Source organism: Xanthomonas hortorum pv. pelargonii (assembly GCF_024499015.1).
Lineage (GTDB): Bacteria > Pseudomonadota > Gammaproteobacteria > Xanthomonadales > Xanthomonadaceae > Xanthomonas > Xanthomonas hortorum_B.
Genome location: NZ_CP098604.1, coordinates 2645155 through 2760497, shown reverse-complemented (window position 1 = coordinate 2760497; position 115343 = coordinate 2645155). Strand labels below are relative to the sequence as shown.

The window sequence follows — 115343 nt, the reverse complement described above, 5'->3', positions numbered from 1 at the left end:
CTCAGATTGCTGGCGATCTGGATCGGCAAAAATCGCACGCGCGTCGGGTCGTGCACCGCCAGGTTGGCCGACAGCGCCTGCACCAATTTTCCCTGGCGCTCGTACAGATACGCAGCCGAGCCGCGCACCGCATCGGCACTGGGATCCAGCTGCAGTGCCTGTTCGTAGGCTGCCAAGGCATCGCCATTGCGGCCCTGGCAATCCAGCGCATAACCACGCGCGGCATCCGCCGCCGCAAGGCCCGGTTGCACGGCCACAACAGCATCGGCCAGTCGCAAGGCCTGCAGCGCAAACGCTGCATCGCCGTCGTACTGGCACACGCGCGCACTGTAGGCGCGGCTGAGGCCGAGTTGCGCCTGTCGATCGTCCGGTGCTTCCTGCAGGCGTTGGCGATACAAGCCGATGGCGCGTTCGTTGTCGTCGCGCTGGCCGATGCCGGCGTAGTAATCGGCACGCTGCAACAATGCGGCTTGCGCTGGTGGCGCATCACGCGTTTGCAGCCACCAGATCACGCCTGCGCCGATGCAGACCAACGCCACAATGCAGGCAGCAATCCAGACTCCACGTCGCCGCAGCGCGTCTGCGGGCGGCGCTTGTTCGACCTGTACCGGCACGCAGAGTTGATAACCCTGCCCGCGTACCGAGCGCAGGTAACGCGGTTGCCGCGAGTCGTCGCCCAAGGCCTGCCGCAACAGGCGCACACGCTGGGTGACGGTTTCTTCGTTGACCAGCGCTGGTGCCCACACGTTCTGGATCAACTCGTCGAAATCGACTACCCGCTGCCCCTGCTGCAGCAAATAGTGCAGCAGGCGAAAACTCAGCCCGCCAACCTCGAGCGCAACACCGCCGCGCTCCACGCGCTGACGCGCCACATCGATGCGCAGGTCATCCAGACGATAACGCGCGCGCATCGTTGGGCTCAGTGCGACTGCTGCGCCGCCCAGACCGCCAGCTTTTCGCGACCGATCTTGGCGTTGTGGCGGATGTCAACCGGAAACCCGGAATGGCGCAGAAAACGCGCGATTCCTGCAGTGTGCGGGTGCGCCGCACCCAGCGCGCGCAATGCGGTTTCCACTTGCGCAAACGCCGATGCCGAGACACCCGGCTGCAATTCCACGCACAGCACCGGCTGCTGTTGTCCGGCTGCGCCCACACCGACCAACGCGGTGCGCCGCACCTGCGGATGCACGTTGAACACCGGCTCCACCTGCTCGGTGTAGAGCGGGCCAGTGGCGGTTTCCACGCGATGGGTCTTGCGGCCGCAGAACCACAAGCGCCCTTCGGCATCGAAATACCCCACATCGCCCATGCGATGCACGATGCGCTCGCTGCCATCACTGCTGCGCTCACGGATCTTGGCGATCCGCGTGGCCGCGTCGCGGTTGAAGTAGGTATCGGTGGTGGTGGGACCGGCCACGGTGATCTCGCCGACCTCGCCCACCGCCAGCACGCGCGTGCCGCTCCACTCGGGAATGGCCGCATCGTCGATGGCGATGATGCGCACTTCATTGGGCGCGACCACGTGGCCCACGCAGGTGCCGGCGCCTGCCTCGGTGGCTGCGCGGGTGGCATCCAGGGTGCGGCCTTCGATCGCTGCCACCGGCAGACATTCGGTGGCACCGTACGGCGTCCAGAATTGCGCCTCTGCCGGCAGCAGCGCACGGATCTTGGCCACCACATCCGGCGGCACCGGCGCACCGGCCGAGGTGGCCAGGCGCACGTTGGGCAGTGGCTGGCCATAGTCCGCCAGCACGCGCATCAATGCCGGCGAGCCGAACAACTGCGTCACACCGAAGCGGTTGATCGCATCGTGCAATTTGCGCGGATCGGCGGTGGCCGGGCGGGTCGGATCCATATCCGGAATCACCGAGGTCAGCCCCAATGCCGGATCGAACAAGGCAAACGGCGGGAACGTCGGCAGATCTACACCACCGGGCTGCATGTCGAATGCATTACGCAGCAACTCGATCTGCCCGACGAAATGCCGGTGTCGATACACCACACCCTTCGGCACGCCGGTGGAGCCGCTGGTGAAAAGAATAGCCGCCACATCGTCCGGCGCAGTGTCGGCCAATTGACTGCCGGCGCTGGCGCCATCGCGCTCCACGCGCGCCAGCGTCACTCCGCCCCAGCCGTAGCGGCCACCGACGGCGACGATCTGCTTGGCAGAGCGCGCCCAACGCAACAGACGACGCGCCAACTGCGCCAGCGGAATACCGATAAATGCCTGCGGCTGCGCTTCGTCCAGGCATTGCTTGAGCGCGCGCTTGTCGATGCCCGGATCCACCAGTACCGGCACCGCACCGGCCTTGAACAACGCAAACATCAACAGGAAGAACTCCGGCGACGGCCGCACCATCACCACCGCGCGCGCGCCACGTCCGATGCCGTGCAATGCCAGCCCGGCGGCGATCGCATCGCTGCGCGCGTCCAGCTCGGCATAGCTCAAGGTCACATCGTAGGCAGCAAATCCGTTGGCGGCGCGACGGCCCGGGCAGCGGATGGCGATCTGCTCGGGGCGCTCGCGCGCGAGTTCCGGCAGGGTGGCGGCGATATTGCAAAGAAGAGTTGTCATTGCCGCATTATCACCCATGCGCCGACGGTGCCGCCCCGCTTGCGTCATTTCAAAACGTCATACGCCCGATGGAGCGCGCCGGCATCGCCTATCCCGAGTTGCCCTGATGACGCGCCATGCGGCCCTCACGATGTGGCGCAGGGTTCGCGCTACACACCCTGCTTAATGGGCGACTCGCTCCATCGCGTACATCCGCTTGCCCAACTTACGCAGATGAACCGCTAACAGGCGCGCGTCCGTGCCACTTGTATCGTGGCGTGGTTCGGTCAGAATGCCGCGCTCTCCACGTTGTTTCGCCGCGCAAGGCCCGGCATTCCATGGCACACCCATGCCTCACCTGCGGCGCTTGCTGCGCCTACTTCCGCGTCAGTTTCCACTGGAGCGAAGCCGACCCCGCATTGGGCGGCAGGGTGCCGATCGAGCTGACCGAGTCATTGCGCACGCACGAGCGCGTCATGCGCGGCACCTCGCAATCGCAGCCGCGCTGCATCGCACTCGATGCGGACATCGGTCGCTACAGCCGCTGCAGCATCCACGACCGCCGCCCCTCCTCCTGCGCCGCGGTGCCGGCCTCGCTGGAGTTTGGTGAGCGCAGTGCGCAATGCGACAAGTCGCGATTGGCGCACGGCCTGCATGCGCTCACCGAAACCGATTGGCTGGGTGTGGACGACGCACAGCGCAATCCGCTGCCGCCGCAGTAACGGCTGATCGTTGCGATTAAGTGCGGCATCCACTCGCAGCGACCCACAGAACGACTGGGTGGCCGATTCTCTCCACTTATCCATCCGCTTTTTGCGCGCAGCTTGCACCGCGCCTGCTGCGCCTGCATGAGTAACCAGCGGCGCTTACAGCGGATTGCGCTCCAAAAACGCACGGATCGCCGGCACCAGCACTTCGTGCTTGTCTTCCAGCACGTAGTGATTGGCATCGTCGAACGCGGTGACTTCGGCATTCGGCAATGCCTGACGGAAGCCCGCCAGAAAGTGCTTGTCGAAGCAGATATCGCGCAGCCCCCACGCGATGAAAGCCGGGCGATCCGCAAACGAGGGCAATGCCTGCGCCGAGCGTTCCAGCAGCGACCACGCCTGGTCGGCGGGCGACAGCGGAATGTCCTGCATGAAGCGGATGGTGGAGATGCGGTTGCGCCAGTTGTTGTACGGCGCCACGTAGGCGCGACGCACGGCGGCCGGCATCCGCCGCGATACGCCAAACCACGAAGCGCAGGAGGAAAACGCATTGAACGTGCGGATAAACCACTCGCCCGGCCGCCAATGCCGGCCCATCGCAATCTGCCACGGCATCGGTTTTTCCGGCGGCAACGGGAATGCGGCGGTGTTGGTGATCACCAGCCGCTTGACCTGCGCGTGATGCGACAACGCCCAGCCAAAGCCGATCATGCCGCCCCAATCGTGCACCGCCAACGTGATCGGCCCGCTGATACCCAGATGCCGCAGCAGCGTGTCCAGATCGTCCACGCGCGACTGCAGCGTGTAGTCGTAACGCGGCTGCGCGTCGGGCGCATCGTCCGGCTTGTCGGACAGCCCCATGCCGATATGGTCGGGCACGATGCAGCGATAACGATCCGACAGGCCACTCACCAGGTTCCGCCACAGATAACTCCATGACGGATTGCCGTGCAGCATCACGACGACTTCTCCATCGCGCGGACCTTCGTCCAGATACGACATCGCAATGCCGGGACGCACCTCAAGGCGCTTGGGAGTGAAGGGATAGCCGGGGTAGGTCATGGCAAACGTATCCGATGTGTTTCAAGAGCGTTCGAGAGACGCAGGTAGTGGTCTGGGACAGGTGCAGAAACTGCTTCGCGCATGTCGGCATGCTCCAGCCAGACAGTCAATGCAAGTTTGCTGCCTTGCTCGCTCGGCATCAGTGCTGAATTCTTTGTGGCAACGCATAACGTTGCGCTGCGTGAGTATTGTCGGACAACAGGCGCAAATACGCCGGATGCAGGAACAATTTCTCTTTACCCATGCGCTGCTCGTGCAGTACGCCGATATCCACCAGTTCGCGAAGATAACGCGCTGCAGTTTCACGCTTGGCGATGCCCGCATCCACCACGTTTTGAATACGACAGTAAGGCTGGCTGAAAAGCACATCCACCAGTTCGCGGCTATAAGTTTTCGGGCGCTCGGCACGAACCCACTCACACGCATGCTCATGCAGGTGCCGAATGGCTTCGATCTTGGCGCCGGTCCAGCGTGCGGTATCGGCCACCGCATCCAGCATGTAAGCGACCCATTCGGCCCATGCGCCTTCGTGCGTGACAGCTAGCAGCAAACGGTAGTAATCGGCCTTGTGCTCGATGATGTAACGCGATAAGTACAGCACAGGCTGGTCCAGCAGATCCTGCTCGACCAGCATCAATAGGTTGAGCACACGTCCAGTGCGCCCATTGCCATCGGTGAACGGATGGATGGCCTCGAATTGATAGTGCGCCACTGCCATGCGAATCAGTGGGTCGATCTCGGGCGCGTCATGGATGAAGCGCTCCCAATTGGCCAGCTTTTCGCGTAACACCGCCTCGCCGACCGGGGGCGTATAGATCACGTCACCGGTCTGCTGATTAGCCAATGCAGTGCCAGGTACACGCCGGACCTGCATGTCTGCATTCTTGATGCGAGTGCACACGATCTCTGCGGTGCGGGTGGAGAGCGGGCACGTACGCAGCGAAACAAAGCCCTCCTGCAACGCGGTGCGATAGCGCAAGGCTTCTCGCGTTGCGGGATTGGCAGCGTCTTGATGCTCGGCGTAGCGAAACAGGTCATCCGTGGTGGTGACGATGTTCTCGATCTCCGAACTCGCCTGTGCTTCCAGGATGGGAATGGTATTGATCAACACCGCCGGATTTGGCAAATGTCCGGTGGCTTGGCGAAGCGATGCCAATGCCTTGTGTGCCTCAATACACGCCTTGAGCAACCCCCGAGTCTCAAGCTCCACAGCAGGCGGCAGCGGTGGCAGGTCGTTGTACGGACGCCGGGGATCCATGCGATGCGCTCATGTCGACGGAATCGACATGATGCCTGCGTCATGTCGAAAAAACTCGAATCTCATGCTTGACGAGACAGGCCTGATGGGCAATCAGCGCCTGGCGCGGGCTAGAACGTGGCAACCGCTCGCCGAAAGACTGGCCATCCCATCTCTGAGGTGGCCATGCGGCTTTACCAAACCACTTCCGCCATCGAGCAATTCAGCCCCGACCCAATGCCCATCAGCGCGATCCGGTCGCCCTTCTTCAGGCGGCCCAGCTCCTTGAGCTTGCTGAGCACGATCGGCACCGAGGCCGGGCCGATATTGCCGTGCTCGCCGAAGATGGTCATGACCTTGGCCGGGTCGATGCCGAACGACTTCACGAACGAGGCGGTATGCGGGCGGCTGACCTGATGGATGACGAACTGGTCCAGCTCATCCACCGCCCAGCCCATCGCCTGCTTGGCGGCCAGGAAGGTCTTCTGCGCCAGCTTGATGCCTTCGATCAGCAGCAGCCGGGTGTCGGTGACCATGCGGTCCAGGTTGCCCCGGCACAGCTTGTTCCACTCGGTGGCCGAGCGGGTCACGCCGCCCTTGTAGCGCGGCGCGTCGGGCACCAGCTCGGTGCGCGCCATCACCATGGCCGCAGCGCCGCAGCCTAACGTCAGCGCGGCGAGTTCGTTGCGGAACTCTTCCTCGGTGACGTCCGGCGAGGTCATGCGCTCCAGCGTCTTTTCGTAGACCAGGTTGGCGGTCTCTCCATCCACGACCAGCGCGTAGTCGATCTCGCCGCGCTCCAGCATGCGGGCGGCGATGTCCATGCCGTTGATGAAGGCAAGGCAGGCGTTGGCGACGTCGAAGGTCACGCAGTGGTCGCCGACCCCCAGGTTGCCGGACACGATGGAGGCCGTGGACGGCTCCAGGTAGTCGCGGCTCACCGAGGTGTTGACCAGCAGGCCGATCTTTTCGATGCCGATGCCGGCGTCGATCAGGGCCTTGCGTGCGGCCAGCGTGGCGGCGTCCGATGCCTGGACATCCTGGTCCCACAGGCGCCGTGCATGGATACCGGCAACGTCGCCCAACACGTCGGTCTTGATCCCGAGGCGGTCGTAGGTCGGTTGCAGGCGCTCGTTGATTTCCTTGGAAGTCAGCGTGTGCGGCGCATCAATATGCGCCAGTCCCGCGATGGAGACATTCTGGAAGAGCATCGAAATAGCGCCATGGCGTCAGGCGAGGGGGCGTCAGTCTAGCTGCTGGCCGCTTTTACCGCATCTTTACAATTGAACCGGCCTCGCTCTAGCCCAACGGTTCAGCGCGGCGGGCAGCGGAACGCGTTGAAACGCTGGCTGCCATCGGCCGGCTGGCCCTGCGCCTGGACTGCGTTGGCATTGGCGCCGGGGGCCTCGTTGCGTGCCAGCGTCTCCAGCTCTTCCTGCACCCGCAACGGGTTGCGGTTATAGAAGCCGACCTTGCTCTTGACCGACACCACGACCTCGCCCTGCTGCTGACAGCCAGCTGGCACAGGGCCTGCGGGCAGGACCTGCACGCCCTTGCCGCTTTGTTCGATCGGCACCCAGGTGCAGGCCGCGGTGGTAGCGGCAACCAGAACAGACAGCATGAGCACGCGCATAAGTCTTAGACACCTGTGGGTAAAGCCGGATTGTGCCGCAGTTGCCTGCCGGCAATCAGCGCGTGCCGTGTGCCCGCCATTGAGTCATTCAGCGCGCCGAATATCACCTCCATCGCCCTGACAGCCTCTCCGCTGCGCTGTCCGCAGGCGCTGCGAGCGTCCGGGTGTCCGGACGCGGACATTGCCGCGAACAACAAATCCCTTTGAAATCAATGTACTGATGCTGGCACGCCACTTGCTGTAGTTCATCGGCAAGCAGCCAGCCACATCACCCATTCACCTAAATCTGACTTTCAGCTGAATAAATAAAAAAACACCAAGAAAGTTCTTGCGCATACCGAAATGGTGTTCTACATTACTACCACACCACTTATCACCCACACCAAGAGACCTCACCATGAAGACCCAGACCCTGCGCATCGCCCTCTCCGCCGCCCTGCTCGCCGGCACCGCCCTGGCCGGCTTTGCCCAGGCCGCCAGCCTGACCACGCTGGACACCGTGCAGGTTCGCCCGGCCGCCGACCAGATCGCCCAGCAGACACTGGAGCGGAGCAGCGACATCCGCACCCTGAGCGCCGTGCAGGTGCGTCCGTCGGCCGAGCAACTGGCTGCACTCGCCACCGAACAGGCTGGCCCGCGCATCGTCACCCTGGCGACCGTCCAGGTCCGCCCCTCGGCCGAACAGCGCGCCGATCTGGTGGTTCGCAGCACCGCCGCCAGCGCACACACCGCTTCGGGCCAGGCCGCTGCCGCCATCGGCGCGCTGATGGGCCAGGTCATCGTCAACCTGCCGGTGCCGCAGCTGCAGCCGGCGCCGGTCGAGCTGGAAGCGCTGGTCAACGCCACCCTCAGCCTTTAAGCACGCGCGCAGCTACACTTGCGCGCATGTCAGCACCCGTCCTCGATGTCATCCTGTTTCAACCAGAAATTCCGCCCAACACGGGCAATGTGATTCGCTTGTGCGCCAACACCGGCGCGCGCCTGCACCTGATCGAGCCGCTCGGCTTCGACCTCAGCGACAAGCAGCTCAAACGCGCCGGCCTGGACTATCACGAGTACGCAACCCTGCAGGTGCATGCCGACCTGCCCACTGCACTGGCCGCAATTGCGCCCAAGCGCGTGTTTGCACTGAGTACGCGTAGCAGCGTGCGTTACGACACACCGCAGTTCGCAGATGGCGATGCCTTTTTGTTTGGCCCGGAAACCCGCGGCCTGCCGGCCGATGTACTGGAATCCATCCCGCCACAGCACCGGCTGCGTGTGCCGATGCGACCGGACAACCGCAGCCTCAATCTGTCCAACACGGTTGCGGTCATGGTGTTCGAAGCCTGGCGGCAGTGGGACTTTAGCGGCGGTCGGTAAGTCGCAATGGTCGATACGACTGCACAACCGACGGGCGGCTAATCGCTGCCGGAAAGCGGCGTATCGCGCGCGCCGGTGATGGTTCTGCGCGCAATCCGCACCACTCGATTGTTGCTTGCGATGTTGTGCCTGGGCGCCGCGCTCATGCCACCGCTTCACTGCACCGCTTGCACATCGATCGCTGACCGCAACATGCCGCGGCAGCCTGCCCACAGCGCCACCGCAAACAACGCGATCGCACCCAACGCCAGAAACGCGACGCGATAGCCGAAGGCGTGCGCCAGCCAGCCACCGAATGCCGGGCTCAGCGCCGCGCCCACACCTTGCACCGTCATCACCGCACCCTGACCGACATTGACGCGCCCGGTGCCCTGCAGCAGACGCGCCACCAGCGCCGGCACCACCACGGCCTGCAGGCCGGCACCGAGTCCATCGAGCATCTGCACCGGAAACACGCCCCAGCCCTGGATCAGCGATGCGGCGACCAGCGCGCGCAATGGCAAAGCCATGAACGCCACCAGCAATACCCACCAATGTCCGTGCACGCGGATCCAGCGCATCGCCAACAACGCCACCACCACCATCGTGGCCTGCGCAACCACGATGGTGGTGGCCGTCAGCGCACTTGGGTCGCCCGCATGCGCGGCCACGATCGCCATGCCGTACAACGGCAACATCGCCGCATTGCCCAGATGAAACAGCCCCAAAGTAATCGCCAGCAACGCCAGCGGTCGGCAGGTCAGCAAGACGCGCCAACCGCTGAGAGCGTCCGCGCCATCGGTGTTGCCCAGACCGCGCGCGGCGCGATGGTCGATGGCCGCCGACGGAATCAGCCACACCGCCACGATCGCCAGCACGCCGAAAGCTGCGGTGAGCACAAAGATCGCCGCAAACCCGTACCGCCATCCCAGCCAGCCGGCCAATGGTGCGGCCAGCATGTTGCCGGCATGGTTGGCGACCTGATTGCGCGCCAGTTGATGATCGAACCCACGCGCATGCACCAGCCCCAAGGTGATGCCGGTGAGCGCCGGGCCGATACCGGCTGCCGCCAACGCCGAGACGATCTGTGCGGCGACCACGCCGGAGGACGTCGGCCGCAGCCAGATCAGTGCAGTGCAGTGGCCAACAGAATCGCCAGGCAACCGACGACCACCACGGCACGTTTTCGCCGGGTGGTATCGACCAATGCACCAGCCGGGGTAGTGGCCAACATGCCGGCGATGCCGCCCACGCTCATCACCGTGCCGATCGCCGCCACCGACCAGCCCTTGGATTGCAAAAACACGCTGAGAAACGGCCCCAGCCCGTCCTGCACATCGGCCACGCTGAAATGCAGCGCCTCCAGTGCGCGGCTGCCACGTGGGCGCGGTGTGCTCATGCGCATCGGTGTTCTCCGTTACACGATGGAAAGCGACTGCGCACGCTGGCGTGCATGGCCGACCCGATTGCGATCGCATCGCGCCAACGCGGCAGCCGCATCGCGGGCACCTAGTGCTTGGGCTTTGGTTTATGTGCACCCGGGCCATGCGGATGCTCGATCTGCTTCAGCGACGCGGCCTTGGTGCCCAACGCATGCGCGTGGATCAGCACGCCGTGCGGCGTCACCTGGGTATCGCCTTCTGCCACCAGCGCCTTGCCAACGATCAGCTGCTTGGAAAAGTCGGCGCCAGCATGCGGTGGAAACCGCACCGTGACCCCGTCATCCAGCAACACGCCGTGCACCTGCCCGTGCGGGCCGTGCAGCAACCGCGCAATGGTGCCGCTGTGCTGGGTACGTTGCGGCTTGGGTGGCTTGCCGGCAGGCGGTTTGGGCTTGGGTTTGACGTGCGGCCCATGCGGGCCTTCATCGAGAATGCGCTTGCCGCCTTCCGGATCGATCGCCAGTGCCACCAGCATGTCCACATCGCGCGGCTTGAGACCACGCACGGTCAACGTGCTGCCGGGCTTGAGCGCCTTGAGCAAGGCCGCGGACAGATGCGGCGGCGTGTGCACTTCGGTGCCGTCGGTCAGCAGCAGGCCATCGATATCGGCCTTGGGATTGAGCAGAAAGCGCGCCAGCGTGCCGCGGGTTTCGGGAAGGAAATCAGGATCGACCCAATGCATGAAAGAACTCCAACGAAAGTAGAACCGGCCAACGCCGGCAAGCCGCGCCCGTCGCCACGCATGACACGTGGCAGGAAAGGCGCATAGAGAGGAACGGTGTGAGCGCCGCCGCGTGTGCGACGGCGCTTTGGATCAACGCGGCGCCGGAGCCGGCGGTGGCGGTGCGGCCGGCGGGACAGGCGGCGTCGGTGGTGCGGGCGGCACCGGACCATCCGGGCGCGGAGGACTGAACAAGGCGCGCTGCGAGGCACGATCGCGACCCAACTGCGTGGCTTCGATGGCGCGGCCGGCCTTCGTGGCGACACCGAATCCGCTCACGCTCAATGGCGCACCGGTGCGCAACAAATCGCCGAACTGCAGCGCCAGATGCGGCGGCATCCGCACCAGCGTGCCATCGCTCAGCAATGCGCCATTGGTCTCGCCACCGGGGCCATAGACCAACCGCTCGATGCGTCCCTCGGCCTGCAACGGCGTCAATGCGGCGGGCGCCGGAGGCGCGGGCGGCATGGCGGCGGTCGTCGGCGGGCGGTCGACCACCTCGCGCCCACCACGCGTGGAACGGATGCTGCTGGCACGTAGCACCGGCAGGCTGCCCAGGCGATACCCCTGCACGGTGACCGCATCGCCACGGCGCACGGCTGCCTGCAGTTCGCCGGACAGATGCGGCGCAAACGCCACCTGGGTGCCATCGCGCAACCACAGGCCATCGACCTCGCCATTGGGATTGAGCATGAAGCGCTCGACGGTGCCGGTCACACTCACCGGGGTAGCGGCTACCGGTGCAGGTGGCGCGGGCGGCATCGGCGGCGCCGGTGGTGGCGTGCCAACCGGCGGACGCGGGGCAACCGGTGCGGCCGGCGCTGCAGGAACCTGCGCGGCGGCGGTCGCCACGCTGCAGGCCAGTGCGAAAGCGAGTGCGGTCTGACGAATCATGTGATGTCTCCAGAGCGGCAGGAGCGCCGCTTGCCCTGAAGACAAAGCAGCAATCGTGCCAACGTCGAATGCGTTGTTTTTCAAGGGTTTTGCACATGCAGTTGGACGAATGAGCGTCTGCGTTTCATACACCACTGTCCGCTTTGCAGACACTTTTCAGCCTCGTTATGCATGACTGTGCGAAAGCAAGCACTCTCCTGGCGCAAGATCTGCTGTGGACATCAGTGGCCAAGCACTGCGTGTGGAAAAGGCGGCATGCAATCACCCACATGTGCGCGTGTTGCTGTGCGCGTACTGCATCGCAGCCAAAACACCGACTACGCCAGCCTGCAAACATCGCATTCGGGTTTTATCGCTGCGCTTACTACAACCCATACTCATCGAGCTTGCGATACAGCAGCTGGCGATGAATGCCGAGCCGGCGCGCGGCTTCGGCGCGGTTACCGCCACTGTGCGCCAATGCGTCGTGGATCATCTGCTTTTCCAGACGCGCTACTGCCTCGGGCAAGGTGCCTTCCAGCGGCGCCGTCGTCATGGGTTGCTCGGCACTGTGACCAAGCGCCTCGTCCAGATCCTCGGCGGTGATGCTGTGGCCACGCACCAGCAGCTGACTGCGTTGCATGACATTCCGTAGCTCACGCACGTTGCCGGGCCACGGATAGACCAGCAGCCGCGCTTGCGCGTCCGGCGACAACGCACGCGCTGCGCCTTCGCCGGTGCGCAGAAAATACTGCGCAAGCAGCAAGATGTCCTGCCCGCGTTCGCGCAGCGGCGGCAGCTCGATCGGCACCACATTCAGGCGATAACGCAGGTCGCTGCGAAACTGCCCAGCCGCCACCCACGCGGCCAGATCGCGATGCGTGGCCGCCAGCACGCGCACATCCACCTTCTGCGCGCCGCGGCCACCCAGGGGCGTCACTTCGCCTTCCTGCAGAAAGCGCAACAACTTGGCCTGCATCGGCAGCGGCATGTCGCCGATCTCGTCCAAAAACAGCGTGCCGCCATCGGCTTCGCGAATCAGGCCGATGCGGTCGCCGGTCGCTCCGGAAAACGCGCCCTTGCGATGGCCGAACAACTCGCTCTCCATCAACTCCAACGGAATCGCCGCGCAATTGACCGCCACGAACGCCGCATTCGCGCGTGCGCTGGCAAGATGCAAGGCGCGCGCAGCCAGCTCCTTGCCGGTGCCGGTCTCGCCTGTGATCAACACCGGCAAATCGGAGGCTGCCGCCAGCCCGATGCGTTTGTGCACGTTACGCATCGCCGGGCTGTGGCCGACCAGGGCATCGTCGTCTTCAGACAGCTCGGTCACCGCGGCATCGGCGTCGGTGTCAGCGCGACTTGCCAATGCACGCTCCACCACCTCGACGATATCCGCGCGCCCCACCGGTTTGACCAGGTGATCGAACGCACCCAGCGTCATCGCTTCGATGGTGTTGCCGCTGGACGCGTACGCGGTGAGCATCACCAACGGCACCTGACGCGCACGGGCATCGTCCGCACGTGCGCGCAACACCGCAATGCCATCCATCCCGGGCATGCGGAAGTCCACGAACGCCAACGCGATACCGCCCTCGTTCAAGCGCGCCAATCCATCGGCGCCGTTATCGACCGCGATCACCGTATGGCCGAGCGAGCGCAGCGTGGCCTGCAAGATGGCAAGAAACGCCGCGTCGTCATCGATGATCAGGATGCGCGCCATGGCAGCTCCACAATGAAATGGGTCATGCCATCGGCATGTACGTAACGCACCTGTCCGCCATGCGCGCGCGCGATCTCGCGCACCAGGGCAAGGCCGAGGCCATTGCCATCGCTGCGACCGCTGACGAACGGCTCGAACAACTGCGCTGCAATGGTCTCGGCGATAGCCGCGCCACGATTGCAGACCTGTAGCTGCAACAAATCATCGCTGGCGCTTGCCTCCAACGTCACCGTGCTGCCTGCGTCGGCATGCTGCAACGCGTTGCGCAGCAGATTGTGCACGGCGCGCCCGAGCTGCTGCGTGTCGAGCGTCCATTGCAACGGCATAGCAGGCACGCGCAGCTGTGGCGCAGGCGTGCCTGGCGGTAGCAAGGCCGGATCGAGCAAGGTCGCCAACCAGTCCTGCACCACCACCGTTTCCAACTGCAGGCGGATCGGCTGCACCATGCCGAGCAGGCTTTCGACCACCCCATCCAGGCGACGGATCTGCCCCAGCATCAACGCGCCATGTGCTGCATCGTCCGGCGTGCTCTGCCGCCTGGCGATGTCGTTTTCCACCGCCAGACGCATGGTGGCGATGGGGTTGCGAATCTCATGCGCCACCGTCGCTGTCAGGCGGCCCAGCGCGGCCAGACGTTCGTGCCGGGATAGCTCGTCGGCCAACCGTCGTGTCTGCGCCAGCGCTTGCGCATTACGCTGTGCATAGTCGCTCACCGCAGCGCCCAACCGATCCAGCTCGGGTGCGCCGGTGACCGGAATCTGCGGGAGCTCGGTATCGGCGGCGAGCGCCTGCTGGATCCGCTGCAGGCGCTGACTCCAACGCCGTACCACCACACCTAACGCAATCGCCGACACCGCCACCATGGCGAAGATCAGCAGCATGCCGATCACCAACGGACGCCAGGCATCGGAGGTGCTCGCCGGCACTCGCGACATGGTCCATGCGGCGGTGCCCGAGGCCAGCGGGCAGGCGCTGATCAACACCACTTCGCGGCTGCCATCGCGACGAAATTCCACCGCCTTGTTGCCCACTGCGCTCTGCCGCGCGGTACTGACGATCGTGGTCCACTCGGCGGCGGGGATATCGGTCTTGTGATCGCTGCCGTCGTAAGTGGGATAGGCGTACGCAATGAATCCCTTGTCGAGATTCCACACCCCACCTTCCACGCCGGGCGCATCGGCCAGCACCAACTGCACCACCACCGCCGCCAGCCCGGCCCCGTTGTCGCCACTGCGCGCGGCCTCGCTTGCACCGGCGTAGCGCTGCACGATGCGCGTGCACTGCGCGGTCAATTGCTGGCGCGCCTCATCCAGTCGCACGCCCTCTGTCTGTCGGTACAGGCCATACAACAGCGTGGCCACGCCCACGCAGGCGGCCAGGATCACCACCCAGATCAACAGCAATTGGCGCAACAACGAACGAGGCATGCGAAAGGATCCGATGAAGACGTGCAGTGGCGAACGCGGCGATGGCGTTAACGCATATTGGTCTTGACCAGATCGATCACCTCATCGCCGCGCCCGCTCATCACCGCCTTGAGCAGATACAGGCCCATCCCCTTGGCCTGTTCCAGCTTGATCGCCGGCGGCACTGCCAGTTCCTGCGTGGCGATGCGCACATCCACCAACGCCGGGCCGGAATGTGCAAAAGCCTGCCGCAATGCGCGCTCCAGTTGCGAGGACTCATCGACGCGAATACCCAGAATGCCCATCGCATTGCTCATCGCCGCAAAGTCCGGATTACGCAACTCGGTACCGGTGTCCAGGTAACCGGCGGCCTTCATCTCCATCGCCACAAATCCCAGCGAGGCATTGTTGAACACCACGATCTTCACCGGCAGACGCAGCTGCGCCAGCGAGATGAAGTCGCCCATCAACATCGCAAAGCCGCCATCGCCAGACAGCGAAATCACCTGACGACCCGGAAACGCCGCTTGCGCACCCAGCGCCTGCGGCATCGCATTGGCCATCGAACCGTGATTGAAAGAACCAAGCAACCGGCGTTGTCCGTTCATGCGCAGATAGCGCGCGGCCCACACTGTTGGCGTGCCGACATCGCAGGTAAACACTGCATCCTGGTCGGCAATCTGGCTGATCATCCGCGCCACGAATTGCGGATGCAGCGGCTCGCCCGGGTCTGCCGGCACTGCCAGATCGTCCAGCCCCTCGCGCGCCTTGCGGTAATGCGCAAGCGATTTCTCCAGGAAGTCGCGCTTCTCGCGTCGCTGCAATTGCGGCAGCAGGGCGGCAATGGTTTCGCCCACATCCGCTGCGATACCCAGCTGCAAGGGCGTGCGCCGTCCCAGTGCGCCCGGGTCGCGATCCACCTGCACGATGGTCGCGTCCTTCGGGTAGAACTGCCGATACGGGAAATCCGTACCCAGCATGATCAAGGTGTCGCAGTTGAGCATCGCGTGGTAGCCGGAACTAAAACCGATCAAACCGGTCATGCCGACATCGAACGGGTTCTCCCACTCCACATATTCTTTCCCGCGCAACGCGTGCACGATCGGCGCGCCCAGGGTGTCGGCCAATGCCACCACAGCATCGTGCGCACCTGCGCAACCGCTGCCGCACAACAGCGTGATCGCCTCGCTTTGCTGCAACAACTCGGCCAACTGCGCCACGTCTTCGGCGGCTGGCAACACGCGCGGCTGGCGCAGTTGCGGCCAGGCGCTCGACACATGCTTGTCCATTTCCAGCAACGCGATATCGCCGGGGATCACCACCACCGCCACACCTTGCTGCAGGATGGCGGTGCGCATCGCCCGATGCAGCACTTCCGGCAGCTGCGCCGGGTTGGTCACCAACTCCACGAAGTGACTGCACTCGCGGAACAACTCCTGCGGATGGGTCTCCTGAAAATAACTCAGCCCGATCTCGGACGAGGGAATATGCGCGGCGATCGCCAGCACCGGCTGACGGCTGCGATGGCAATCGAACAGCCCGTTGATCAAGTGCAGATTGCCCGGCCCGCAGCTGCCCGCACACACGGCCAGCTGGCCGGTCACCGCCGCCTCGGCGCCAGCGGCGAATGCGGCGACTTCTTCGTGGCGCACATGCATCCACTCGATCGTCTGCATCTCACGCAAGGCATCGGTCAAGCCGTTGAGGCTGTCGCCGGTCACACCCCAGATCCGCTCCACACCCGCGCTCTGCAGCGTCTCGGCCAAAAACCGCGCCAACGTCTTTTTCTTCGCCACGATGCAGCTCCAGAGATGTTCAACAAGCCTGCATGGTCCCAGCCGCAGCGTCAGTACAATGTCCTCGCCTCAATGCAGATGGCAAAAATCGCTGCAAAACAGGTGCTTCTACACGCGCATCTCACATTGGCGCGAGGTAACTCTCACCCCATCACGCTTTGCGTGTGCGCTACACGCATTGCAGCTTGATGACAAAAACCGGAACTGAACCAGGCGCGATGATTCATGCACCAGTCAGTTAAAAATTCATGTCGCGTTCCATCGAATAACGGAGAATTTACATCTCGGCAGCGAACGGCATCCGCCTCAGCGCCGGCCCAAATCAATAAGTACAGGTATCTCGATCATGAAGACTTCTTTGCTGGCCCTCGGCCTTCTCGCAGCTCTGCCGTTTGCGGCCTCCGCTGCTGAAAACCTCTCCTACAACTTCGTCGAAGGCGACTATGTGCGCACTCCGACCGAAGGTCGCGACGCCGATGGTTGGGGCGTGAAGGGCTCCTACGCCATCACCCCGAACATCCACGTGTTCGGCGATTACAGCAAGCAGAACGCTGACGACAACAACAACGTGTTCGAAAGCTCCAACACCGACTTCCAGCAATGGGGCGTGGGCGTGGGCTACAACTACGAAGTGGCCACCAGCACCGACCTGCTGGCGCGCGTTGCCTACCGCAAGCTGGACCTGGACACCCCGAACATCAACTTCGATGGTTTCAGCGTCGAAGCTGGCCTGCGTAACTCGTTCGGCGAGCATTTCGAAGTCTACGCTCTGGCTGGCTACGAAGATTTCTCCAAGAAGCGTGGCGTCGATCTGGACGACACCTTCTACGGCCGCCTTGGCGCCCAGGTGAAGTTGAACCAGAACTGGGGCATCAACGGCGACATCCGTATGGATGGCGACGGCAACAAGGAATGGTCGGTCGGCCCGCGTTTCAGCTGGTAAGCCGCACGTTTAACGCAACGCGACTCTCTCTCCCGCGTTGCATTGGAAGCCCGGTCCCACGACCGGGCTTCTTTCTTTTGTGCGATTGGATGATTGCAATGCAGCGCACTCGATCGCTAGATGCCGTGTGTACGGGCTGTTGCGCTAGAACGTAACGCGCAGCACGTTTACGTGGCTGCGACGCGACAAGCTTTGGCCTCGATACACGCAACGACAAGTGCGCAAACACTAAAAAGCCCGGCATTGCCGGGCTTTTTAGTGTCTTCACTCCACCACGCGATACGCGAGCGTTACCGACCAATCAGGTAAACAACGCCTGCGGATACTCGGGCTTGCGCTCGCGCGCCAACAGTTCCTTCAATGCCGCTTCCGGTGTGATCTCGCCATGCAGTACGGCACGTACGGCGTTGGAGATCGGCAGTTCGATGCCGTGATGCTCGGCCTGGCGCATGACCTCGTCGGCGGTTTGCACCGACTCGACCACCTGACCGATCTCGCGGATCGCATCGTTCAAGCTCTGCCCGCGCCCCAACGCCAATCCCAGCCGCCGGTTGCGCGACAGATCGCCGGTGCAGGTCAGCACCAGATCGCCCAATCCGGCCAGGCCCATCAAGGTCTCCGGACGCGCACCGATCACCGCCGCCAAGCGCAGCATCTCGTTCAAGCCACGCGTGATCAGACCGGCGCGTGCATTGAGGCCCAGCTGCATGCCATCGGCCACGCCGGTGGCCACGGCCAGCACGTTCTTCATCGCGCCACCGAGTTCGGCGCCCACCATGTCATCGCCGGTATAGGCGCGGAAGGTGGGGCCATGCATGGCGTCGGCCACCACTTGCGCGAACGCCGCATCGTCGCCGTGCACGGTGATGGCGGTCGGCAGCCCAAGCGTGACTTCCTTGGCGAAGGACGGCCCGGTCACCACGGCCAGTGGCACGCTGGGGCCGAGGATGGCGCGCGCCACTTCGTGCAGGAACCGCCCGGAACCGGGTTCGAATCCCTTGGTCGCCCACGCAACGCCGGCACCGGCCGGACGCAACGGTGCAATCAATTGGATCGTTTCGGTAAACGCATGCGAGGGCACCACGACCAGGATCCAGCTTGCATCGGCAACGGCCAGCTGCAGGTCGGTGGTCGCGCGCAAGCTCTCGGGCAATGGAATACCCGGCAGATACCGCACGTTTTCGTGATTGCGGTCGATGGCATCCGCCATCGCCGTATCGCGCCCCCAGAGCACGGTCGGGTGACCGTGTCTGGCAAGCAGCGCGGCTAGGGCCGTGCCCCAGGAACCGGCGCCGAGGACGGCGATCTTGTGCTTCGAATCGCTCATCGGCGCACGCAACGCTTAGGCGTTGCCAGCCGGCTCGGAATCGGCCAGCGAGGTGCCTTCGCCCTGCGAGCGCTGGCGCAGGGTTTCTGCGTACAGGGCTTCGAAGTTGATCGGCTGCAGGTAGAACGGCGGGAAGCCGCCGGCCTGGATCAGGTCGCTGACCAGGGTGCGCACATACGGGAACAGGATGTTCGGGCACTGGGTGCCGAGCAGCACGTCGATCGCCTGCGGCTCCAGGCCTACCAGGCCGAACACGCCGGCCTGCTGCACTTCGGCCACGTAGGCGGTCTTGCCACCGGCGGTGCAGGTCAGGGTCACGGCCAGCACGACTTCGAAGGCGTTGTCGTTGAGGCGCTGCACCTTCTGATTGAGGTTCAGCTGCAGCTCGGGCTGGTTGGCATCGTTGAAGACGGCCGGTGCGTTCGGCGATTCGAAAGAAACGTCCTTGACGTAAATCTTCTCGATGGTGAAAGCGGGGCCAGCAGCGGCGTCGGCCGGCGCAACGGCGCCGTTGATGATTTCGTCGGACATTCCTAACTCCAAAAAACGGTTCGGTGGATGCAGCGTTGAATGATGCAGACGTGAAAGCGCGAGTCTCTCACGCAAGCAATGGGGACTTGCCTGGCGCCGTACAAGGTGAGATCAGGCGCGACCCTTGACCAGCGGCAGCTCGGCGATCTGCCAGGCAGCCACACCGCCATCGAGCCAGTACACCTTCTCGAAGCCGGCCTTCTTGAGCGTCTTGGCCGCGCCTGCCGAGGCGTTGCCGTTACGGCAGACCACCACCACGGGGGAGGCCTTGGCGTTGGCAAGCAATTTGCCGGCCGGGTCGAACTTGGCCAGCGCCACATTGCGGCTGCCGGCGATATGGCCTTTTTCGAAATCGGCGGTGGGCGACAGGTCGATCACCAGCGCGTTCTCGCTGTTGATCAAACGGGTCAGCTCGGCCGGCGTGAGTGCGCGATACCCACGGAACAGGCGCGCGACCTCGGTGACGATCAGGGCGATGGTCAAGCCCACCAGGGCCAGCGACAACATGGGGTTGCGGCCGACAAAGGCCTGCAGCTCTTCGAAATTCACGGGGTCAGGGTCGTTCAAGCGGGCGGGAATTGTCGCACAGCTGGCGCACGCGACGGCCAGGGCGCAGCAGTGCGGGCTACTGGCCCTGCCACAGATCGGGCAGGCCGCTGGCCAGCCACCAGCGTTTGCGCTCGGCGTCCCAGCGCCACAGCTCGATGCTGCGCACCAGCCGCTCGGCCTGGGTGTTGCGGTTGATCACCCGCAATTCCACCTCGCGGCGCAGGTCGCCATTGACGTCTTCGCCCACCCGCACCTCGCGGTAGCCGGAGATTTGCACCTGTTCGTAGCGCGAGCGCTCCAGATCGCTGAGTGGATGCGCCAAGGCATACGTGGGTTCGACAAAGCTCTGCGCGGTGTCGAAGTCGCTCCAGCGCACCGCGGCCGTGTAGGCGGCCTGGGTGGTCTCCAGCGCGCGCGCCTGGGCACGGCTGCCGGCACACACCACACCGCTCACCATCGCCAGCCCGAGCAACAGCATTGCCCCCATCACTGCACGCATGCGTATTCCCCGAATCCAGCCCGCATCCTACCGTTTTGGAAACGCCACGAAGCGCCCGCTCAGCGTCGCCGCTGCCGCGCCCGATCCCAGTGCGATCTGCGCACGCATGCCGATGCGCGCCTTGCCGCGTTGGCGGAAGGTGGCCAAAAACGCATCCCAACTGCCCATCTCGGATGGCTCGGCATTGGCGACCAGGTCTTCGTACACCGGTGCGACGTAGCGCAGCTGGCTGTCGGCCACGTACACATCGGCGCTGTGTCCGGCCAATTGCAGTTGCAGGGTCAGCCAGCCCCAACTGGCCAGCGTCATCAGCGAGGCCAGGCTGCCGCCGAACGCGTTGGCCTTGTCGTTGACGTTGGCCTGCAGCGGCGCACGCAAGCGCAGCGCGCCGTCATGCAAGCCATCGACGGCAATGCCCATCGACAGCACCGGCGGCATGGCAATGAATTGCTGCTGCAGCGACTGCAGGGCGGATGCGAGCGTGCACGAAGGAGTCATCGGCGAAGGCTGAAAGACGGCGAAGGGCGGCATCATGCCGCAATGTTCTGCGAGCGTCTTGTGCACTGAAATACATGCGGTACCGCATGGTAAAACACGTTCAGCGCTGTCTCGTTGGAGGCCTTCGCTATCGCGCCGCTCAGGGCGCGAACACCACCTTGCGATAGCCCTGCGCCACACGCAACAACGCGGTCGCTTTCGCCTTCCAATGCGCACTGCGCTGCTTCTGCGCCTGCGTCAGCGGCGCATCAATGGTGCTGGTGAACACGATCTGCTCCGGGGCGTTGTGGAAGAACTTGTCCTGGATGCAGGCCGCCGGCGAGAGCTGATAGGTGGACAACTGCTGTGCGACCGGCGATTCGTTCCAGCCGAACAGAAAAATATCGGCCATGGTGTGCCAGCGCGCTTCGGCGGCCAGCAACAAGCGTGCCGCATCGCGGCTGATGATCAGCGCGCCGGCGCACACCGGCCAGCAGTGCTGATAGGTGGATGGACGCACCAGGCGCAGCTGACGCCCGCCGATGTCGGCGACCTTGCTATCGAGCTTGATGCGGTTGTAGGACGGTTCCAGCCGCACGATGCTGTTGCCCGCCGGTAGCCACTCGGTGCTGCGCAACAGCGCCGGCAGCGCGTCGGACAGATGCATGTCGTCTTCGAAGATGGCGGTGTAGGCGTCATCAGAGTCCGCCGCGATGCGCCACGCGGCCTGATGGCTCAGAAAGCAGCCGATGTTGGAAGCGGTCCACTTGCGCGGGCCGGTGCTGAAGCCATCCCCGGAACCTTCCAGCGGGCGTTCGCGCACGAAATCGGCGATCTGCTCGGGCGTCAGCGTGGCGCCGTCGAAGGCGGGAATGCGCTCGAACGGCATGCCCAGCGCTTGGAACCGCGCCGACATGGCCTGCAAACGGTCGCTACTGCGCTGCATGTTGATGAGGTAGGACTTGATCACGGTACTACTCCGGCGTGGCTGTCGAGGCGGATCGTGGCCGGATCCACGAGATTTACAAGAGGTTACGAAATGAGACACCCGTCTCATTCATGAACGCCGGCAATTTCGCCTGCAAACGCTGCTGCGAGTGACGGCATTCCGGTCCGATGAGATCGCCACCGGCGACATCGGCGCGGTGGCATCTCGCCCTGACGCCGTCACGTTCTCGCATAATCGTGAGATGACCCGGCCCACCTCCTCGACCGACGCCTGGACCCTGATCTCGCTGCGGCCCAGCGGTGAGCACGCGCCACTGCGGCGGGCCGCCGCCCGGCATGGCGGACGGCTGCTCGCGCTGTCGCCGTGGCGGCTGCAGACCAACGACACTGCACAGGCACGGGCTGCACTGGAGCAAGCGCTGCAGGCACCGATCGCGGTATTCACCAGCCCGGCAGCGGTGCACGCCGCGCAGCGTCTTTCACCGCTGCAGCGGCCAGCGCAGGCGCAATGGGTGAGTGTGGGAGAGGGCACCGCACGCGCATTGCAGGCCTGTGGGATCGATGCAGTGGTGCGCCCTGCGCGCATGGATAGCGAAGGACTGCTGGCACTGCCACTGTTCGAGCCGCCATTGCAGACAGTCGCACTGATCACTGCGCCAGGCGGGCGCGGCATGCTGGCACCGGCATTGGAGCAGCGTGGCGCCCATGTCTTGCGCGCCGATGTCTATCAACGCGTCGCGCTGCGATTGCGCGCATCGGCCGTGCAGGCCCTGGCCAGTGCACCGCCGCGCAGCGTGCTGGCATTGAGCAGCGCCGAAGCACTATCGCTGGTGTTGGAGCAATTGCCCGCAGCGTTGGTCGATGCCTGGCGACTCCATCAGGTAGTGGCCTCCAGCGAGCGCATGCGCGCATCCGCACATGCCGCCGGCTTCACGCATGTGGTGCGCGCCGCAGGTCCACTGCCCGAGCAATTGGCCGCAGCCGCTGCAGCGATCGTGACACCATCACGACCTTGCTGAACTCCGAATCCATTCAGCGCTTGCGGGCGTCTGCTGCGGCACGCCATGCTGTACCAGATGACTGCGGCGCATGCGCCAGTCGTGACCGCCCGAGGATGTCCCAATGACTGAAATGCCCGCTTCCACGCGACGCTTCCCCGTGGCCTGGCTGCTGCTTGCGGTTGCCGTGGCTGCAGTGGGTGTGGCGCTGTTTCTGGGCTGGCGCGCATGGCAGACCTATCAAAGCGGGCAGCTGCAGGCGGCCCAGGCGCAGCAGCAACGCTGGGATGGCACGCAGCAGATGCTGGAAACCTTGCGCCGCGATCAGCGCCTGGCCAACGAACGCCTGCAGGATGCCGCAGCGACCAATCGTGTGCTGCGCGATGAAATGCTCGGGCTGAGCCAGCGCAGCGCGTTGCTTGAAGAAACCGTACAAAAACTGGCCGATCCCAATCGACATGGCGCGCAGGCGCTGCGTCTGGATGAAGTGGAACTGCTGCTGCGGCTCGGCCAGCAACGCCTGAGTATTGCCGGCGACGCCGATGGCGCACGCCGTGCCTATGCGCTGGCCAATGCCGCACTCAACGGCGTGGACGACCCGGGCTACCTCAATCTGCGCCAGGCGCTGGTGCAGGAACGCGACGCACTGGACCGCCTCGGCGCTGGCCCGCAAGCGCAAGCCGGTCAACTGCTGGACACACTCGCCGCCGATCTGCAGCGCCTGCCGGAACACACCGCGCAAGAGAGCGAAGCCGCGCAGCCGTGGTGGCAGAAAGTGCTTGCACCGCTGGTGGACATTCGCCCCAGCCGTGGCGATGCGCTGCTCGTCGGCGGCGACCGCAACGCCGCGCGCGATGCCTTGCAGATCGAAGTCAGCCTGGCCCGCGCTGCGGCCGAACGCGGCGATGTCGATGGCTTCGCCCAATCGCTGCGGCGCGTGGACACCTGGACCACCCGGCTGTGGCCGGATTCGCCACAACGTCGCCAGGCCCGCACGCGCCTGCGCACCTTGCAACAAGCGCCACTGCGTCCGCGCCTGCCGGAACTGGGCACCACCCTGCTGCAACTGCAGGCCATGCGTGAAGGGAGATCCACCCAATGAAAGTGTTGCGTACCGTCTTGATCCTGTTGGTTGCCGTGGTGCTGGGCGTGCTCGGTGCGCAATGGTTGTCGCATCAAAACAGTTACGACCTGGGCAATGTGGTGGTCAGCGTCGGCGGCAACGACTATCGCGCGGCGATGCCGCAGGCGCTGCTGATACTGGTCATCGCATTGCTGGTGCTGTGGCTGGTGTGGACGCTGATCAGCCTGCCGTTCCGGGTCTGGGGCAAGTACCGCCGCAAGAAGGGCCGCGCCCGCCTGATCGAAGGCCTGCGCGCAGCCGATCACGGCCAGTGGCAGCGTGCCGAGCGCCTGCTGATCACTGCCAGCGAGGACGACGACGTCAGCGGTATCGCACTGGCAACTGCAGTCCGTGTGGCCGATGCGCGCGGCGATGACGCCTCGGCCACTGCGCTGGCCCAGCAACTGGCCGAGCGCGACCCCACCGCACATGCGCTGCTGCAAGGCGAACGGCATCTGGCGCGGCAACGCCCGGTCGAGGCGATCAATGCGCTCGATAGTGCCAACGCGCAACCGCTGCCGGCACGCGGGCTGTTGCTGCGCACGCAGGCCCTGGCGCAGATCGGCCGTGCCGACGAAGCCTACGGTCAACTCGGCGCATTGCGTCAGCAGGCGGTGCTGGCACCCGATGCCTACAACGCGCTGGAAGCCACCCTGGCCGAACAGACGCTGTTGCAGGCCGGCGATGCCAATGCCCTGGCCGAACGCTGGGAGGCGCTACCCAAGCCGCTGCGCACCTATCCGGCCGTGGTCGGCGCCTATGCACAGTGCGCGGCGATTCTGCATTGGGACGATGCGGCCGTACACAGCCTGGAACAGGCGCTGGATACGCAATGGGACGAATCGCTGGTGCGTCTGTACGGCGTGCTGCCGCTGGAAAAATACGATTCGCGCCGCGCCAGTGCGCAGCGTTGGCTCACCCAGTATCCGGATAGCCCGGGCCTGTTGTTGACGATGGCGCGCCTGGCGCGTCACCAACAGCAGTGGTCGCAGGCCGAAGAGTTTCTGCATCGCGCCGTGGCCAATGGCGCCGGCAGCGAGGCCTGGGAAGAACTTGGGCATGGCTTTGCCGCAGCGGGCGATCTGCTGTCGGCGCAGCACTGCTATGCCAATGCCCTGCGCGCCGCACGCGGCGAACCGGTGCATGAGGGTTTGCCGCAGCAATCGTTGCGTGGACCGATCGTCTCGGCGTATGCAACACCGCCGGCCGACCCGCTCGCACCGGACGATCGCGTGCTGTAATCGATCACGCTGTCATCGATCACGGCTGATCGATTCTGCGGCGTGTGGATTAACTGAAAAGCCCCGGCATGTCCGGGGCTTTTTTGTTTTGTGGGTCTGAGCGGGAGTGCTGCCACCAAAATTCACCGGCCTGCGATGACATCTGCAGCGACGGCGACGCAAGAACGCTACAAAAATATCTGCAGATATGCGCCGCACCGCAGATCATCGATCGCGCGATCCCCAAGGCGGTGCTGGCAGCTCGCGCAAGAACGCATCGCAGGCACCCAGGAAACGCGCCTGCTCATGGTCAACCGATTGCGGCGATAACACCCGCGAGCCAAGTCTGCCGATCAACAGCATGAGCGCCATCACAGCAGCGCCGGTCAGCCAGCCGATCGCGCCGTCCAGCGCCAGACCGCCTAGCAGCAACGGCAAGACCGATGCCCTCGTGATGACGACATAGCGTATGCGGCGCCGCTCGTGCTGGGCGCACAAGCTCAGCACATGCGCGCTGCGCTTGCGCAACACGATGGCCAGGATCAGATACGGCAATATGCCCATCAACAGCGCCAGATAGATCACCGGGTGATGCCAATGAAAGATATAGCGACGCGGCAAGTCGTCGCCCGGCGCATTGCACTTGACGCAACGCGGCGGCAGATCGGCGCCCGGCGTGCACACCAGTACATCGCCTTCGCGCCACACCTCGCCTTGCGCTGATGTCAGGTAAAGGGTGGGTGGTTCACGAACATCATCGTTCGACATCCATGCGTCCTTGCAGGTTGGGGATTGGGGATTGGGGATGTCGGGATTCGCAAAAAGAACTTCGCCTTAGCGAATCCCCAATCCCGAATACCAAATCCCGCTGCGCAGCAGCATCAGCGCTCGACGATGGCGACCACGCCCATGCCGCCGGCCGTACAGATCGAAATCAACGCACGCCCGCCGCCACGTTCTTCCAGCTGCTTGGCGGCGGTGGCCACCACGCGCGCGCCGGTGGCGGCGAACGGGTGACCGGTCGCCAGTGACGAACCCAGCGGGTTGATCTTGTCCGGGTCGATGCGGCCCAGCGGCGCATCCAGACCAAGGCGGTTGCGGCAGTAGTCCTCGCTTTCCCAGGCGCGCAGCGTGCACAACACTTGGGCGGCGAACGCCTCGTGGATCTCGTAGATGTCGAAGTCCTGCAGGGTCAGGCCCTGGCGCGCCAGCATCTGCGGCACTGCAATGGTCGGCGCCATCAGCAGACCTTCGCCATGCACGAAATCCACCGCCGCCACCTGGGCATCGCGCAGATAGGCCATCGGGGTGTGCCCGTGCGCCAGCGCCCAGGCTTCGCTGGACAACAGCACCGCAGCAGCACCGTCGGTGAGCGGGGTGGAATTGGCCGCGGTCAGCGTGCCGCGGCCAGAGGTCTTGTCGAACGCCGGGCGCAGCGTGGCGAGTTTTTCCAGCGAGGTGTCCGCACGCAAAATATTGTCGCGCGAGACACCGCGGAACGGGGCGATCAACGAATCGAAGAAGCCGCGCTCATACGCTGCCGCCAGCTTGTGATGCGAGGCTACCGCCCACGCGTCCTGCGAATCGCGCGCGATGTTCCATTCCTTGGCCATGTCCTCGCAGTGGTCGCCCATGCTCTTGCCGGTGCGCGGCTCGGCCACGCCGGGGAACTCGGGCTTGAGCTCGCCGAACTTGAAACCGCGCAGCAGCGCCTTGAGCTTGTCGCCGGTGGCCTTGGCCCGGTTGGCGGCCAGCAGCCGCGCGCGTAGCTTCTTGCCGTAGACGATCGGCACTTCGGACGTCGTGTCCGAACCGCCGCCGATGCCCGAATCGATCTGCCCCAGCGCAATCTTGTTGGCGATGGTGATCACCGAATCCAGGCTGGTGCCGCAGGCGCGCTGCAGGGTGATGCCCGGCGTCAGCGGCGACAGGCCGGACGACAGCGCCGCCTCGCGGGCCAGATTCCAGTCCGAGGAGTGCTTGATCACCGCCCCCATCGCCACTTCGCCCAGTTGCTGCCCATGCAGCCCGAAGCGCTCGACCAGCGCGCCCAGCGTGCGCACCGACATGCCCAGGTTGCCCACGTCCGCGTATGCGGTGTTCTGACGACAGAACGGGATACGAACGCCGCCCAAGATGGCGACGGGACGGGCTGCTGGCATCGGTTGACCTGGCATGGAGGACTCGGGGACATGGCCTGCACAGGGCCGGCAGGCATAATGGCCGCAGTGTAGCTTCGACCCCGTGATGGGCCAACCGCGAATCATGAGCAAGACCGAACACGGCGTGACCGCCATGGGTGTGATGGCGCTGGAATTGACGGGCGGCAGCGCCCCCGAGCGCGGCGCCTTGGCGCCCGAGCAGGCCGGCATGCTGGCCGAACGTATCGGCCGCGACCTGGCGCAGTGGATCCCGGAGATCCGCGCGCTGGAGCTGAGCGTGGCGATGGCGCATTTCGACCCGGCCGAAGTGCTGCGGCCAGGCTGGCCGCTGCATCGCCGGCTGGAAGAGCTGCAGGCGCGCGCACCAGGACGCGATCAGGGCCCGCGCGTGCTGGCCTTCGGTGCCGATGCGCAGGGTGAGATTCCGTTGCCGTTTCAGGCCGATGCACAACTCACTGGCGGCGGCCTGCGCGTGCTGCCGTTCCTGCTGTCCGGCGATCCGGAAATCGTCGCCACCGTGGCCGATGCGATGGAAGAAGTGCTGCTGGCCCAGGGCATGGCGCAAGCCGACACCGCCTTGCTGGCGCAGGAAAGCTTCGGCGCACGCATCGAACACGCGCGCTATCTCACCGCGAACGATCTGGCGGCGATGATTTCGATGCAGTACGACAATCAAGGGTTGGCGCCGCTATGGCCGCTGATCGAAGCCGCCCTGCTGGCTCCGCACACTGAAGAATGGCTGCAACAGCCGCCCGAGCCGGTGCTGCGTTATGTCGACGGCGAAGTGCGCATCGCGCTGTTCGACCCGGCCGGCTGGTGCGATTACTACACCCACGATCGCGAAAACTGCGAGCGTCTGCGCGGCGTCTACGAGCAATACCTCTCACGCCAGCGACAGATGGCCGCCGTACTGGAAGCGCATGGGCTGCCAGTGCTGTATGTGCATGTGGAACCGGGGCAGGATCCGCGTCAGGCATTGGCTGCCTAAGCAACGCACCGGTTACTTTGGACGTTGAACTGTTAGCGCGCACTGGAAAACCGGCGTTTTCGGTGACAAACATGGCACGCGCCTACGCGCCTTACATCCATGTGCTGAACTGGTCCGTGCACTGAAACCAGCACCAATGCTTGGCAGGTGTGTACCAAACAAATAACGCCGCAGTGATCGATCACTGCGGCGTTTGTTTGTCTGCCCGTTTCTTTTGCTTACTTGGTCGCAGCCGGCGCGTTGTCGGTGGTGATCACACCGCAGGCCAGACGGCCGCCGGCGTTGCCGGTGGGTTGGGTTTTGTAGTCGTCCGCGTCGGCATGCACGATCACGGCGTGGCCGGCGATATCGAACTGGTCGGCCTTGCCGAGATTGACGTTGCTCGAGACCGGGCCATCGATGCTGGCATTGCCCTGCGCGTCGGCCTTGATGTTGGGCATGTCGCCACCGTGATGCGGGTCGGCGCTGACGGTGCCGTGGTCGGATTGGGCCGGGTTGAAATGCCCGCCGGCACTGCTGCCGTCCGGTGCGCTGCAATCGCCCTTTTCGTGGATGTGGAAGCCGTGCTCGCTGTTGGGCTTGAGGCCGCTCAGTTGGCCGGTGACGCGCAGCGCGCCGTCGACGGTCTTGAAGCTCACCGTGCCCTTGACCTCATTGCCCTTGGTCGGCTTGAGCTCGGCGGTTGCGGTGGTAGTGGCTGCCGCTTCGGTGACCATGGAGGCGGCATGCTCGCCACCATGCGCCGCTTCGGCTGGCGTGCCGGCCTGCGGTGCGGGTGCAGGATCGGCCGGTGCCGGTTCGTCGCGCTTGCACGCGGTCAGCACCAACGCGGTGACCAGGAACAACGTCGTGGGAAGAATGCGCATGAAAAAACTCCTGTAGAGAGGCCGCAGTTGCGGCCATGGATGCCCCAACTCAGGGCTGCGAAGGGGGTGTGCGCCATTGGGTGACGCGAATGACGCCGCAGGCCAGACGTGCGCCGGCATTGCCACTGGGCTGGCTGCGATAGTCGTCTGGATCGGCATGCACGATCAGCGCCTTGCCGATCACATCGGTGGGCGCGGCATCGCCCAGGGTGATGCCGGCAATGATCATGTCCAGGTGCGCAACGCCTTCGGCATCGGCGCGCAGATTGTCCATATCGCCCAGGTGATGCGCGCCGCTACCGCCGCGCCCGTGCGGTGCACCGGTCGGATTGAAATGCGCACCCGCGCTGCTGGCATCGGCGGCACTGCAATCGCCGCGCTCGTGCACATGGAAGCCGGCAACACCGCCCGGGCGCAGGCCACCGACGGTGCCGGTGATGCGGATTCCCTGTAACGCAGGTACCAGCACCACCCGACCGCTGACCAGACTGCCCGAGGCCGAGGCCAGCGCCGCTTCGGCCTGTTGCACCGGACGGGTGGGCACGACACGCGCCACGGGCGGTGGCGGTGTCTTCGGCGGTGGTGGCGTGCTGCTGCAGGCGGCCAGCGCCAGAGCGGTGAGGGCGACGATCGTGGACGACCGGTAACGCATCGAGTTGTTCTCCTGATCAGGCTGGAAACCTATGCGGGCACATGTTCACGTGCCATGAAATGCGCTTGCCGGCTGATCGGGAGTTTACGGGGTTGGTGTGGGTGGTCGGGTTGTCTGAGGTACGCGCTTGCGCCGCGGGCGCTTCAAGGCACGCGCGTCAATGGTGCGCGAATAGTGCTTTCTCGCCCCTATGTGCATTTGCAGTCAGCCTGTCTCGCGTCCGCGCCGTTCCTTCTCCCGCCGGGAGAAGGTGCCCTGCAGGGGCGGATGAGGGTACGGGCGAAGCCCTAATCAAGTCCGGGTGCACGCTGGCTACGCCCCGTACCCTCACCCCAACCCCTCTCCCGGCGGGAGAGGGGCTCAACTCCGCGTGCGGTCTGATGCACCATTGCGGTAAGCCTGTATCGCCTACGCGCCGTTCCTTCTTTCAGCGGAGCGGGCTTTAGCCGGGGCCAGGCGATACATCAGCGGCGTTTGCGCCCCGGGCCGAGTTTGCGGGTGACGGTGTTTCGGCCCAGGCCCAAGCGTGCGGCGGCCTCGGCGCGGCGGCCCTGGGTGAGCTGCAGGGCGGCTTCGAGCAGGGTCTTGTCGAGGCGTTCGCGGGCCTCGGCGTGCAGGCCCTGGGCGCCTTCGCTCAGACGTTGCGCGGCCCAGCTGGAGAGCATCTCGTCCCATTGCCCATCGCTGCGCCCGGCGCGTTGGCGACGGCCGCCACGCGCCAATGCGGCTTCCACGTCGACCACGTCGATGATGTCGGCGGTGGCCAATGCGGCCAGGCGCCAGCACACGTTTTCCAGTTCGCGCACGTTGCCGGGCCAGTCGTAGTGGCGCAGGCCTTCCAAGGCGGCCGACGACAGCCGTTTGGGCAGCATGTCGAGCTTGCGCCCGGCCATGGCCAGGAAGTTTTCAGCCAGTTGCGCGATGTCGCCGCGGCGCTCGCGCAGCGGCGGTAATTGCAGACGCACCACGTCCAGGCGATGCAACAAGTCGGCACGGAAGCGGCCTTGTTCGACCAGCGCTTCCAGGTCCTGGTGGGTGGCGGCGATCACGCGCACGTCGACCCGGATGAGTTCGCGCCCACCGACACGAAAGAATTCGTTCTCTGCCAGCACGCGCAGCAAACGGGTCTGCAGCGGCAGCGGCATATCGCCGATTTCGTCCAGAAACAACGTTCCGCCATCGGCCTGTTCGAAACGGCCGATATGCCGTTTGGTGGCACCGGTGAAGGCGCCGGTTTCGTGGCCGAACAATTCGCTTTCCAGCAATTCTGCAGGAATGGCGGCAGTGTTGAGGGCAACGAAGGATTTGCGCGCACGCGGCGATTCGTTGTGCAGCGCGCGTGCGACCAGTTCCTTGCCGGTGCCGGTTTCGCCGTTGATCAGCACCGACAGCGGTGCCTGCGCGAGCCGGCCGATGGCGCGGAACAACGCCTGCATCGCCGGGGTGTCGCCGATCAGTGCGGCCGAGCCTTGCGCCACCGGCACGCCGACCAGTGCGTCGACGCCGGCATCGGCATCCGGCAGCGCGCGTGCGGCCAGGGCCACCGCGTCGTCCAGGTCGAACGGCTTGGAGAGGAACTCGTGCGCGCCGCCGCGAAACGCGCCGGCAGTGCTGGCCACATCGGTGTAGGCCGACATGACGATCACCGGCAATTGCGGGTGCTTGGACTTGAGTTTGTCGAGCAAGGTCAGGCCGTCTTCGCCGGGCATGCGCACATCGGTGAACAGCAAATCGGGCGTGGGCCGCATGGCCAGTGCCTGCAGCGCAGCGGCGGCACTCTCGAAGCCATCCACGGCGTAGCCGGCATCGCGCAAAGCGGTGGACAGCACGAAGCGGACCGAACGGTCGTCGTCGACCACCCAGATATGGTGGGATGCGGCGGCGGCCTCAGCCATGCAGATGCTCCTTGTCGTGATCGCCGGCCAGCTCGGGCAACAGCAGGGTGAAAACGGTATGGCCAGCGCGCGAGCGGTAGGTCAGCGTGCCGTGGTGTTCGCGCGAGACCTGCTGAGCCAGCGCCAGGCCCAGGCCACTGCCTTCGGCGCGCCCGCTGACCAGCGGCAGGAACAGGTGTTCGGCCAGTTCTTCGGGCACACCGCCGCCGTCGTCGATGATCTCCAGCCGCAGCGACATCGCATGCACGCGGTCGCGGATGCGCTGACCATGTTCGACGCGCGTGCGCAATGTCACCCGCGTCGCACCGGCCTGGAACGCGTTGCGCACCAGATTCCAGACCGCCTGGGTCAAGCGATCGCCATCGCCAAGGATGTCGGGAATGCTGGGGTCGTAATCGCGTTGCACCTGCACCGACCAGCCCCCCTCGGCTTCGGCCAGGCGCAGCACGCGCTCCAGCACGACGTGGATATTGAGGCGGTCGTGCGGGCGTGCCGGTGTGGGCGAGAGCAGGCGTTCGAGCAGGGTGTTGAGGCGTTCGATCTCGGTACCGATCAATTCGATCAGCTCGCGCTCGTCCTCGTCGCGCCCGGCCGAACGGCGTGCCAGCAGTTGTGCGGCGCCCTTCAACCCGGCCAGCGGATTACGCAGCTCGTGCGCCAGGCCCTTGAGCGCAGCGCTGAGGGCGTTGGGCAGTGCATGGGTGGGATCCAGCGCGGGGAATTCGTCGACCGGGTGGGTTTCCAGCAGCCAGCCGCCGTCGTCCAGCCGCGACAGCCAGCCTTCGGCAAAGCGCGGCGCGTCGTTGGGCAGGCCCAGGGCCAGCCGATGCAGACGCAGCACATCGCGTTCGTCGTTGAGCAGGAAGCGGGCGAGCGCATCGCCCTGTACTTCCAGCGCGGCCAGCGGTTGATCGACCAGGCGCCGTGCGCTGACGCCGAGCCAGCGCGCGAAGGCTGGATTGACGCCCAGCACACGGCCCTCGCGGTCGGCCCAGGCCACCGGGGTGCCCAGGCTGTCCAGCGATGGCATCGAAGAAGAAATCACCATTGCACCAATTTAGTGCAAGCAGCATCGACGTGCGCGGATGTCGCGCCAGACGAAGCGTGCAGAGAAGAATTCGGGGCCGACGAGCGGTGGCGTGCACCCATCCAGCGCACATCCGCGCCGACAGTGACAGGCGTGGGGCTGGTCATGCAGACACCTCGGCAGTTGACCCGCGCCAATCAGGGCTGCGGGGAGAAACGGACCCGGCGAGCAGTCCCGGCCGGGTCGTGATGCCACCCGCAGCGGCATGGCTGCGGGTGTTCATGCTCAAGACTCGTAAGCGGCTTCGCCGTGCGAGGTGATGTCCAACCCCTCACGCTCGGCTTCTTCGGTGACGCGCAGGCCGAACACCAGCTTGGCCACCAGGAAACCCACCACCGAGACCACGCCGATCCACACCAGGGTGATGCCCACGCCCAATGCCTGGATGCCGACCTGATGCACGATGTCGTAGTCGCCGCCTTTCTGGCCGCCCAGCGAGGCTGCCGAAAACACGCCGGTCAGGATCGCGCCGATGATGCCGCCCAGGCCATGCACGCCGAACACGTCCAGGCTGTCGTCGGCACCGAGCAGGCGCTTGAGACCGGTAACGCCCCACACGCACAGCACGCCGGCGGCAAGACCAATCACGATCGCGCCGAACGGACCCACCGTGCCGCAGGCCGGGGTGATGCCGACCAGGCCGGCGACCATGCCCGAAGCCACACCCAGAGCGGAGGACTTGCCCTTGATGATCTTCTCGGTCAACGACCAGCCCAGCACCGCCGCGGCAGTAGCCAGCAAGGTGTTGAGGAAGGCCAGCGCCGCACCGGCGTTGGCTTCCAGGTTGGAGCCGGCGTTGAAGCCGAACCAGCCCACCCACAGCAGCGAGGCGCCGACGAAGGTCAGGGTCACGTTGTGCGGCTTGATCGCCTCACGCCCCAACCCGGCACGCTTGCCGACGAAGTAGGCGCCGACCAGGCCGGCGATACCGGCGTTGATGTGCACCACCGTGCCACCGGCAAAATCCAGCGCGCCCAGCCCGAACAGATAGCCACCGGTGGCCCAGACCATGTGCGCCAGCGGCAGATAGCCGAAGGTGAACCAGATCACCGAGAACAACAGCACTGCGGCGAACTTGGCGCGTTCGGCAAAGGCACCGACGATCAGCGCGCCGGTGATGCCGGCGAAGGTCGCCTGGAACGCCACGAACACGTATTCCGGCAGGCTGACACCCTTGGTGAAGGTGGCCGACAGGGTTTCGATGGTCACGCCCTTGAGCAGTGCCTTGTCCAGATTGCCGATCCACGGACCTTCGCCGGAGAACGCCAGGCTATAGCCGTAGAGCACCCACAGAATGGTCAGCAGCGAAAACACCACAGCGACCTGGATCAGCACCGACAGCACGTTCTTGGCGCGCACCATGCCGCCATAGAACAGCGCCAGACCCGGCACCACCATCAGCAATACCAACAAAGTGGAAGTCAGCATCCAGGCGACATCGCCCTTCTCGACCACGGGTGCCGCCTCGGCGGCCGCCACGGGAGCGGCTTCCGGCTGCGTGGACGGCAGCGGTTCGGTGGTGACCGGCTCGGTCGGCAACGGGGTGACCTGCGGGGTGGATTGCGCATGCGCGCTACCCATGCCGCCCACCACCAGCGCACTGAACAGCATCAGCATGCAGACGCTGTAGAGCCGGGCTTTCCACCCGGCGAAAAGACCTGTCTTCATAAGGACTCCTGGGGTGGGGGATTCAGAGCGCATCGGCGCCGATCTCGCCGGTACGGATGCGCACGACTTGCTCGATCGCGGTCACGAAGATCTTGCCGTCGCCGATCTTGCCGGTACCGGCGGCGTTCTGGATCGCCTCGACCACCGCGTCCAGCCGGTCGTCGGTCACCACCGTCTCGATCTTGATCTTGGGCAGGAAGTCGACGACGTACTCGGCGCCGCGGTACAGCTCGGTGTGGCCTTTCTGGCGTCCGAAACCCTTGACCTCGGTCACGGTGATGCCCGACACGCCCGCTGCGGACAAGGCCTCACGGACCTCGTCGAGCTTGAACGGCCGGATGATGGCGGTGATCAATTTCATGCGCATACCCCGAATGGTGGAAAAAACCGGCCGGCATTGCGCCGCCCGGCGGTGTCATTCCCCTGGATGCCAACCCCGGCATCCACTTGTTCGCGATCGCGCAGACCCCAGCGGATGCCGTTGCATCCGCCTCGTGGGAGAGGTCAGGCCCGCGCGTCGCGATCCAGTGCTCTCTCAATACCTTTACCAATACCCCTGCAAGTCCACGGCATCGACCATGGACCTATCGAACATGGGCGGCGATGGCGGAGGTGGGAGGGGGGGCCTCCGCCATCACCGCGGTGGAACTCAGTTGCCGTAGTACAGCTGGTACTCCAACGGGTGAGTAGCAGCACGGAACTTGGTGACTTCCTGCATCTTCAGCGCGATGTAGCCGTCGATGAAGTCGTCGCTCATGACGCCGCCGGCCTTGAGGAACTCGCGGTCCTTGTCCAGCGCTTCCAACGCCTGATCCAGGCTGGAACAGACCTGCGGAATCAGCTTCTCTTCTTCCGGCGGCAGGTCGTACAGATCCTTGTCGCTGGGTGCGCCCGGGTCGATCTGGTTCTTGATGCCGTCCAGGCCGGCCATCATCAGCGCGGTGAAGGTCAGGTAGCCGGACTGCAACGGATCGGGGAAGCGCATTTCGATGCGGCGCGCCTTCGGGTTGGTGACCCACGGAATGCGGCACGAGGCCGAACGGTTGCGGGCCGAATAGGCCAGCATCACCGGCGCTTCGTAACCCGGGACCAGGCGCTTGTAGCTGTTGGTGCCGGAGTTGGAGAAGGCGTTGATCGCACGGGCGTGCTTGAAGATGCCGCCGATGTACCACAGCGCCATCTGCGACAGACCACCGTAGCCGTCGCCGGAGAACAGGTTGACGCCGCCCTTGGTCAGCGACTGGTGCACGTGCATGCCCGAGCCGTTGTCGCCCACGATGGGCTTGGGCATGAAGGTCGCGGTCTTGCCGTTGCGGTAGGCGACGTTCTTGATGATGTACTTCATCGTCAGCAGTTCGTCGGCCTTTTGCACCAGCGAGCTGAACTTGGTGCCGATCTCGCACTGGCCGGCAGTGGCCACTTCGTGGTGATGCACTTCGGTCTCGATGCCGACCTGTTCCAGGGTCTTGATCATTTCCGCACGCAGGTCGTGCAGCGTGTCGGTCGGCGGAACCGGGAAGTAGCCGCCCTTCACGCCGGGACGGTAGCCGCTGTTGCCGCCGTCGTACTTGGCGCCGGTGTTCCAGGCGGCCTCTTCCGAGCCGACCTGGAAGAAGGTGTGGCCCATGTCGTTGGCGAAGCGGACCGAATCGAAGATGAAGAATTCCGGCTCCGGGCCGAAGAACGCCTGGTCGGCGGTGCCGGAGGACTTCAGATAGGCCTCTGCGCGCTTGGCGATGCCGCGCGGGTCGCGCTCATAGCTCTGCATGGTGGCCGGATCGAGGATGTCGCAGGTCAGCACGATGGTCGGATCGGCGAAGAACGGATCCAGATAAGCGGTGCCTGCGTCCGGGAGCAGGACCATGTCCGACTCGTTGATGCCCTTCCAACCCGCGATGGAGCTGCCATCGAACATCTTGCCTTCTTCGAACAACGCCGGCTCGATGATATTGGCCGGAAAGGTGATGTGTTGCTGTACACCACGCATATCGACGAAGCGCAGGTCGACGAACTCGACCTTGTTGTCCTTGATCAGCTTTTCAACATTTTCCACGGACATCGGAAGAAACCTCAGGGGAAGTTAAGTGGCTCGTGAGCAGTACTACAGCAGGGACCGTGCCAAGCGTCAGACTTTCACAAGTCGTTGATTTTGCTTGCCTCGCTTGAGGCCGCTCACACCTAGATAGCACCAACAAGGTGCCAATCAATCGCACATTGCACCGACATGGTGCATCCCGCAATGCACTATCCTGACGCCTCCCCCACCCCTCCCCCAGTCCGATGTCCGATCTGATTTCCGCCCTGCTGTTGGGCATTCTCGAAGGCTTGACCGAATTCCTGCCGATCTCCAGCACCGGCCACCTGCTGATCGCCGAACAATGGCTCGGACGCCGTTCTGACTTCTTCAATATCGTCATCCAGGCCGGCGCGATCCTGGCGATCTGCCTGGCGCTGCGGCAGAAGCTGTGGACCCTGGCCACCGGCCTGGGCGAACGCGACAATCGCGACTACGTGCTCAAGATCGGCGTGGCTTTCCTGGTCACTGCAGTGGTTGGTCTGATCGTGCGCAAGGCCGGCTGGCAACTGCCGGAAACCGTGCAGCCGGTGGCCTGGGCGCTGCTGATCGGCGGGCTATGGATGCTGGTGGCCGAGCACTTTGCCGGCAAGTTGCCCGAGCGCGACGTGGTGACCTGGAAAGTGGCCATCGCGGTCGGTCTGGCGCAGGTGGTGGCGGGCGTGTTCCCCGGCACTTCGCGCTCGGCCTCGGCGATCTTTCTGGCCATGCTGCTGGGCCTGAGCAAGCGCTCGGCGGCGGCGGATTTCGTGTTCATGGTGGGCATTCCGACCATGTTCGCGGCCAGCGGCTACGCGCTGCTGGAGATGTACAAGGAAGGCGGCTTCGGCAGCGAGAACTGGGCCGAGGTGGCGGTGGCCTTCGTGGCGGCGACCATCACCGGGTTTGTGGTGGTGAAGTGGCTGCTGGGCTACATCAAGAAGCATCGCTTCACGGTGTTTGCGGTCTATCGCATCGTGCTCGGCGCGGCGCTGCTGTTGTGGCTGCCGGCTGCGGCCTGAAGAGGCAGCGGCGGTCGCGTGTCGTGCCCGTTGAGGCGAGCGCGACATGCAAGGCACGCTTCCAGGCAGTGACGCCCGTCATTGCCCTGGCCGTGCGGTGGCGGTATCACTGACGCATCGATCACCGGGAGCCGCCCATGCGTGCCGTGTTCTTCGCCCCTGCACTGCTGGCGGCGGGCGTGACGGCCTGCGGGTCGGGCGCTTCGCCGGACGCACCCGGCTCCTCCCCAGCGCTGCCGCGCAAGCGGATGCGGTAGCCGCACCGGCCGCCGACAATGCCCCGCTGCGGGCCGCCCTGCGCGCACAACACTGGCGATTGCAGCAGGCCAGCGATGCGCACGGCACCGCGTTGCGCAGCCTGTTTGTGGAAGGTATGCCGCCATTGCAACTGGACTTCAGCGATCAGCGCATCCAGGTCAGCCAGACCTGCAACGCGCTGGGCGCAAATTACAGCGTTGCCGAGACGCAGCTGCAGATCGGCCGGGTGGTGTCGAGCAAACGCCTGTGCGCGCAAGCGCGGCGGATGGCGCAGGAACGTGCCGCCAGCGAGTTGCTGTCCGGCCGTTTCGCGGTGGCGTTGAACAGCGCGCAGGCCGCGCCGCGACTGACCCTGACCCGCAGCGATGGCACCCGCCTGGTCTTCGGTGGCGTCGCCACCGCAGACACGCGCTATGGCGGCCCCGGCCAGACCTTGCTGATCGAAGTGGCCGCCGAGACCGTGCCGTGCGTCTCCGACCCGTCGCGCCAATGCCTGCAGCTGCGCGAGCAGGATGCGGCGGGACAGCCTGCCACCCAGACCTGGCACCCCTTCGAGGGCAAGATCGAAGGCTTCGCGCACGAAACCGGCATCCGCACCTTGCTGCGCGTGACGCGTTATCCCGCCGCTGCGGGCGCCGAGGGCGCGCCGGTGTATGTGCTCGATCAGATGATCGAAGCCAGCGGCTAGCGATCGGGCATTGTCAGGCGCGGCGTTATCGCGTGGTCACCGATGCGGATGCGAGCGGCGCGCCCAGATGCGACGTGCAGATGCAGGCTACTGACAGCAGCCACCAACACATAGCGAGCGGTCGTCAGGTCGAACGCGAACGACGCGCAGGAATGCAGTGATCGATTGGTACATGCCGCTACCGAGTTGCCGGACAACGTAAACCGGCAACTCGGCCCGGCAGCGACAGCGCCCGCATGGCGGCGGAGCAGTCGTTGTTAGGCGCTCTCAGCGCAGCGACGGATTCAACGTATAGGTACCGTGCAACGCCGCCTCGGCCAGCACATGGCCCTGGATCGCCGACAGCACATCGGCCGCGGTGAAGGTATCGGGCAGGCTGAGCTGCGCCACGTCCAAGGCGAACACGCGGAAAAAATAGCGGTGCACGCGCAGGTCGTTGAACGGCGGATAGGGGCCGTCGTAGCCCAGATAGTTGCCGGCCATCTCGGCATTGCCGGCGAACCATGCGGTGTACGAGTTCAGGCCCTGACGCGCACCGGCCGGGCCGGCCGGCTGCGATTTGCCCTTGGGAACGAAGCCGTCGCTGCAGCTGCCCGCCGCAATCTCGTGTACGTCGGCGGGAATATCGGCCATGGCCCAATGCACAAAATCGGTGCGTGGCTGATCCACCGGAATCTGCACGTCGTCGCGCCCCACCGTCTCCGGCACGGTCGGCACATCCGGGTCCAGGCACAGCAGCGCGAACGAACGCGTGCCTTCGGGCACCTCGCTCCAGGCCAGGTGCGGATTGCGATTGGGCGCGAAGCCCTCCGGCGTGCCGGCGGCAAATTCCACCGCGATGGGCTTGCCGTTTTCGATGCTGTTACTGGTCAGGCGCATGCAGGGTCTCCGAGAGGGAATGGTGCCGGTCAGGGTGCCTGCGTGCGCGCAGCAGTGGAAGCCATTGCAATGGAACCCTCTGGTGCGCGGTCGGGTGTATCGGTAATGCCCTGTCAACGGTAACGCCCTATCGCGGCCAAGGCCGCTCCTACAGGACGTCGGGGGCTCTCGTCGGGTTACGCAAAGAATTGCAGTGGTTGGTGGTACATGCCGCACCGAGCACCGCCGCGCTCACCTGGCAGTGAGCGCAGCCGTTCTGATCGCCACTCAGTCCTGCGGATAACCGAAGCGCACCGCGATCAGCGTGAGCAGATCGAATTGCGCGCCCAGCACGCTGCGGTAGTTGCGCCAGCGGCCCGATGCCAGGCGTGCGGGACCGCGCGGTTCGATCAGCGGGAAGCTCAGACCGAAGGCCTGCTCCAGCGCGGTGGAAATGCCCTGCGGATCGCTCTCGATGCCGTCCAGGCGGATGATCCGGTGCGGATACAGATCGCGCTCGTGCAGCACGGCGAGCTGCTCCAGCGCCGCCAGCAACCAGTCGGCGGCCTGCTGCGGCGATTGCACTGCCAGCGGCGCAGGCGCACCGGCCGACAACCAGTCCAGCAGCATGTCGCGCGGGTCGCGCAATGCGATTGCCAGCCGGCCTTCGGGCAGGTGCGGGCGCAGTGCAGTGAGCAAGGTGTTGTCCCACCACAGCAGCCAGTCGATGACGTTGCCGTCGTCGATACCGCGCCGCGGCAACTGCGCCTTCCAGCCTTCCACCAGCGCCAGCGGCGCCAGTTCGCCCGACGCCAGCTGTTCGACGCTGCGATAGCTCTGCAACGCATCGGACGGCGGGGTGGTGCCGTAGCGGTCGTCGCGTACCAGCGGCGTGGCCGCGCCCATCACCGCGATCAGGCGTTCGACATGCGAGCCGGGCACGCCCCAGACGAATAGCGGGCGCGCGGTCACCGCGTCGGGGATGGTGCCCAACGCCGGCCACTGCATCGGCTGCTTCGCGGCCTGCGGCGGCAACGGCAGACGGTGCTGGGCCTGCTCGCGCTGGAACTGCATCCAGGTGGCCAGCGCCGCATCGGGCTGGCCGGCGCGGTCCTGCACATTGCCCAGCCACGGCCGCAGCACGGTCTGCTGGTTCTCGGGCAGCGAGTCGATCAAGGATTGGACGCAGGCGATCGCTGCCGGCGGGTCGCGCTCCAGCAGGGCTTCGACGATGCGCTGCTCGCCGCTGATACGACCCGGCTCCACCGCCACGATCTGCCGCGCCACCATTTCGGCTTCTTCGGCATGGCCTTGCATGTCGTGCACACGCATCAGCGCTTCCAGTGCCGGCAGATGCTCGGGCATGCCCAGCAGCCAGCGCTCGATCACCGCCTGCGCCTGCGGCCCGCCGACCGGCTCCACCGCCAGCCGCGCCAGCCATAGATCATGCGCACTGACCGAGGTGGCCAACGCCGCGTCCAGAGTGTCGCGTGCGTCGTCGACCGCGCCCAATCGCTCCCAGGCGGTCAGTAGCGCGTGCAGCGTGCGCCGGTCGGCCGGCCAGTGCGCAAGCGCCAGGCGCAAATGCGCCACGGCCTGGTCGGGGCGACCGGCCTGCAATTCCATTTCGCCCGCGAGCCGGCGCATTGCCGAGATGTCGCCACCGGGCTGGGCAAACACACCCTGCATCGCGGCCAGCGCATCGTCCAGGCGACCCTGGCGCTGGGCCAGCTGGGCGATAAAGGCGCGCAGCGCGGTGCCCGGCGGATTGAGCTCGACCACGCGCTCGAAGGCGCGCTCGGCGAACGCGAAGTGTTCTTTCTGCAGGTACGCAAAGCCCAGCGCGAACAGCACCCGCGGGTCGTCCGGCAACTGCTCGGCGGCGCGGGTGAGCAGCGACAGCGCGTGGTCGCTCTGGCCGCGGCGCAGCTCCACCACGCCATCGACGGCCAGCAGCTGCGGATGCTCCGGCGCCAGCCGCGCCGCGGTGCGGCTCAGCCGCTGCGCATCGTCCAGATCGCCGCGCGCCACCGCCAGATGTGCCTGCATCACGTAGGCGTTGAACTGGTTCGGGTCGAGTGCGGTGGTGCGCGACAACGCGGCATCGGCCGCAGACAGATCGCGCGTGGCCAGCAGCAAGCCGGCGCGCAGCAGATGCAGGTCGGCATCTTCCGGCGTCAGCGTCAGCGCGGTTTCGATACTGGCCAGCGCCAGCGCCGGCTGACCCTGCTGCTGCTGCAAGGCCAGGCCGAGCCAACGATGGGTGGCGGCATTATCCGGCGTGCTGATGACCCACTCGCGGGCCAGCGCCACCGCATCGTCGGCCGCATTGCGGCGCAGGGCTTGGAGAATGGCGTCTTGCATGGCGGTGGCGTGTCCAGGACAAACGCCTATTGTAACGATGCGCGGTGGGACGGCTTAGGGTCTTATGCACATCGAAAAGATATGCGACACAGGGCAAGCACGCTGGGCACGCACATTGAGCTTCGGAAACAATGAAATCTTGCCCTGAAAAACGCGTGCTAGCTTGGATTTTCTTATCAAACGCGTAAAGCTCGGAAGGTTAAGAATGGTCGCTGGACATCTATTCATTGGGGAAAATGCATTCAACGTACAGGTTGAAGAATCAGTTGCTCGACCAATCAACGTACCAATGCCTATGGGGGCTCAAAGCTGGCAACCCCCGGGCAGAGGTAGGACCTTAGTTAAAGGCCCAACGCTACCTGCGCTCATAGGCACCGGGCTGCTGAAACTTCGCATAAATCAACAATGTTTTTACTTCGAGCCATTGCGTCTTGTTGCCAACGGATGGTGGGAAGGGACACTGAGCTCTTACGCGGACTAGCAATTCGTTCAAGTCGCTTTTGGCGCGGCGACTTAAAAGGCGCATCAGTTGCCTATTTTGTCTGACTGGGTAATTGGTGTGCCTGGAGCGATGCGCTGCGCATCACTTGGCACGGCAACGCAGAGAGCAAGCTCTAGGGAAGGTCTGAATAACGAGGCCTGAGAGTGCGGGATGTCGCGTCGGTCCGGAGAGTCGCGTTTGGATCTTCGGATCTTCCGCTATTTCTGGCACTTTCCTTGGGAATTCCCCGGGTTACAGGCGCACGCTCCCCATGGCAGGCAGTAACTGCTTTCGCTTCATCCACAGATTGGAGAGCGCAAACAAGGTCAGCACGTGTGCGGTGTTCTTGGCCAGGCCGCGATAGCGGACCTTGGTGTAACCGAACTGGCGCTTGATCACCCGGAACGGATGCTCCACCTTCGCGCGCACGCTGGCCTTGAAGTGTTCCCAACGCTGTTCCCGAGCACGCTCGCGTTTGTTGCCGATGGCTTGCAGCGTCGAGGGCCTGGCGGCAATGAAAAATGCAGCCTTGCAGGTCTGCAGTTCTTCGCGTTTGTCCGCACCGGTGTAGCCGCTGTCGCCGAACACGCTGTCTTCTTTGCCATGCAGTAATGCGTGCGTCACCGTGACGTCGGCGACATTGGCGGCTGTGCAATGGACGTGGTGCACCAGCCCGGAAAATTCATCCACGCCGATGTGCGCCTTCATCCCGAAATACCACTGATTGCCCTTCCTGGTCTGATGCATTTCAGGGTCGCGCGCGTGATCGGCGTTCTTGGTCGAACTGGGTGCAGCGATCAGCGTCGCATCGACGATCGTGCCCGACCGCAGGCTCTGCCCCTTGCGTGCCAGATGCGCGTTGACCGCGTCCAGCATCCGCGCGGCAAGGCCATGGGTCTCCAGCAGGCGCCGAAAGTTCAAAATCGTGGTCTCGTCCGGAACGTTGTCCAAGCCACCGAGCTGGGCAAAGCGCCGCAAGGTCGGAATCTCGTGCAGCGCTTCTTCCATCGCCGGATCGCTCAACGCATACCACTGCTGCAGCAGATGAATCCGCAACATCGTCGCCAGTGCGTATGGCTGCCGACCTGGGCGCCCCGACACCGGATAGTGCGGCGCGATCAGACCGAGCAAGTGTTGCCACGGAACCACCTGCTCCATCTCGGCCAGAAAGATCTCCCGGCGAGTCTGCTTGCGCTTGCCCAGGCCTTCAGCGTCACCGAACGTCAGTTGCATGGATCACTCCTCAACATGAGGCGGGTAGTGTCGCGTATCTATGGTGCGTTGTTCAGAGGTTCCCTAGAGCGCAGCGGTCAGCCGCTCGGCGACCCAGCGTTCGGCAAATCCATCGCCACGGGCATTTTCCAGAAAGCCGCAGTGGCCGCCCCAACGCGCGATTTCCAGCTGCGCATGCGCGGGCAGATGCCAGCCGGCGAAATCGGCGAATGGAATCACCGGGTCGTCTTCGGCCATCAGGATGTGGACCGGCACCTGCAAGCCGGCCAGGCGTTCGCCGGCAATCGAATAACTGTCGAAATACGCCTGCAGCGAGCCGTGCCCGGTGTGCTGCTCGGCTAACCAGGCCATCAGGCCGCGCATGTCCAGCGCCAGGGTGGCATCGTCGTAGCCGTGCTGATCGGGAAACAGCTTGCGTTTGCGCAGCAGCGATTCGCGCCAGCGCCGGCGGAAATACCAGTCGTAGAACTGCGGGCCTTTTTCCAGCTGCAGCATGGTGGCGGCCGGATCCAGCAGCGGGCACACCGCTGCGACCCGCGCCACCGGCAGGCCGGCCGCCGGCGCGCGCAAGGCGAGCCGCAGTGCGAAATTGCCGCCCAGCGAGTAACCGGCCACCAGTAACTGCGGCGCGGGAAAACGCCGCCACAGATCGCCTGCAGCATTGACCACTTCATCGATGCGATCGGAGTGAAACAGATCCACATTGAGGTGATGGGTGCCGCCGTGGTCGCGAAAGTTCAGCCGGAACACCTGATAGCCCAGGCCCAGCAGGCGCGCAGCGGTGAGCCGCATGTAATTGGAATCGGCGCTGCCTTCCCAGCCGTGCAGCAGCAGCACGGTGGCGCGTACCGGTGTATCGCCGGGCGGGATACTCATCCAGCCCTGCAGGCGTACGCCGTCGCCGCCGTCGAGAATATGTTCGCTGGTCACCGCGCCGCTGGCGGCCAGCAACTGGCGGCTGCGGATCCGGCGCAACGCACTGCTGCCCAGCAGTGATTGCACATGCGGATTGCGCAACCAGCGGGGCGGCGAATAGTCGGAGACGTTCATGCGCTCATCGGGCCAGGCACTGTCGCGTCGGCCGCAGGAGTGATGAGCATACGCATCGCGGGCTAGGACTCCATGGCCGCAATGATGCGTTGACGCGAGGTGTCGGCCAGGCGGCGACGTCCGTCGATATCCAGCGCGCGGATCGGCTCGAGAAAATGCACTTCGGCCAGCCGCGCCGGCTCGCCGAGCAGACGCACGATGTTGTCGAAGAAGCTCTCGCGCTCGCCGAACGCCACCACCGCTTGCGCATTGCCGCGCTCGCCGTAACGCAATGCCACCGGTTGCACCGGCACGCCGGCCTCAACCGCGGCCTGGAAGATGCGCGCATGGAACGGGCCGACCTCGGTGCCGCCGCGGGTGCGCCCTTCCGGAAACACGCCCACCGGCTTGCCGCTTTGCAGCCGCGCCAGCATTTCCTGCAGCACGCCGCCCAGCGATTCGGTATTGCCGCGCTGATGGAAGATGGTCTGGCCCTTGGCCGCCAGCCAGCCCACCAGCGGCCAGCCGGCGATCTCGCGCTTGGCCACAAAGCCCATCACGCGTTGGCTGTGCAGCATCGAGATGTCGATCCAGCTGACGTGATTGGCGACGAACAACGCAGCGCCCGGCAGCGGAGTGCCGAAATGACGCAAACGAAATCCGAAGATGCGCATCAGATTGCCCTGCCACCAGCGGATCATCCACTCGTCCAGGGTGTCGTCGTGGCCGGTACGGATGCGCGCCAGCGGCGACGCCACCACGCATAGCATGGTGATCGGCAGACAGATGCTCAGGTGCACCAGCAGTAGCGGTACCCGATACAGGTACCGGAACCAACGCAACACGCCGCCAGCATCGCGCGTGGCGTCCAGGGATGACTCGCTCATTGCAGGAACGGGACCGGTACCAGGGGAAGGAAGCGCGACTATTGTGACAGCAGCTTGGCACGCGCGCAGTGCCGGCAGCGGGTGGCGCTGTTCCACCCATGTGCTTGCACGGCGGGCTCAGCCATTGCTGCGCGAGACCACGGCCAAGGTGAGCCGTGAAACGCAGACGCGCTTGCCGGCCGGGTTTTCGATGATGATGTCCCACACCTGCGTGCTGCGCCCGATATGCACGGCGCGCGCGGTGCCAGTGACCACGTCCTGATACGCCGCACGCAGATGGTTGGCGTTGATCTCCAACCCCACGCACATCTGGGTGGTCATATCCACGCACAGATTGCCGGCGCTACTGCCCAGGGTTTCGGCCAGCACCACCGACGCACCGCCGTGCAGCAAGCCGTACGGCTGCTTGGTGCGCGAATCCACCGGCATGGTGGCGCGCAACCAATCCTCGCCGGCATCGGTGAACACGATGCCCAGATGTTCGATCAAGGTGTCGCGACTGGAGGCGTTGAGGGCAGCAAGATCGACGGGGTCGCGGAAGGTCATAGGCTGGGGATTGGGGATTGGGAAAGGATTCAGGGCGTGGGGTCGTGGTTCAACTGCCTGGCGAGATGCGGGGTGGCAGTGGATCCGGGCAACGGCCTCCTGTGTGGTCGGCTGCGTGCGCCACGCGCTGGCGGGATGCATCGTGCCTGCTGACGTTACACCTGCACGCTCACTCCGCGCAGAAGACAACGCGCGCGGCGGCGACATCCCCCAGCAACCGGCGCTCCGTCCCGCAATCAAAGAATCGGCACAAGCCCGGCACCGAAGGCGGTCAGCATCCGCACCAGCAACCACTTCGGGCCGACGTTGACCTCGGGGAAGTCGCCCACTGCCACGTAGCACTTGCGGAACTGCGGGTCCTGGCGCTTGAGCGGAAACGGGCAACCGGGGCCAGGCTGGAATTCGTAATTGGTGGCATAGCGCCAGGGCCAGAAATCCAGCACCGGCAACGATTCGGACACCTTGCCCACGCTGTAGTTCAGTCCGCTCAGCACCGGCGGCTTTTCGCGCGAGGCCACGGTCCAGGCATTTTCCGGGGCGATGTCGCGCTCGATGCTGGCGGCCAGCGCCTGCGCAAAGCGCGCATCGTCGATCACCACCGCCGCTTCGGTGTTGTAGTTCTCGCTGCGCGGGTCGAAGTTGTGCGTGCCGATCACGCCGATGCGCCGGTCCACCACCAACGACTTGGCATGCAGGCCCATGCGCGCGCCGGCGCGGGTGACCGGCAGCGGCTTGTTGACCGCACGCGTGCCCAGGAACGAGGGCCGCGTTTCGGTACGCAGTACACGCCGGTCGACCTCGCTGCCGCCGGGCGCACGCCCCGCGCCACCACCGCTGCCGCGAATGGCACTCCCCGGTGTTCCGCTGCCACTGTTGCTATTGCTGCCACCGCTGCCACGCACCGCGTTGCCGGCCGCGCTGCCGCTGATCACGCGATTGACGCTACTGTCGTTCTCGACCGGTTCGGCGGCCTGCGGATTGAGCGGGTCGGGCACCAGATTGGCGTAGTCCACCGGTGCATTCAGCGGAAATGGCTTGAATTCGTAGATGTTGAAGCCCAGCTCGCGCAGGTTGCGGCGTTTGAACTTGTACGACAGCGCATACACGATCGGGTTGTCGGTGGCCGCCAGGCTATTGCTCGAGACCACGATGCGTGGCGGCTGCGGGCGCGTGCGCAGTGTGCGGAAGATCGCCTGTGCCTCGTCGGACAACACCAGATACGGCGTCTGCAGCAGCACTTCCTGCTGCGCACCGGCGATCAGGCCGTCCAGCTCCGGCGCGGTGGACACCGCCTTGGCGGCATGTTCCTTACGGTGTTTCTGCGGCAGGTCGGCCACATACAGCACGCGCTGTACGGGCATGGCCGGGGTCACGAACGCATCGCGGATGAATTGCGCATCGCGCGCCTCACGGTCGACGCGCGCCACCCGCTCCGGGCGGCGGATGTCGGCCGGCGGCATTTTCGGCGCGCCCTGCTCCAGCAGCAGGCGGCCGACATCGTTCAGGCGCTCGGCCGGCACGCTGCGCTGCGCGCGCCAGAACGCGTCGAAATTGGCCGCCATCGCGCGCACTTCCGGGCCGGCCAGAATCACGTCGCGATCGCGGAAGTTGTATTCGCTGTCCCAGTCGAAATAGTCGTCCTGGTAGTTGCGGCCGCCGACCACGCCGAGCACATCGTCCACCACCAGCAGCTTGTTGTGCATGCGCTGGTTGAAGCGACGGAAACAGCACACCACGCTGCCGGCATAGTCGAAGTAATTGAGTTTGACCTTGCCGAAAGTGGGGTTGTAGATGCGCAGCTGCAGATTTTCATGGGTGCTGGACAGCGCGCCGAGAATCTGCAGATCGGCGATCGCCGACAGCTGGTCGATCAGGATGCGCACCTTGACCCCGCGCTGCGCCGCGTCGATCAGTGCATCCAGCACCATGCGTGCGCTGTCGTCCTTGTCGAAGATATAGGTCTGCAGATCGATGCTGCGGGTGGCGCTGCGGATCAGATTCAGCCGCGCGACCAACGATTCTTCACCGCGATCGACGATGGTGGCGTAGTGCCGCGGCGCAGCCTGAGTGGAGCTGCTGATCGCCTCGCCACCCAGCGCGCGCAGCGGCGAGGACAGTGCACAGCGATTGGCCTGGGTGCAGCTCACCAGCGTGCTGCGCGCGGCAGAAGCCACGCCTGCCGCACGGTTGCGTTCGATTTGCGACAGGCCGGCGCATCCGGTGCCGAGCAACAGCGTTGCCAGCACAAGCACCCTCAACAGGAAACTCACGGGCGCCGCGCCTCCTGCAACCGCCCACGCAGAACGAACGTCACCCTGTCGCCCAGGGCCATCTGCCACGCATTCATTCCGTAACGTCCACGCAGCACCGTCCCTCGACTGATCACGTCGCAATCATAGCCCGGCCGCGCGCATTCAGCTGGCGCAACGTGCAGGGTCTCGATGTGCGTGATTCCGCGAATGGTCAGGTTGCCGGTGATGTCGCCGCCCTGCTTCACGACCGCTTCGGTGTAGGGAAGCGACTCGAATTCCACCACCGGGTATTGGGCGACATCGAAGAAATCCTCGCCGCGCATCCACGCGGTGTAGCGATCCTTGCCGGGGATTTCCACCTGGGTGGCGTCCAGCCGGAAGCGCACCTGTTGGCGTTTGTCGGGCAACTCCACCAGTTCACCGCGAAAACGCGGAAAGAACCCCTCGATCTTCATGCCGAAGCGCGTTCTGATCTCGAACCCGAAGCGCGATTGCACCGGGTCGATGGAATGCACCTTCTGCTGCGCCATACAGGGCAGAGCGACCCAGAGCGCGAGCCAGGCGTACCAGCGCAGCGACGATGACACGGATCAAGGCCACCAGAAGGCGGTCAGGCGGGCAATCCCCGGTTCGATGGCGGCCTCCAGCGGCAGCGCCAGCAAGGCGATCGCGGCGGTGGGCATGCCACGGTAGTCGCCGGTCTGGCCGCTGTGCATCAGCGCTGCCAACCGCTCCAGCCCTGGGTTGTGGCCCACCAGCAATAAGCGCTCGGCGTCGCGGTGTTCGTCCACCAGGCTGGCCAGGGTGCCGGGCGTCGCTTCGTAGATGCGCTCGTCCAGGCGTTGTTCGATATAGCCGGTGAGCTCCAGTACCGCTTCCAGCGTCTCGCGGGCGCGCCGGGCCGGCGAGCACAGCACGCGGTCGGGCACCAGGCGCTGCTCGCGCAGCCAGCGGCCGGCCGATTCCGCCTCGGCAATGCCGTGCGGGGACAGCGGGCGGTCCAGATCGGCCTGGCCGGTATCGGCCGGCTCGGCGTGGGCGTGTCGCAACAAGATCAATTCGCGCATGGAAACTATCCGGTTTAGGCCTTCTTGAGCCACTTGAACAGCGGCTCCCAGTCCTGTTGATGGTCGCGCACCTGCGCCGAGCGGTAGTCGAACAGGCTGCGTCCCAGCCCGGCCATGACCACGTAGGCCTGGGTGTCGCGCAGCTGGGTCACCAGCGGGTACGGCCAGGTGCCGATCATCTCGGCGGCCTGTTGCGAGGTCTGGGTCCAGGGACGCGCGCGATTGAGCACCAGGCCCACCGGGAGCTTGCGCTGGTGCACGCGCGGCACCTTGGCCAGCGTGTTGAGAAAGCCCACCACCGCTTCGATATCCAGTGCCGAGGACAGCACCGGCACCACGATGGCATCGACGTGGTCCAGAAATCCGCTCAGGTCGTCGGCCATCGCCCCGGCCGGGGCATCGATGATCAGCTGATCGGTGCCATCGGGCACTGCGGCCTTCCAGTTGCGACGGCGGGTGGCGTCGATCGGCAGCACCGCACTTTCCAGACTGGCGCGACGCTGCGCCCAGCGCGTGGACGAGCCCTGCGGATCGGCATCTGCAAGCACGGTGCGCTGGCCCTGCAAGGCCGCATGTGCGGCCAGATTGGTGGCAATCGTGGTCTTGCCTACGCCGCCTTTGGAGCCGGCCACCAGAACTGTCTTCATGCACGCCTCGCTTCCGGGAGCAAGCCGGCAGCGTACACCGCGGCACGGTGAGGAAGTAGTCGAAAGACGTTAAACCGCTCGACTGCCAGCCGGGCGATCTTCCAACAGCCGTGATCCATGCTCGGAAAATCCCTGTGCAGCGCGCGTGCGCAGCAGCTTCTGCGCGACCTGCGCGCCTGCGTCATGACCTCGCGCGCTGTGGTGTCGATTGGCGGCTCTGCATGCAGCGCATTGTCATCGCAGTGCAGCATTGGCTGCGAGGCTAACGCGGGTGCGCGTTGAACCTGCGATGCGGCAGTACCGAAGTGGCAGCGCGAGTGCGCGCCTGGCATCACGCCACCAGACGTGCCAGCAACCAGGCCCAGGCAGGCAAGGTCAGCAGCGACAGCAGGATGCTGTAGCCGACCATCGCTGCGGCCAGGCGCGGTGCCAGCCGATGCGAGATGGCCAATGCGGCGGCAGTGATCATGGTAGGCATGGCCGATTCGAGGACGTTGGCCTGCAACATCGCGCCATGCAAGCCGAGCGCCCAGGACAATGGCAGCGCCAGGGCCGGCATCAACGCAAGTTTGAAGACCAGCCCCACTGCCAGCGGTTTTAACTCGTCCGCAGGCAAGCGCAACTGCAGCGAAAAGCCGACCGCCAGCATCACCAGCGGCAGCATTGCATCGGCCAGACTCTTCAATCCCGAACCGATCCAGGTCGGCGGCTGCTCCGGCATCAACGTCAGTGCGAACAGCAGCGCCCACAGCGGCGGAAACCGCAGCACCCGCAGCAGGATCATCCGCGCGGTAGGCGGGGTGTCGCCGCTGTAGCGCGCCAGCACATACAACCCAAACGTGGACAGCAGCACGAAAGTGCCGAACTGGTCGTAGACCACCGCATACGGCAGCGCGTGATCGCCGATCAACGCGCGCACCATCGGAAAGCCGATGAAGCTGGAGTTGGTGAAGACCACGCACATCAGCAGCGCAGCGTATTCCTCGCGTTTGAATCCAAACACACGGCTACAGCCCCATAGCAGCGGCACGATGATCGCGGTCAGCACCCACGGCGTGGCGATCACCCCACCCAGCGAAGCATCCAGATGCAGGCGCGGCACATAGGTCAGCACCGAGGCCGGCAGGCAGATAAACAACACGATGCGATTGAGCACGTCGGCGCTGTTGTCCGGCAGCACCCGCAAGCGGGCGAACAGCAGACCCAGCCCCAGCATCGCCAGAATCAACGCAAATGCATCCACTGCCATGGCGTGATCGTGTCCGTTGGAAAGCGATGCACAGGATCGCATAGCGCGCAGCACAGGCATCGACAGAGGGCTGGCTTGGCATCGCGCTAACCCGAAGCAGCGAGACTTCCATCGTTTGCCTATCCGAAACCAGTGTGTCGAGTGCGCGGTGTCCTCGCCGCTCGCGGGACACGCCGTGAACCCGTCCCTGGGGGCTCGGTGGCGGCATCCATGCCGCCACACGGTCCCGCAAGCAGCGAGGACACCGCACCAGAAAGTTTGCCGGGGCTGTTTTAAAACCATGCACACCAGCCCACTCGACTGGTCCTTGCCCGCTCACCGTCGCGGGACCTTACGCGGCATGGATGCCGCGTAAGAGCCTACAAGGACGTACTTGCAGCGTGTCCCGCGAGGGTGAGCGGGCAAGGGCCCTGCAACCAAGCCACAGATCCGCCGCTCTGCAACTGCTCTCTCCACCTTCGACTCATGTCACCGGGTCTGCGTTTCAAATCCTGGCGGTTTCGCTCGGTCGTCCGAAAAACCGGTACGTCGAATATGCGGCGCCCTCGCCTCATCAAGGCGTTGGTCGGTGGCTGGATGAAAAAGCCCGCCTATCGCACAGATTCGGCTAATGCAGGGCATCGCGCTGCCGCGGTTAACTGCAGCGCGGTGCCAAGACTCACGGAAACGCCGGCGGGTTCGCCTGCCAGGCGGCGAAAACCTCGGCCAGGCTGGCACGCTCTGCTTCGCGCCAGTCCGGCAGCAGGCTGGCGTAGTTGGCGGTGCTGCTCCAGCGTTCAGGCCAGGTGCGCACGGCGGCGGCATACCACTCGACCGCTTCCTGCTTGCGCCCGGCACGCCACAGCGCCAGCGCCACGGTCGTGGGCAGCCATTGCGGCGTGGCCGGGCGGCCGTTGGCCAGGTTGGCCCACAGCTGCAAGGCCTTGTCGGCCTTGTCGGCACGCAACAGATCCCAGCCGTAGTTCCAGGTGATAGCGCGATATTGCTGGCTACCACTGGAAACCAGGCCCAATGCCCCCTGGTAAAGCTCGTCGCCTAACTGGGTGCGCCCACCGGCATAGGCCAGCGAGGCCAGTTGCGCGCGCGGTTCGGCGGCACGTGCGTCACGCTGCACCATCGCGGCCAGACGGTCGACCACCGCATCGCCCTGCCCCTGCACGGCGACCACGGCTTTCGTGGTGCCGCGGTCTTCGTCGAAATAGAACTCCTTGGGCTGGGGCAGGCTCTGCGCTTGCGCCAACGACCACACACTCCCGAGCAGGGCCAACGCAATGGCCCATGCGAACTTCGTTCTCACTGGTTTTTCCCCTTGCGACACACGACAAACCCCAACCCTGTCCCATCCTAACCTCAGTGTCGCTGCGATGCACACCTGGTGTCCCAGGCATGTGAATAGCGGCTGTTACAATTGTTAGGCCGTTTTGGAGCCCTGGGTTCCAGCCACCCTTTCCGGGCAAGCCACGACCAGTACTGCTGCACTCTCTTCCCCCGACTCTGCCAACACGCCGGAGCTCGGCCAGGTGGATGCGGATTACACGCTGGAGCACAAGTACACGCGCGCCGATGGCCGCATCTACTTGTCAGGCGTGCAGGCGCTGGTGCGGCTGCCGTTGATGCAACGCCTGCGCGATGACGCCGCCGGCCTTGCGACTGCCGGCTTCATCAGCGGCTACCGCGGCAGCCCGCTGGGCGGTTTCGATCTGGAGCTGTGGCGCGCGCGCAAGCATCTGGATGCGGCCAGGGTGACCTTCACCCCCGGCCTCAACGAAGACCTGGCCGCCACCATGGTCTGGGGCACCCAGCAGACCAATCTGTTCCCCGGTGCCAAGGTGCAGGGCGTGTACGGCATGTGGTACGGCAAGGGCCCGGGTGTGGACCGCAGCGGCGACGTGTTCAAGCACGGCAATGCCGCCGGAACTTCGCCATATGGCGGCGTGCTGGCGCTGGCCGCCGACGACCATGCCTGCCGCAGCTCGACCCTGCCGCACGGTTCGGAAGAAGAATTCGTCAGCGCGATGATGCCGATCCTCAACCCGGCCGGGGTGCAGGACATCCTGGACATGGGCCTGCTCGGTTGGGCGATGAGCCGCTATACCGGGCGCTGGATCGGCTTCAAGACCATTGCCGAGACGGTGGAGTCTTCCGCGTCGGTGGATGTGGATCCGTTCGCACGCACGATCGTGCTGCCAGAGGACTTTGCGTTGCCGCCAGGCGGCTTGAGCATCCGCTGGCCGGACCCGCCGGTGGATCAGGAAATGCGTCTGCACCGCTACGCGATCGCCGCCGCGCAGGCATTTGCGCGCGCCAACGGCATCGACCGCATCGTGCTGGATTCGCCGCACGCACGCTTGGGTATCGTGACCACCGGCAAGAGCTATCTGGACGTGCTGCAGGCGCTGGAATACCTGGGCCTGGATGCGCAGGCCTGCGCGCAGATCGGCATCCGCGTCTACAAGGTCGGCATGACCTGGCCGCTGGAGCCGGTGGGCATCAGCGCGTTTGCGCAGGGGCTCGAAGACATCTTGGTGGTGGAGGAGAAGAAAGCCTTCATCGAGCGCCAGATGAAAGAACTGTTCTACAACTGGCCGGCCAGCGCCGGTGCGCGGCCGAGCATCGTCGGCAAATACGACGAGCACGGCGCGTGGATTTTGCCCTCCACCGGCGAGCTGACGCCGGCCACGATTGCGGCGGTGATCGGCAAGCGTATCCAGCGATTTGCGCTTCCATCCAGCGCGATGACCGACTCGATCGAACAGCGGCTGCGCTGGATGGACAGCAAGGAAGCCGAAATGGCCTTGCCACGCGCGTTGTTCCCACGCGTGCCGCATTACTGCTCCGGCTGCCCGCACAACACCTCCACGGCGGTGCCGGAAGGCTCACGTGCGTTGGGCGGCATCGGTTGCCATTACATGGTGACCTGGATGAACCGCTCCACCGACACCTTCACCCACATGGGCGGCGAAGGCGTGACCTGGTCGGGGCAGGCACCGTTTACCGAAACGCCGCACGTGTTCCAGAACCTGGGCGACGGCACCTATTTCCACAGCGGCTCATTGGCGATCCGCCAGTCGGTCGCCACCGGCGTCAACATCACCTACAAGATCCTCTACAACGATGCGGTGGCGATGACCGGCGGTCAGCCGGTGGACGGCACGCTCACCGTGCCCGACATCGCCCATCAACTGCGCGCCGAAGGCATCCACGCCATTGCGGTGGTCAGCGACGACATCGGCAAATGGACGCGGCGCCGCGATCTGTTTCCCGCCGATGTCGCCTTTTATGACCGTGGCGAACTGGATGCGGTGCAGCAGCAGTTGCGCACGGTCAAGGGTGTGTCGATCCTGATCTTCGATCAGACCTGCGCCACCGAAAAGCGCCGCCGGCGCAAGCGCGGAAAGTTGGTCGACCCACCCAAGCGCGTCATGATCAATTCGCTGGTCTGCGAAGGTTGCGGCGATTGCGGCGAAAAGAGCTTCTGCGTGTCGGTGCTGCCCAAGGAAACCGAATTCGGACGCAAGCGGCAGATCGACCAATCCAATTGCAACAAGGATTATTCCTGCGTTTCGGGCTTTTGCCCGAGCTTTGTCACCGTGCATGGCGGCAAGCCGCGCAAGGGCAAACAACGCGATGCCACCGCGCTGTTCGACACGCTGCCCGCGCCGCCACAACGCACCACGCTGGAACAGCCCTGGAACATTCTGATCACCGGCGTCGGCGGCACCGGCGTGGTGACCATCGGTGCGTTGCTTGGCATGGCCGGGCACCTGGAAGGTAAAGGCGCCACCGTGCTGGATCAGACCGGCCTGGCGCAGAAGGGCGGCGCGGTGACCACGCATATCCGCATCGCACGCCGACCGGCCGATATCCACGCCGTGCGCATCGCTGCCGGCGAAGCGGATCTGGTGCTGGGCTGCGACATGGTGGTGGTCAACGATTACTGGGCCCTGTCCAAGGTGCGCGATGGCCGCACACAGGTGGTGCTCAACACCTATGAGGCAATGCCGGGCAACTTCACCACCCAGCCGGACCTGCAATTCCCCGCCGCCGAGATCATCGCCGGCGTGCGTACCGCATTGGGCGGCCAGGAGCCGTTACTGCTGGATGCCACGCAACTGGCCACCGCGCTGCTGGGCGATGCGATCGCCAGCAACCTGTTCGTGCTCGGCTATGCCTGGCAACACGGGCTGGTGCCGTTGTCGCATGCGGCGCTGATGCGCGCGATCGAGCTCAATGGTGCGGCGGTGGCGATGAATCAGCAGGCGTTTGCGTGGGGGCGATTGGCGGCGGTCGATCTGCCGGCAGTGCGGCGCGCTGCGGGTTTGCCGAGCGTGGGCGACTCGGCCATCGCGCATGGCGATGCGCCACAAGCGCGTGCGCCCGGCAATTGGGAAGACCACGATCTCAGCGGTCAGAGCGCGCCACGTGCGTTGGCGCAAAGCACGGGCAACACGCTGCATGGTGATGTCGATGCGCCGACGCATCCGCTCGACGATGAGCAGCTGGCGCAGTCGCTGGATGAAGCCATCGCGCGCCGCGTCGGCTTTCTGACCGACTATCAGGATGCCGCCTACGCGCAGCGCTATCGCGCTCTGGTCGAACGCGTACGCACGCACGAGGCGCAACGTGCGCCCGGCAGCAGCGCATTGAGCGAAGCGGTCGCGCGTTATGCCTTCAAGCTGATGGCCTACAAGGACGAATACGAAGTGGCGCGGCTGTACACGCGCGGCGACTTCCAGCGCCGGCTGCAGCAACAATTCGAAGGCGACTACACGCTGCGCTTCCACCTGGCGCCGCCGTTGCTGGCAAAGAAGGACGCGCACGGCAACCTGATCAAGCGCGAATACGGGCCGTGGATGTTCAACGCCTTCAAGCTGCTGGCGCGGTTGAAGTTCCTGCGTGGCGGCACGTTCGATGTGTTCGGCTACAGCGCCGAGCGACGTGGCGAACGCCAACTGATCGCCGATTACGTTGCAACGGTGGAGACGCTGCTGGAGCGCCTGGATGCCGACAACGTCGGCCTGGCCGCACAGATCGCCAGCATCCCCGAGCACATCCGCGGCTATGGTCATATCAAGCACGCGCATCTACACGAGGCCAAGGCACGCGAAGCCGCACTGCTGGTGCAGTGGCGCAATCCCAAGGCGCTGCATGTGGTGCAGGCGGCTTGATGTCGCCGAACGGTTACATCGCGTATATGTAACCGAACGAACTCATTCGCCATCACAGCGCGGTCCAGGGGCTTAAGGTGTTGCAAATCCCAAGCCGAATGTAAGCGAACGGCGACATTGAATCCATGTCGCCGATCGCTTACATTCAGACCATGGACACTGTGCGTACCCCTGCCGACATCGGCAATGTTATCCGCGCCACTCGCAAGAGCCGGGGCTGGGATCAGGCACGCCTGGCCAATGAAATCGGCGCGAGTCGGCGGTGGATCGTCGATATCGAGAAAGGCAAGCCACGCGCCGAGCTGCAACTGATCCTGCGCGCGCTGCAGGTGCTGGGCCTTGAGCTGCTGCTTGCCCCGGGTGGCGCCGATGCTCGACATCGTCTTCCACCCGATCACGCAGCCATGCCATCGATCAACCTGGATGACATCGTCGAACGCAATCGCACCCAGCGTCCGCTCAGTTCGCTTTACGCGTTGAAGAACGTGGGCAAGCCGAGTGCATTCCATGTCCTGGAACCTTCGCAAAGCGCCGGCCTGGTAACTCGTTCTGCCGCGCACGCCGCGCAGCTGGAAGTGCATCAAGCGCGCGATGCCGTGTCGCGCAAATCGCAGCAGCCGCCTGCAGATGCAGCAGAGACTGATGCGGCGAATTCACAAAACGCTCGTGCACCAGACATCGGTAGCAAGACCACACCTGCCACACCAAAAGCGCGATCAATCAGCAAGAAGAAGACCAAGTGAAGCTGATTGCACTGATGGGCAGCCAAGTGGTCGGCCAGTTGGATGCCGACGCTACTGGCCGTGCGCGATTTGCTTACGACCCTGCCTGGCGAGCGTCGGCGAATGCGATACCGCTTTCGTTGAACCTTCCGCTCAGCCGGGAGCATCACCCAACCGATGCGGTCAACGCGGTGGTCTGGGGCTTGCTACCCGACAATGAAACCACCTTGCAGCGCTGGGCATCCAGATTTCAGGTCTCGCCGCGCAACCCGTTGGCGCTGTTGTCGCATGTTGGCGAGGACTGTGCCGGTGCGGTGCAATTCGTCACTCCAGCCCGGCTTGAGGACGTCATGTCCGGCGCCAACGACAGCATCGAGCCTCTCACCGAGAGCGCGTTGGAAATGCGCCTGCGCAGGCTGCGCCAGGATGTCGGTGCAGCACGCCAGATCGACGACGTCGGTCAATTCAGCCTGGCCGGCGCGCAGGCCAAGATCGCCTTGCTGCACGACGGAAAGCAGTGGGCCATCCCGGCCGGACGCATTCCAACCACGCATATCCTCAAACCACCCAGCGGCGAATACGACGGCTTCGTCGAGAACGAACTGTTTTGCCTGCGCCTTGCGCGCAAGATCGGCCTGTCGACTGCAGCGGGCCAGGCGCTGAGGTTTGGCGATGAGACGGCCATCTGTGTCGAGCGCTATGACCGCATCGCAACCCAGGGCACGCTGCTACGCATCCATCAGGAAGACTTCTGCCAGGCATTGGGAGTGATGCCGCAGATCAAGTATCAAAACCAGGGTGGCCCGGGACCAACCGAGATCGCGCAGCTGCTGTGGATGCACTCCTCGCAAGCGCGGCAAGACGTCGAAAGCCTGTTTCAGGCCTTGGTCTTCAATTACCTGATCGGCGGCACCGATGCGCATGCGAAGAACTATTCGTTGTTGCTTGGCCAGGCGGGACAAGTGCGACTGGCGCCGCTGTACGACATCTCCAGCGCCCTGCCTTATCCGCATCTGCAACAGCGCAAGATCAAGCTGGCGATGAAGATCGGCAGCCACTATCGCTGGTGGGATGTCCGTTCAAGCGATTGGCAACAGCTTGCGCTGCAGATGCGCCTGGAGGCATCGGCTTGCCTCGCTTGGATGCGCCTGGCTGCCAATCAGCTGCCGGACCAAGCGCAGGATCTTGCTATCCAACTTCGAAACGAAGGCGTCGAGCATCCAATTCTGGACACGCTGGTGGACGCAATCCACGCCGCATGTCAGCGTGCGCTCAAACTGCTGCAATCAGTTTGAGGCACCGACACGACCACCACGTCGCCAAGCACCGATAACATTCTAAAAAGCAGCCGGTTACAGCGGGCGCAACAAGCGCAGCCCAAACCAGTCCTTGGCATCGTTCCAGCCGTGCGTGACTTTTAATCCGGCGGCAGCGGCAAGTTCGGCGAAACGGGCGTCGGTGTATTTGTAGCTGTATTCGACCTGCATCGCTTCGCCTTCGGCAAAATTGAAGTCCTTGCCGCCTACGTGCACGTGCTGGGCGCGTTGACTGATCAGAAACGTCTCGATGCGGCCGCGTTCGCGTGCATACACCGCATGGTGACGGAAGCCCTCCAGATCGAAATCGCTGCCAATCTCGCGGTTGAGCCGCGCCAGCAGATTCAAGGTGAATTCGGCAGTGACACCAGCTGCATCGTTATAGGCGGCCTCGATCAGCGCGGCATCCTTGTCGAGATCGATCCCGATCAACGCGCAGCCATCGCTGCCCATGGTCTGGCGCATCGCATCCATCAACTCGATGGCAGCGGCGTCGGTGAAATTGCCCAGCGTGGAACCGGGGAAGAACACCAGATGCCGACGCGCCGGACGTTGCGCATCGGGCAACAGCAATGGCTTGGTGAAGTCGGTGCACACCGGCAGCATCTGGATCTGCGGAAATTGCTGGGCCAGCCGCGCGGTGCTGTCGAGCAAGGCGCTGCGCGAGATTTCCAACGGGGTATAGGCCACCACATCGCGCAGGCACTGCAGCAGCAACTCGGTCTTGCGGCCACTGCCGCTGCCGTATTCGACCACATGCACCTCAGGGCCGATCGCTTGCGCGATCGCCGGCATGCTGGCTTCCAGCAGACGCAATTCGGTGCTGGTGAGGTAATACTCCGGCTGCTGGGTGATGGCTTCGAACAACTGCGAACCGCGCGCGTCGTAAAAATACTTGGACGGCAGCGTCTTGGGCGTCTGCGCCAAACCCGCCAGCGCATCGGCGGTGATGTCGTCCGGTTGCGGTTGCAGATCGGTCAGCGCGGCGTGGGCGCGTTGGGTGGCGTGGGCGGCGGCGTTCAAGGCAGATCCTTGGCAAGGCGCACGCCGGCAAACTGCCAACGCGCATCGGATGGGAAAAAGTTGCGATAACTGGCGCGGATATGGCTGGCCGGTGTGGCACAACTGCCACCGCGCAGCACCCATTGCGCATTCATGAATTTGCCGTTGTATTCGCCCAGCGATCCGGGCCACGGCGCGAAACCCGGATACGGCAGATATGCACTGCCGGTCCACTCCCAGACATCGCCGAACAACTGCTGCAGGCCGGTATCCACCGCTTCGGCGCCGCGTGGATGCAGCGCGTCGGTATCGACGAAGTTGCCTTGCACCGGCACACCGGTCGCGGCTTGCTCCCACTCGGTTTCGGTGGGCAGACGCGCGCCGGCCCAACGTGCGAAGGCATCGGCTTCGAAGAGACTCAGATGACATACCGGTGCATGTGCATCGCGCGCGCGCCAGCCATCAAGCGTGAACTCGCGTCCATCTGCATCCCAGTACAACGGACGCTGCCAGCCCTGCGCCTGCACCATCGCCCAGCCATCGCTGAGCCAGGCGCCGGCGCTGCGGTAACCACCAGCGTCGATGAATTCCTGGAATTCAGCATTGGTGACCACGCGATTGGCCAGCGCATGCGCGCCGACCAGAACACGGTGACGCGGCGATTCGTTGTCGTAGGCAAACGCTTCGGATTGCGGCCACGCGGCTGCACCGATCTCCACGATCTGCTCGTCGCGCGCATGCCAGCGCAGCGTGCTGGCAATGGCGGCGGGCGGTGCGGGCGCATCGCGATAGGCCGGCTGCAACGGATTGCTCCACAGCGCATGCTTGATGTCGGTGAGCAGCAACTCCTGATGCTGCTGCTCATGCTGGATCCCGAGTTGCACGATGGTGCAGGCCTGGGCGTCTAATTGCCCATCGCGCAAGCGCTGCTGCATCTGTGCATCGACCGCAGCGCGGTAGTCGCGCACCTGTTGCAACGAGGGCCGCGACAACACACCGCGACGCGCGCGCGCATGCATCGGGCCGACGCTTTGGTAGTAGCTGTTGAACAAGAAATCCCAGGCCGGATCGAACAGGCGGTACGCAGGATCTGTCTGCAACACGAAGCGTTCGAAGAACCAGGTGGTATGCGCCAGATGCCATTTGCTGGGGCTGGCGTCGGGCATGCTCTGCACCATCGCGTCTTCGGCGCTCAGCGGTGCGGCGAGGCGATCGCTCAACGCGCGGGTCTGCGCGAAGCGTTCCAGCAGGGTCAGCTGCTGTTGCTGGTGGTCGACCAGCACGGGGGAGATTGCAGACATGAGCATATGCTTGAGGAGCGGCCGTGAACGCGCCGTGTCGGCAGCGTGGCAGCCAGCGGTAAGCTGTAGTCATGTCCACGTCTTCCCTGTCCAGCCTGCTCCCCGCCCCCATCGACTGGGCACATCGGCACCAGGCATTCGCGTTGCCTATTCAAGTTACTTATCTGGATGCCGCCTCGCGCGGACCGCTGTTGCGCGCCGTGCAAACGGTGGCGCATCAGGCCATCGACGCGATGGCCACACCCTGGCAGCTGCCGTTCTATGCGTGGCTGCACGACATCGAACATTTGCGCACGCTTGCCGCTGGCTTGTTCGACCACGACACCGATGGCGTGGCGATGCTGCCCTCGGCAGCGCATGGGCTGGCCACTGCCGCACGCAACCTGCCGCTGCAACGCGGCGAGGCGGTGTTGCTGCTGGAGGGGCAATTCCCGTCCAACTTGCTGATCTGGCAACGGCGCTGCGTAGAAGTCGGTGCGCATATCGTGGCGGTGCCGACGGCCAGCGGCGACGCACTCACCGATGCGGTATTGCAAGCGATTGCCGACACCCCTGCATTACGCATCGTGACGCTGCCGCATGCGTACTGGCTGGATGGGCAGCAACTGGACCTGGACCGGATCAGTGCAGCGGTGCACGCGCGCGGCGCGGCGCTGGTGCTGGATCTGAGCCAGAGCCTGGGCGTGCTGCCGACCGATCTACCGCGCTGGCAACCGGATTTTGTGGTCAGTGTCGGCCACAAATGGCTGCTCGGGCCGATGGGACTGGCTTGGCTGTGGGTGGCACCGCACTGGCGTGCGCACGGCGTGCCGATCGAAGAACACTGGATCGGCCGCGATGCGGGCAGCAGTTGGGACTTTCCGGTTGCCAAAGCGCCGCCGTACCGCAGCGGTGCACGACGGTTCGATGCCGGCGGCGTTGCCGATCCCTTGCGGATCGCGATGGCGACGGTGGCATTGCAGCAAATTGCTGCATGGCAACCGGCACGCATTGGGCAGGCGCTTGGTGCGCTCACTGCGCAGTGGGATGCGGCCTTGCACGTACGTGGTCTGGGCGGCTGGTGCACGCCTGGGCATGCACCGCATCTCACGGCCTTGCAGCCGCCAGCAGATCAGCTGGATGCAGTGGCGGCAACGTTCGGCAAACTTGGTGCGATCTGCACACGGCGGCACGGGCGTTTGCGTATCGCACCACACATGAGCGTCACCGAGAATGCGCTTTCACGCTTGATTGCGGCGCTGCCAGACGGATGAGGCGGTAAGCCAGCGCTTGTAGGAGCGGCCTTGGCCGCGACGGGGCGTTACCGGGGTAAAGCCCTGTCGCGGCCAAGGCCGCTCCTACGTGTTCATAGCGAACATAGGGTTGCACTGCCGCTCAACCGCGCTGGCTGAGCCGCAACCCACGCGGCGTGACCCAGCGCTCCAGGCCTTCGAACGCCGCCTGCACCAGCAGTGCAAGCACCGCTGCGGGAATCGCGCCTTCCAGAATCAAGCCGATGTCGTCCAGGCGAATACCGGTGAGGATCGGCTGGCCGTAACCGCCAGCACCGATCAATGCGCCCAGCGTGGCGGTGCCGACGTTGATCACCGCTGCGGTCTGGATACCGGCCACGATCGTGCGACGCGCCAGCGGCAACTCCACGCGCCACAAGCGCGTCCACGCCGGCAGCCCGATGGCCTGAGCGGTCTGGCGCAGCTCGCGCGGGATCGAGGTCAGCCCGGCGTGGGTGTTGCGCACGATCGGCAGCAGGCTGTAGAGAAACAACGCGGCAATCGCCGGTTTGGCGCCGATGCCGAACAGCGGAATCATGAAGACGAACACCGCCAGCGATGGCAGCGTCTGCAACACGCCGGTCAACGACAGCACCACCTGACCGAGCCGTGGCCGCCGCGCCGCAAGCACGCCCAGCGGCAACGCAATCACCAACGCAAAGCCCAACGAGATGCCGACCAGGGCCAGATGTTCGCGCGTGTGCCGCAGCAGGCGCGTGATACGCGAATCGGCTTCGGATGCAGGCGTGACGCCCAGCCATTGCGCGGCCACCGCCGCCTCGGACTGACGCTCCAGCTTCACCTGCGCGTTGAGCCGCTGCATGGTCGCCTCGTCGATGCGGCCTTGCAGCCCCTGCAATGTCTTCAACATCGCCGGTGCGCGTTGCGCCAGGTCCTTGCGATACAGAAACACGGCCTGGTACTCGGGGAAATACCGGCGGTCGTCGCGCAGCACCTGCAACTGGTAATACGGAATTTCCGCATCGGTGCTGTACAGATCGGTGACTTCGATCGCCCCGCTCTGCAGCGCGCGATAGGCCAGATCGTGATCCAGCCCGGTCGCAGTCTGCGGCAGCGCATACGCCGCGCGCACGCCCGGCCAGCCATCCGCGCGTTGCATGAATTCGTTGCTCAGGCCGATGGTGAGCGTTGGATGCCGGGCCAGATCCGACATCGTCGCGATGCCGAGCGCCTGCGCGCGTTCGGCACGCATGCCGAAGGCATAGGTGTTCTGGAAGCCGAGCGAGTCGGTCATCGCCAGTCCGCGCGCGTCCAGTGCGGCGCGCAGTTCGGCCTGGCTGGCCTTGGGCAACTGCAGCAGTTCCTGCGCCAGCGTGCCGGTGTATTCGGCATAGGCATCGATCTGCCCGGTCTCCAGCGCGCGCCACAGGATGCGCGTGCCACCGAGCTGGGCGCGGTGCTGCACGTCCACACCATCGCGCTGGCCGGCCGCAGTGGCAATCTCGCCCAGGATCACTGCCTCGGTGAAGTTCTTCGAGCCGATCGTCACCTGCGCGGCATGCGCGCCGGCACTGCAGATCAGCACACACAGTGCGAGCAGCACGCGCGCGATCATGCGGCCTCGCCGATGCTGCGTTGCGCGGTGAGAAAGCGCTGCACGAACGGATCGGCCGGATGTTCGAGCAAACTGCGTGCACTGCCCTGCTGCACCACGCGGCCGGCGCGCATCAGCACCAGGGTGTCGGCCAGATACGCCGCTTCGGCCACGTCATGCGTCACCAGCACCACGGTCTTGCCGAGCTGGGCGAACAGTTCGCGCATCTGCGCCTGCAGGTCGTAGCGCACGATGGGGTCGAGCGCGCCGAGCGGTTCGTCCAGCAGCAAGGCCGGTGGATCCAGCATCAAGGCGCGGATCAAGCCCACGCGCTGGCGCTGTCCGCCGGACAGCTCGGCCGGGTAGCGCTTCAATAATTCAGGCGGCAACTGGCACAGCGCGCACAAGATCTCCAGGCGCTCATCGATGCGTTGCCGCGTCCAGCCCAGCGTCTGCGCCAGCAACACCACATTGCTGCGCGCATCCAGATGCGGAAACAGCCCGCCTTCCTGGATCACATAACCGATGCGTTGCCGCTGCGCCTGCAGGCTGGCGCGTTGCAGCGGCGTGCCGTCGAAGGCCACCGTGCCGCTATCGGGCCATTCCAGCCCCACCAGCATGCGCAACACGGTGGACTTGCCGGCACCGCTGGGGCCGATCAAGGCGGTGGTGATCCCGCTGGCGAATGTCAGCGTGACTGCATCGAGGGCAATGGCCTGGCCGTAGCGGCGGCTGACCTGGTCGAGAGTGAACATGTGCGCGAGCTTGCCGGGCTTGGCGTCAGGCGAGCGCGAAGGCAAGCGTGCCGGCGCACATCACCGCGGCGGCGCCAGCAACTCGCGCGCGCTCAGAGAGCCATCGCCGTTCGCATCCTGCCGCGCGAAACGCTCGATCAGCGTGGCGCGATGGGCCGCGCGGGTGATCGGCTTGCCGCGACGACCCGGCAGTTCATCGCCCTGCAGCACGCCGTCGTGATCCAGGTCGCGCTGATCGAAGGCGTAGCTCATCCAGGCCAGATATTCATCACGGCTGACACGTCCGTCGCCGTCGGTATCCATGCGCTGCAGATATTGCTGGCTGTCCTGCACTTGGGCCTGCGCGACAACCGCCGGAATGCATGCCCCACACGCCATCAGCATGCTGCGCACGATCAAGCCATGCGATCCACGCGCGCGCGCATCGGCACGCGTGCCACTAAGCTTAAGACCCACTCAGCGCGTAACCCTTGAGCCTTGCCGCATACGCCTGCAAGGCGGCATTGCCGCTGGCTTCGGCCTCATGACACCACTGCTGCAAGTGCTTGAGCCGTTCGGAGGCATCATGGCTGCGCGCTTCCAGCACGGCGGTCAAGCGCGCGCGGTACTCGACCAGCGTGCGCATGCGCGGGCGCTCGGCCACCCAGCGCTGCAACTGTTCCCGCGCGTCCGGCTTGAGCCAGCGCCCGTCGTCGACCAAGCCCTTGCGCAAGCGCCGCGGCAGCAACTGACGCAACTTGGCGCCGGTGGCGGCAGCTTCTTCGCGCAGTGCCGGCTTGAGCACGTTGCGTTGGTAGTCGGTCATGGCCTGGAAGCGATGCGACAGCAAGGCCTTGAGTGTGTCGGCATCGGGCACGGCGATGTTGGGGCGGATATCCAGCGACGGCGCCACGCGCAGCACCTTGGCCAGGCCCAAGGCCTGCAAACCGCGAATGGCGACCCAGCCGATATCCAGCTCCCAGCGCCGCATCGAAAACCGCGCCGAGCTCGGGAACGCGTGATGGTTGTTGTGCAGTTCTTCGCCACCGATCCACAGCGCCCACGGCGTGAGGTTGGTGGAAGTGTCGGCGGATTCGAAATTGCGATAGCCCCACCAGTGGCCCAGGCCGTTGACCACGCCGGCGGCCCAGAACGGAATCCACGCCATCTGGATCGCCCACAACGCAATGCCCGGCAGGCCGAACAGCACCGAGTTGATGACCAGCAACGCGATCGGGCCGGCGTTGGCATGCGGGGTATACAGGTGACGCTCGATCCAGTCGGTGGGTGCGCCTTTGCCGTACTGCTCGATATCGGCACGCTGCGCGCGCGCTTCGCGGTACAGCTCCACGCCGCGCCAGAACACCTGGCCGATGCCCTTGGTCTGCGGGCTGTGCGGGTCTTCTTCTGTCTCCACCTTGGCGTGATGCTTGCGATGGATCGCCACCCATTCACGGGTGATCATTGAGGTGGTGAGCCAGGTCCAGAAACGGAAGAAGTGCGCAACGAGCGGATGAAAATCCACACCCCGGTGCGCCTGGCTGCGATGCAGGTACAAGGTCACCGCAAAGATGGTGAGCTGGGTGAACACCAGCAGCACCGCCAGCATGCTCCACACGCCCAACCCGGCCACGCCGGAGGTCAGGAAGTCGATGATCGGATCGGACAACATCGGCAGTTCCACAGCGGCGCCATCTCTTTGGTCGATGCAGACATGATGGGGGCGATGGCGGCAAACTTCACCCTTCGGATGCGTAGGGTGCACCCTGCATTCCTAAAGCGGTTCACACGTCTCCTTTCCTCAAACTCTTGATGTCATCCGTATGACTGTTGCTGCCGATTCTGCTGTCGAAAATGCCGTCCCGTTGATCGAACTCGACCAGGCCAGCGTGATGCGTGGGCAGGTGCGCGTGCTGCACGCCTTGAGCCTGCGCATTGCACTGGGGCAACACACCGCCATCCTGGGACCCAATGGCTGCGGCAAATCCTCCTTCATCAAACTGATCACGCGCGAGCTGTATCCACTGGTGCGTGCCGACGGCCAACCGGCGGTGAAAGTGCTGGGCCAGACCCGCTGGCAGGTGGATCGCTTGCGCTCGCAGCTGGGCATCGTCACCAGCGATCTGAGCGTCAACCTGGCCGACATGCCGGGGCTGGATGTGGAGAGCGCGGTGCTGTCCGGGTTCTTCGCCAGCTACGTGGTGCCGCCGCATCGCGACGTCAGCGACGACATGCGCGCGCGGGCACGTGAGGCGCTTGCACTAGCGCGCGCACTGCCGCTGCTGGATCGGCAATTTGCCGAGTTGTCGGCCGGCGAAACCCGCCGCGTGCTGATCGCGCGTGCGCTGGTGAACCGGCCGCAGGCGCTGCTGCTGGACGAGCCGTCCACCGGTCTGGATCTGGTCGCGCGGCAGCATCTGCTCGACACCATGCGTCACCTCGCCCAGCAAGGCATCACACTGGTACTGGTGACCCACCACATCGAAGAGATCGTGCCGGAGATCGCGCGGGTGATCCTGCTACGCGCCGGCAGCGTGGTGGCCGATGGCACGCGCGATGCGCTGCTCACCGACGCCAGCCTGTCGGCAGCGTTCGACGGCCCGGTGCGGGTGCAGCGCGATGGCGAGCGTTATTGGGCGACGGTTGGGGAAGGCTGAGTTGCTTGCGCGGGCCGGGCCGGCGCGCGGCGCGCGGCGCGGGGGTTGGGGTGAGGGTACGGGGGCGAAGCCACACTTGGAATCAGATGACACCAGGCTTCGCCCGTACCCTCATCCGCCCCTGGAGGCACCTTCTCCCGTGGGGAGAAGGAACAGCGGTTGATCGCGCGACGCGTGTATTCTCCCTCGCCATCCATCCAACATCCCGTCGCCATGACCGCGCTCCGCCGCCCACGCTTTCTTGCCCTGATGTCGTTGCTCGGTCTGCTTTCGGCCTGCGGCGGTGAACCGCGTCCTGCCATGCCGGCACCTGTCGTGCAGGCGCCCTCTGCCAGCACTGCAAAGCCGGTGAAGATCGGCGTTGCGCTGGGTGGCGGTGCGGCCAAGGGATTTGCGCATATCGGTGTGATCAAGATGCTCGAAGCCAACGGCTTTGCGCCGGTGGTGGTGTCAGGCACCAGCGCCGGCAGCGTGGTCGGCGCGTTGTATGCCAGCGGCATGGACGCATTCCAGATGCAGGAAAAAGCCGTTGCGCTCGACCAGACCAGCATCCGCGATGTGCGGATCTTCTCCGGCGGCCTGGTGCAGGGCCAGAAGCTGCAGGACTACGTCAACGAGCAGCTCGCCGGTAAACCGATCGACAAGTTGCGCAAGCCCTTCGCCGCGGTCGCCACGCGCCTGGAAGACGGCGAGCGCACGGTATTCGTGCGCGGCAATGCCGGCCAGGCGGTGCGTGCGTCCAGCAGCATTCCCGGCGTGTTCGAGCCGGTGACCATCGGCCAGTACCACTATGTGGACGGCGGCGTGGTCAGCCCGGTGCCGGTGGATGCCGCGCGTCAGCTCGGCGCCGAATTCGTGGTGGCGGTGGATATTTCCAGCAAGGCCAGCGGCAAGAATCCTGGCGATCTGCTCGGCACGGTCAACCAATCGATCTCGATCATGGGCCAGCGCTTGGGCGAGGCCGAACTCAAGCGTGCCGATGTGGTGATCCGCCCCAAGGTCAGCGACATCGGTTCGGCCGATTTCAACCAGCGTGGCGCGGCCATCCTGGAAGGCGAGCGCGCCGCGATGGCGGCGATGCCGCAAATCCGCGCCAAGATCGCGCAGTTGCAGGCGCAGCGCAGCAGCGCCACCCGCACGGCCGCCGATCAGGCTGACGCCGCCAAGGCAGAAGCGTATCGGCGCTGTCTGGAAGAGCGCTCGCGTTGGGAGAAATTGCGTGGCAAGGACGAGGCCTGCGTGGCGCCGTGATGCGGCTGCAGTGCGAGGCCATACGGAGTTGATGATGCGGGTGCCGCACCTGTTTCGAGACGCGCGCTTTTAAAGCCGATGCTAGGCGACGGCGTTGTTGATGCATTGTGTTGATGCACTGAGCATGTACCGGAACGGGGTCGCGGCCAAGGCCGCTCCTACAACTGCGCAGTGGTTTGGAGAATGCGCTGAAGGCGTGCCAGAGGGGGTCGCAGCTGGGGTCGTTCCTACGACAGCGCGGTGGTTGCGCGGGCGCGCTGAAGGCGTATCAGGACGGCTTCGCGGCCGGGGCCGCTCCTACGACAGCGGGCTGGTTTTCGGGGGCAATGACCAATATCGACAGCTTGGGCAGCCAGGCCGTCCCCCTGTAGGAGCGGCCTTGGCCGCGATGCCGTGCCGATAACAGTGCTGCCGTCCTGGCGCTGTTATCGGAACGCACTTCGCCGCTACCTCAATACCGCCAACGCAACGACACGCTGACAAACCGCGGCTCGCCATAGTTCTGGTAGTCCAGGTTGGCCCAGTAGGTCTTGTCGAAGGCGTTGCGCACCGCCAACGTGGCAGTCCACTGATCGCTGATGCGGTAGTTGGCGTTGAAGTGCACCAAGGCGTACGCGTTCTGCACCACGGTCACCGGTGTGGTGGCGCCGCTGCCGTCGCCGGTGGGGCGCTCGATATTGAAACCGCGTACCGCGCTTTGCCAACTGACGCCGCCGCCGATGCTCAGGCGCTCCCAGGCGCCGGGCAAGCGCAACTGCGTGGACAGCTGCAGATAATCCTCGGGCAGATTGGCGTAGATCGCATCGGTGGGCGGGCGCGTCACCTTGACGTGGGTAAAGCCGGCATTGACGGTCCAGCCGGGCAGGATCTCGCCGTTGATATCCATTTCCCAGCCACGGCTCTTGGTGCCGTTGATGCCGATGTAGGCCGAATTGCCGTCCGGCAGCGAGGATTCCGGCTGGGTCATGTCGCGCACGGCGAAGTTGTCCTGCTTGGCCTCGAACACGGCGGCAGTGGCCATCGCATGGCCGTCGAGCAACTGCGCCTTGATGCCGGCTTCCAGGTTGGAGCCTTCCACCGGCGCGAGCAGGTTGTTGTCCTTGTCGCGGTAGTTCTGCGGATTGAAGATTTCGGTGTAGCTGGCGTAGAGCGACACATCCGGCACGATGTCGTAGACCAGGCCCACGTACGGAGTGACTTCGTCGCTTACTTCATAGCGGCCACTGGTGCCGGTGTAGGTGCCGCTGGCATCGAAGGCCTGGGTGCGGGTTTCCCATGAGCTCAGACGTGCGCCGGCGATCAACGACAGCGGATCGGCCAGACGAAACCGTGTGGAGGCATACACGCCGCGCTGGGTGGTGCGCGCTTCGCTGCGCCGGCCGGTGCGCGCATAGGTCACTTCCGACGCATTGCCATCCCAGTTGCGGATGTTGGGAATGAAATAGCAGCGCTCGGGTGGACCAAAGTCGTTGGGGCAGGTCGCCCAGTCGTCGGGATAGGTCTGCGCCACGTCATACGAGGTCGATTGCAGATCCTGCCAGCTGCCGCCGACCACCACGTCGTGCTGCCGGCCGAACAGCGAGAAACCACCGGACAGATACACATCCACGCTGTCGCGAGTGTCTTCGGTCTCGCCAGTGCCGGTGCGCAGAAACATACCGCTGCCATCGGCGGCCGGATAGCCGGTGCCGTACACGCGCAGGCTCTGCACATTGCCCTTGGTGTGCGCGGTGTTGACGCGCAACAGCCAGTCCTCGCCGAAGCGTTGTTCCAGGTTGGCGAACGCGGTGCTGGTTTCGCGCTGCCAGCGGGTCCACTCCGGCGCCAGGTTGGTGGAGCGCGACAGGTTGGCCAGCGAGCCATCGGCTGCGAAGAACGGCACCGTGCCCCAGGTCGAGCCGACCGGGCTGTTGTCCTGGCGCTGGTAACCGACGGTGAGCGTGGTGCTGTCGGTCAGATCGCCTTCCAGCACCGCCATGCCCGACATCTTGTTGTCGTGGTAACGGTCGTAGTAGTAATCGCGGTCCTGCCAGGCCGCCACCACGCGGCTGCGCCAGCGCCCGTCTTCGGTCAGCGGTGCGTTGACGTCGGCCTGCATGCGGCGGAAATCCCAGGTGCCCGCGCTCACCGCGAACGAGGCATCGAACTCCTTGCCGGGCCGCTTGCGCAGCAGGTTGACCGTGGCCGAGGGAATACCCGCGCCGGTGAGCAGGCCATTGGCGCCGCGGATCACTTCGATGCGGTCGTAAAAGACTGTGTCGTATTCCTGGTTGGTGGAACCGCTGTAGGTGGGCAAGCCATCGACCTGGAAGTCGGTGATCTGGAAGCCGCGCGCGAAATACAACGGCCGCTGGGTGTCGTAGAACGACACGTTGACGCCGGTGACATTGCGCATCACATCGTCGATGCTGAAAAGCGACTCGTCTTCCAACCGCTGCAGCCCGATCACGCTCACCGACTGCGGCGTTTCCTGCAAGGTCAGCGGCAGCCGCGTGGTGGTGGCCGGCTGCGCGCGGCTCACCGCACCGTTGACGTTGACCTGGTCCAGCGTCTTGGCGTTGGTTAAATCGGCAGCATCGGCGGCGTGGGCAGCGCAAGGCGTCATCGCCAGCGCGCACAGCAAGGCGGCGGACAGCGTGGCCAGAGGAGCGGAAATCGCGGGCATTGGATGGGTTCTCATCGATCGGTGCGGACGCTGGGCGTCAGGAAGCTGCAGGCAGGCGTGCGCGTCCCACTCGGGCGACGAGCTGGCTGACCCTGCGGGGCTGGCGGATCGACGGGGAACGACATGACCGGACGCGGCCAGAAGTTATGCAAATGTAAATCGTTAGCGTTTGAGAGGCAAGTCACAATGTGCCGCCCCGCCCTCATGCAGCGCTGCGGGGGTCAGGCCAGATGCGCCAACGGCAAGCCTTCCGGTGCCTTGACGGTGCGCAGCACGAAGCTGGAATTGACGTCGGACACGCCGGTGGCATTGAGCAGGCGGTCGAGCAGAAACCGCGAGAAATGCTCCAGATCGCGCACCTGCACCTGCAGCAGGTAATCCATGTCGCCGGTGAGCGCCCAGCAGGCCACCACCTCGTCCCAGCCACGCACGCCCTCGGCGAAATGCTCGATATCGGCCTGGCCGTGCTGTTCCAACTGCACGCGCACAAACGCCTGCAATCCCAGCCCCAGCGCCTTGGCATCCAGGCGCGCGCCGTAGCCGGCGATGATGCCGGCTGCCTCCAACCGTTGGGTGCGGCGCAGGCAGGCCGATGCCGACAGATTGACCTGCACCGCCAACTCCGCATTGCTGCTGCGCCCCTGCGTCTGCAGCAGGGCGAGCAGGCGCAGATCGGTGCGGTCCAGGGCGATGGGGTGGTCCATATGTTGCGCAGCAGCAGAAGATGACGCACGAATCTTGCGCCATCTGGCGTTGACCGCGCAAGATTCGCAATCCCGTTGCGCGGCCATCGGGCTAAGGTGAGCGCTGATCATCGGGAACTGCCGCCGCATGAACACCGCACCGCAACGCGTCGAGAATCAGCTCACCGACAAGGGCTATGTGCCGGTCTACACCACCGCCGTGGTCGAGCAGCCGTGGGACGGCTACAGCGCCGACGACCATGCCACCTGGGGCAGCTTGTATCGGCGCCAGCGCGAGCTGTTGGTCGGGCGCGCCTGCGACGAATTCCTGCAGGCGCAGGATGCGATGGGCATGGGCGACACCCACATCCCGCGGTTCGATGCGCTCAACGCCGTGCTGCAGGCGGCTACCGGCTGGACCCTGGTCGGCGTGCAAGGCCTGCTGCCGGAACTGGACTTTTTCGAACATCTGGCCAACAAGCGCTTCCCGGTGACGTGGTGGATCCGCCGCCCCGAGCAGATCGATTACATCGCCGAGCCGGATTTGTTCCATGACCTGTTCGGGCACGTGCCGCTGTTGATGAACCCGCTGTTTGCCGACTTCATGCAGGCCTACGGCCGTGGCGGGGTCAAGGCGCATGGCATCGGCGCGGACGCGCTGCAGAACCTCACACGGTTGTATTGGTACACGGTGGAATTCGGCCTGATCGCAACGCCGCAAGGGTTGCGTATCTTTGGGGCCGGCATCGTGTCGTCGAAGGGCGAATCGCTGCATTCGCTGGAATCGCCGGCGCCCAACCGGATCGGCTTCGACCTGCAACGCATCATGCGCACGCGCTACCGCATCGACAGCTTTCAAAAGACCTACTTCGTCATCGATAGCTTCGCGCAATTGATGGACGCCACCGCGCCGGATTTCACTCCGATCTATGCCGACCTTGCGCAGCAGGCGCAGGTGCCGGCCGGGGATGTGCTGGTCACAGATCGGGTGCTCCAGCGCGGTACCGGCGAAGGTTGGAGTTGCGAGGGCGATGTGTGAGCGGTGCCGGGGTGGCGCGAGATCGCTGCACCGACTCGACAGCACTGCCCACGCGGACTAAGGTCAAACCTCCCCACACCGCCTTCGCTCAATGGACCTGACGCAGCTACGCATCCGGCGCTTGGAGCTGGACGACACCCGCCTGCTGTTCACCCTGGCCAATGGCATCCGTATCGATGAGCCCATCAAGGCGCATCGGCTGTTGTTCAAGGCGGCCCCGCCGCAGCGCGCGCAGTGGCAGATCACCGAAGACGGTTTTGGGGTGAACTGGCCCGCCGTCGCGCCGCCTACCCCGGAGGGCCTGCTCAACATGCCCGAGCTGTTATGGCGCCGCCGCAGTGCGCGCGCGCAGACCAAACTAACCACGCTGCGTGGCCACCTGGATGCGCTGACACCAGGCGAGCGCGAGCTGGTTGCACTGGCACGGCTGGACGCGGACATGGTCGAAAGCGGCTACGCGCGCTATTTCGACCGCTGGGACGCCAGCACGCGCACTTACGCGCTGCAGGCGCTGGCGGCGATGGGTGCGGCGCAGACACGCCAGGCGATCGAAGGCCTGGGCGCATTGTTCGAACGCCTGGAAGAAGACCCGAATCTGCTCAGCATCGAAGACATCCTCGACGCCATGAACGAGACCGACCGCCAGCGCGTGGATGGCTGGGAAGAGGTCTATTACCGCCGCTCCGGCGAACTGGCGCGACTGGGGCTGACGCATTACGGGGTGGATAAGGCCTGAGCCGCCATCACTGCATTGCCGGTGCCGGATGCGTCTTGCCTCAGCCCGGACTCACAGCCGGCACTGCGCATCGTCCACACCGGGCACGCGCTCCCATTGCCAGGTGTCTACCTGCTCGCCGCGTGGCAGATAGTCCACGTCGAACTCCTTGCCATCGCGACGCAGGCGCAGGTGCAGGCGCTCGGTCTGGTTGCCTTGGATGCCGTCCTGCGGCACCGGCCGCACGATTTCATCGCCATTGCGCACGCCAGCGCGCGCGGCAGCCGAATCTGCCATCAAGCCACGCACGATGCGTTTGGGTTCGGCCAGCACCGCCGGCTCGAACCCCAGCACATAGCGCCGCAGCAGTTTGCTGGTTCTGCGAAAGCACGGCCCGAACGCGTCCGACGCAGGCAACGGCGGGGTGCCCGCCAGAAACGCGTGGAACTCCTGCACCGCCGTATCGCCCAGCTCTGCCTTCAGCAAGGACTCCCAGTCTGCCTGGGTCGCATTGCGCTCCTGGGTGATCAGCAACAGTGCGCGCAGCAGGTCATCCAGAGAGCGTCGACCGTGCGAGCGTTTGCGCAGCGCATCGTCCACCGTGGCCAGATACAACATGCCGCGGTCATAGGCGAGCATCCGGATACGGGTGTCCTTCCAGAACCCTTCTTCTATGCGTGCATTGGGTAGAGCGCCCAGCGCGTTGGTGTAGTAACGCGCTGCGGTGAGGTTGAGGACAGTCAGATACTGCTGCGGCGTGAACAAACCAAAACGCAGCGGCAGCCGGGCCTCGTAAAAGACTGCCGAGCCCTCGCTGAACCAGGTCGTGGACTCGCCACCGTTGCGCGACAGGCGCGGTTGATAGGTGTGGAACATTTCATGCGACAAGGTGACCTTGATCTCGTCCAGATCGGTCTCTGCTGGCGTGCCGTAGGTCGTGATGAAGGACCGGTACAAGGCCGTTCCGCCGCCGGCGTTGACCGGGTTGTAGCGCAGAAAAATCGTATAGGGCCTGGATTCCGGCTGCGGAAACAGTGTTTCGAACTGTTCGTGCAGCTCACCCACCCAGGCGGACAACGCGCTTGCATCGAAGGGCGGCTGCCCCTGCCAGGCAACCGAAAACCCGTCCGCCCGCGGCACGTTCGGCCAGCGTCCGACATCCCCTGCCATGAAGAACAAGCCGGGCAGGCTGCCGGTATCGATGTCCCCAACCTGCACGTTGCCCTCCCCGAATGAGCTCACGCCCCTGGCGCCGGCCGGCAGGTGGCTCAGATCCCAGCCGATGTTCAACGCGTAGATCTGCTCCTCGGGCGGCAGCACCAGAAACATCGCCGACGTTGCAGAAAACGCATGCGCATCGTTGCGGAACGAAATCGGCGGGGCCGGGCCGCGCGGCGGCCGCGTTGCGTTGGCCGGTACGCGGTAGCGCAGGGTCAGCGGGCCGCTGAGCGCACGCGGTGTGGTCCAGACACGCAACTGGCTCTGATCGCCGTTTTCCTGCGCGCTGGCGGCCCGTCCAGACAACTGCACCTGGCCGTGCGCATCGGTCGCCTCGATCGAGGCAATGTGCTCGGCGAAGGTGTCCACGTTGTTCACCTGCATCGGCAGCTGCGCCACGATGCCGCCACGCGGGACGGCAAGGTCACCAATGCGCAGGCGCACCTCCAGCGTGGTCACCTCCCCCTTGTCTGCGTAGGGCGCCAGTTGCAGCTCCAGGGAAACCGGCGCGGGCTCCGCCGGCGCTGGGCTTGCCAGTGCGCCAGTTGCCACAGTGGTGAGTACGAACAGGAGCAACCAGGAAGTTTTCATACATGCCGGACGCTGGGGATGGCCGATCATGCCGCCGCTCGAGGCCGCCCACCAGTGTGCCGAAGGTCACGGCGTGCAAGGCAGTGCAATGGCTGCCGTGTCTTGGGATGGGTGACGCTGATGTCTGACGTTTGCGGCGACCGCTCCATCGCAGTGCCGGGCGGTTGCACTGCGCCTGTGTGGGTGGGCCAGACGGTGACCTTGCCACCGAGCCTGGAACCAACATCACTCGAATACAAAATTAACTTGCTTTTGTACCGCTAGAGAGTAATTTAATTTGGTATGGCTAAACGTGTCCCTCCCACCATGCCGCGTGCCCAGCGCCAGATCGAGGCGCTGGGAGAACGCTTGCGCGCCGCACGACTGCGTCGCGAGATGACCCAGCGCGAGCTGGCCACCCGCGTCGGCGTCAGCGTGCCAACCCTAGCCAAGCTGGAAAACGGCGATCCATCGACCAGTCTGGCGACCGTTCTCCGTGTACTGACCGTGCTTGGTGTGGACAAGGACATCGATCTTCTGGCGCAGGCCGATCCACTGGGGAGGCAGCTGCAGGACAGCCGGCTGCGGCGCCCGGGGCCCTCTTCCATCAGGAGCGAGCCATGACTTCGGCTCCCTTCGCGCATGACATCAACAAGGTCGAGGTGTGGCTAGAGGATCAATCATTGGGCGGCAGCTCCCTGGTTGGATATTTGACACGCCAATACAGCCGCCGTGGCGAGACACTGCAGTTCGAATATGCCGCCGGCTGGCTGGCCAACGAGACACCTGTTCGCGCGTTCGCGCTCGACCCGCAACTGCCGCTCTATGCAGGCGCATCGATTGCACGCGTCGGAGCGTCCGAGTTGACCGGTGCCTTTCTGGATTGTTCGCCCGATCGCTGGGGCAAACTGCTGATGAAGCGCAGAGAAGTGATCATGGCGCGCGAACAAGGCCGAAAAGTTCGTGCACTGCGGCCCTGGGATTATCTGATCGGCGTCAACGATGCGTCCCGCATGGGCGCGCTGAGGTTGCGCGACAGCACGACCGGCCGATACCTCGACGACCATGCATTGAGCGCACCGCCCATGACGCAATTGCGCGAGTTGGAAGCGATTGCTCGCCGCCTTGAGCGCGATGACATGGATGACAGCGACATGGATCTCACGTGGGTCAAGCAACTGATCGCACCCGGCGCTTCGCTTGGTGGCGCCAGGCCCAAGGCCAGTGTCAGAGAGACGGATGGCTCTCTCTGGCTGGCGAAATTTCCTTCCGCTGACGACCTCTACGACGTGGGGCGATGGGAATACATCACCTACCGTCTGTCACTGGCTGCGGGCATCAGCATGCCTGCCGCCAAACCACTGGAATTGTCCAATCAAGGCACCACGTTCGCGGTGCAGCGCTTTGATCGCACTGCGCATAGCCGCCGTGCATATGCCTCGGCATTTACGCTGCTGGATGTGGAACACAGCGAAGCGTCGTCTTACGTCGATATTGCGCATGCCATCGAAGTCGTCGGCGCAACACACGCGATTCAACATGACCTGCACCAGTTATTCCGCCGCGTCGCCTTCAACGTACTGGTCAGCAATCGCGACGATCACTTACGCAATCATGGGTTCCTGCGTGAGCAAGACGGCTGGTGTTTGGCACCTGCGTTCGACGTCAATCCAAACCAGGACAAAGACGTGCACGTACTGGCCATTAGTCTTGACGACCCCACACCCGATACGGCGCTATTGATGGAAACGCACGATTATTATCGGCTGACCAGAGCGCAGGCATTGGCCATCATCGAAGAAGTACGCGCGGCGGTTGCGCGGTGGCAACAGGAAGCTGTGCGATGCAACGCCAGCCGCGCAGAGATAGTGGCGATGGAATCGGTGATTGATCCGATGCGATAGGCTTGATTTCAAGGCGTATCGTGAGCATCCCAACCGGGAGATCGATGATACGTATCAGTGACGTGTGGCTTATATCTTCGGCGCCACCGTGTATGCCAGCAATACAACCAACGGTTCTTCTCCGGTTTGCTGTAACGCGTGCGTACTTCCCGGCCGCGTCAGTAGCGCATCGCCTGCATTGACTTCGTATTGCTTGCCATCCAGTGCATACAACCCGCGGCCGCTGACGATGTAGTAGATCTCGTCCTTGTCGTGCAGGTGCAGGCCGATGCCGGCGCCTTTGTGCAGCACGCGTTTGCGCAGCACGAATTTCAGCTCCGCTGCGTCGGCGAAGAAGGGATACGCCGTGGTGGGGCCGGCGCCGCCGTGCGGGCCGGGTTGCGCGCGGGCGAGGTCGCGTTCGTGCACCACCAGCGAGGGATGCGCTTGCGCGGCGCGTTGTGCGGCGGTGTTGTGGGCTGCGCCGCAATCGGCGTCGCGACGGAGCTGTGCTTTGAGCTCGGGCTGCAGTTGCACCCAGCCATGCACAACCAGGCAGGCGATTGCAGTGGCACCGGCGCGGCTGAAGTGGGTGCCGTCGGCTTTGCCCTGTTCGGGCACGAACAGGAAATATGGTTTGGCTGCCTGTTCGCCGAGTGCGCGGATCCAGTCGCTGGAACTGGCATTGAGATCGATGAGGGCAACGTGCTCTTGCGCTGCGAGTTGCTGCATGGCCAGCGTATAGCGGCCGTGGGTGTCGAGCAGCGCGCCGAAGTCGTAGAGCAGGCGTGCGGCGGGCGTGATCAGGATCGGCGTGGCGCCCTTGTCGCGCGCGACGGCGATGTAGCGGCGCAGGAACTGCTGATAGTCGCTGTGCGCGTCGGTGTAACGCGTGGGGTCTTCGTGCTTGGCGTCGTTGTGACCGAACTGGATCAGCAGGATGTCGCCGCGTTGCAATTGGTTGGCGATGGCGTCCAGGCGTCCTTCTGCGATGAAACTGCGGGTGCTGCGGCCACCCTTGGCGTGGTTGCGGACCTGCCATTGCGCAGGGTCGAACCAGTCTTGCAGCAGTTGGCCCCAGCCGGCCTGCGGCGCGCGCTCCGGGCCGTACTCGGCGGCGGTGGAGTCGCCGGCGATGAAGATGTGGTGTGTATTGGCGCGGGCGAGGTTTGCGGAGAGCAGCAGCAACGATGCGAAGAGAAGCAGACGCATGGTGGCTCCGGGGAAGAGTGTTTAGGACAGCGCGGTGTCCCTTCTCCCATCGGGAGAAGGTGCCCGAAGGGCGGATGAGGGTGCGGCGGCATCGGAAATGAATGTTGGACGGCGGTACTGTCGTCTCAAGCCTTTCAAGCCTTTCAAGCCTTTTCCGTTTAGGCCAGCTGTCTTCCGCCGTACCCTCACCCCAACCCCTCTCCCGGCGGGAGAGGGGCTTTAGTGCTTCGGGGGCCGGTTAAGCTGCCGCTGCTGCAGCGGCTTCCGGCTTGCCCAGTACGCCGGCGACGAAGGCGCGGATCTCGGCGTCCTGGGCGTTGTCGAAGAAGCACTGCTGGAAGCGCTCGCCGCCGACGGCCTGCTTGATCAGTTCCGGGTCGATGGCGCGCAGGCCGTCGAGATACGACTTGGCGGTGGCCTGCTTGAGCTGGGTCAGGATGCCGGCGTTGGCGGCCTGCGATTCACGACGCTCGGCCGGGTAGCCCAGGCCACGCTCGCCGCTGAAGGCCTTTTCGAAGATGTAGCGCACGTTGATTTCCGCGCCCCAGCCGTAACCCTTGGCGAATGCCAGCGACAGCGCATTGCCGTTGTTGACCTGGGCGAACAGGTAGGCGTCGGTCGGCTCGATGCAGTAGCCGCAGAACACGCCTGGGTGTGCGTTGAGCGACATCATGGCGCCCTGGCCGGTGCCGCAGCCGGCGACGACGAAGTCGACCGCCTTGGAGTTCAGCAGCAGGCTGGCGACGATGCCCAGGTGGATGTAGGTCAGGCGGTGGTCGTTGTCGCCGTCCATGCCGACGTTGAACACGCTGTGGCCCTGCTCGCTGGCGACGTCGTTGAGCTGCTGCAGGATCACCGGGTTCTTGCCGGCCTGACTAAACTCATTCATGAGTGCGATTTTCATGGGATGCTCCAATTGGGTTTGGGGAAGTGGTTTGGATGTGGAATGTGTGCGCTTGGGTGCCGTGTCTTGATGCGCTTTTCCGGTGCCTTGTCTGTGCGGGATTAGGGCTCTGATCGAGCACGGAAGAGGTATGCCGGCATGCAGCGCGCGTCTGGTTGATGTACGTGCATGCCGACCCTCATCCGCCCTTCGGGCACCTTCTCCCGGAGGGAGAAGGGAACGACGCGTTTTTCTCAGCGTGCCAGCCAGCCGCCGTCGACCGGGATGATGGCGCCGTTGACGTAATCCGAGGCACTGCTGGCCAGGAACACGGTGGTGCCGCCGAGGTCGGCCGGTACGCCCCAGCGCGCGGCCGGGATGCGGTCCAGGATGGACTTGTTGCGCGCTTCGTCGGCACGCAGCTGGGCGGTGTTGTCGGTGGCCATGTAGCCGGGCGCAATGGCGTTGGTGGTCACGCCCTTGCTGCCCCACTCGTTGGCCAGCAGGCGGGTGATGCCGGCGATGCCGGACTTGCTGGCGGTGTACGACGGCACGCGGATGCCGCCCTGGAACGACAGCATCGAGGCGATGTTGATGATCTTGCCGCTGCCCTGGGCGATGAAATGGCGGCCGGCGGCCTGGGCCATGAAGAAGGCCGATTTCAGATTGACGTTCATTACGTCGTCCCAATCCTGCTCGCTGAAATCCACCGCGTCGGTGCGGCGGATCAGGCCGGCGTTATTGACCAGGATGTCCAGGCGGCCCAGGCCGTTCAGGGTTTCCTTGAGGATGCGCTCGACTGGCTCGAGGCTGATCAGGTTGGCCTGGATGGCGATGAAGCGGCGGCCCAGGCCCTTGACCAGTTCTTCGGTCTCGGTCGGCGCCTGGATGCCGGCGGCGGCGATGTCGGCGCCCGCCTGTGCCAGTGCCAGCGCGATGCCCTGGCCCAGGCCAGTGTTGGCACCGGTGACCAGTGCGACCTTGCCTTCGAGACTGAACGGATTGCTCATTACCTTATCGCTCCTGCTGGGTGATGCCACGTTGGATGAGTGCGTTGCGTCCGCGCGCTGCGCGGCCACGCATTGATGGAGCTATCGCATTAACTTGGCTGGTGAATCGCATTAACCGAGTGATTGCGCTGATTAAGTATTGCCTTGCAAGCGCCAGCGTCATTTGAGCTGGCAGATGTCCAGCACGTGCATGTCGGTGTAATCCAGGTTTTCGCCGCCCATCGCCCAGATGAAGGCGTAATTGCTGGTGCCGGCGCCCATGTGGATCGACCACGGCGGCGACACCACCGCTTCGTTGTTCTGGATCACGATGTGGCGCTGCGCGTCCGGCTCGCCCATGAAGTGATAGACGCGGTCGTTGCCGCCAAGATCGAAGTAGAAATACACCTCGCTGCGGCGGTCGTGCAGATGCGGCGGCATGGTGTTCCAGACGCTGCCCGGCTTGAGCACGGTCAGGCCCAGCAGCAACTGCGAGGACTGGCAGGTGGCCGGCACGATGTACTGGTAAATGGTGCGCTCGTTGCTGGTTTCCAGCGCGCCGCGCTCCAGTGCCACCGCATCCTTGATCGAGAGTTGTTTGGTCTCGAAGCGCGCGTGCGCCGGCGTGGAGGCGAGGTAGAACTTGGCCGGGTTGGCAGCGTCTGCGGACGCGAAGGTGACCTCGGTGCTGCCCATCGCCACGTACAGGCCGTCCTTTGGCCCGAGCGTGTAGGCGGTGCCGTCCACGGTCACGGTGCCAGGACCTGCGCCGACGTTGAGGATGCCCAGCTCACGGCGCTCCAGGAACGGATGGCCGGCAGCGGAAGCAGGTTCGGTCTGCTTGGGCAGCTCCAGCGTTTTGCTGAGCGGTGCCGCGCCACCGAGCACAAAGCGCTCGTAGTGGGTGTATTTGAGGGTCACCGCATCGTCGACGAACAGGCCATCGAGCAGATAGAGCTCGCGCAGGTCGTCGTTGCTGGCGCCCTTGATGGCAGCGGGATGGGTGGCGTAGTGGGTCTTGCAGTACAGGGACATGCGCGATCTCCGGTAGCAAGCAAGGGGGATTGGCTTGCACCGGGACATTCTACCAACTCTGGTTAACCGGTGTCATTGCGCAGTGCACGATAGCGTGGGAATCCCTTCTCCCTGCGGGAGAAGGTGGCGCGCAGCGCCGGATGAGGGTACGAGGCTGCGCGCGGTGCTAGAGGGCGCGATCGGGTTGGTCGAGTAGAGGCCTGTGCGCCCATCTCACTTCTGCGCATGTCCGAGCTTTCTTAGATGGCTGTCTGCCGCCGTACCCTCACCCCAACCCCCGCTCCGCGCCCCGGCCCGCGCTTGCGGCGCGGGCGCTCCAAGGCACGCGCGCCCATGGCGCGCAAGCCGTGCCTTCTCGCCCCGGAGGGAGAGGGGCTCACTCCCTTCTCCCTCCGGGAGAAGGTGGCGCGTAGCGCCGGATGAGGGTGCGCCTCAGTGGATTGCCAATGCCTGCCATGACCAACGCGTCGCCACGCGCCGTCACAAGTGAATCGCCAGCGCTTTGCTTGACGGCCCCCTCCCCTGGGCTTGACCTGCTCAATCTTCCGGCGGTTGGCAGGAGTCGCGCACGATCAGGTGCGGGCGCACGCTGGCGGTGGGTAGCTGCGGGGCGTTGTCGGGCTGGATCAGCATCGCGGCGGCGGTGCGGCCGGTGTCGCGGGTGTGGCGGCGCACCGAGGTCAGCGGCGGCCATAGCCGCGAGGCCAGCGAGCTGTCGTCGTAGCCGATCACCGAGAGCTGGCGCGGGATGTTGATGCCGGCGCGCAGTGCGACCTTGTAGATACCGGCGGCCATTTCGTCGTTACCGGTGAAGATGGCGGTGGGGCGCTTCTTGCCCAGCAGCAGCTTTTCGGCCGCCGCCACACCGGATTCGAAGGTGTAGCCGGCTTCCACAATCCGCTCGGCCGGCAGTTCGATGCCGCGCCGGGTCAGCGCGTCGGCAAACCCGGAGGTGCGCTCCACCGAGGAGCGGTAGGCGCTGGGGCCGGTGACCAGGGCGATGTCGCGGTGGCCGAGCGAGAGCAGGTAGTCGGCGGCCTCGGCGGCGCCATCGCGGTCGTGGGTGATCACCGTCTGCGAGGTGGCGTCCAGCGCGACCGAGGCGATGCGGGTGTAGCGGCAGCCGATCTCGGCCAGCATATCGGCCAGCGCCTGGTCCTCGGAGGCGCGTGGCACCAGGATCACCCCGTGCAGCTTCTGCGCCTGGGCAAAGCGGCGCACGCCTTCGATGTAGCCGGGGCTGCGGCTGTCGCAGGGGTGCACCACCAGCTCGAAACTGGAGCCGCGCAGCGCGTCCAGCGCGCCGTACTGCATGTCCACGATGTACTGCGCGGTGGGGTTGTCGTAGACCATGCCGATCAGGAACGAGCGCCGGAACGCCAGCCCGCGCGCGAGCGGGTCGGGCGAGTAGCCGACCTCGCGCATCAGCGCTTCGACCTTCTCGCGGGTGTCCTGGCGGACCAGCGGCGAATTATTGATGATCCGCGAGACGGTCTTCTTGGACACCCCGGACATCCGGGCGATGTCGTTGATCGTGGCTACCTTGCCCTTCGGCAGGCCGGGCATTCCCTCTTCAGGCATCTTGCGGGCGGGCATAGCGGTCAACCATTGAAGTTGATTGGATTCTACCGGCCAGCGGGCCGGCAAGCCTTCGCAGGCTTGCCGATGTCCCGAATCCGCCATGACCGGAGCGCCGTTGCGTGATGCGCCACGGCATGCCCGGCAGTGCAGAACGGTCAGTCCAGGGCGCGGTAGCGGAAGTTGCGGAACTCCACCTGGCCTTGGCCGGACGCGTACAGCGCCGGTTTCAGTGCCAGGAACTTGCCGGCCACGTTGTGGTGATAGCCGGACACTTCCATCTGCACCGGGTACTTGGTCCAGGTGGTGCCGTCGGTGCTGCTGTGGATGGTGACGATGTGGCGGTTGTTGGTGACGCGCAGCCATAGCGCGCCGCCCTTGCCGCTGGGCGCCAGCTTCGCCGGGCGTTCTTCGCCGTAGCGGTGCATGACGAAGTTCTCGCCGTTGCTCCCCACCCCGGCGTAGAGCTTGTCGCTGTAGAACAACAGCGCCCCGCCCTGCCCGCCCGGTGCAACGTTCATCTGCACCTCGAACTGATAGGCCTGGTCGGGCGCAATCAGCGTCAGCGGCGAGGCGTCGCGCGGGGCGCTGCCCTTGCCCTGCAGGCGCAGCACGCCATCGCCTACTTGCAGGCGCTTGGCTTCGTCGGCGGCCGGGTTGAAGAACGACCACTGCGGGCCGAGCGTGTTGGCGCGGAAGTCGTCCGACAACCTCAGACCATGCGGCAATGCCTGCCCGCTGGGCTTTTTCAACGGCGTGCCCAGGTCGCCGCCCTTGGCGACGAACCAGCCGTCCGCGGTCCATTCGATCGGGTCGAGCAAGGCCTGCCGGCCCAGCGTCCAGTAGCCGTGTTCGTAGCCGTGGTAGAGCATCCACCAGCGCTGGTCGGTGCCTTCCACCAGGGTGGCGTGGCCACGCGACCACCACGGCTCGTCGGCGCTCTTGGTGCGGGTGATCGGGTTGTTGGGCGCGTTCTGCCAGGGGCCGTGGATCGAGCGCGAGCGCGCGGTGATCACCATGTGCCCGGTCGGCGGGCCGGCGGTGCCGCCAACGGCGGTGGTCATGTAGTACCAGCCGTTGTGGCGGGTAATCTTGGGGCCTTCCTGGGCGTAGCCCTCCACGTCCCAGCTTTCCGGGTATTTCCAGCCGTCGTAGACGTGCTTGGGCGTGCCGACCACCTTGAAGCCATCGTCGGAGAGTTGCACGTAATCGCCGCCGCTCAGGAACAGATAGCGCTTGCCGTCCTCGCCCACTGCATGGCCGGGGTCGATGTACTTGCCCAGGCCGATGTCAATCGGCTTGCTCCACGGGCCCTTGATGTCATCGGCCCAGACCACGAAGTTGCTGCGCTCGCCCTGGTCGCCGCGGCGCGCCGGGAAGTAGATGTAATAGCGCTTGCCGTGCTTGATCAGATCCGGCGCCCAGATCGCGCCGACGTTCTGCGTGATCGCATGGCCCAGCGGTTGCCAATTGACCAGATCGCGCGAATGCCAGATCGGCAGACCCGGATACGCGTCGAACGAGGACAGCGTGAGGTAGTAGTCGTCGCCGTCCTTGAGCACCGACGGGTCGGGGTGATCGCCGGCCAGCACCGGGTTGAGGAAGGTGCCGTTGCCCTGGTCGGCAATACGCTGGTGTTCGATGCCGCGCTTCCAGTCGGCCGCAGCGCTTAGCCCGGCACACAGCAGCAGGCCGCTGGCCAGCAGCCAACGCAAACGGGGTGAAGTGATACGCACACGCATGCTCTCTCCTTGACCCCCAACCTGCGGGGCGATGCGGCGGCCGACGCCTTAGATCGTCGGCCGCTGGGATGACGGCGGAAACTCCCGCCAGCAGCGGCGCTGAGCACAGCTCATGCAGCGTCGCCAAGCGACTGTCGGATGAGGAGGCCGGGGCGGTGGAATCGCACGTGGTAGATGCCGATTCGTTCGCCCCGACCGCGCCCTGCCGACGGATACGCAGTGGATGGAGTGGCGCTTTTACGCGCGCAGTGCCCTCGGCAACCACAACGACAGTTCGGGGAAAAACGCCACGATCAGCAGCACGCATAGCGCGGCCAACCAGAATGGCCAAATGGTGCGCATGCTCTGGGCGATGGTGATCTGGCCGATCGAGGTGCCGATAAACAACACCGAGCCGATCGGCGGGGTGATCAAACCGATACCGCCAGCCAGCACCATCACCAGACCGAAGTGGATCGGGTCGATGCCGTAGGCCTTGACCACCGGCAGGAAGATCGGCGTGCAGATCAAAATCTTCGGCGCCAGGTCCATGAACATGCCCAGCAGCAACAGCATCACCACGATCATCAGCAGCACGGTGTTCTTGCTGTCGGCGATGGCCTGCAGGAACTTCACTGCGGCCGCCGGCACCTGCAAGTACGCAAGCAACCAACCGAACACTGCAGCCGTGGCGATCACGAACAAGATCACGCCGGTGGTGCGCGCGGCATGCGTGACCGCGGCGAAGAACTCGGCCCAACGCAGCTGGCGATACAGCAGCGCGGTGACGATCAACGCGTACACCACCGCAATCGCGGCGCTCTCCACTGCGGTGAAGATGCCAGCGCGAATACCGATGAAGATCAGCGCCACCAACCCCAGGCCCGGCAGTGCGCCGAACAGGCGCAGCGCCACTGCGCGCCAGCCGGGGAACGGCTCGGTACCGTAGCCGCGATGGCGCGCCACCGCATAGCCGGTGACCATCATCGCTGCGGTCATAAGCAGCGCGGGGAAGATGCCGGCGGCGAACAGATCGGCGATCGAGATACCGCCGCCCGCTGCTGCGGAAAACAGGATCAGGTTATGCGAGGGCGGCACCAGCAAGGCCACCAATGCAGCGGTCATGCTGACGTTGACCGCGTAATCGCGGTCGTAACCGCGCTTGATCATCTGCGGAATCATCGTGCCGCCAACTGCCGAGACATCGGCAATCGCCGAGCCGGACACGCCGCCGAAGAACAGCGACGACAGCACGCTGACCTGGCCCAGCCCACCACGTACGCGCCCCACCAGCGACGAGGCCAAGGCGATCAAGCGTTCGGAAATACCACCGCGCAGCATCAACTCGCCAGCGAAGATAAACAGCGGAATGGCGATCAACGAGGCCGAGCCGCTACCGGCAGAAATCTGCTGCACCAGCACCACCGTGGGCAGGTCCAGATACAGCAGCGTGGCCAGCGCGGCCGCGCCCAGCGCATAGGCCACCGGCACACCGATCAGCAGCAGCACCACGAAGGTTCCCAACAACATGGCGATGCCCATCAGCGCACTCCTCCGGTGTGGATCGGGCGCAGCACACGCCACAGCTTGTACAAGGCGAACACCACCATCAGCGCGCCGCCGATCGACAGCGGCAGGTAGTTGATGCTCTGCGGCATCTGCGCGCCGGCCATCTTGATGTCCAGGCCATCGAGCAGCAGCGCCGCACTCCAGCGCGCCAGCACCGCACCGATGGCAATGATCATCAGCGGGCGGATCAGATCGAACACCTTGCGCACCAGCGGCGGCACGTGTTCGCCCAGCAGGTAGAAGCCGAAATGGCGGTTGGTGTGCACACCGGCGGCCGCGCCCAGGCTCAGCGCGGTGCTGAGCAGCAGCAGCGTCACCGGCTCGGTCCAGCTGGGCGAGTCGTTGAGCACGTAGCGGGTGAATACCTGCCAGCCCTGCACGACCACCAGGCCCAGCAAGGCCAGCGATGCCACGCCAACGGCAGTATCGGAAACGCGGTCCAGCGCGCGCTGCAACGGCGCGACCGGGACGGCGGGAGTCTCGGGTTCGGTCATTGGATCACCTCTATGCGAAATCGCGGATGCGGCGGTACAACGCTTCGATCTCCGGCTGCTTGCGGTATTCGGCCAGCAGCGGGGCGGAGGCGGCGCGGAACGCCGGCATGTCGACCTGGTTGATCTTGACGCCGTAGTCGATCACCTGTTTGCGCGCGATCACTTCCGAGGCATCCCACAGGTTGCGCATCACCGGCACCGAGGCGCGCGCCAGTTCCACCACCAGGCCGCGGTCGGCCGGGCTCAGCGATTCGAAGCTCTTGCGCGACATCACCAGGATGTCCGGCGCGTAGGAATGCTCGCTCTGCGACCAGTAGTGCGCGGCCTCGAAATGGCGGCTGGACTGGAAGCTGCGCATGTTGTTTTCCGCACCGTCGATCATGTGCGTTTCCATCGCCGAGAACGTCTCGCCCAGCGACATCGGGGTGGGATTGGCGCCCAGCATGCGCATCAGCTTGAGGAAGATGTCCGACGAGGCCACACGCAACTTCAGGCCCTTGAGATCTTCCGGGCGGTGCAGCGGGTGCTTGGTGTTGTAGAAGCAACGCGCGCCCGAATCGTAGATCGCCAGGCCCACCAGATCGCGCTGCTCGAAGCTGCGCAGCACGCTGTCGCCGACATGCCCGTCGATGGCGCGGCGCAGGTGCAGCACCGAGTCGAACACGTACGGCAGGCACAGCGCCTGAGTCAGCGGAAAAGTGTTGTTCAACGCACCCGAATACACCCGGGTGATGTCGATGGCACCGAAGCGCGCCATGTCGATCGCCTCCGACTCGCGGCCCAGCTGGCCGGAGTGGTACTGGCGCAGCTTGAGCCGGCCATTGGTGCGTGCTTCGAGCTGCTTGCCGAACCACCGCACCGCTTCCACGGTGGGGTAGTCGCCGATATGCACGTCGGTGGCGGTCAACAATTGCCCGCCGGGGATCGGCGTGGTGGCACCGGCGCCCAACCAGGGGCCGGCCGCGGCGGCACCGAGCCCGGCACCGAGGAAATGTCTGCGTGTGATCATTGGCGCCCTCCCAAGCGTCTGGTCACTGAGTCCGAATCAGGTAGCGGACACAGCCGTGCAGGAAATGTCGCCGATGCCGGCGAAGCGAATCAGGGCACGCTGTCCCACTTCGATGTCATGGATACCGGTGGCATTGCCCGTGGCAATGAGATCACCGCGCTTGAGCGGACGCCCGCGCTGGGCCGAACGACTGAGCGCAAACGCGTAGGCGGCGCGCAATCCACCCGGCAACGTGGTGGCCCCGCCGGTGCCGACAACCTGGTCGTCGATCAGCGTTTCGGCAGTCAGCGCGGACTCGTCGCGTGCCAGCCAATCGGTCACTTCCGGGCCTAAAATCAGGCCGTTATTGTTGCCGAAGTCGGAAATCACCACGCGCGGGCCCAGCTTGTTGATGGTCGCCAACGGGCTGCTGGCGATCTCCACGCCGATGAACAACGTGGCCGGCAGTTGCGCCGCCTGCTCCGGAGTGAAGTGGGTCTGCTCGGCGGGAGCGTCCGCTTCCAGGCGCAGCACATACTCGGCCTCTACCGCACCGAAGCCGCCCTGGTAGATCGGGAACTGCGTTGTTCCACCGGTAGCATTCCAGAGCTTGTGCGAGAAGATCGGCCCCAGCAGGCGGTCGTCGCCGGAGGCATCGCGGCGCTCGGCGGCGATATAACCCACCTTCCAGCCGACCACCTGGTCGTCCCATTGGCTGATGGCGATGTCCTGCACCTGATAGGCAGTGACCAGATCCTCAGGGATTTGCCCGGGAAAGTCGGGCAGCGATGCCCCTGCACGGCGTGCCTCCACAAACTGCTGGGCGATCTGCGACAGCATGGATGTGGACGATGGCGGGGTGGCGGCGTCGTTGCTCAAGGGTGTCTCCCTGCTAGTGTTTTTGTTGCACTGCCAATCGACAGTGGCACGGTGTGCTGTATATGGTAAACCGGTGTCATTGGCAATGTGCAGTGCGGCAAAGTTAGCCTTCAAAGCGAAGCAACCCTGGGAGGGGTGGATGGAACAGACAAGCCAAACGCGTGTTTTTACTGCGTTTTCAGGTGCCATGCGGTGGTGCCTGCCGCTGGTGTTGCTGGCGACCTCACTATTGATCGGGCCGGTGGTTGCGGCCGAGGTGCCCAGCGCCGATACCAGGGCCGAGCAGGCCAGCCGGATCGCGCTATGGCCCAGCGGGATGGCACCGGGAGACAACGCGCTGAAGCAGCCGCAGCGCATCATCGAGCGCAGCAGCGACCCTGCCCTGCCCGATCGCTACATCCAGCAGATCAGCACGCCTTACCTGGTGGTCTACCGGCCCAAGCAGCCAAACGGCACTGCCCTGCTGGTCACCCCCGGCGGCGGCTACCAGCGCATCGTGCTGGACAACGAAGGCAGCGCGCTGGTGCCCAGCTTCGTCGACCAGGCCGGGATCACGCTGTTCGTGCTGCGCTACCGCCTGCCCGGCGAAGGCCATCCGCACGGAGCCGACGTACCGCTGGCCGATGCACAGCGCGCGCTGCGGCTGATCCGCGCCAATGCCGCCCGCTACGGCATCGACGCGCAGCGGGTCGGGGTGATGGGGTTCTCGGCAGGCGGTCATGTCGCCGCCAGCCTGGGCACCCGCTATGCCGCGCAGGTGTACCCGAAGCTGGATGCGGCCGATGCGCTGAGCGCGCGGCCGGATTTCGAGCTGCTGATCTACCCGGTGATCGACATGGACAGCGCCAACGCACACGCGGGCTCGCGCGAGCGCCTGCTCGGCAGCAGTCCGAGCGATGCGCAGGTGCGCGCGTACTCGCCGCAACTGCATGTGGACGCACGCACGCCGCCAACCTTTCTGCTGCATGCGCAGGACGACACGGTGGTGTCGGTGCGCAACAGCCTGTTGATGCATGACGCGTTGCTGCGTGCCGGCGTGCAGAGCGAGCTGCATGTGTTTCCGCAGGGCGGTCATGGCTTCGGTACCGCCAGCGGCACCGGCTTGACCGTGGCTGCGTGGCCGCAGCTGGCGCAGGCCTGGATCGCGCATGTCAGCAAGGTGCAAACGCCCGCGACTGCGACGACTGCGAATGCATCTGTCGCTGCACCTGCACCCGCATCTGCACCGGCGCAGGACGCCGCGCGATGACGTCGCCATCCACGCCCGACGCGCGGCGGCGCACGCTGCTGCGTGGTGGCTTGTTAGCCGCGGCTGCAGCCGCGCTGCCAGGTTTCGCAGGCGCGGCCGCAACAGCGCCTGCGCCCGCGACGACAGTACGCCGCTGGTACACGTGCGTGGCGGCGCACTGCGCGGTTATCGCGACCAGGGTATCTGCGTGTTCAAGGGCATCCCCTACGGCGGCGACACCGCAGCGCGGCGCTTTCAGGCGCCGGTGCCGGAAACGCCCTGGCAGGGCGTGCGTGATGCCAGCGCCTTCGGTGCCGCTGCACCGCAACCCAAGGCCAGCGAACCCACCAGCGAGGAGTGCCTGTTCCTCAACGTGTGGACGCCGGGTCTGCGCGATGGCGGCAAGCGGCCGATCCTGTTCTATATCCACGGCGGCGGCTACACCACCGGCTCCGGCAGCGACCCGCTCTACGACGGCGTGCGCCTGTGCAAGCGCGGCGATGTGGTGGTGATCACCGTCAACCACCGGCTCAACCTGTTCGGCTATCTGTCGCTGGCGCAGCTGGGCGATACGCGTTTTGCCGACTCCGGCAATGCCGGGCAGCTGGACCTGATCCAGGCACTGCAGTGGGTGCGCCAGCACGCGGCCGAATTCGGCGGCGATGCCGGCAATGTCACCGTGTTCGGCCAGTCCGGTGGCGGCGCCAAGATCGCCACCTTGATGGCGATGCCCGCCGCACGCGGCCTGTTCCATCGCGCGTGGACGATGAGCGGGCAGCAGGTCACCGTGGCCGGCCCGCGCGCGGCCACCCAGCGCGCGCAACTGCTGCTGGATGCATTGAAACTTGCGCCCGGCGCGCTTGCGCGCATCCGCACGCTACCAATTGAGCAGCTGCTGGCTGCCGCGCAAGTGCGCGATCCCTCGCGGGTGGAAAACAGCGCGTTGTATTTCGGCCCGGTGCTGGATGCGCGCAATGTGCCGGTGCATCCATTCTGGCCGACCGCCCCGCTGCAATCGGCGAAGATTCCGCTGGTGATCGGCAATACCCGCGACGAAACGCGCGCGTTTCTCGGCAACGATGCGAAGAACTTCGCGCTGAGCTGGGACGAGCTGCCGGCCAGGCTGGAAACCCAGCAATACGTGGATCTGCTGCCGCAGGTGGTGATCGCCGAATACCGCCGGCTGTATCCGCAGTATTCGCCATCGGAGGTGTTCTTCGCGGCCACCACCGCAGGGCGCTCGTGGCGCGGCGCGGTCGAAGAAGCAGAGGCACGCGCACGTCAAGGCGCACCCACCTGGGTCTATCAACTGGATTGGGGCTCGCCACTGGATGGCGGCAAGTTCGGCGCCTTCCACACGCTGGATATTCCGCTGGTCTTCGACACCATTGCGCAACCGGGTTCGCGCACCGGCGATGGCGCCGATGCGCAGCGCATGGCCGAGCAGATGAGCGAGGCGTTGATTACCTTCGCGCGCAGCGGCGACCCGAATCATCGTGGTCTGCCGCGTTGGCGGCAGTATTCGTTGCAGCAGCGCGAGACGCTGCTGTTCGATACACCCAGCCGGCTCGACCACGATCCGCGCGGTGGCGAGCGCAAGCTGTATCAGCAAGCGCCTTTCATTCAACGCGGTACGTTTTGACTGACTTTCGTGGTCAAGGTCGAGGTCGAGCGTGGTCTGATCGCACTCCGCAGCGGCACGGCGTGGCGTGCGTGTAGGTGCCCATCAGCGCGCGGCTCGGGTCATCGTGCTTGGGCTCTTCTGCCTGCCTGCGGTCTTCTGATCACCTTTCGCCTTCTGACTACCTTGCGTTTTCTGATCGCTCTTCCTCCAAGGTGATTCATGCGTTTTTCGTCTCTTGTACCGTTGGTTTTGCTTGCAGCAATCGCTGCACCTATTGCGTACGCTGCAGATGCCTCACCGGTTGATGCATCAACTGCAAGCGTGCCAGCGTCTAACGTAGCCGCTGGCGGCAAGCACTTTGCCGCCAGCAAGATCGTGCTGGTCGGCGACTCCACCACGGCCGTGCAAGGTGGCTGGGGGCCGAGCTTTTGCGCGCAGCATGTGACCTCGTTCCTGAGCTGCCTCAATCTGGCGCGCGGTGGCCGCAGCACCTCCAACTATCGCGCCGAAGGCTCGTGGGAGATCGCACTGAAGGAGCTGCGCAGCGGCGGCTATCGACAGGTGGTTGTGTTGATTCAGTTCGGGCACAACGATCAACCCGGCAAGCCGGGGCGCTCCACCGAGTTGGCGACCGAATTCCCGGCGAATCTGCGCCGTTATGTGGCCGACGCACGTGCCGCCGGTGCGATTCCGGTGTTGGTCACGCCATTGACGCGACGGCAATTCGAACACGGCCAATTGATCGACGACTTGGCGCCGTGGGCGGAGACAACACGCGCAGTTGCACGCGAGTTACAGGTGCCGCTGATCGACCTGCATGCGCGCAGCCGTGCGCTGGTGCAGGGCATGGGCCCGGTATTGGCGATGCGGCTGGCGCAGCGGCCTGCCGATCCGGAACAAGTGATTGCCGCGCAATCGGGCACGACGATTGGCAAGACACCGGCGCAGGCATTGCATGCGCCGGCGTCGGCGTCGTCAAAGATCGCGGCAGCGGGCAGCGTCCCCGCCGCTGCACAGGACAATGCCAGCGCCGAGCCGATGGGTCAGGCCAAACTCGCGTTCGACTACACGCATCTTGGCGCGGACGGCGCGGATCTGTTCGCGGCGATTGTCGCCGACGAGTTGGCCAAGCAGGTGCCTGCGTTGCGGCAGCTGTTGATTCCTTGATGCGTCATTGTATCTGATCAACTAGAGCGGCTGATCTGCGGCTTGGCTGCAGGGCCCTTGCCCGCCCACCATCGCGGGACACGCTGCAAGTACGTCCCTGTAAGCTCTTACGCGGCATCCATGCCGCGTAAGGTCCCGCGACGGTGGGCGGGCAAGGACCAGTCAAGATGGTCGGTGTGCATGGTGCAAGCAATGCATGACGTGCGTTGTTTGGATAACGGCGCGTCCGATCAGCTTCTCACTGCAGGCAGAGCAATAGGCAGGCTTTCAACAAAGCAACCTACAAACTTTCTGGTGCGGTGCCCTTACCGATTGCGGGACCGTGTGGCGGCATGGATGCCGCCACCGAGCCTACATGGACGTACTTGCGGCGTGTCCCGCGAGCGGTGAGGACACCGCGCATTCAACCACCTCAGTGTCTGATCTGGACCTCCGACTGCATCCACCAAGATGCGGCCGGCAAAACCACTGCACTCACTGACAGGCGCTCGCTCGCTGGGTTTTGTCAGCCGCTCTTAGCTGCATCAGCTCACAACAGGCACCGGCGCATCCGCTTCGATCACCTGCTCGCGCTTGAGCTCATCCCACACAGCTGCCGGAATCGCCACGCGCATCGAGGCCGCATTTGCATGCGCCTGCTCTGCCGTACGCGCGCCCGGAATTACCGCCGAGACCACTTGCGGTGCAGCGGCAAACTGCAGCGAGACGGTGCGCAGATCCACGCCGTGGCGGTCGCAGATGGCCAGCGCTTTCTGTCGCATGGCCGGCGCCCATTCCGGCACGCTGCCGTCGTAGAGATAACGCTCGCGCCCGGCCAGATAACCCGCCAACAGCGGCGCGCCAACGACGACCGAGGCGCCATGTTTGGCGATCTTCGGGAAGGTGTCGTGCAGTGCACGCGCGTGATCGAGCAGCGAGTATTGGCAGGCCAGCAGGAAGATGTCGGGGTCGGCTTCTTCGATCGCACGCAAGGCCGGTTCCGGACGATTGACGCCAAAACCCCAGGCCTTGATCAGGCCTTCCTTGCGCATCTTGGTCAGCTCGGGCATGGCACCTTTCACCGCTTCGGCAAAGCGCTGTTCCCATGGCATGCCGAGATCTTTTTCGTTCTCCGGCGACAGATCGTGGATGTAGGCGATATCGATCTGCGACACACCCAGGCGCTGAAGGCTGTCTTCGATCGAGCGGCGCACGCCGGAGGCGCTGTAGTCGTAGCGATAGTCGAAGGGCGAGGGCTGCTGCCACATCGTCTTCGGCGGTTTGTCGGTCGCTGTGAGCAGGCGCCCGACCTTGGTCGACAACACGTATTCGTCTGAGACGTGATTGTGCAGATGATGACCGGTGCGACGCTCCGACAACCCCAACCCGTACCACGGCGAAGTATCGAAATAGCGCACGCCCGACTCCCACACCGCCGCCAGGGTCGCTTCGCTCTGCGCATCGCTGGTGGCTTCAAAGCCATTGCCGATCGCCACGCCACCAAAGCCTAGACGGCTCGCAGGGCGATACCGCGCACCCTTGGTCGCTGCGTTGGCAGGCAGCTTCGATACGGTGGCTTTGCCGCGCGTCGGCATCACGCTGCCAGGCGCGGACGACTGTGCCAACAACGGCGCAGCGGCCAACGCAGCGGTGCCGGCAGCGGCGGCGGAGAGGAATTGGCGACGTGTATTCATGAGGATTCCTTGCAACGACTTGAGGCACAAGGATGGCCCCGCATGCGTGCAGACAAGGTCAGCGCATGGGTTGCAAGCGTGCACAAGCATTCAACAGATAGCGCAGATGCATGCATATAGGCCGCATAAAATCAGCGAAAAGTTGTTTGCAGACTCATGCGCTCCCCTTAGCTTCCATTCTTACCATCAGTACATTCCGGATCGAGCGTATTGAAGTCAGGTGCACGTCGTCGCACCGCGTCACCTGTATCGTGGCTCACCGCTTGTTGCAGGCATCTGTCCTAGATCAACGCAGCTGTAGCACTTGCAGTTCCGCACGCGGCGGGCCATCGCCCAACCACAAGGTGCCCACACTGATCGGCAAGCTGAAGCGACGTGGGCCGGCGCTGCCCGGATTGACGTACAGCACGCCGTCGCGCATGTGCACCGCTGGCTTGTGCGAATGACCGCTGACGATCACCTCTGCAGCGACCTCGGGCCCAAGCGTTTTCAGATCGTGCAACACATGGATGCGTACGCCTGCGATCAGCAGATCCAGCGTTTCGGGTAGCTCGGCTGCCCATGGCGTGTTGTCGATGTTTCCGGCGATCACGTGCAACGGCGCCAGCGCCTGCAGCGCGGTGAGGATCTCCGGCTTGCCCACATCGCCGGCGTGAATAATGGCCGCGCAGCCCTGCAAGGCGGCGACCGCCTCCGGCCGCAGCAAGCCGTGCGTGTCGGAGATCAGGCCAATGCGCAGTGGTCTGGACATTTCAACGCACCCAAACGAACGTCAGCAGCGATCAGAGGCCAAGGATCGTACGTGACATGCATGTCGTCGCACGTGAGTTGAGCTCAACCGGGCCCAGATCTTCAGTTTGCGATGCGCGCGTTGTACGGGCAGCGCTGCAATGGCACTACAGCGCGCAGGAACAGCAACCGCTCACGGAGCGGCGCGATCTCCCCACGCCCAGACGCTGTTCGGATCGCCCTGCACTCCGCGCCGTTTGCTCGCGCTTGCCAGCTGCCAGTACGTCCATGCCAAAGCCAGCGCGATCAGGTCGACACCGAGCAGCGTTGCGTCCTGCCACGGCAGCACCACACCGCGCCCGGAAAAACAGCTGGCAACCGGAATCAACGCCGTCAGTGCGGCACACGCAAGTAACACCTCGTAGGCGCCCCGTGCCGTGGGACGCAGCAAGGCCCACATCAGTATGAGCGCGAAGACCGCGTAGTAGACATAACGCTCCTGTCCCTGTGGCAGAAACCGCGCCGCGATGAACAACGCCGAGATGCCGGCGACGCTGCCCAGGCACACACCCACCGTGAGGCGCGCCATGGCGTGCGTGCGGCGCGGTTGATCGACCAGGCGACGCTTGCGGCGTGCCTCGATCCACAACAAGTTTCCGCTGTAGAACAGGAACGCACCGCCCAGCCCCAGCAGGAAGTACAACCACTGCACCGGCGCATGCCCAAAATTGCCGAAATGCAGCGCCTGCAGCCCACGCAGTGCAGCGGTGCCGGCCGACATCGTCCTGGGCTCGAGCACCCGCAAGACATTGCCGGTTGCCGCTTCCAGTGCCACGCCGCCGAGCGTGTTGAGCTGGCGCTGATCGTGGTGGCCATAGACTTCCGCACGCGCATTGGCATCGCCGGCATCGTGAAACCCGATGCTTTCCGGCACAAACCCCGGGCTGGCTGCACGCGCCTTGTCCAGCAACACCGCAACCGGCAGTAACGGCGCGGCACGCTTGGCCGGTGCCACATGCGGGGTGAGTTCGAACTCCGGCTCCAGGATCTGCATCAACTTGCCGTCGAACACCAGAAACTGAAACGGCGCCAGCAGCAACACGCCCAGGCACAACACCGCACCGGACCAGGCGAAGATCACATGGAACGGCAGCGACAACATGCCGACCACGTTGTGCGCGTCCTGCCACAGGCGCTTGAGGTTGTGACCCAGCCGCAGCGCGAACAGATCCTTGAAGAACACCGGCGCGTACAGCACTACCCCGCTGACCAGGGCCAGCCCGTACAGCATGCTGACCACGCCGAACAGATACGTGCCGAACACACGCGGCAGTCCGGCGGTGAAATGCAGGTCGTAGAGGAAATCGGCAAAGCCCACGCGCTGCGGCAACTCCAGCAGCGTGCCATCGGCGGCGTGTTGGTATTGGCGCATGCCGCCACTGGCATCGGCCTGCGCGCCATACCAATACAGCCGTGGAATCGGCCCGTGTTCGCCGGGCAGCAGCACCAGAGACGATTCGGCTACCTGCGGATGCTCGGCGATCACCGCGTCCAGCAAGGCCTGCGCTGCGGCGACCGGATCGGCTGGCGCCTTTTGCGTGACCTGTGGCGTGGCCTGCCAGTCGCTCAACGCATGCGTGAACACGGTGATGGCGCCGGCATAGAAGGCGATAAACAAGGCCATGCCGGCCAGCAAACCCATCCAGCTATGCACGGAGAGAAACGCACGCAAGGTCGATGCTTTCATGCGCTCAACTCCGTCCAGCCCAATACCTTGATGCCCGCGAGTGCGACATAGCACAGCACGGTCAGCCCGCCGAGAACCACCCAGGCGCGTCCTGCGCTACGAAACACGAACGGCAGTGCCATTGCACCGATCCACACCGGAAACATCAGCAGCAGCCACGCCAGCGTGTAGCTTTGCTGCGGCCCAGGCAGCAACAACGCGCACAAGCCGACCATGCCAACCGCAAGCGGCAGGCCCAGCACCACGGCAGCCAACCATCTAGCCCACATGACGCACCCGCCTGCGTTGCGCACGCGCCTGTTGCCAGACATCCAGATACGGCAGCGCCACCGCCACCAGCATCAGCGCAGTCACAGCGGCGAAGACGCCCGCCCACACACCCAGCGCACGGATGGCGCAGACCAGCGACAACACCAACAACACGCTGCCACCGCTGCGCAACAGGCGCGCAGACAATCGGCGCCGCAGTACGAGGCGTTGATGCGTGGTTGCCAGATAAAACGCAAAAGCCGAGGCGGCAGCGGTGAGCAGATACAAAAGCGTCATCAGGCTGCTCATGCGCAAGCCTGCGTCGAGGTGGGCTCAGGCAGCGCACCAAGCCGGACAAGACATCGGTAGCCACGTCGCGCGGTCGCACGCAGTGGCTGTGCCGTGCACACCGCTGCATGCGCGCAGCCACTGTTGCGCACAGCGCAGAGAGCGGCCTCAACAAGCCAAACAATAATCACAGCAATCAAAACGCCCACGCACAACGCTCCCGCAAAGACGGTCGACGGAAGGCATGGCGGCGGCTGTGCCCGGCAGCCCTCCCCGGGCCACCTAAGAAGCGGCTGACAAAACTGCCGCGTCACCCATTGGGCGTTCACAGCGTTTTGTTGACCACTCTACGGCGCGCAATCTAACAGGTGCCACACCGCCGGGCCAGCTGCCCGGCGGTGTATGCGATGCATCAGCCGTGCGGCGTGAGCACGATGACGCCCAGCGGCGGCAATAGCAGCGGCAGCGATTGTGCCTGGCCATGCATGGACTGCTGCTCTGCAGTGACCACACCGCCATTGCCCAGATTGGCACCGCCATAGATGCCGGCGTCGCTATTGAACACTTCGCGCCATTGACCGCTCTGCGGCACGCCGATGCGATAACCGTGCTGCACCAGCGGGGTGAAGTTGATCACCACCAGCACTGGTGCGTCGCCGCGTTTGCCCTTGCGCAGGAACGCAACCACGCTATTGGCCGCATCATCGCCCACCACCCACGCAAACCCTGACGGATCGTCGTCGTAGGCGTGCAGCGCGGGGTATTCGACATACAGTCGATTCAGATCGCGCACCAGGGTCTGCACGCCGCGGTGGCGCGGGTCGTCGAGCAACTGCCACGGGATGCCGCCGTCATGGTTCCACTCGATGGGCTGGCCGAACTCGCAGCCCATGAACAGCAACTTGCGCCCGGGGTGGGTGAACATGAAACCGAGGTACGCACGCAGATTGGCGAAGCGCTGCCAGTCGTCGCCCGGCATGCGGCCCAGCAGCGAGCCCTTGCCGTGCACCACTTCATCGTGCGAGATCGGCAGTACGAAGCGCTCCGAATACGCATAGACCATGCTGAAGGTCAGCTCGCCATGGTGATAACGGCGGTAAATCGGATCCAGCGCGGCGTAATGCAGCGTGTCGTGCATCCAGCCCATGTTCCACTTGTAGTGGAAGCCCAACCCGCCATGCGCCACATCGGCGGTGACACCGGGAAATGCGGTGGATTCCTCGGCGATCATCACCGCACCAGGCGCATGCTCGCGCACCACCTCGTTGAGCCGGCGCAGGAAAGCGATGGTTTCGTAGTTCTCGCGCCCGCCATGAATATTGGGCACCCACTCGCCGGCATTGCGGCTGTAATCGCGGTACAGCATCGAGGCCACCGCATCCACGCGCAGACCATCGACGTGGAAGCGCTGCAGGAACTCCAGCGCGCTGGCGATCAAAAATCCGGACACCTCGCGGCGCCCGTGGTTGTAGATCAGCGTATTCCAGTCGCGGTGGAAGCCTTCGCGCGGATCTGCATGTTCGTACAGCGATGTGCCGTCGAAATGCGCCAACCCGTGTGCATCCGTGGGAAAGTGCGCCGGCACCCAATCGACGATCACGCCGATCCCGTCGCGATGGCAGCGCTCGACAAAGCGGGCGAAGCCGTCCGGCGAACCGAAGCGCGCGGTGGGCGCGAACAATCCCAACGGTTGATAGCCCCACGAACCGCCGAACGGATGTTCGGTCACTGGCATCAGCTCGACATGCGTGAAGCCCATATCGGCCACGTACGGAATCAAGCGATCGGCAAGACCGTCCCAATCCAGGTCCACGCCTTCTTCGCGCAGCCAGGAGCCGGCGTGGATCTCGTAGATGCTCATCGGTGCGTCGTGCGCCTGACGGCGTGCGCGTGTGGCCATCCAGCCGTCGTCGCTCCACTGATGCGGCGTGGGGTCGGCCACGATCGAGGCAGTGCCCGGTGCCAGCTCGGCACGCCGCGCCACCGGGTCGGCCTTGGCCGGCAATTCGTTTCCGTGCGGGCCGCGCAGCTGGTACTTGTAATGCGCCCCAGGGCCGACATCGGGCACGAACAGCTCCCACACACCGGACTGATGCCGCAGCCGCATCGGGTGACGGCGCGCATCCCAACTATTGAAATCGCCCACCACCGCCACGCGTGTGGCATTGGGTGCCCACACCGCAAAACGCGTGCCGCGCACGCCATCGACCTCGATCGCATTGGCGCCGAGTGCATCGGCCAGTTGCAGATGATGGCCTTCGCTGATCAGGTGCAGATCGAAGTCGCTGAGTTGCGGCCCGAACGCAAACGGGTCGGCGGTGTCCTGCTCGCCGCCGGGCCAACCGATGCGCAGGCGATAAGCGCCTTGCGCCGGCAACTCGCCAGCGAACAGGCCCGGCTCCGGGCCTGCCTCCAGCGCGATGACCTGCCCGTCGTCGAGCACTGCATTGACGTAGTTGGCGCCCGGTTGGTAGGTGCGCAGCACCCGTCCGCTATCGGTCGGGTGCGCGCCCAGGATGGCGAATGCATCGCCATGGCGTGCCTCGGCCAGGGCGCGGGTCGCGCCGGGGTCCCATCGATTGGTCACTGCTGTCATCACTCCACTCATCATGTGTCTCCTGCATCAGCGCGCGCGCGTTGCAGGATGCGTCGCAAGCCTTCCACCGGCACCATCAACCAGCCGGGCCGGTTGGCGGCTTCGTAGCGCACTTCGTAGCAGGCCTTTTCCACCAGGAACAACAGCGTGGCCGCATTGAACGCTGCCGGTGCGATCCACGGATGCGTACTGGCATCGAGCACGGCATGGTACGCGTCCAGAAATGCCTGCGTGGAGCGGCGACGGAACTGCACCAGGAATTCATCCAGATGCGTATCCACCCCCACGCCCGCACGTGCGGCAGTGCCTTCTTCGCCACGTGCCGAGACTTCGCTGGCGTAATCGAGCGAGCGCAGGAAACCGGCTACATCGCGTAGCGGGCTGGCCTTGGCGCGGCGCTCGGACAAGGGCTTGGCCGGCTCGCCTTCGAAGTCGATCAGGATCACATCGTCGAACGCCACCAGGATCTGGCCCAGATGGAAGTCGCCGTGCACGCGGGTCAACAACGACTCGGCGAGCACGCCCGGTGCCTTGGCCAGCAAGGCCTCCAGCTGCGAGCGTTCGGCCAGCACCGCTTCCAGTGCGTCGCGTTCGATCGCATCGTCGCTGCTGGCCAGGCGTGCGTTGACTGTGTCCCACATCTGTTCGACCTGGCGCGCAACGCCGGCCACCACATCGTTGGCGGCGGGCAGGTCGATGCGCTGCGGCACGAAGTCCGCATCCTCGGTATCGCACGACAAGGCTTCGTGCAGCTCGGCAAGACGCTTGCCGACCACGGCAGCGAACGCGTCGTAACCGGCCACGGCTTCGGCGCGCGATTCATCGGTTTGCGCGGTGGCGTACTCGTCGAAACTGCGTGCCAGATGGTCCAGCGTCCAACGCCAGGCATCGCCCTGATTGCGGATGAAGCCCTGCAACAACGCAATGGTCGTAATGGTGCCCTGCGCGTCGATGCGGCTGACGCTGCCCAGCAGGGGCGCGGCGTTGGCATAGCCCATTTCGGTCAGGCGACGGCCGATCTCGATCTCCGGATTGGCGCCATTGGCCACATGCCGCAGCAGCTTGAACACCGCCTTGTCGGCGACCACCAGCGAGCTGTTGCTCTGTTCGGCCGACAACCAACGGATGTCCGGATCCTGCGGAATATCCAGCGTGGCCAACGCCGGCGTCGCTTCGAAACGCACCTGTCCCTGCTGCGAGGCATCGTCGCCATCGCGGAACTCCAGCGTGGAATTCTCGCGCAGCGCATCGATCACTCCACGCACCATCGGCTTGAGGGCGAACGCGTCGGTGAGGTAACCCACCTCGCGGCCCTGACGCACACGCGCCAGTGCCAACTGCTCGGCCAGGGTACTGGGGTGGTCGCGCTCCCACACGATGCCGATCGGCAGCATGTAGCTCTCGTGGCGGCCATCTTCCAGCTCCACTTCCAGCTCCAGCAGGCTCATCGGCTCATCGCCGGGCAACGGCGTGCGACGCGAGATACGCACGTGTTTCAGCACCTGATCCTTGGCCGAGAACCAGCGCCGCGCCGACAGCCAGGCCGGCAGGATTTCGCTTTCCAGCGTGGACAGATGCGGTAGCAGCGCGTTGCCTTCGTCGGTATCGCTACGCAACACCAGCGTGCGGTAATCCGGCAGCGGCACCGGGGTGGGCACATGCCAATCCGGCAAGGTCCCTTCGCTGACCAGCTGGAACGCATAGAAGCCGAACGGCGGCACAGTGAGTAGATAGGTCAGGCGGCCGACCGGCGGGAAGCTGCCGCCACCGATGATGTCCACCGGCACGCGGCCTTCGAACTCGGACAGATCCAGTTCCACCGCCTGCAGCGTATGCGACAGATTGGCCACGCACAGCACCGTCTCGTCCTGATAGCAACGCAGGTAGGCCAGCATGCGGCGATTGCCCGGATACAAAAAGCGCAGCGTGCCGCGGCCGAAAGCCTGGTAGCGCTTGCGCACGCTGAGCACGCGGCGGGTCCAGGTCAGCAGCGAATGCTGGTCGCGGATCTGCGCTTCCACATTCACCGCCTGGAAGCCGTAAAGCGGGTCCATCACCGGCGGCAACACCAACTGCGCCGGGTCGGCACGCGAGAACCCGCCATTGCGGTCGATCGACCACTGCATCGGCGTACGCACACCGTCGCGGTCGCCCAGATGGATGTTGTCGCCCATGCCGATCTCATCGCCGTAATACAGCACCGGCGTGCCGGGCATGGTCAGCAACAGGGAGGTCATCAATTCGATACGGCGGCGGTCGCGCTCCAGCAGCGGCGCGAGACGGCGACGGATGCCTAAGTTGATACGCGCGCGGCGATCGGAGGCGTAGGTCTGCCATAGATAATCGCGCTCCGAATCGGTGACCATTTCCAGCGTCAACTCATCGTGGTTACGCAGGAAGATCGCCCACTGGCAGCTCTCCGGAATCTCCGGGGTCTGGCGCATGATGTCGGTGATGGGGAAGCGGTCTTCGCGCGCGATCGCCATGTACATGCGCGGCATCAGCGGGAAGTGGAACGCCATATGGCATTCGTCAGCGTTCTGGCCGAAATATTGCTGGGTGTCTTCCGGCCACATGTTGGCCTCGGCCAGCAGCATGCGGTCCGGATATTCGGCATCCAGGGTGGCGCGGATCTTGCGCAGGATCGCGTGAGTCTCGGGCAGATTCTCGTTGGAGGTGCCCGAGCGCTCGATCAGGTACGGCACCGCATCCAGACGCAAGCCGTCCACGCCACGATCCAGCCAGAAACGCATCACTTCCAGCACTGCTTCCAGCACGGCGGGGTTGTCGAAATTCAGATCCGGCTGATGCGAATAGAACCGGTGCCAGAAATACTGCCCGGCCACCGGATCCCAGGTCCAGTTGGACTTCTCGGTATCGCAGAAGATGATCCGCGTGCCTTCGTATTCCTGGTCGGTATCCGACCACACATAGAAGTCGCGTTCCGGCGAGCCAGCCGGCGCATTGCGTGCACGCTGGAACCAGGAATGCTGATCGGAGGTGTGGTTGATTACCAGCTCGGTGACAATGCGGATGCCGCGTGCATGCGCCTGCGCCACCAACTGCTCGAAGTCGGCAATGGTGCCGTAGTCCGGATGCACCGCCATGTATTCGGCGATGTCGTAGCCGTCGTCGCGGCGCGGGCTGGGGTAGAACGGCAGCAGCCAGATGGTGTCCACGCCGAGTTCGGCGATGTAATCCAATTTGGAAATCAGGCCGGGAAAATCGCCGATGCCATCGTCGTTGGAGTCGAAGAACGACTTGACGTGCACCTGATAAATGATCGCGTCTTTGTACCAAAGCTGATCTGCAACCACCGCAGACTGTTCTGCGTCGGCTTGTAACGATGGGACTGCATTCATGCGACCTCTCCTGCGCGGATGCGCCATAACGCGAACGGCCGCGTCGCCTCTAACCGGATGTGTTGTTGCTTGCCTTGCCATGTGAAGCGATGGCCGTCCCACAGATCGTCCACTGCCACGCTGGCGTGATCGGGCAGGCCCAACTCCCACAATGGAATTTCGATATCGGCATCCTGCGCGGCATTGGGGTCCAGATTGATTGCCACCAACACCATGCTGCGGCTGCGCGAAAGGTAACCGGCATCCAGGAACTTGCCGAAGTACAGCACCTGCTCGTTGTGCGCCTGATAGAACCGCGTGCCCAGGTGCGATTGCAGCTCGGGGTGCATGCGACGCAGCTGGTTGAAGCGGGTGATCTCATCGACGATATCGCCGGGCGCACGCTCGGGCCAGGCGCGCAGCTGGAATTTCTCCGAGTCCAGATACTCTTCCTTGCCCGGCGCCAGCGGCGTGGCTTCGCACAACTCGAAGCCCTGATACATGCCCCACAGCCCCGACAAGGTCGTGGCCAACGCGGTGCGGATCAAATGCCCGTTGCGCCCGCTGGTCTGCAGGAACTGCGGATTGATGTCCGGCGTGTTGACGAAGAAATGCGGGCGGAAGCATTCGCGCGGCACGCCTTCGTTCAACTCTTCCACGTACTCCTGCAGCTCGTGCTTGTGGTTGCGCCAGGTGAAGTAGGTGTAGGACTGCGAGAAGCCGCACTTGGCCAGGCGATACATCATCTTCGGCCGGGTGAAGGCCTCCGACAGGAACACCACATCCGGGCGGCGCCCACGCACATCGGCAATCAACCACTCCCAGAACGGGAATGGCTTGGTGTGCGGGTTGTCCACGCGGAACAGCGTGACGCCCTCGTTGACCCAGAACAGCACCGCATCGCGCAGCGTATTCCACAGATCGGGCACCGCACCGCTGGCGTAGAAATCGACGTTGACGATGTCCTGGTATTTCTTCGGCGGGTTCTCCGCATACGGAATCGAGCCATCCGCGCGCCAGGTGAACCAGTCCTTGTGGTCCTTCAACCATGGGTGATCCGGCGCGCACTGGATGGCGAAGTCCAGCGCTACTTCCAGCCCATGCGCCCGCGCGGCCTGAATCAAGCGGCGGAAGCCATCGAGCCCACCGAGCTCGGCATGCACTTCGGTATGCCCACCATCGCTGGCGCCGATCGCATACGGGCTGCCCGGCTCGCCTTCTTCCGCAGTGACCGTGTTGTTGCGGCCCTTGCGGTTCTTCGCGCCGATGGGATGGATCGGCGGCATGTACAGCACGTCGAAGTTCATTGCGCGGATATGCGCCAGCCGTTCGATCACATCGTCGAAGGTGCCGTGGCGCTGCGGGTCGCCGCTCTGCGAGCGCGGGAACAATTCGTACCAACTGGCAAAGTGCGCCGCGCGGCGCTCCGACTCGACCCGGAAGGTCACCGGCGTCTCGGAGCGGAACGGCTTGTCGTCAGCCAACGCCATCGCCTGTGCGGTGTCCGGCTCCAGCACGATGGCCAGCTGCTGCAACGGCTCGCTCTGCGCACCGATGCGGGTGAGGACGGCCTGCAAGCACTCGGCCAATGCACCTTTGCTGCGTGCATGCGCGGCCTGCACCACCGCCACGGCCTCCTGCACATCCACCGGCAGCACCGTGTTGGCGGCGCGCTTCTTTTCCAGATCCGCATGCAAGGTGGCGAAAACATCGCGCCAGCCTTCCACACGGAACTCATAGGTACCGATACGCTCCAGCGGAAACTCCGCACGCCAACGGTCGTTGCCCAAGGCGCGCATCGGCGCGCTGGCCCAGGTCTTTGCATCGGCCGGACGCCACAGCACAGCGACTGCAATGCGGTCGTGCCCATCGCAGAACGCATCGGCCTCTACACAGATACGATCGCCCACCGTGCGCTTGACCGGGAAGCGGCCGTTATCGACCGAGGGCGTCACCGATTCGATGCACACGCGTGGCCACGCGGCCGCCGTCTGCGCACGCGGGCGCATCCGCGGCACCGCCAACACATGCCGCGCCGGCACACTGCGGTATACCCGCACCTCGCCCGGCTCCAGCGCCTCCAACGTCGCACCAGACAAGGTGCTGCCGTCTTCGCCCACCAACGCTTCGGCATCGCCTAACAGACGCAGCAGATCCGGTGCCGGCACCGGCACTACATGTGCGGCATCGCCATTGATCAACAACAACGACGGCAAGCCACCGAGCGGCTCCACCGCCACGGCCGTCAGCCCGGTGGCTTCGCGCAATAGCGGGCGCAGCCGCAGGCCGGCATTGCTTGCCGGCACGCTGTCAGTGGCGCGGATGGAAGAGGGCACTGCATCCAGCTGCGCAGCGTTCAACAACCACGCCCCGCCCAGTGCCTGCGCCAGCTGCCAGTGCTGCGCAGGCGTCGCCGCACGCTTGCCATCGGGCGCATCCAGCACCGCAACCACCTGGGCGGCGAGTGCGCGCAACGCGGTGTCTTCATCGAAGAACCAACTGCTGCGCCCATCCCACCACGCGAGCGAGGAGAACGCCGCATCGAACCCGGCACCGGCCAACTGCTGCAAGGCTTCAGTGCCCAGGCCTGGCGTCCACGCTGCAAACACCACTTCCGGCGCCTGCGCATGGACGCGTGCGATCAACTCGCGCCAGCGCTGCGCCGGCACCTGTTGCGGCTGCAGCAGGCGGAAGCCGGCCACACCTTGCGCCGCCCAGTCCAGCAAGCGCGCGCTCCACCACTCCACCAGCGCCGCACCTTCCTGCGCATAGGCAAAACGCGCCTCGGCCACTTCCGGCGTTGTGCGCGGCTGACGCGGGTCAGGCACCGCGGTGCTGCGTGCGCGGAACCACTGCGGGTTCTCGCGCACCACCGCACTGGCGCCGCCTACTTCGTCCAGGCGCACATCGAGCAGCAGCTTCACGCCAGCGCGGTGCGCCGCCTGCACAAGCTCACGCAGACGCGCTGCGTCGGCCTCGCTGCCACTGGCGACTTCGCTGAGCCGGCCCTCTGCATCACGCTCGAACGGCGGCGGCGCCACCACGTAGTCGCAGCCCGCCTTGCGCGCTGCTACGCAGCGCTGCTCCAGTCCGGCTTGCTCATTGGTTGTTTCGTTAAGTACACAAATCCGCATGGCGCCTCCTCAGCAGACCGCGGCGCAAACACGCGCCGTGACGACAATGGGAGCAACGCGGCGCGAACCACCCAGCAGATCCACAGGCGCTCGCTCACGACGCACCAGTCCAACTTCCGTCCAGATCGCCCCCTGGCTCACCGCCTGGCCGACCTTTCCACCTGTGACTGCACTCATGCGCAACTCCGCAACGATTCTTGACCCATGCAGTCAAGCACCCTCACTGCGAATTTCATGTGTCGGTCGAATTGACGAAAATCAAACAAGCGCGGCTGTGGTGCGGGCTCAGGTAGCATTGGCCAACTCCCCAAGCGTTGTAAGGCTATGAACTTAACCTGCAGGGAGAGCAAGGATGCGGAGCTACGTCATGGCGGCACTGCTCACCATCGCCACAGTTGCAACGGCAAAGGATCAGAGGCTGAGCCCGAGCCGTGCCGGAGAGCAGGATGCGACGCTTGAGTTAAACCCACCTGCCAAGCGCAAGCTGCCTGGACGAATTGTCAGGCACCCGTGGACCGGGAGAAAGGAATGTCCAGCTGATGTTCGCCCAGTACTGAGGTGTAATGGGCCAGCATACCGAGCAGCTTGCTGTGCACATCTTGTAGCTCATCAGAAGAGTCGGGACCACCGGCTAGCGCGCCGGCGACCTGAGCACATAGCGCATGGAGTGTATCTCCTTGCAGCAAAACTCCTGGAGACTTTCGCCCAGTCATTGCAACGTTGCGATGACACCTGGTACTGAAGCAATCACGTTCGATGGATGCGTAAGAGGAGATCACATTGATAAAGCACCCCAGCTGGGGCAACATTCCAGATCGTAGCGATGTCAAGGTATGAGCATTCAAACAAGAACCAATAATGCATTCGCAATCCGCTCTTTCCTATCGCTTGTTGGTGGAGTGGTCTTGTTTCAAGCCGGAAATGCGCTGGGCAAGGGCTCCTCCTATCAGATCAACTGGTACTTCATTGCCCTTTGTGCTGTCTATGCATTAGTTCCGATCGCCATTCTTCGAGCCATTCAGCGTCGCCCCAGTTTTTCCAGGCGTCTGTATTCGATAATTCTTAGCGTGTTGGCGCTGTTGGCAGTTGTGGGAGGAATCGCCTTTTCCCTGATCCCCCTTCCAGGTCCCTAAGTTCGAAAACGACGACGTCGCGCTCACCCGCCGTTTGCAGACCAAGCGTGGCAGACCGGCGATCTGCCACACCCACACTCACATCGCCTTCTTGATCTCTTCCGCCTTCGCCAGGTGCTGCTCGACGTGCGTCTTGGTCTCGGTCAGGTGCTGCTTGACCGGCTCGGTCGACGCCACTGTCATCATCTGCGTCTCGATCAGCTGCAGCGCGTCCTTGTGCCCGGCGATCATTGCATCGATGTAGGCCGCCGCGTAGTCGTTGTCGGACGTCTGCCCCAGCGTGGACAGGTCCTGCTCGCCCTTGCTCTCCAGCTTCTTGACGTCCGGGGTTTCGGCCAGCGTCCCCAGCGCCTTGGTCTTTTCCAGGTTCTCGGTGTGCTCTTTCTCCATCATGTTCGCGTACTCCAGCACCGCGCCGGTGACCTTCTTGTCCTGCGCCTGCTTCGCTGCGGCGATCTCGTGGTTGTCCACCGCCCCGAGCAAGCCCAGAGCGATGTCGTCTCCGGAACTCGCGCGCGCCGCGCCTTCCGGCGCTGGGCTGGCTTCGCCGACGGGCGGCGTGGTCGGGGTCGCCGCGCCACCGGTCGGCGTCGGTTCGGTGGACGCGGCAGGCGCTGCGGCCTCCTTGTCGGCATCAGGCTTGCAGCCAGCGAGCGCCAGCGCCGCGACGATGGACAGGACCAACAGTGATTGTTTCATGCTCCACTCCCTCTCGATTGGAGACAGCAGCATCGCCCTCCCCAGGTGAAGAGAGCTCATACACTTCCACTGAGTTAATCAGACACAAGCATGGGCTGCGGGGCGAAGACACAACGCCGCACCATGCACGCACCGCACGCGGCGGCGCGCGCTTGCACGCGGGCGTGGAACTAGACGTGGGTCAGCGCGGCTGTGATACGCATGGCGTGTGATGACACTTTCCTGCTGAAAGACGGCCCGGTTTGCCGCACACTACCGCGCCACATTTGGAGTGATTGCGATGCGTAAGGCCTGGATGCTTGCCCTGTTGGGCGTTTCGCCGTTGGTCCACGCCGCGTCTGCCACCGACGATGCCACCTGCCGCAATGGATTGTTCACCAGCGCGCCGGTGGCGTTCTCCCTCGGCAAGGTCATCCCGCCGCGCCTGCATCTGCTCAAGGACACCGATGGTTGCCCGGACAAGGGCGGGGCCGCATGCCAGGGACGCGCCTACGTGGTCAAGAACGATATCGTCCTGACGGCGCAGCGCCGCAATGCGTATGTCTGCGTGCTCTATCCCAACAAGGGAGGCGGCAATGCTGGTTGGGTCGCACAGTCCAGCCTGCAGATGCAACCAAGCGCGGCCACGCCCACACCGCAGGCGTGGAACGGCCACTGGCACTACGGCGACAACACGCTGCAATTGACCCCAAACGCAGACGGCAGCATCACCGTCAACGGCGATGCGTACTGGCCCAGCGCCTATCCCGACCCGGAACAGACGCCGGGCGGTCCGCACACCGGCTCGGTCACCGCGCGCGGCTATCCAGAAGGCAACCGTGTCGAGGTCAACGAGAACACGTGCAAGGTGCGCCTGCAATTGCTGGGCGACATGCTGCTGGTCGACGACAACCTGGAATGCGGCGGAATGAACGTCTCCTTCGGCGGGGTATATCGAAAGAAGTAATCGCAAGCCTAGCCACCCCGGTGCGCCGCACGCCTGCAGGGGAAGGCGCAACGGAAGCAGGCGCGCCATCGACCACCGAGCGACATAAAAGCCGATGCGAAGCAGCGCGGTGCGGTTTACGCTGGCCTGCACCGACCAGAACGGATTCGGCTCGCTCGATCCCGCGAGCGGCCCAATGGATGGTGATAGCAGCAGGACGCGCCAGAAGACCTTGTCAGGGGTGACGCACCGAGTAGACCGGCGTCATCTATCATTGCCGATTGCTGTTTTTAAGGAATTGCGTTGAGACATTCCGCCACGCGTTTGATGCGCGCGCCGCTGCTTGCTCCCATGGCGTTGCTTGCCGCTTGCAGCACGACCAACACCACCAACAAATCGTTGCCGCCGTCGGCGGACAATCCCGTCAACACCAGTTACTGCATCGGGCGTCTTGCCGTGACGACCGATGTGCCCCTGCATTTTCTGGGGAGTTCCGCGCAGTTTTATTGGGGCGACATCGATACCTACCGCGAGGACGCGGCCAGCTATGCACAGCGCCTGCTGACCGCACAAGCATCGGCCAGCGATGGCAAGGTGCGCCAACTGATCAAGCCGGTGAAAACGCTGGCACAGGACGATGGCAGGGTCATCGTCGCACACGCGGAAGACGCGTTGCCGCTCGACCCGAATGTCGTACAGGTCACCGGTTTCGCCCATCGCGATGGCACGACCTTTCGCTTCCAGAAGAGTGCCATCAGCCGCCTGCAGGACATCACCGAACGGCGCACCAAGGAAATCCTGGCATCGATCACCAGCAGCGCATCGCCCTTCCCGCCAGCGGCGCAGTCCCAGCAGGGGTTTTGCATCATGCACGGCACCGTCAATCTGGCACCCGGACACGACTGGCACGAAGCCTCCAGGGCCGAAGGGGAATTCACCCTGCAGGAAGCGCGCTACCGTTTCAGTCTGCGTTCGCGCTACCTGCGCTCGCTGTCGTTGAACGAACAGGAAGTGACAAACCAGCGCGACCTGCTACTGGCACTGGCGGGCGCCATACCGGACTCCGGCCTGGCACCGATCAGTGAACTGTCAGGTGCCGCCGGCAACCCATCGCAAGGCAGTGCCCGCCTGCTCGAGATGACGACAGCCGACGGCAAGCAACAGGTCTACGAGTGGCATATGCCGGCTGTCAGTACAGCGTCCAGTACGCCAGCAACGTTTCTCTACATCTGGCCAGCCTCCGGGCAAGCGTCAGCCCGGGACCAGGCCAATTTCATGCGCTGGGTGATGTCCCATCCGCAGCAGACGACACCGCTGTTGCAGATACAGCAAATGGCCAGCAGCGTTATACGGCAGCAGGCGACGCCAGCAGTAGAAGAGAGCAGGCTGGTGTACCGGATGCAGCTGCATTACCACGGCGACCAGGCTGCCGGCGGGCGCCATTACGTAATCTACAAGGATGGCCAGAAAGTCGACGACGGACGCAGCGATGCCAACGGATTCACCAAGTCACACAATGCCGATTACGACCAGGTGTGGACAACCAAGGTGCTCAATAAATGAGTCCCTGCTTCAGTACGGCGCACCCTGATCTATAACCAATCAGGCTGGAGAAGACCGGTAACCATCCGGTCAACCTATCCTCCTGAGACCCGCACTGAAGATAGGCATCCAGGCAAGACGTCTCGCTTTCGAAAATGTAGGCGTTCGAGCAGCATATCCGGGCTTTCAAGCGCACTCTGGTTACCCGCCTTTCGGAATCCGCTACGCTCAACCCCAATACGTGGACACGAGACAGGCAATGAAGCTGACAGCTGCGCAAATCCTTTCAACGCCTGGCCAAATCGAAGAGAACATCAGTAAGCACCTCGATGTCAGCCAGCCTGGCGGCGAGCAAGGGTGCGGATGTGCTGGTCTTTCCCGAGCTTTCCCTCACCGGTTACGAACCCGGATTGGCGCAGGCCCTGGCGGTGCAGCCGGCTGATCAGCGCTTTGATCAATTTCAGGTAGCAAGTGACCGGCACGGCATGCTCATCGCCGTTGGCGCGCCCACGAAGGGGGCAAAAGGCACCGAAATCAGCATGCTCTGCTTCCAGCCGGGGCTAGGGCGCACAAGCTACTCCAAGCAGCAGTTACACCCCGACGAGTTACCGTTCTTCACCGCCGGTGCCGAGCAGCTTGTGCTCAGACACGCAGATCAGCTGCTGGCGCCTGCCATTTGCTACGAGTCACTGCAGGCAAGCCATGCGGAACAAGCTGCAGCGTCAGGTGCTGGCGTGTACCTGGCAAGCGTGGCCAAGTCGGAAACAGGCGTGACATCGGCCTACAGTCATTATCCGACGATTGCAAAAAGCATTCCCTGACTGTCTTGATGGCGAATTGTGTAGGCCCCGCCGATACCTTCATAGGAGCGGGGCGGTCTGCCATCTGGAGCAGTGAGGGTGACCTCGTTTGTAGAGCTGATGCCTTCCAGGAGGCATTAGTGGCGTACGACATGGGGACCGGAAAAGCGAGCGTCTTCAGCTTAGCTTGAGATCAGGCCAAGGCCAGTAACAGGCAGCCCTGTCTGTGCGGTGACACTCGGCAACCCCACTTGCCCGCTGCGTCAGCAGCTGCGCGAGGACATCTGCGGCGGCGGGTTTGGCTTGACTGCATTATCAGGACGCAACGACCTGGGGATACAAGCCCTTTGCGCTGTTGAGCTCCACGGCCAACTTCCCTACTTTGGACAGTAGTTTGCCGATATCCTGCTCAGGATCAGCGTAGAAATAATCGATGCAAAAGCGAAGTGACGTACCAAACTGATCGCCGACGGGTGGAAGCGCAACGCTCCTGATCTGCATCGGCTCGCCCGCTCGCGCCGAATCGCGTACCCACCAGGAAATGAACTCGAGTGCCTTAAGGCCTTTCGTATCGCGCGTGATACCAAAGTTGACGGAGATGGCAAGCTCGTTGTCCAAGCCTCCCTTTGTGCGCTTCAACGCACCGAGCGGCAGGTCGGCATACGGAAGAAGACTGAAGTCGCTTTCCGTGACATCAGAAAGATCCACCTTGTCCACCGCTGCATCGGTAATGCCGGGAATGGACGCAATGGCGTCTTGTAGTTCTTGTACTTCGGGCGGCATTGCAGCTCCAGACGAATTGCGTCGGACGATCGTCGTCGAGGTGCTGTTTGCAGTCAATTGCTCATGGTCTTGGAATTCGCCGCCCACGGCGCGAAGCAACATCAGGAGATAAGATCAAACGCATATCTGTTGTCTTCCGGCATCGCCAGCGCTTTTGGCGCCGGACTCGCACGATCATCTTGAGAGATGAAGGAGCAAGGCACCACCTATCTCGTCGAAGCACAGTGGTATCGAAAGGCCTTGCGCGATGCGCATGGCAAACGGGGGCGTGGCGCCATTCCCGCTGACTTAAAAGCAAATTTCTGAGTCAGCGGGCAATTTACGTCAAGGCGTATAGCCCCACTGCGCGATGATGGCTTCCAAGATGGCTTGATTCGGTACGCTCGCGCCTTTACATGTCATCAGATATGCCCGGCGTGCCGCCGCCGTGGCTGACGGGTTGAAGGCCGGGCTCCATACCTGGATGGAATGGAAGGTTGCGATCGGCGCTGCACATTCTGGAGTCGGAGCACCGAAGCCGGACACGCTTGCCATGCAAAGAAAGACCGAGCAAGGATCTCCCGCCTGGGCGCGCGCTGGGGCGCTCAAGCCAAGGCTTAAAGCAGCAGCCAATGCGAAAGTGGTGGCAATGCTACGTAGCTTCATGATGAATACGTCCCTGGTAGTGATTGAAATGACGTGCTTGTCTCTGGGCGACCTGCGTTAAGCGTGGCTCAGCGAGAAAGCCCCTGACACCGCTTGCAATGGTGTCGGCTGGGTCACCTGATGTTCCGTCTTCGCCAGAATGGCGGTGGTCAGGGTAGCATGTCGACCGCGCGCGGTGTGAGGGCTAGACACCGCCGGTTGGCAGCCGAGCAGAGATGCGCTGGTAGCTAGTCCAGTCCCGTGGCGCGACAGCTCAACGCCCGCTCATCCATCGCTCTCTTGCTTTTCATTGGCCAGGTCAATGTCGTGCAGATTAGAGACCTCAGCACACTAAAATGAGGCGGCATAAGCCAACTTTCATAGCAAGCTGCGTTGATAGAAGATTGTCAATGGACATCTATCAAAGCCAGAGTTAGACAAAGCCTATCTGCCATCAGGCTGCTTGACCGTAAGAAAGCCAAGCGTACACAGGATGACACCCATCACGGCAAGGCCAATGACAACCAACTGCCGGATCTCGTCGCTGGGCGAAGGAGCCTTGATTAGGCCCCTCAAGAAAACCAATGCGGCCACCGCCAATAATATGAGTCCGATTTTGCTATAAGGATTGATCAGGCCCCCAAGAGAAGGGGGCATCTTCTTATTCATCCATGAAGTCCTTTGTAATCCGCAGTGAGCGTTAGACTACTACCGTACGATATTCCCGCACTCTGGGCTCTTGGTCAATCATTCAACGGTATCGAGTCCAGCATAAAAATCGCAACCACGTTTGTATTGCGGATGCACCATGAAGGGATGAGAGGTCAAGTCGACTCATTAGATTAACCTGACCCCACTTCTTGTGGTCTCATCGCCTTGTGTAAGGTACAGCCCAGCTCACCTGCGGCGCGCTACGCCAGAGCTAGACGGTGTCTGATGCATATGCGCGGCACACTTCGTTTCTTACGGAGAATCTGTCTGTGGAAGAGCATGAAGATCTTCGGGTCTGGGCGCTATGAGTGACGTTGAACCGTTGCATGTGGCTGTGAGTCTGAACTTGGACTTGGTCGATTGATCCTCGATAGCGCGAACACCGTCGATAACGCACAAGACGCCGAACAGCGTTGCATCGGCCGCTATTTGCAATGCGGCGACAACGTTGGCTTTGTCGGCAGGAGCGAGACCGCGATACCAGACGGACAAGCTAACCAGAGATTGTTCGGGCCTACGACCCGGCGGGGCCTTAAGAAGTTCCACGCAATCGTGAACGGCTGCGTCCGCGCATTGGGTCTTCAGCCCGCTAACGAAATCATTTGGGGTCATTTCTGGTCCCGGCTGTTGAAGAGTTCGCTAGCTTCCACCTTCAGGCTATCGCAGTGTATGCGTTTGAAATGCGGCAGAGAGCGAGCACAGCCATTTATGGCGTATGTGAGAGCGAACTCGATAAGACGTGGGGAACATAACTTGCATGTTCTGGTGCGCACCCTAAGTGCGACATTAGGACGAACCCATGCGACTACAGTTCTGCTTGCTTGCGTTAGCGATGGCATTAGCGCCACACGCACTTGCCAAAGGACCTTCTACAGCGTTGTCTGATGCCAACATCAGGACGCTGCTGATTCAACAATCGATCAATGCATATCCCGGCAACTGTCCCTGCCCGTACAACGCGGCACGCAATGGCAGCAGCTGCGGCGGTAGAAGCGCATATAGCCGTGGTGGTGGCTACGCCCCGTTGTGCTACCCAAAGGACGTGACCAAGGCAATGATTGCCGACTACCGAGCTGGAGCGCAGTGAAGCCGATGGCCCAAGCTGGCCACACCATTCGGGCCAAACGGCCCTTACGTCGTTCGTCTTCTGGCCCTGCATAACCATCAAGTAGTTACGAGGAAACATCCATGAAAAAGGCAAAGATCGTTTTGGCGATCGTGGTAGCACTCGCCTCCGCTTCAGTGTGCGCGCAGACCCGTGTCAATGGTTATCACCGCGCTGATGGCACTTATGTGCAACCTCACTATCGCAGTGCGGCCAACAGCACAACGCTCGACAATTATTCGACACGTGGGAATGTGAATCCATACACCGGAAAACTTGGAACTGTCGATCCGTATAAAGAACAGAACACTTATCGCCAGCCAGCACCACAGCCAACCTACGGACCATCGAGGGCTGACGCCGTCGATCCTTATGGATCCGGTTACTGATGCATCAAACCCTGCCTCGGCAGGGTTTTTATCTGCATCGATGTTTGCGGGTCGTAGCGCACCGGCGTGCGTGTACAACACAGCGAGAATGCATCCTGATGCCTCATCCGGCAGACAACGCACCCCGGGACATCACTGCATAGCGGCCCGGCACGCGGCCAGTGCGCGGCTGATGTGCTTTTCCACCATCTTGATCGAGATGCCCATGGCTGCGGCCACTTGCGGGTAGGTGAGGCCGTCGATGCGGTTGAGGATGAAGGCCTGGCGGCATCTGGGCGGTAGTGCGGGCAGCGTGTGGGTGTCAGGTGCTGCATGATGCGGCGGGCGTCGGCGATCTGGTCGACGTGGGCGCCGTCTGCGGCCAGTGGTGCGATCAGGTCCAGTGCGACGTGGGCGTTGGCGTGGCGGCGGTGGCGCGTGCGCCAATGCTCCAGCACCACGTTGTGCGCGATGCGGTACATCAGCAGTGCGTAGTCGCCGATGTCGGGCGCGTCGCGGTAGGCCAGCAGGCGGAGCAGCGTTTCCTGGGCGAGGTCGGCGGCGGTGTCCGGGTGACGAAGGCGCCGGCGCATGTAGGCGAGCAAGTCGGCATGCAACAGGCCGATGGCCTGGTCGAAGCGCGCCCTGCCCGATGCCGGTTCCTCCCGCACGCGCCAGCGCGTGGTGGGGCGTACCTGCGTGTAGTCGCGCACGAGT

The 115343-nt window shown here is 64.4% G+C and carries 97 protein-coding genes and 4 pseudogenes (1 of these 101 running past the window's edge); 29 read left to right on the top strand and 72 right to left on the bottom strand.

The features are described 5' to 3' along the window. Together NDY25_RS12070 and oleC are read right to left on the bottom strand one after the other, a co-directional pair. Nucleotides 1-911, bottom strand: the 5' portion of a protein-coding gene (locus NDY25_RS12070; RefSeq protein WP_256627470.1) for a winged helix-turn-helix transcriptional regulator. 643 nt of this gene lie to the left of the window's left edge; 911 of the gene's 1554 nt are visible here — the first part of the coding sequence; its start codon is at nucleotides 909-911; the stop codon falls past the left edge of the window. An 8-nt stretch (nucleotides 912-919) separates the two neighbouring features. Next, nucleotides 920-2575 carry an olefin beta-lactone synthetase gene (gene oleC / locus NDY25_RS12065; RefSeq protein ID WP_168958617.1) on the bottom strand — a complete coding sequence of 552 codons (1656 nt, stop codon included), beginning with the start codon at nucleotides 2573-2575 and terminating at the stop codon, nucleotides 920-922. Between the two features lie 317 nt (nucleotides 2576-2892). Here oleC and NDY25_RS12060 point away from each other — a divergent pair, with 317 nt between their 5' ends. Beyond that, a complete protein-coding gene (locus NDY25_RS12060; protein WP_168958618.1) occupies nucleotides 2893-3276 on the top strand; it encodes a YkgJ family cysteine cluster protein in 384 nt (127 codons plus the stop codon). A gap of 144 nt (nucleotides 3277-3420) precedes the next feature. On the opposite strand, the gene NDY25_RS12055 is transcribed toward NDY25_RS12060, so the two are convergent. From NDY25_RS12055 to NDY25_RS12040, 4 genes are all read right to left on the bottom strand, one after another. Continuing rightward, nucleotides 3421-4323, bottom strand: a complete 903-nt coding sequence (locus NDY25_RS12055; RefSeq protein WP_168958619.1) for an alpha/beta fold hydrolase — start codon at nucleotides 4321-4323, stop codon at nucleotides 3421-3423. A 139-nt stretch (nucleotides 4324-4462) separates the two neighbouring features. After that, entirely contained in the window at nucleotides 4463-5581 is a 1119-nt protein-coding gene (gene fic, locus NDY25_RS12050; RefSeq protein WP_168958620.1) for a protein adenylyltransferase Fic, read from the bottom strand. 173 nt (nucleotides 5582-5754) lie between these two features. Next, nucleotides 5755-6771, bottom strand: a complete 1017-nt coding sequence (locus NDY25_RS12045; RefSeq protein ID WP_023902138.1) for a 3-oxoacyl-ACP synthase III — start codon at nucleotides 6769-6771, stop codon at nucleotides 5755-5757. A 101-nt stretch (nucleotides 6772-6872) separates the two neighbouring features. Then, on the bottom strand, nucleotides 6873-7193 hold the full coding sequence (locus tag NDY25_RS12040) for a DUF4156 domain-containing protein (protein ID WP_168958621.1): 321 nt from the start codon (nucleotides 7191-7193) through the stop codon (nucleotides 6873-6875). A gap of 397 nt (nucleotides 7194-7590) precedes the next feature. Between NDY25_RS12040 and NDY25_RS12035 the strand changes: the two genes are divergently transcribed. Then, nucleotides 7591-8052, top strand: coding sequence for an XAC0231 family protein (locus NDY25_RS12035; protein WP_168958622.1), 462 nt, complete (start codon nucleotides 7591-7593; stop codon nucleotides 8050-8052). 26 nt (nucleotides 8053-8078) lie between these two features. After that, entirely contained in the window at nucleotides 8079-8555 is a 477-nt protein-coding gene (locus NDY25_RS12030) for a tRNA (cytidine(34)-2'-O)-methyltransferase (RefSeq protein WP_168958623.1), read from the top strand. A gap of 155 nt (nucleotides 8556-8710) precedes the next feature. Here the strand turns inward: NDY25_RS12030 and NDY25_RS12025 are convergent. The 6 genes and pseudogenes from NDY25_RS12025 to poxB all read right to left on the bottom strand — a co-directional run bounded on the left by NDY25_RS12025 (nucleotide 8711) and on the right by poxB (nucleotide 16477). Further along, a pseudogene (locus NDY25_RS12025) lies at nucleotides 8711-9939 on the bottom strand (MFS transporter). Between the two features lie 104 nt (nucleotides 9940-10043). Further along, nucleotides 10044-10658 (bottom strand): hypothetical protein, encoded by a 615-nt coding sequence (locus NDY25_RS12020; protein ID WP_168958624.1) that lies wholly within the window; start codon nucleotides 10656-10658, stop codon nucleotides 10044-10046. A gap of 132 nt (nucleotides 10659-10790) precedes the next feature. Then, the gene (locus tag NDY25_RS12015) at nucleotides 10791-11591 is read right to left on the bottom strand and encodes a hypothetical protein (protein ID WP_168958625.1); all 801 of its coding nucleotides are present in this window, start codon (nucleotides 11589-11591) and stop codon (nucleotides 10791-10793) included. 364 nt (nucleotides 11592-11955) lie between these two features. Beyond that, complete coding sequence (locus NDY25_RS12010; RefSeq protein WP_168958626.1) at nucleotides 11956-13293, bottom strand: sigma-54-dependent transcriptional regulator; 1338 nt, start codon at nucleotides 13291-13293, stop codon at nucleotides 11956-11958. Then, entirely contained in the window at nucleotides 13278-14720 is a 1443-nt protein-coding gene (locus tag NDY25_RS12005) for a sensor histidine kinase (protein WP_168958627.1), read from the bottom strand. Before NDY25_RS12005 ends, NDY25_RS12010 begins: the two co-directional genes overlap by 16 nt. Before the next feature lie 47 nt (nucleotides 14721-14767). Beyond that, complete coding sequence (poxB, locus tag NDY25_RS12000) at nucleotides 14768-16477, bottom strand: ubiquinone-dependent pyruvate dehydrogenase (protein ID WP_180336557.1); 1710 nt, start codon at nucleotides 16475-16477, stop codon at nucleotides 14768-14770. Nucleotides 16478-16841: 364 nt separating this feature from the next. On the opposite strand from poxB, the gene NDY25_RS11995 reads away from it, so the two are divergent. Beyond that, entirely contained in the window at nucleotides 16842-17438 is a 597-nt protein-coding gene (locus tag NDY25_RS11995) for an OmpO family porin (RefSeq protein WP_168958629.1), read from the top strand. A gap of 301 nt (nucleotides 17439-17739) precedes the next feature. On the opposite strand, the gene NDY25_RS11990 is transcribed toward NDY25_RS11995, so the two are convergent. The 6 genes from NDY25_RS11990 to NDY25_RS11965 form a co-directional block, all read right to left on the bottom strand. After that, nucleotides 17740-18765: an NAD(P)H-dependent glycerol-3-phosphate dehydrogenase gene (locus tag NDY25_RS11990; RefSeq protein WP_168958630.1), complete on the bottom strand. Its 1026-nt coding sequence runs from the start codon at nucleotides 18763-18765 to the stop codon at nucleotides 17740-17742. A gap of 15 nt (nucleotides 18766-18780) precedes the next feature. Further along, on the bottom strand, nucleotides 18781-19296 hold the full coding sequence (gene secB / locus NDY25_RS11985) for a protein-export chaperone SecB (RefSeq protein ID WP_006451124.1): 516 nt from the start codon (nucleotides 19294-19296) through the stop codon (nucleotides 18781-18783). A gap of 111 nt (nucleotides 19297-19407) precedes the next feature. Then, on the bottom strand, nucleotides 19408-19845 hold the full coding sequence (locus tag NDY25_RS11980; protein WP_023902123.1) for a rhodanese-like domain-containing protein: 438 nt from the start codon (nucleotides 19843-19845) through the stop codon (nucleotides 19408-19410). Nucleotides 19846-19921: 76 nt separating this feature from the next. Further along, nucleotides 19922-20344: a hypothetical protein gene (locus tag NDY25_RS11975; RefSeq protein ID WP_168958631.1), complete on the bottom strand. Its 423-nt coding sequence runs from the start codon at nucleotides 20342-20344 to the stop codon at nucleotides 19922-19924. Between the two features lie 27 nt (nucleotides 20345-20371). Next, on the bottom strand, nucleotides 20372-20842 hold the full coding sequence (locus tag NDY25_RS11970) for a YiiD C-terminal domain-containing protein (protein ID WP_043889635.1): 471 nt from the start codon (nucleotides 20840-20842) through the stop codon (nucleotides 20372-20374). Nucleotides 20843-20981: 139 nt separating this feature from the next. Continuing rightward, nucleotides 20982-21791 (bottom strand): glycosyltransferase family 25 protein, encoded by an 810-nt coding sequence (locus NDY25_RS11965; RefSeq protein ID WP_023902120.1) that lies wholly within the window; start codon nucleotides 21789-21791, stop codon nucleotides 20982-20984. 220 nt (nucleotides 21792-22011) lie between these two features. Between NDY25_RS11965 and NDY25_RS11960 the strand changes: the two genes are divergently transcribed. The 3 genes from NDY25_RS11960 (at nucleotide 22012) to NDY25_RS11950 (ending at nucleotide 25131) form a co-directional block, all read left to right on the top strand. After that, on the top strand, nucleotides 22012-22788 hold the full coding sequence (locus NDY25_RS11960; protein ID WP_256627469.1) for a uroporphyrinogen-III synthase: 777 nt from the start codon (nucleotides 22012-22014) through the stop codon (nucleotides 22786-22788). Between the two features lie 103 nt (nucleotides 22789-22891). Beyond that, complete coding sequence (locus tag NDY25_RS11955) at nucleotides 22892-23869, top strand: uroporphyrinogen-III C-methyltransferase (protein ID WP_168958633.1); 978 nt, start codon at nucleotides 22892-22894, stop codon at nucleotides 23867-23869. Continuing rightward, nucleotides 23866-25131, top strand: coding sequence for a heme biosynthesis protein HemY (locus tag NDY25_RS11950; protein WP_168958634.1), 1266 nt, complete (start codon nucleotides 23866-23868; stop codon nucleotides 25129-25131). Before NDY25_RS11955 ends, NDY25_RS11950 begins: the two co-directional genes overlap by 4 nt. A 204-nt stretch (nucleotides 25132-25335) precedes the next feature. Here the strand turns inward: NDY25_RS11950 and NDY25_RS11945 are convergent, their stop codons facing one another. Continuing rightward, entirely contained in the window at nucleotides 25336-25878 is a 543-nt protein-coding gene (locus NDY25_RS11945; RefSeq protein ID WP_168958635.1) for a hypothetical protein, read from the bottom strand. Between the two features lie 113 nt (nucleotides 25879-25991). After that, nucleotides 25992-27287, bottom strand: coding sequence for an acetyl-CoA C-acetyltransferase (locus NDY25_RS11940; RefSeq protein ID WP_043888825.1), 1296 nt, complete (start codon nucleotides 27285-27287; stop codon nucleotides 25992-25994). A gap of 88 nt (nucleotides 27288-27375) precedes the next feature. Here NDY25_RS11940 and NDY25_RS11935 point away from each other — a divergent pair, with 88 nt between their 5' ends. Further along, nucleotides 27376-28260 carry a hypothetical protein gene (locus NDY25_RS11935; protein ID WP_168958636.1) on the top strand — a complete coding sequence of 295 codons (885 nt, stop codon included), beginning with the start codon at nucleotides 27376-27378 and terminating at the stop codon, nucleotides 28258-28260. Between the two features lie 218 nt (nucleotides 28261-28478). On the opposite strand, the gene NDY25_RS11930 is transcribed toward NDY25_RS11935, so the two are convergent. From NDY25_RS11930 to glnA, 7 genes are all read right to left on the bottom strand, one after another. Continuing rightward, nucleotides 28479-29126, bottom strand: a complete 648-nt coding sequence (locus tag NDY25_RS11930; RefSeq protein ID WP_168958637.1) for a superoxide dismutase family protein — start codon at nucleotides 29124-29126, stop codon at nucleotides 28479-28481. A gap of 49 nt (nucleotides 29127-29175) precedes the next feature. Continuing rightward, complete coding sequence (locus NDY25_RS11925) at nucleotides 29176-29778, bottom strand: superoxide dismutase family protein (RefSeq protein ID WP_023902114.1); 603 nt, start codon at nucleotides 29776-29778, stop codon at nucleotides 29176-29178. Between the two features lie 464 nt (nucleotides 29779-30242). Continuing rightward, nucleotides 30243-31673, bottom strand: a complete 1431-nt coding sequence (gene ntrC / locus NDY25_RS11920) for a nitrogen regulation protein NR(I) (RefSeq protein WP_006449207.1) — start codon at nucleotides 31671-31673, stop codon at nucleotides 30243-30245. Then, nucleotides 31666-32721, bottom strand: coding sequence for a two-component system sensor histidine kinase NtrB (locus NDY25_RS11915; RefSeq protein ID WP_006449208.1), 1056 nt, complete (start codon nucleotides 32719-32721; stop codon nucleotides 31666-31668). Before NDY25_RS11915 ends, ntrC begins: the two co-directional genes overlap by 8 nt. 264 nt (nucleotides 32722-32985) lie before the next feature. After that, nucleotides 32986-34428, bottom strand: a complete 1443-nt coding sequence (locus NDY25_RS11910; protein ID WP_168958638.1) for an ammonium transporter — start codon at nucleotides 34426-34428, stop codon at nucleotides 32986-32988. A 22-nt stretch (nucleotides 34429-34450) separates the two neighbouring features. Then, complete coding sequence (locus NDY25_RS11905; RefSeq protein ID WP_002808480.1) at nucleotides 34451-34789, bottom strand: P-II family nitrogen regulator; 339 nt, start codon at nucleotides 34787-34789, stop codon at nucleotides 34451-34453. A 288-nt stretch (nucleotides 34790-35077) separates the two neighbouring features. After that, nucleotides 35078-36487 (bottom strand): type I glutamate--ammonia ligase, encoded by a 1410-nt coding sequence (gene glnA / locus NDY25_RS11900; protein WP_006449210.1) that lies wholly within the window; start codon nucleotides 36485-36487, stop codon nucleotides 35078-35080. 221 nt (nucleotides 36488-36708) lie between these two features. On the opposite strand from glnA, the gene NDY25_RS11895 reads away from it, so the two are divergent. Continuing rightward, nucleotides 36709-37503: an undecaprenyl-diphosphate phosphatase gene (locus tag NDY25_RS11895; protein WP_168958639.1), complete on the top strand. Its 795-nt coding sequence runs from the start codon at nucleotides 36709-36711 to the stop codon at nucleotides 37501-37503. A 137-nt stretch (nucleotides 37504-37640) separates the two neighbouring features. Continuing rightward, a pseudogene (locus tag NDY25_RS11890) lies at nucleotides 37641-38449 on the top strand (META domain-containing protein). Between the two features lie 267 nt (nucleotides 38450-38716). Here NDY25_RS11890 and NDY25_RS11885 read toward each other — a convergent pair. The 12 genes from NDY25_RS11885 to NDY25_RS11830 all read right to left on the bottom strand — a co-directional run bounded on the left by NDY25_RS11885 (nucleotide 38717) and on the right by NDY25_RS11830 (nucleotide 52359). After that, on the bottom strand, nucleotides 38717-39328 hold the full coding sequence (locus NDY25_RS11885) for a YbhB/YbcL family Raf kinase inhibitor-like protein (protein WP_168958641.1): 612 nt from the start codon (nucleotides 39326-39328) through the stop codon (nucleotides 38717-38719). Nucleotides 39329-39595: 267 nt separating this feature from the next. Further along, nucleotides 39596-41671 (bottom strand): tetratricopeptide repeat protein, encoded by a 2076-nt coding sequence (locus NDY25_RS11880; protein WP_256627468.1) that lies wholly within the window; start codon nucleotides 41669-41671, stop codon nucleotides 39596-39598. A gap of 733 nt (nucleotides 41672-42404) precedes the next feature. After that, on the bottom strand, nucleotides 42405-43385 hold the full coding sequence (locus NDY25_RS11875; protein ID WP_256627467.1) for an IS5 family transposase: 981 nt from the start codon (nucleotides 43383-43385) through the stop codon (nucleotides 42405-42407). A gap of 63 nt (nucleotides 43386-43448) precedes the next feature. Next, nucleotides 43449-44435: a YheT family hydrolase gene (locus tag NDY25_RS11870; protein WP_168959596.1), complete on the bottom strand. Its 987-nt coding sequence runs from the start codon at nucleotides 44433-44435 to the stop codon at nucleotides 43449-43451. Between the two features lie 62 nt (nucleotides 44436-44497). Then, nucleotides 44498-45397 carry a lysophospholipid acyltransferase family protein gene (locus NDY25_RS11865; protein WP_180336601.1) on the bottom strand — a complete coding sequence of 300 codons (900 nt, stop codon included), beginning with the start codon at nucleotides 45395-45397 and terminating at the stop codon, nucleotides 44498-44500. A 21-nt stretch (nucleotides 45398-45418) separates the two neighbouring features. Next, nucleotides 45419-45847 (bottom strand): hotdog fold thioesterase, encoded by a 429-nt coding sequence (locus NDY25_RS11860; RefSeq protein WP_168959598.1) that lies wholly within the window; start codon nucleotides 45845-45847, stop codon nucleotides 45419-45421. A 236-nt stretch (nucleotides 45848-46083) separates the two neighbouring features. Continuing rightward, complete coding sequence (locus NDY25_RS11855) at nucleotides 46084-48117, bottom strand: phospholipase D family protein (protein WP_256627466.1); 2034 nt, start codon at nucleotides 48115-48117, stop codon at nucleotides 46084-46086. Beyond that, on the bottom strand, nucleotides 48114-48686 hold the full coding sequence (locus NDY25_RS11850; RefSeq protein ID WP_023902099.1) for a YceI family protein: 573 nt from the start codon (nucleotides 48684-48686) through the stop codon (nucleotides 48114-48116). The genes NDY25_RS11855 and NDY25_RS11850 overlap by 4 nt, the downstream gene beginning before the upstream one ends. Before the next feature lie 3 nt (nucleotides 48687-48689). Further along, nucleotides 48690-49166: a SixA phosphatase family protein gene (locus NDY25_RS11845; RefSeq protein WP_023902098.1), complete on the bottom strand. Its 477-nt coding sequence runs from the start codon at nucleotides 49164-49166 to the stop codon at nucleotides 48690-48692. A gap of 14 nt (nucleotides 49167-49180) precedes the next feature. After that, complete coding sequence (locus NDY25_RS11840; protein ID WP_168959600.1) at nucleotides 49181-49813, bottom strand: ParA family protein; 633 nt, start codon at nucleotides 49811-49813, stop codon at nucleotides 49181-49183. A gap of 331 nt (nucleotides 49814-50144) precedes the next feature. Continuing rightward, on the bottom strand, nucleotides 50145-51062 hold the full coding sequence (locus NDY25_RS11835) for an AEC family transporter (RefSeq protein WP_168959601.1): 918 nt from the start codon (nucleotides 51060-51062) through the stop codon (nucleotides 50145-50147). 658 nt (nucleotides 51063-51720) lie between these two features. Further along, nucleotides 51721-52359, bottom strand: coding sequence for a tetratricopeptide repeat protein (locus NDY25_RS11830; protein WP_168959603.1), 639 nt, complete (start codon nucleotides 52357-52359; stop codon nucleotides 51721-51723). Nucleotides 52360-52483: 124 nt separating this feature from the next. Between NDY25_RS11830 and NDY25_RS11825 the strand changes: the two genes are divergently transcribed. The 3 genes from NDY25_RS11825 (at nucleotide 52484) to NDY25_RS11815 (ending at nucleotide 58247) form a co-directional block, all read left to right on the top strand. Next, nucleotides 52484-56230, top strand: coding sequence for an indolepyruvate ferredoxin oxidoreductase family protein (locus NDY25_RS11825; RefSeq protein ID WP_256627465.1), 3747 nt, complete (start codon nucleotides 52484-52486; stop codon nucleotides 56228-56230). Between the two features lie 125 nt (nucleotides 56231-56355). After that, complete coding sequence (locus NDY25_RS11820) at nucleotides 56356-56973, top strand: helix-turn-helix transcriptional regulator (RefSeq protein WP_256627464.1); 618 nt, start codon at nucleotides 56356-56358, stop codon at nucleotides 56971-56973. After that, on the top strand, nucleotides 56970-58247 hold the full coding sequence (locus NDY25_RS11815; protein WP_168959605.1) for a type II toxin-antitoxin system HipA family toxin: 1278 nt from the start codon (nucleotides 56970-56972) through the stop codon (nucleotides 58245-58247). Before NDY25_RS11820 ends, NDY25_RS11815 begins: the two co-directional genes overlap by 4 nt. A 57-nt stretch (nucleotides 58248-58304) precedes the next feature. On the opposite strand, the gene egtD is transcribed toward NDY25_RS11815, so the two are convergent. After that, on the bottom strand, nucleotides 58305-59291 hold the full coding sequence (egtD, locus tag NDY25_RS11810; protein WP_168959606.1) for an L-histidine N(alpha)-methyltransferase: 987 nt from the start codon (nucleotides 59289-59291) through the stop codon (nucleotides 58305-58307). After that, on the bottom strand, nucleotides 59288-60577 hold the full coding sequence (gene egtB / locus NDY25_RS11805) for an ergothioneine biosynthesis protein EgtB (RefSeq protein WP_168959607.1): 1290 nt from the start codon (nucleotides 60575-60577) through the stop codon (nucleotides 59288-59290). Before egtB ends, egtD begins: the two co-directional genes overlap by 4 nt. Nucleotides 60578-60642: 65 nt before the next feature. Between egtB and NDY25_RS11800 the strand changes: the two genes are divergently transcribed. After that, nucleotides 60643-61824, top strand: coding sequence for an aminotransferase class V-fold PLP-dependent enzyme (locus NDY25_RS11800; RefSeq protein WP_168959608.1), 1182 nt, complete (start codon nucleotides 60643-60645; stop codon nucleotides 61822-61824). Nucleotides 61825-61945: 121 nt separating this feature from the next. On the opposite strand, the gene NDY25_RS11795 is transcribed toward NDY25_RS11800, so the two are convergent. The 4 genes from NDY25_RS11795 to NDY25_RS11780 all read right to left on the bottom strand — a co-directional run bounded on the left by NDY25_RS11795 (nucleotide 61946) and on the right by NDY25_RS11780 (nucleotide 65803). After that, the gene (locus NDY25_RS11795; protein ID WP_168959609.1) at nucleotides 61946-63418 is read right to left on the bottom strand and encodes an ABC transporter permease/substrate-binding protein; all 1473 of its coding nucleotides are present in this window, start codon (nucleotides 63416-63418) and stop codon (nucleotides 61946-61948) included. Next, entirely contained in the window at nucleotides 63415-64152 is a 738-nt protein-coding gene (locus NDY25_RS11790; protein ID WP_115037034.1) for an ATP-binding cassette domain-containing protein, read from the bottom strand. Before NDY25_RS11790 ends, NDY25_RS11795 begins: the two co-directional genes overlap by 4 nt. A gap of 60 nt (nucleotides 64153-64212) precedes the next feature. Continuing rightward, entirely contained in the window at nucleotides 64213-64536 is a 324-nt protein-coding gene (locus NDY25_RS11785; protein WP_168959641.1) for an EF-hand domain-containing protein, read from the bottom strand. A gap of 61 nt (nucleotides 64537-64597) precedes the next feature. Further along, the gene (locus NDY25_RS11780; protein WP_168959610.1) at nucleotides 64598-65803 is read right to left on the bottom strand and encodes a DesA family fatty acid desaturase; all 1206 of its coding nucleotides are present in this window, start codon (nucleotides 65801-65803) and stop codon (nucleotides 64598-64600) included. Nucleotides 65804-65954: 151 nt separating this feature from the next. Here NDY25_RS11780 and NDY25_RS11775 point away from each other — a divergent pair, with 151 nt between their 5' ends. Both NDY25_RS11775 and NDY25_RS11770 read left to right on the top strand, forming a co-directional pair. Beyond that, nucleotides 65955-66788, top strand: a complete 834-nt coding sequence (locus tag NDY25_RS11775) for an ABC transporter ATP-binding protein (protein WP_168959611.1) — start codon at nucleotides 65955-65957, stop codon at nucleotides 66786-66788. 213 nt (nucleotides 66789-67001) lie between these two features. Further along, nucleotides 67002-68039 carry a patatin-like phospholipase family protein gene (locus NDY25_RS11770; protein WP_168959612.1) on the top strand — a complete coding sequence of 346 codons (1038 nt, stop codon included), beginning with the start codon at nucleotides 67002-67004 and terminating at the stop codon, nucleotides 68037-68039. Nucleotides 68040-68490: 451 nt separating this feature from the next. Here the strand turns inward: NDY25_RS11770 and NDY25_RS11765 are convergent, their stop codons facing one another. Continuing rightward, nucleotides 68491-70704: a TonB-dependent siderophore receptor gene (locus NDY25_RS11765; protein WP_168959613.1), complete on the bottom strand. Its 2214-nt coding sequence runs from the start codon at nucleotides 70702-70704 to the stop codon at nucleotides 68491-68493. 221 nt (nucleotides 70705-70925) lie between these two features. Beyond that, nucleotides 70926-71408 carry an Lrp/AsnC family transcriptional regulator gene (locus tag NDY25_RS11760; RefSeq protein WP_168959614.1) on the bottom strand — a complete coding sequence of 161 codons (483 nt, stop codon included), beginning with the start codon at nucleotides 71406-71408 and terminating at the stop codon, nucleotides 70926-70928. Between the two features lie 127 nt (nucleotides 71409-71535). Here NDY25_RS11760 and phhA point away from each other — a divergent pair, with 127 nt between their 5' ends. Together phhA and NDY25_RS11750 are read left to right on the top strand one after the other, a co-directional pair. Continuing rightward, the gene (gene phhA, locus NDY25_RS11755; RefSeq protein WP_168959615.1) at nucleotides 71536-72426 is read left to right on the top strand and encodes a phenylalanine 4-monooxygenase; all 891 of its coding nucleotides are present in this window, start codon (nucleotides 71536-71538) and stop codon (nucleotides 72424-72426) included. A gap of 91 nt (nucleotides 72427-72517) precedes the next feature. Further along, complete coding sequence (locus tag NDY25_RS11750) at nucleotides 72518-73162, top strand: DMP19 family protein (RefSeq protein WP_168959616.1); 645 nt, start codon at nucleotides 72518-72520, stop codon at nucleotides 73160-73162. A gap of 51 nt (nucleotides 73163-73213) precedes the next feature. On the opposite strand, the gene NDY25_RS11745 is transcribed toward NDY25_RS11750, so the two are convergent. Beyond that, entirely contained in the window at nucleotides 73214-74950 is a 1737-nt protein-coding gene (locus NDY25_RS11745; RefSeq protein ID WP_168959617.1) for a M61 metallopeptidase family protein, read from the bottom strand. 306 nt (nucleotides 74951-75256) lie between these two features. Between NDY25_RS11745 and NDY25_RS11740 the strand changes: the two genes are divergently transcribed. Both NDY25_RS11740 and NDY25_RS11735 read left to right on the top strand, forming a co-directional pair. Beyond that, entirely contained in the window at nucleotides 75257-75553 is a 297-nt protein-coding gene (locus NDY25_RS11740; protein WP_104549506.1) for a helix-turn-helix domain-containing protein, read from the top strand. After that, entirely contained in the window at nucleotides 75550-76833 is a 1284-nt protein-coding gene (locus NDY25_RS11735) for a type II toxin-antitoxin system HipA family toxin (protein ID WP_168959618.1), read from the top strand. The genes NDY25_RS11740 and NDY25_RS11735 overlap by 4 nt, the downstream gene beginning before the upstream one ends. A gap of 69 nt (nucleotides 76834-76902) precedes the next feature. On the opposite strand, the gene NDY25_RS11730 is transcribed toward NDY25_RS11735, so the two are convergent. From NDY25_RS11730 to NDY25_RS11685, 10 genes are all read right to left on the bottom strand, one after another. Next, complete coding sequence (locus tag NDY25_RS11730) at nucleotides 76903-78024, bottom strand: GDSL-type esterase/lipase family protein (RefSeq protein WP_168959619.1); 1122 nt, start codon at nucleotides 78022-78024, stop codon at nucleotides 76903-76905. Nucleotides 78025-78262: 238 nt separating this feature from the next. Beyond that, a complete protein-coding gene (locus tag NDY25_RS11725) occupies nucleotides 78263-78928 on the bottom strand; it encodes an RpiB/LacA/LacB family sugar-phosphate isomerase (protein WP_006452146.1) in 666 nt (221 codons plus the stop codon). A 233-nt stretch (nucleotides 78929-79161) separates the two neighbouring features. Continuing rightward, the gene (gene kduD, locus NDY25_RS11720) at nucleotides 79162-79917 is read right to left on the bottom strand and encodes a 2-dehydro-3-deoxy-D-gluconate 5-dehydrogenase KduD (protein ID WP_168959620.1); all 756 of its coding nucleotides are present in this window, start codon (nucleotides 79915-79917) and stop codon (nucleotides 79162-79164) included. A gap of 159 nt (nucleotides 79918-80076) precedes the next feature. Beyond that, complete coding sequence (gene kduI / locus NDY25_RS11715; RefSeq protein WP_168959621.1) at nucleotides 80077-80931, bottom strand: 5-dehydro-4-deoxy-D-glucuronate isomerase; 855 nt, start codon at nucleotides 80929-80931, stop codon at nucleotides 80077-80079. Nucleotides 80932-81468: 537 nt separating this feature from the next. Further along, nucleotides 81469-82527 (bottom strand): LacI family DNA-binding transcriptional regulator, encoded by a 1059-nt coding sequence (locus NDY25_RS11710; protein WP_180336602.1) that lies wholly within the window; start codon nucleotides 82525-82527, stop codon nucleotides 81469-81471. Nucleotides 82528-82667: 140 nt separating this feature from the next. Continuing rightward, nucleotides 82668-84251 carry a family 43 glycosylhydrolase gene (locus NDY25_RS11705; RefSeq protein ID WP_168959622.1) on the bottom strand — a complete coding sequence of 528 codons (1584 nt, stop codon included), beginning with the start codon at nucleotides 84249-84251 and terminating at the stop codon, nucleotides 82668-82670. Between the two features lie 237 nt (nucleotides 84252-84488). Further along, nucleotides 84489-85772, bottom strand: a complete 1284-nt coding sequence (locus tag NDY25_RS11700; RefSeq protein ID WP_006452152.1) for a TRAP transporter large permease — start codon at nucleotides 85770-85772, stop codon at nucleotides 84489-84491. Beyond that, on the bottom strand, nucleotides 85772-86293 hold the full coding sequence (locus tag NDY25_RS11695; RefSeq protein WP_168959623.1) for a TRAP transporter small permease: 522 nt from the start codon (nucleotides 86291-86293) through the stop codon (nucleotides 85772-85774). The genes NDY25_RS11700 and NDY25_RS11695 overlap by 1 nt, the downstream gene beginning before the upstream one ends. A gap of 10 nt (nucleotides 86294-86303) precedes the next feature. Further along, nucleotides 86304-87302, bottom strand: coding sequence for a TRAP transporter substrate-binding protein (locus NDY25_RS11690; protein WP_168959624.1), 999 nt, complete (start codon nucleotides 87300-87302; stop codon nucleotides 86304-86306). 36 nt (nucleotides 87303-87338) lie between these two features. Then, the gene (locus tag NDY25_RS11685) at nucleotides 87339-88160 is read right to left on the bottom strand and encodes a 2-keto-4-pentenoate hydratase (RefSeq protein ID WP_023902089.1); all 822 of its coding nucleotides are present in this window, start codon (nucleotides 88158-88160) and stop codon (nucleotides 87339-87341) included. Between the two features lie 139 nt (nucleotides 88161-88299). Here NDY25_RS11685 and NDY25_RS11680 point away from each other — a divergent pair, with 139 nt between their 5' ends. The 3 genes and pseudogenes from NDY25_RS11680 (at nucleotide 88300) to NDY25_RS11670 (ending at nucleotide 92179) form a co-directional block, all read left to right on the top strand. Continuing rightward, nucleotides 88300-89409, top strand: coding sequence for an alpha/beta hydrolase (locus NDY25_RS11680; RefSeq protein ID WP_256627463.1), 1110 nt, complete (start codon nucleotides 88300-88302; stop codon nucleotides 89407-89409). Next, nucleotides 89406-91030: pseudogene (locus tag NDY25_RS11675) on the top strand (carboxylesterase/lipase family protein). Before NDY25_RS11680 ends, NDY25_RS11675 begins: the two are co-directional and overlap by 4 nt. Before the next feature lie 201 nt (nucleotides 91031-91231). Beyond that, the gene (locus NDY25_RS11670; RefSeq protein ID WP_256627462.1) at nucleotides 91232-92179 is read left to right on the top strand and encodes a rhamnogalacturonan acetylesterase; all 948 of its coding nucleotides are present in this window, start codon (nucleotides 91232-91234) and stop codon (nucleotides 92177-92179) included. 524 nt (nucleotides 92180-92703) lie between these two features. Here NDY25_RS11670 and NDY25_RS11665 read toward each other — a convergent pair. The 9 genes from NDY25_RS11665 to NDY25_RS23170 form a co-directional block, all read right to left on the bottom strand. After that, nucleotides 92704-93852 carry an aldo/keto reductase gene (locus NDY25_RS11665; protein WP_168959628.1) on the bottom strand — a complete coding sequence of 383 codons (1149 nt, stop codon included), beginning with the start codon at nucleotides 93850-93852 and terminating at the stop codon, nucleotides 92704-92706. 286 nt (nucleotides 93853-94138) lie between these two features. Next, nucleotides 94139-94603, bottom strand: a complete 465-nt coding sequence (locus tag NDY25_RS11660; protein WP_168959629.1) for a metallophosphoesterase family protein — start codon at nucleotides 94601-94603, stop codon at nucleotides 94139-94141. Nucleotides 94604-94774: 171 nt separating this feature from the next. Further along, a complete protein-coding gene (locus tag NDY25_RS11655; RefSeq protein ID WP_168959630.1) occupies nucleotides 94775-96328 on the bottom strand; it encodes a PepSY-associated TM helix domain-containing protein in 1554 nt (517 codons plus the stop codon). Next, a complete protein-coding gene (locus NDY25_RS11650) occupies nucleotides 96325-96597 on the bottom strand; it encodes a hypothetical protein (protein WP_168959631.1) in 273 nt (90 codons plus the stop codon). Before NDY25_RS11650 ends, NDY25_RS11655 begins: the two co-directional genes overlap by 4 nt. Beyond that, a complete protein-coding gene (locus tag NDY25_RS11645) occupies nucleotides 96587-96886 on the bottom strand; it encodes a hypothetical protein (RefSeq protein WP_168959632.1) in 300 nt (99 codons plus the stop codon). The genes NDY25_RS11650 and NDY25_RS11645 overlap by 11 nt, the downstream gene beginning before the upstream one ends. A gap of 391 nt (nucleotides 96887-97277) precedes the next feature. Continuing rightward, nucleotides 97278-99461 (bottom strand): 1,4-alpha-glucan branching protein GlgB, encoded by a 2184-nt coding sequence (gene glgB / locus NDY25_RS11640; RefSeq protein ID WP_168959643.1) that lies wholly within the window; start codon nucleotides 99459-99461, stop codon nucleotides 97278-97280. An 11-nt stretch (nucleotides 99462-99472) separates the two neighbouring features. Continuing rightward, nucleotides 99473-102823: a maltose alpha-D-glucosyltransferase gene (treS, locus tag NDY25_RS11635; RefSeq protein ID WP_168959633.1), complete on the bottom strand. Its 3351-nt coding sequence runs from the start codon at nucleotides 102821-102823 to the stop codon at nucleotides 99473-99475. Further along, on the bottom strand, nucleotides 102820-105936 hold the full coding sequence (locus NDY25_RS11630; RefSeq protein ID WP_251754999.1) for a maltotransferase domain-containing protein: 3117 nt from the start codon (nucleotides 105934-105936) through the stop codon (nucleotides 102820-102822). Before NDY25_RS11630 ends, treS begins: the two co-directional genes overlap by 4 nt. 500 nt (nucleotides 105937-106436) lie before the next feature. Further along, nucleotides 106437-106649 carry a DUF6959 family protein gene (locus tag NDY25_RS23170; protein ID WP_425510781.1) on the bottom strand — a complete coding sequence of 71 codons (213 nt, stop codon included), beginning with the start codon at nucleotides 106647-106649 and terminating at the stop codon, nucleotides 106437-106439. Between the two features lie 120 nt (nucleotides 106650-106769). Between NDY25_RS23170 and NDY25_RS11625 the strand changes: the two genes are divergently transcribed. After that, nucleotides 106770-107069 (top strand): hypothetical protein, encoded by a 300-nt coding sequence (locus tag NDY25_RS11625; protein ID WP_168959635.1) that lies wholly within the window; start codon nucleotides 106770-106772, stop codon nucleotides 107067-107069. A gap of 78 nt (nucleotides 107070-107147) precedes the next feature. Here the strand turns inward: NDY25_RS11625 and NDY25_RS11620 are convergent, their stop codons facing one another. Further along, nucleotides 107148-107768, bottom strand: coding sequence for a DUF4142 domain-containing protein (locus tag NDY25_RS11620; protein WP_168959636.1), 621 nt, complete (start codon nucleotides 107766-107768; stop codon nucleotides 107148-107150). A gap of 280 nt (nucleotides 107769-108048) precedes the next feature. On the opposite strand from NDY25_RS11620, the gene NDY25_RS11615 reads away from it, so the two are divergent. The 3 genes from NDY25_RS11615 (at nucleotide 108049) to NDY25_RS11605 (ending at nucleotide 111056) form a co-directional block, all read left to right on the top strand. Continuing rightward, a complete protein-coding gene (locus NDY25_RS11615) occupies nucleotides 108049-108714 on the top strand; it encodes a hypothetical protein (RefSeq protein WP_168959637.1) in 666 nt (221 codons plus the stop codon). 282 nt (nucleotides 108715-108996) lie between these two features. Continuing rightward, on the top strand, nucleotides 108997-110256 hold the full coding sequence (locus NDY25_RS11610) for a hypothetical protein (protein ID WP_233366560.1): 1260 nt from the start codon (nucleotides 108997-108999) through the stop codon (nucleotides 110254-110256). Between the two features lie 308 nt (nucleotides 110257-110564). Continuing rightward, a complete protein-coding gene (locus tag NDY25_RS11605; RefSeq protein WP_256627461.1) occupies nucleotides 110565-111056 on the top strand; it encodes a carbon-nitrogen hydrolase family protein in 492 nt (163 codons plus the stop codon). Nucleotides 111057-111350: 294 nt separating this feature from the next. On the opposite strand, the gene NDY25_RS11600 is transcribed toward NDY25_RS11605, so the two are convergent. Further along, nucleotides 111351-111920 carry a hypothetical protein gene (locus NDY25_RS11600; protein WP_233366561.1) on the bottom strand — a complete coding sequence of 190 codons (570 nt, stop codon included), beginning with the start codon at nucleotides 111918-111920 and terminating at the stop codon, nucleotides 111351-111353. Between the two features lie 361 nt (nucleotides 111921-112281). On the opposite strand from NDY25_RS11600, the gene NDY25_RS11595 reads away from it, so the two are divergent. Beyond that, entirely contained in the window at nucleotides 112282-112524 is a 243-nt protein-coding gene (locus NDY25_RS11595; RefSeq protein WP_160955004.1) for a hypothetical protein, read from the top strand. 362 nt (nucleotides 112525-112886) lie between these two features. On the opposite strand, the gene NDY25_RS11590 is transcribed toward NDY25_RS11595, so the two are convergent. Next, a complete protein-coding gene (locus tag NDY25_RS11590) occupies nucleotides 112887-113111 on the bottom strand; it encodes a hypothetical protein (RefSeq protein ID WP_168959639.1) in 225 nt (74 codons plus the stop codon). Between the two features lie 1230 nt (nucleotides 113112-114341). Here NDY25_RS11590 and NDY25_RS11585 point away from each other — a divergent pair. Next, nucleotides 114342-114647, top strand: coding sequence for a hypothetical protein (locus NDY25_RS11585; protein ID WP_168959640.1), 306 nt, complete (start codon nucleotides 114342-114344; stop codon nucleotides 114645-114647). A gap of 132 nt (nucleotides 114648-114779) precedes the next feature. Here the strand turns inward: NDY25_RS11585 and NDY25_RS11580 are convergent, their stop codons facing one another. Both NDY25_RS11580 and NDY25_RS11575 read right to left on the bottom strand, forming a co-directional pair. Then, the gene (locus NDY25_RS11580; protein ID WP_256627990.1) at nucleotides 114780-115073 is read right to left on the bottom strand and encodes a sigma factor-like helix-turn-helix DNA-binding protein; all 294 of its coding nucleotides are present in this window, start codon (nucleotides 115071-115073) and stop codon (nucleotides 114780-114782) included. A 41-nt stretch (nucleotides 115074-115114) separates the two neighbouring features. Then, nucleotides 115115-115219: pseudogene (locus NDY25_RS11575) on the bottom strand (RNA polymerase sigma factor); the annotation flags it as partial. Nucleotides 115220-115343 lie beyond the last annotated feature (124 nt).

What these genes read in the sequence shown, in the direction of transcription:
- oleC (WP_168958617.1), bottom strand. Translation starts at nt 2,575, where the DNA reads ATGACAACTCTTCTTTGCAATATCGCCGCCACCCTGCCGGAACTCGCG.
- NDY25_RS12060 (WP_168958618.1), top strand. Translation starts at nt 2,893, where the DNA reads ATGGCACACCCATGCCTCACCTGCGGCGCTTGCTGCGCCTACTTCCGC.
- NDY25_RS12055 (WP_168958619.1), bottom strand. Translation starts at nt 4,323, where the DNA reads ATGACCTACCCCGGCTATCCCTTCACTCCCAAGCGCCTTGAGGTGCGT.
- fic (WP_168958620.1), bottom strand. Translation starts at nt 5,581, where the DNA reads ATGGATCCCCGGCGTCCGTACAACGACCTGCCACCGCTGCCGCCTGCT.
- NDY25_RS12045 (WP_023902138.1), bottom strand. Translation starts at nt 6,771, where the DNA reads ATGCTCTTCCAGAATGTCTCCATCGCGGGACTGGCGCATATTGATGCG.
- NDY25_RS12040 (WP_168958621.1), bottom strand. Translation starts at nt 7,193, where the DNA reads ATGCGCGTGCTCATGCTGTCTGTTCTGGTTGCCGCTACCACCGCGGCC.
- NDY25_RS12035 (WP_168958622.1), top strand. Translation starts at nt 7,591, where the DNA reads ATGAAGACCCAGACCCTGCGCATCGCCCTCTCCGCCGCCCTGCTCGCC.
- NDY25_RS12030 (WP_168958623.1), top strand. Translation starts at nt 8,079, where the DNA reads ATGTCAGCACCCGTCCTCGATGTCATCCTGTTTCAACCAGAAATTCCG.
- NDY25_RS12020 (WP_168958624.1), bottom strand. Translation starts at nt 10,658, where the DNA reads ATGCATTGGGTCGATCCTGATTTCCTTCCCGAAACCCGCGGCACGCTG.
- NDY25_RS12015 (WP_168958625.1), bottom strand. Translation starts at nt 11,591, where the DNA reads ATGATTCGTCAGACCGCACTCGCTTTCGCACTGGCCTGCAGCGTGGCG.
- NDY25_RS12010 (WP_168958626.1), bottom strand. Translation starts at nt 13,293, where the DNA reads ATGGCGCGCATCCTGATCATCGATGACGACGCGGCGTTTCTTGCCATC.
- NDY25_RS12005 (WP_168958627.1), bottom strand. Translation starts at nt 14,720, where the DNA reads ATGCCTCGTTCGTTGTTGCGCCAATTGCTGTTGATCTGGGTGGTGATC.
- NDY25_RS11995 (WP_168958629.1), top strand. Translation starts at nt 16,842, where the DNA reads ATGAAGACTTCTTTGCTGGCCCTCGGCCTTCTCGCAGCTCTGCCGTTT.
- NDY25_RS11990 (WP_168958630.1), bottom strand. Translation starts at nt 18,765, where the DNA reads ATGAGCGATTCGAAGCACAAGATCGCCGTCCTCGGCGCCGGTTCCTGG.
- secB (WP_006451124.1), bottom strand. Translation starts at nt 19,296, where the DNA reads ATGTCCGACGAAATCATCAACGGCGCCGTTGCGCCGGCCGACGCCGCT.
- NDY25_RS11975 (WP_168958631.1), bottom strand. Translation starts at nt 20,344, where the DNA reads ATGCGTGCAGTGATGGGGGCAATGCTGTTGCTCGGGCTGGCGATGGTG.
- NDY25_RS11970 (WP_043889635.1), bottom strand. Translation starts at nt 20,842, where the DNA reads ATGACTCCTTCGTGCACGCTCGCATCCGCCCTGCAGTCGCTGCAGCAG.
- NDY25_RS11960 (WP_256627469.1), top strand. Translation starts at nt 22,012, where the DNA reads ATGACCCGGCCCACCTCCTCGACCGACGCCTGGACCCTGATCTCGCTG.
- NDY25_RS11955 (WP_168958633.1), top strand. Translation starts at nt 22,892, where the DNA reads ATGACTGAAATGCCCGCTTCCACGCGACGCTTCCCCGTGGCCTGGCTG.
- NDY25_RS11950 (WP_168958634.1), top strand. Translation starts at nt 23,866, where the DNA reads ATGAAAGTGTTGCGTACCGTCTTGATCCTGTTGGTTGCCGTGGTGCTG.
- NDY25_RS11945 (WP_168958635.1), bottom strand. Translation starts at nt 25,878, where the DNA reads ATGTCGAACGATGATGTTCGTGAACCACCCACCCTTTACCTGACATCA.
- NDY25_RS11940 (WP_043888825.1), bottom strand. Translation starts at nt 27,287, where the DNA reads ATGCCAGGTCAACCGATGCCAGCAGCCCGTCCCGTCGCCATCTTGGGC.
- NDY25_RS11935 (WP_168958636.1), top strand. Translation starts at nt 27,376, where the DNA reads ATGAGCAAGACCGAACACGGCGTGACCGCCATGGGTGTGATGGCGCTG.
- NDY25_RS11930 (WP_168958637.1), bottom strand. Translation starts at nt 29,126, where the DNA reads ATGCGCATTCTTCCCACGACGTTGTTCCTGGTCACCGCGTTGGTGCTG.
- NDY25_RS11925 (WP_023902114.1), bottom strand. Translation starts at nt 29,778, where the DNA reads ATGCGTTACCGGTCGTCCACGATCGTCGCCCTCACCGCTCTGGCGCTG.
- ntrC (WP_006449207.1), bottom strand. Translation starts at nt 31,673, where the DNA reads ATGGCTGAGGCCGCCGCCGCATCCCACCATATCTGGGTGGTCGACGAC.
- NDY25_RS11915 (WP_006449208.1), bottom strand. Translation starts at nt 32,721, where the DNA reads ATGGTGATTTCTTCTTCGATGCCATCGCTGGACAGCCTGGGCACCCCG.
- NDY25_RS11910 (WP_168958638.1), bottom strand. Translation starts at nt 34,428, where the DNA reads ATGAAGACAGGTCTTTTCGCCGGGTGGAAAGCCCGGCTCTACAGCGTC.
- NDY25_RS11905 (WP_002808480.1), bottom strand. Translation starts at nt 34,789, where the DNA reads ATGAAATTGATCACCGCCATCATCCGGCCGTTCAAGCTCGACGAGGTC.
- glnA (WP_006449210.1), bottom strand. Translation starts at nt 36,487, where the DNA reads ATGTCCGTGGAAAATGTTGAAAAGCTGATCAAGGACAACAAGGTCGAG.
- NDY25_RS11895 (WP_168958639.1), top strand. Translation starts at nt 36,709, where the DNA reads ATGTCCGATCTGATTTCCGCCCTGCTGTTGGGCATTCTCGAAGGCTTG.
- NDY25_RS11885 (WP_168958641.1), bottom strand. Translation starts at nt 39,328, where the DNA reads ATGCGCCTGACCAGTAACAGCATCGAAAACGGCAAGCCCATCGCGGTG.
- NDY25_RS11880 (WP_256627468.1), bottom strand. Translation starts at nt 41,671, where the DNA reads ATGCAAGACGCCATTCTCCAAGCCCTGCGCCGCAATGCGGCCGACGAT.
- NDY25_RS11875 (WP_256627467.1), bottom strand. Translation starts at nt 43,385, where the DNA reads ATGCAACTGACGTTCGGTGACGCTGAAGGCCTGGGCAAGCGCAAGCAG.
- NDY25_RS11870 (WP_168959596.1), bottom strand. Translation starts at nt 44,435, where the DNA reads ATGAACGTCTCCGACTATTCGCCGCCCCGCTGGTTGCGCAATCCGCAT.
- NDY25_RS11860 (WP_168959598.1), bottom strand. Translation starts at nt 45,847, where the DNA reads ATGACCTTCCGCGACCCCGTCGATCTTGCTGCCCTCAACGCCTCCAGT.
- NDY25_RS11845 (WP_023902098.1), bottom strand. Translation starts at nt 49,166, where the DNA reads ATGCGCGAATTGATCTTGTTGCGACACGCCCACGCCGAGCCGGCCGAT.
- NDY25_RS11840 (WP_168959600.1), bottom strand. Translation starts at nt 49,813, where the DNA reads ATGAAGACAGTTCTGGTGGCCGGCTCCAAAGGCGGCGTAGGCAAGACC.
- NDY25_RS11835 (WP_168959601.1), bottom strand. Translation starts at nt 51,062, where the DNA reads ATGGCAGTGGATGCATTTGCGTTGATTCTGGCGATGCTGGGGCTGGGT.
- NDY25_RS11820 (WP_256627464.1), top strand. Translation starts at nt 56,356, where the DNA reads ATGTCGCCGATCGCTTACATTCAGACCATGGACACTGTGCGTACCCCT.
- egtB (WP_168959607.1), bottom strand. Translation starts at nt 60,577, where the DNA reads ATGCTCATGTCTGCAATCTCCCCCGTGCTGGTCGACCACCAGCAACAG.
- NDY25_RS11800 (WP_168959608.1), top strand. Translation starts at nt 60,643, where the DNA reads ATGTCCACGTCTTCCCTGTCCAGCCTGCTCCCCGCCCCCATCGACTGG.
- NDY25_RS11795 (WP_168959609.1), bottom strand. Translation starts at nt 63,418, where the DNA reads ATGATCGCGCGCGTGCTGCTCGCACTGTGTGTGCTGATCTGCAGTGCC.
- NDY25_RS11790 (WP_115037034.1), bottom strand. Translation starts at nt 64,152, where the DNA reads ATGTTCACTCTCGACCAGGTCAGCCGCCGCTACGGCCAGGCCATTGCC.
- NDY25_RS11785 (WP_168959641.1), bottom strand. Translation starts at nt 64,536, where the DNA reads ATGCTGATGGCGTGTGGGGCATGCATTCCGGCGGTTGTCGCGCAGGCC.
- NDY25_RS11780 (WP_168959610.1), bottom strand. Translation starts at nt 65,803, where the DNA reads ATGTTGTCCGATCCGATCATCGACTTCCTGACCTCCGGCGTGGCCGGG.
- NDY25_RS11775 (WP_168959611.1), top strand. Translation starts at nt 65,955, where the DNA reads ATGACTGTTGCTGCCGATTCTGCTGTCGAAAATGCCGTCCCGTTGATC.
- NDY25_RS11770 (WP_168959612.1), top strand. Translation starts at nt 67,002, where the DNA reads ATGACCGCGCTCCGCCGCCCACGCTTTCTTGCCCTGATGTCGTTGCTC.
- NDY25_RS11765 (WP_168959613.1), bottom strand. Translation starts at nt 70,704, where the DNA reads ATGCCCGCGATTTCCGCTCCTCTGGCCACGCTGTCCGCCGCCTTGCTG.
- NDY25_RS11760 (WP_168959614.1), bottom strand. Translation starts at nt 71,408, where the DNA reads ATGGACCACCCCATCGCCCTGGACCGCACCGATCTGCGCCTGCTCGCC.
- phhA (WP_168959615.1), top strand. Translation starts at nt 71,536, where the DNA reads ATGAACACCGCACCGCAACGCGTCGAGAATCAGCTCACCGACAAGGGC.
- NDY25_RS11750 (WP_168959616.1), top strand. Translation starts at nt 72,518, where the DNA reads ATGGACCTGACGCAGCTACGCATCCGGCGCTTGGAGCTGGACGACACC.
- NDY25_RS11745 (WP_168959617.1), bottom strand. Translation starts at nt 74,950, where the DNA reads ATGAAAACTTCCTGGTTGCTCCTGTTCGTACTCACCACTGTGGCAACT.
- NDY25_RS11740 (WP_104549506.1), top strand. Translation starts at nt 75,257, where the DNA reads ATGCCGCGTGCCCAGCGCCAGATCGAGGCGCTGGGAGAACGCTTGCGC.
- NDY25_RS11735 (WP_168959618.1), top strand. Translation starts at nt 75,550, where the DNA reads ATGACTTCGGCTCCCTTCGCGCATGACATCAACAAGGTCGAGGTGTGG.
- NDY25_RS11730 (WP_168959619.1), bottom strand. Translation starts at nt 78,024, where the DNA reads ATGCGTCTGCTTCTCTTCGCATCGTTGCTGCTGCTCTCCGCAAACCTC.
- NDY25_RS11725 (WP_006452146.1), bottom strand. Translation starts at nt 78,928, where the DNA reads ATGAAAATCGCACTCATGAATGAGTTTAGTCAGGCCGGCAAGAACCCG.
- kduD (WP_168959620.1), bottom strand. Translation starts at nt 79,917, where the DNA reads ATGAGCAATCCGTTCAGTCTCGAAGGCAAGGTCGCACTGGTCACCGGT.
- kduI (WP_168959621.1), bottom strand. Translation starts at nt 80,931, where the DNA reads ATGTCCCTGTACTGCAAGACCCACTACGCCACCCATCCCGCTGCCATC.
- NDY25_RS11710 (WP_180336602.1), bottom strand. Translation starts at nt 82,527, where the DNA reads ATGCCCGCCCGCAAGATGCCTGAAGAGGGAATGCCCGGCCTGCCGAAG.
- NDY25_RS11705 (WP_168959622.1), bottom strand. Translation starts at nt 84,251, where the DNA reads ATGCGTGTGCGTATCACTTCACCCCGTTTGCGTTGGCTGCTGGCCAGC.
- NDY25_RS11700 (WP_006452152.1), bottom strand. Translation starts at nt 85,772, where the DNA reads ATGGGCATCGCCATGTTGTTGGGAACCTTCGTGGTGCTGCTGCTGATC.
- NDY25_RS11695 (WP_168959623.1), bottom strand. Translation starts at nt 86,293, where the DNA reads ATGACCGAACCCGAGACTCCCGCCGTCCCGGTCGCGCCGTTGCAGCGC.
- NDY25_RS11690 (WP_168959624.1), bottom strand. Translation starts at nt 87,302, where the DNA reads ATGATCACACGCAGACATTTCCTCGGTGCCGGGCTCGGTGCCGCCGCG.
- NDY25_RS11680 (WP_256627463.1), top strand. Translation starts at nt 88,300, where the DNA reads ATGGAACAGACAAGCCAAACGCGTGTTTTTACTGCGTTTTCAGGTGCC.
- NDY25_RS11670 (WP_256627462.1), top strand. Translation starts at nt 91,232, where the DNA reads ATGCGTTTTTCGTCTCTTGTACCGTTGGTTTTGCTTGCAGCAATCGCT.
- NDY25_RS11665 (WP_168959628.1), bottom strand. Translation starts at nt 93,852, where the DNA reads ATGAATACACGTCGCCAATTCCTCTCCGCCGCCGCTGCCGGCACCGCT.
- NDY25_RS11660 (WP_168959629.1), bottom strand. Translation starts at nt 94,603, where the DNA reads ATGTCCAGACCACTGCGCATTGGCCTGATCTCCGACACGCACGGCTTG.
- NDY25_RS11655 (WP_168959630.1), bottom strand. Translation starts at nt 96,328, where the DNA reads ATGAAAGCATCGACCTTGCGTGCGTTTCTCTCCGTGCATAGCTGGATG.
- NDY25_RS11650 (WP_168959631.1), bottom strand. Translation starts at nt 96,597, where the DNA reads ATGTGGGCTAGATGGTTGGCTGCCGTGGTGCTGGGCCTGCCGCTTGCG.
- NDY25_RS11645 (WP_168959632.1), bottom strand. Translation starts at nt 96,886, where the DNA reads ATGAGCAGCCTGATGACGCTTTTGTATCTGCTCACCGCTGCCGCCTCG.
- glgB (WP_168959643.1), bottom strand. Translation starts at nt 99,461, where the DNA reads ATGACAGCAGTGACCAATCGATGGGACCCCGGCGCGACCCGCGCCCTG.
- treS (WP_168959633.1), bottom strand. Translation starts at nt 102,823, where the DNA reads ATGAATGCAGTCCCATCGTTACAAGCCGACGCAGAACAGTCTGCGGTG.
- NDY25_RS11630 (WP_251754999.1), bottom strand. Translation starts at nt 105,936, where the DNA reads ATGCGGATTTGTGTACTTAACGAAACAACCAATGAGCAAGCCGGACTG.
- NDY25_RS23170 (WP_425510781.1), bottom strand. Translation starts at nt 106,649, where the DNA reads ATGACTGGGCGAAAGTCTCCAGGAGTTTTGCTGCAAGGAGATACACTC.
- NDY25_RS11625 (WP_168959635.1), top strand. Translation starts at nt 106,770, where the DNA reads ATGAGCATTCAAACAAGAACCAATAATGCATTCGCAATCCGCTCTTTC.
- NDY25_RS11620 (WP_168959636.1), bottom strand. Translation starts at nt 107,768, where the DNA reads ATGAAACAATCACTGTTGGTCCTGTCCATCGTCGCGGCGCTGGCGCTC.
- NDY25_RS11615 (WP_168959637.1), top strand. Translation starts at nt 108,049, where the DNA reads ATGCGTAAGGCCTGGATGCTTGCCCTGTTGGGCGTTTCGCCGTTGGTC.
- NDY25_RS11605 (WP_256627461.1), top strand. Translation starts at nt 110,565, where the DNA reads ATGTCAGCCAGCCTGGCGGCGAGCAAGGGTGCGGATGTGCTGGTCTTT.
- NDY25_RS11600 (WP_233366561.1), bottom strand. Translation starts at nt 111,920, where the DNA reads ATGTTGCTTCGCGCCGTGGGCGGCGAATTCCAAGACCATGAGCAATTG.
- NDY25_RS11595 (WP_160955004.1), top strand. Translation starts at nt 112,282, where the DNA reads ATGGAATGGAAGGTTGCGATCGGCGCTGCACATTCTGGAGTCGGAGCA.
- NDY25_RS11590 (WP_168959639.1), bottom strand. Translation starts at nt 113,111, where the DNA reads ATGAATAAGAAGATGCCCCCTTCTCTTGGGGGCCTGATCAATCCTTAT.
- NDY25_RS11585 (WP_168959640.1), top strand. Translation starts at nt 114,342, where the DNA reads ATGAAAAAGGCAAAGATCGTTTTGGCGATCGTGGTAGCACTCGCCTCC.